The sequence below is a fragment of the Polaribacter cellanae genome (assembly GCF_017569185.1).
GTDB lineage: Bacteria > Bacteroidota > Bacteroidia > Flavobacteriales > Flavobacteriaceae > Polaribacter > Polaribacter cellanae.
In genome coordinates this window covers 230,686-346,028 of record NZ_CP071869.1, presented here as the reverse complement: position 1 = coordinate 346,028, position 115,343 = coordinate 230,686, and the positions used below count along the sequence as shown (strand labels likewise).

Annotated in this window: 98 protein-coding genes and 2 pseudogenes (2 of these 100 only partly in view); 57 read left to right on the top strand and 43 right to left on the bottom strand. The window is 30.1% G+C overall.

Annotated features, from left to right (window positions below):
- The 4 genes from J3359_RS01610 to J3359_RS01595 form a co-directional block, all read left to right on the top strand.
- Positions 1 to 583 carry the 3' portion of an FG-GAP-like repeat-containing protein gene (locus J3359_RS01610; RefSeq protein WP_208079013.1) on the top strand. It extends 6,974 nt beyond the left edge of the window, so only the last 583 of its 7,557 coding nucleotides appear in the window; its start codon lies off the left edge, out of view; its stop codon occupies positions 581 to 583.
- 107 nt (positions 584 to 690) lie between these two features.
- On the top strand, positions 691 to 855 hold the full coding sequence (locus J3359_RS01605) for a hypothetical protein (protein ID WP_208079012.1): 165 nt from the start codon (positions 691 to 693) through the stop codon (positions 853 to 855).
- A gap of 628 nt (positions 856 to 1,483) precedes the next feature.
- Positions 1,484 to 9,025 carry an FG-GAP-like repeat-containing protein gene (locus J3359_RS01600; protein WP_208079011.1) on the top strand — a complete coding sequence of 2,514 codons (7,542 nt, stop codon included), beginning with the start codon at positions 1,484 to 1,486 and terminating at the stop codon, positions 9,023 to 9,025.
- A 9-nt stretch (positions 9,026 to 9,034) separates the two neighbouring features.
- Positions 9,035 to 9,217, top strand: a complete 183-nt coding sequence (locus J3359_RS01595; RefSeq protein WP_208079010.1) for a hypothetical protein — start codon at positions 9,035 to 9,037, stop codon at positions 9,215 to 9,217.
- Between the two features lie 478 nt (positions 9,218 to 9,695).
- On the opposite strand, the gene J3359_RS01590 is transcribed toward J3359_RS01595, so the two are convergent.
- The 4 genes from J3359_RS01590 to J3359_RS01575 all read right to left on the bottom strand — a co-directional run bounded on the left by J3359_RS01590 (position 9,696) and on the right by J3359_RS01575 (position 16,781).
- Entirely contained in the window at positions 9,696 to 12,110 is a 2,415-nt protein-coding gene (locus J3359_RS01590; protein ID WP_208079009.1) for an ABC transporter permease, read from the bottom strand.
- Between the two features lie 2 nt (positions 12,111 to 12,112).
- Complete coding sequence (locus J3359_RS01585; RefSeq protein WP_208079008.1) at positions 12,113 to 14,527, bottom strand: ABC transporter permease; 2,415 nt, start codon at positions 14,525 to 14,527, stop codon at positions 12,113 to 12,115.
- Between the two features lie 118 nt (positions 14,528 to 14,645).
- Positions 14,646 to 15,347, bottom strand: a complete 702-nt coding sequence (locus J3359_RS01580; protein WP_208079007.1) for an ABC transporter ATP-binding protein — start codon at positions 15,345 to 15,347, stop codon at positions 14,646 to 14,648.
- A gap of 189 nt (positions 15,348 to 15,536) precedes the next feature.
- The gene (locus J3359_RS01575) at positions 15,537 to 16,781 is read right to left on the bottom strand and encodes an efflux RND transporter periplasmic adaptor subunit (RefSeq protein WP_208079006.1); all 1,245 of its coding nucleotides are present in this window, start codon (positions 16,779 to 16,781) and stop codon (positions 15,537 to 15,539) included.
- Positions 16,782 to 16,942: 161 nt separating this feature from the next.
- Between J3359_RS01575 and J3359_RS01570 the strand changes: the two genes are divergently transcribed.
- The 8 genes and pseudogenes from J3359_RS01570 (at position 16,943) to J3359_RS01535 (ending at position 28,689) form a co-directional block, all read left to right on the top strand.
- Positions 16,943 to 18,313, top strand: a complete 1,371-nt coding sequence (locus J3359_RS01570) for a sigma-54-dependent transcriptional regulator (RefSeq protein WP_208079005.1) — start codon at positions 16,943 to 16,945, stop codon at positions 18,311 to 18,313.
- The gene (locus tag J3359_RS01565; protein WP_208079004.1) at positions 18,314 to 19,636 is read left to right on the top strand and encodes a sensor histidine kinase; all 1,323 of its coding nucleotides are present in this window, start codon (positions 18,314 to 18,316) and stop codon (positions 19,634 to 19,636) included. It begins immediately after the preceding gene.
- A 62-nt stretch (positions 19,637 to 19,698) separates the two neighbouring features.
- Positions 19,699 to 20,493 carry a pentapeptide repeat-containing protein gene (locus J3359_RS01560; protein WP_208079003.1) on the top strand — a complete coding sequence of 265 codons (795 nt, stop codon included), beginning with the start codon at positions 19,699 to 19,701 and terminating at the stop codon, positions 20,491 to 20,493.
- Positions 20,494 to 20,808: 315 nt separating this feature from the next.
- Complete coding sequence (locus tag J3359_RS01555; RefSeq protein WP_208079002.1) at positions 20,809 to 22,584, top strand: AMP-dependent synthetase/ligase; 1,776 nt, start codon at positions 20,809 to 20,811, stop codon at positions 22,582 to 22,584.
- Between the two features lie 250 nt (positions 22,585 to 22,834).
- Positions 22,835 to 23,741: pseudogene (locus tag J3359_RS01550) on the top strand (IS982 family transposase).
- 316 nt (positions 23,742 to 24,057) lie between these two features.
- Positions 24,058 to 27,045 (top strand): FAD-binding and (Fe-S)-binding domain-containing protein, encoded by a 2,988-nt coding sequence (locus tag J3359_RS01545; RefSeq protein WP_208079001.1) that lies wholly within the window; start codon positions 24,058 to 24,060, stop codon positions 27,043 to 27,045.
- 5 nt (positions 27,046 to 27,050) lie between these two features.
- Positions 27,051 to 28,052 (top strand): aldo/keto reductase, encoded by a 1,002-nt coding sequence (locus J3359_RS01540; RefSeq protein ID WP_208079000.1) that lies wholly within the window; start codon positions 27,051 to 27,053, stop codon positions 28,050 to 28,052.
- Between the two features lie 196 nt (positions 28,053 to 28,248).
- The gene (locus J3359_RS01535; RefSeq protein ID WP_208078999.1) at positions 28,249 to 28,689 is read left to right on the top strand and encodes a hypothetical protein; all 441 of its coding nucleotides are present in this window, start codon (positions 28,249 to 28,251) and stop codon (positions 28,687 to 28,689) included.
- Here J3359_RS01535 and J3359_RS01530 read toward each other — a convergent pair.
- Both J3359_RS01530 and J3359_RS01525 read right to left on the bottom strand, forming a co-directional pair.
- Complete coding sequence (locus J3359_RS01530) at positions 28,686 to 29,504, bottom strand: lysophospholipid acyltransferase family protein (RefSeq protein ID WP_208078998.1); 819 nt, start codon at positions 29,502 to 29,504, stop codon at positions 28,686 to 28,688. The genes J3359_RS01535 and J3359_RS01530 overlap by 4 nt on opposite strands.
- A gap of 58 nt (positions 29,505 to 29,562) precedes the next feature.
- Positions 29,563 to 30,189, bottom strand: a complete 627-nt coding sequence (locus tag J3359_RS01525) for an NUDIX hydrolase (protein ID WP_208078997.1) — start codon at positions 30,187 to 30,189, stop codon at positions 29,563 to 29,565.
- 83 nt (positions 30,190 to 30,272) lie between these two features.
- On the opposite strand from J3359_RS01525, the gene J3359_RS01520 reads away from it, so the two are divergent.
- A complete protein-coding gene (locus J3359_RS01520; RefSeq protein ID WP_208078996.1) occupies positions 30,273 to 30,539 on the top strand; it encodes a hypothetical protein in 267 nt (88 codons plus the stop codon).
- Positions 30,540 to 30,664: 125 nt separating this feature from the next.
- Here J3359_RS01520 and J3359_RS01515 read toward each other — a convergent pair whose 3' ends face one another.
- The 4 genes from J3359_RS01515 to cysS form a co-directional block, all read right to left on the bottom strand.
- On the bottom strand, positions 30,665 to 30,979 hold the full coding sequence (locus J3359_RS01515; protein WP_208078995.1) for a DUF6787 family protein: 315 nt from the start codon (positions 30,977 to 30,979) through the stop codon (positions 30,665 to 30,667).
- Positions 30,980 to 30,982: 3 nt separating this feature from the next.
- Positions 30,983 to 31,819, bottom strand: coding sequence for a prolipoprotein diacylglyceryl transferase (lgt, locus tag J3359_RS01510; protein ID WP_208078994.1), 837 nt, complete (start codon positions 31,817 to 31,819; stop codon positions 30,983 to 30,985).
- Between the two features lie 159 nt (positions 31,820 to 31,978).
- Entirely contained in the window at positions 31,979 to 32,260 is a 282-nt protein-coding gene (yidD, locus tag J3359_RS01505; protein ID WP_208078993.1) for a membrane protein insertion efficiency factor YidD, read from the bottom strand.
- A gap of 107 nt (positions 32,261 to 32,367) precedes the next feature.
- Positions 32,368 to 33,846 carry a cysteine--tRNA ligase gene (gene cysS / locus J3359_RS01500; protein ID WP_208078992.1) on the bottom strand — a complete coding sequence of 493 codons (1,479 nt, stop codon included), beginning with the start codon at positions 33,844 to 33,846 and terminating at the stop codon, positions 32,368 to 32,370.
- Between the two features lie 198 nt (positions 33,847 to 34,044).
- Here cysS and J3359_RS01495 point away from each other — a divergent pair, with 198 nt between their 5' ends.
- Both J3359_RS01495 and J3359_RS01490 read left to right on the top strand, forming a co-directional pair.
- Positions 34,045 to 34,188 carry a hypothetical protein gene (locus J3359_RS01495; protein WP_208078991.1) on the top strand — a complete coding sequence of 48 codons (144 nt, stop codon included), beginning with the start codon at positions 34,045 to 34,047 and terminating at the stop codon, positions 34,186 to 34,188.
- An 11-nt stretch (positions 34,189 to 34,199) separates the two neighbouring features.
- Positions 34,200 to 34,451, top strand: coding sequence for a hypothetical protein (locus J3359_RS01490; protein WP_208078990.1), 252 nt, complete (start codon positions 34,200 to 34,202; stop codon positions 34,449 to 34,451).
- A 358-nt stretch (positions 34,452 to 34,809) separates the two neighbouring features.
- Here the strand turns inward: J3359_RS01490 and J3359_RS01485 are convergent, their stop codons facing one another.
- From J3359_RS01485 to J3359_RS01475, 3 genes are read right to left on the bottom strand one after another with little or no spacing between them, the layout of a single operon-like run.
- A complete protein-coding gene (locus J3359_RS01485; protein WP_208078989.1) occupies positions 34,810 to 36,186 on the bottom strand; it encodes a hypothetical protein in 1,377 nt (458 codons plus the stop codon).
- The gene (locus J3359_RS01480; RefSeq protein ID WP_208078988.1) at positions 36,167 to 36,736 is read right to left on the bottom strand and encodes a hypothetical protein; all 570 of its coding nucleotides are present in this window, start codon (positions 36,734 to 36,736) and stop codon (positions 36,167 to 36,169) included. The genes J3359_RS01485 and J3359_RS01480 overlap by 20 nt, the downstream gene beginning before the upstream one ends.
- Positions 36,720 to 37,280 (bottom strand): RNA polymerase sigma factor, encoded by a 561-nt coding sequence (locus tag J3359_RS01475; RefSeq protein ID WP_208078987.1) that lies wholly within the window; start codon positions 37,278 to 37,280, stop codon positions 36,720 to 36,722. Before J3359_RS01475 ends, J3359_RS01480 begins: the two co-directional genes overlap by 17 nt.
- 207 nt (positions 37,281 to 37,487) lie before the next feature.
- On the opposite strand from J3359_RS01475, the gene meaB reads away from it, so the two are divergent.
- Positions 37,488 to 38,555, top strand: a complete 1,068-nt coding sequence (gene meaB, locus J3359_RS01470; RefSeq protein ID WP_208080388.1) for a methylmalonyl Co-A mutase-associated GTPase MeaB — start codon at positions 37,488 to 37,490, stop codon at positions 38,553 to 38,555.
- Between the two features lie 2 nt (positions 38,556 to 38,557).
- Here meaB and J3359_RS01465 read toward each other — a convergent pair whose 3' ends face one another.
- Positions 38,558 to 38,893: a winged helix-turn-helix transcriptional regulator gene (locus J3359_RS01465; protein ID WP_208078986.1), complete on the bottom strand. Its 336-nt coding sequence runs from the start codon at positions 38,891 to 38,893 to the stop codon at positions 38,558 to 38,560.
- Between the two features lie 118 nt (positions 38,894 to 39,011).
- On the opposite strand from J3359_RS01465, the gene J3359_RS01460 reads away from it, so the two are divergent.
- Positions 39,012 to 39,611, top strand: coding sequence for a nitroreductase family protein (locus J3359_RS01460; protein ID WP_208078985.1), 600 nt, complete (start codon positions 39,012 to 39,014; stop codon positions 39,609 to 39,611).
- A 166-nt stretch (positions 39,612 to 39,777) separates the two neighbouring features.
- Here J3359_RS01460 and J3359_RS01455 read toward each other — a convergent pair whose 3' ends face one another.
- The 3 genes from J3359_RS01455 to J3359_RS01445 are packed head-to-tail and all read right to left on the bottom strand — an operon-like array spanning position 39,778 to position 41,958.
- Entirely contained in the window at positions 39,778 to 40,230 is a 453-nt protein-coding gene (locus J3359_RS01455) for a DUF1569 domain-containing protein (RefSeq protein WP_208078984.1), read from the bottom strand.
- A 1-nt stretch (position 40,231) separates the two neighbouring features.
- The gene (holA, locus tag J3359_RS01450; RefSeq protein WP_208078983.1) at positions 40,232 to 41,233 is read right to left on the bottom strand and encodes a DNA polymerase III subunit delta; all 1,002 of its coding nucleotides are present in this window, start codon (positions 41,231 to 41,233) and stop codon (positions 40,232 to 40,234) included.
- A 5-nt stretch (positions 41,234 to 41,238) separates the two neighbouring features.
- Positions 41,239 to 41,958, bottom strand: a complete 720-nt coding sequence (locus tag J3359_RS01445; RefSeq protein ID WP_208078982.1) for a hypothetical protein — start codon at positions 41,956 to 41,958, stop codon at positions 41,239 to 41,241.
- A gap of 18 nt (positions 41,959 to 41,976) precedes the next feature.
- Between J3359_RS01445 and J3359_RS01440 the strand changes: the two genes are divergently transcribed.
- Together J3359_RS01440 and J3359_RS01435 are read left to right on the top strand one after the other, a co-directional pair.
- Positions 41,977 to 42,420 carry a type I restriction enzyme HsdR N-terminal domain-containing protein gene (locus J3359_RS01440; RefSeq protein ID WP_208078981.1) on the top strand — a complete coding sequence of 148 codons (444 nt, stop codon included), beginning with the start codon at positions 41,977 to 41,979 and terminating at the stop codon, positions 42,418 to 42,420.
- Positions 42,421 to 42,590: 170 nt separating this feature from the next.
- Positions 42,591 to 43,589, top strand: coding sequence for a glycosyltransferase family 2 protein (locus J3359_RS01435; RefSeq protein ID WP_208078980.1), 999 nt, complete (start codon positions 42,591 to 42,593; stop codon positions 43,587 to 43,589).
- 55 nt (positions 43,590 to 43,644) lie between these two features.
- Here the strand turns inward: J3359_RS01435 and J3359_RS01430 are convergent, their stop codons facing one another.
- The 8 genes from J3359_RS01430 to nusB form a co-directional block, all read right to left on the bottom strand.
- Complete coding sequence (locus tag J3359_RS01430; protein WP_208078979.1) at positions 43,645 to 44,265, bottom strand: L-threonylcarbamoyladenylate synthase; 621 nt, start codon at positions 44,263 to 44,265, stop codon at positions 43,645 to 43,647.
- A 73-nt stretch (positions 44,266 to 44,338) separates the two neighbouring features.
- A complete protein-coding gene (locus J3359_RS01425) occupies positions 44,339 to 45,040 on the bottom strand; it encodes a response regulator transcription factor (RefSeq protein WP_208078978.1) in 702 nt (233 codons plus the stop codon).
- An 11-nt stretch (positions 45,041 to 45,051) separates the two neighbouring features.
- The gene (locus tag J3359_RS01420; protein ID WP_208080387.1) at positions 45,052 to 46,620 is read right to left on the bottom strand and encodes a sensor histidine kinase; all 1,569 of its coding nucleotides are present in this window, start codon (positions 46,618 to 46,620) and stop codon (positions 45,052 to 45,054) included.
- Positions 46,621 to 46,722: 102 nt separating this feature from the next.
- Positions 46,723 to 47,319 (bottom strand): dephospho-CoA kinase, encoded by a 597-nt coding sequence (gene coaE, locus J3359_RS01415; protein ID WP_208078977.1) that lies wholly within the window; start codon positions 47,317 to 47,319, stop codon positions 46,723 to 46,725.
- Positions 47,320 to 47,321: 2 nt separating this feature from the next.
- Positions 47,322 to 48,260 carry a CdaR family protein gene (locus J3359_RS01410; protein ID WP_208078976.1) on the bottom strand — a complete coding sequence of 313 codons (939 nt, stop codon included), beginning with the start codon at positions 48,258 to 48,260 and terminating at the stop codon, positions 47,322 to 47,324.
- Between the two features lie 101 nt (positions 48,261 to 48,361).
- Positions 48,362 to 48,682 carry a preprotein translocase subunit YajC gene (gene yajC, locus J3359_RS01405; protein WP_208078975.1) on the bottom strand — a complete coding sequence of 107 codons (321 nt, stop codon included), beginning with the start codon at positions 48,680 to 48,682 and terminating at the stop codon, positions 48,362 to 48,364.
- A 5-nt stretch (positions 48,683 to 48,687) separates the two neighbouring features.
- Positions 48,688 to 49,149 carry a DUF1573 domain-containing protein gene (locus J3359_RS01400; protein ID WP_208078974.1) on the bottom strand — a complete coding sequence of 154 codons (462 nt, stop codon included), beginning with the start codon at positions 49,147 to 49,149 and terminating at the stop codon, positions 48,688 to 48,690.
- Positions 49,150 to 49,201: 52 nt separating this feature from the next.
- Positions 49,202 to 50,140, bottom strand: coding sequence for a transcription antitermination factor NusB (nusB, locus tag J3359_RS01395; protein WP_208078973.1), 939 nt, complete (start codon positions 50,138 to 50,140; stop codon positions 49,202 to 49,204).
- A gap of 267 nt (positions 50,141 to 50,407) precedes the next feature.
- Between nusB and J3359_RS01390 the strand changes: the two genes are divergently transcribed.
- Together J3359_RS01390 and J3359_RS01385 are read left to right on the top strand one after the other, a co-directional pair.
- Positions 50,408 to 52,189 carry an ABC transporter ATP-binding protein gene (locus tag J3359_RS01390; protein WP_208078972.1) on the top strand — a complete coding sequence of 594 codons (1,782 nt, stop codon included), beginning with the start codon at positions 50,408 to 50,410 and terminating at the stop codon, positions 52,187 to 52,189.
- Positions 52,190 to 52,267: 78 nt separating this feature from the next.
- A complete protein-coding gene (locus tag J3359_RS01385; RefSeq protein WP_208078971.1) occupies positions 52,268 to 52,630 on the top strand; it encodes a PUR family DNA/RNA-binding protein in 363 nt (120 codons plus the stop codon).
- A 335-nt stretch (positions 52,631 to 52,965) separates the two neighbouring features.
- On the opposite strand, the gene J3359_RS01380 is transcribed toward J3359_RS01385, so the two are convergent.
- Positions 52,966 to 54,027, bottom strand: coding sequence for a chorismate-binding protein (locus J3359_RS01380; RefSeq protein ID WP_243765970.1), 1,062 nt, complete (start codon positions 54,025 to 54,027; stop codon positions 52,966 to 52,968).
- Between the two features lie 28 nt (positions 54,028 to 54,055).
- Complete coding sequence (locus J3359_RS01375) at positions 54,056 to 54,475, bottom strand: PaaI family thioesterase (RefSeq protein WP_208078970.1); 420 nt, start codon at positions 54,473 to 54,475, stop codon at positions 54,056 to 54,058.
- Positions 54,476 to 54,546: 71 nt separating this feature from the next.
- On the opposite strand from J3359_RS01375, the gene J3359_RS01370 reads away from it, so the two are divergent.
- The 6 genes from J3359_RS01370 (at position 54,547) to uvrB (ending at position 64,784) form a co-directional block, all read left to right on the top strand.
- Positions 54,547 to 55,038, top strand: a complete 492-nt coding sequence (locus J3359_RS01370; protein ID WP_208078969.1) for an IS1096 element passenger TnpR family protein — start codon at positions 54,547 to 54,549, stop codon at positions 55,036 to 55,038.
- Between the two features lie 164 nt (positions 55,039 to 55,202).
- Positions 55,203 to 56,102, top strand: coding sequence for an ABC transporter ATP-binding protein (locus tag J3359_RS01365; RefSeq protein ID WP_208078968.1), 900 nt, complete (start codon positions 55,203 to 55,205; stop codon positions 56,100 to 56,102).
- Between the two features lie 96 nt (positions 56,103 to 56,198).
- On the top strand, positions 56,199 to 57,044 hold the full coding sequence (locus tag J3359_RS01360; RefSeq protein ID WP_208078967.1) for an ABC transporter permease: 846 nt from the start codon (positions 56,199 to 56,201) through the stop codon (positions 57,042 to 57,044).
- Between the two features lie 47 nt (positions 57,045 to 57,091).
- Positions 57,092 to 59,710 (top strand): T9SS type B sorting domain-containing protein, encoded by a 2,619-nt coding sequence (locus J3359_RS01355; protein WP_208078966.1) that lies wholly within the window; start codon positions 57,092 to 57,094, stop codon positions 59,708 to 59,710.
- A 94-nt stretch (positions 59,711 to 59,804) separates the two neighbouring features.
- The gene (locus tag J3359_RS01350) at positions 59,805 to 62,726 is read left to right on the top strand and encodes a T9SS type B sorting domain-containing protein (RefSeq protein ID WP_208078965.1); all 2,922 of its coding nucleotides are present in this window, start codon (positions 59,805 to 59,807) and stop codon (positions 62,724 to 62,726) included.
- A gap of 69 nt (positions 62,727 to 62,795) precedes the next feature.
- Positions 62,796 to 64,784 carry an excinuclease ABC subunit UvrB gene (gene uvrB / locus J3359_RS01345; protein WP_208078964.1) on the top strand — a complete coding sequence of 663 codons (1,989 nt, stop codon included), beginning with the start codon at positions 62,796 to 62,798 and terminating at the stop codon, positions 64,782 to 64,784.
- A gap of 34 nt (positions 64,785 to 64,818) precedes the next feature.
- Here uvrB and J3359_RS01340 read toward each other — a convergent pair whose 3' ends face one another.
- On the bottom strand, positions 64,819 to 65,307 hold the full coding sequence (locus J3359_RS01340) for a hypothetical protein (RefSeq protein WP_208078963.1): 489 nt from the start codon (positions 65,305 to 65,307) through the stop codon (positions 64,819 to 64,821).
- A 69-nt stretch (positions 65,308 to 65,376) separates the two neighbouring features.
- Positions 65,377 to 66,573, bottom strand: a complete 1,197-nt coding sequence (gene sucC / locus J3359_RS01335) for an ADP-forming succinate--CoA ligase subunit beta (RefSeq protein WP_208078962.1) — start codon at positions 66,571 to 66,573, stop codon at positions 65,377 to 65,379.
- A gap of 241 nt (positions 66,574 to 66,814) precedes the next feature.
- Here sucC and J3359_RS01330 point away from each other — a divergent pair, with 241 nt between their 5' ends.
- The 3 genes from J3359_RS01330 to J3359_RS01320 all read left to right on the top strand — a co-directional run bounded on the left by J3359_RS01330 (position 66,815) and on the right by J3359_RS01320 (position 70,809).
- Entirely contained in the window at positions 66,815 to 69,301 is a 2,487-nt protein-coding gene (locus J3359_RS01330) for a DUF5916 domain-containing protein (protein WP_208078961.1), read from the top strand.
- 260 nt (positions 69,302 to 69,561) lie between these two features.
- On the top strand, positions 69,562 to 70,221 hold the full coding sequence (locus J3359_RS01325; protein WP_208078960.1) for an ABC transporter ATP-binding protein: 660 nt from the start codon (positions 69,562 to 69,564) through the stop codon (positions 70,219 to 70,221).
- Between the two features lie 48 nt (positions 70,222 to 70,269).
- On the top strand, positions 70,270 to 70,809 hold the full coding sequence (locus tag J3359_RS01320; protein WP_208078959.1) for a CPBP family intramembrane glutamic endopeptidase: 540 nt from the start codon (positions 70,270 to 70,272) through the stop codon (positions 70,807 to 70,809).
- A 178-nt stretch (positions 70,810 to 70,987) separates the two neighbouring features.
- Here J3359_RS01320 and J3359_RS01315 read toward each other — a convergent pair whose 3' ends face one another.
- Both J3359_RS01315 and J3359_RS01310 read right to left on the bottom strand, forming a co-directional pair.
- On the bottom strand, positions 70,988 to 72,235 hold the full coding sequence (locus J3359_RS01315) for a transposase (protein ID WP_496559666.1): 1,248 nt from the start codon (positions 72,233 to 72,235) through the stop codon (positions 70,988 to 70,990).
- 543 nt (positions 72,236 to 72,778) lie between these two features.
- On the bottom strand, positions 72,779 to 74,398 hold the full coding sequence (locus J3359_RS01310) for an ABC-F family ATP-binding cassette domain-containing protein (protein WP_208078958.1): 1,620 nt from the start codon (positions 74,396 to 74,398) through the stop codon (positions 72,779 to 72,781).
- A 187-nt stretch (positions 74,399 to 74,585) separates the two neighbouring features.
- Between J3359_RS01310 and J3359_RS01305 the strand changes: the two genes are divergently transcribed.
- Positions 74,586 to 75,971 carry a TlpA family protein disulfide reductase gene (locus J3359_RS01305; RefSeq protein WP_208078957.1) on the top strand — a complete coding sequence of 462 codons (1,386 nt, stop codon included), beginning with the start codon at positions 74,586 to 74,588 and terminating at the stop codon, positions 75,969 to 75,971.
- 144 nt (positions 75,972 to 76,115) lie between these two features.
- The gene (locus tag J3359_RS01300; RefSeq protein ID WP_208078956.1) at positions 76,116 to 77,930 is read left to right on the top strand and encodes a DEAD/DEAH box helicase; all 1,815 of its coding nucleotides are present in this window, start codon (positions 76,116 to 76,118) and stop codon (positions 77,928 to 77,930) included.
- A 257-nt stretch (positions 77,931 to 78,187) separates the two neighbouring features.
- Here J3359_RS01300 and J3359_RS01295 read toward each other — a convergent pair whose 3' ends face one another.
- Complete coding sequence (locus tag J3359_RS01295) at positions 78,188 to 78,412, bottom strand: DUF8828 family protein (protein WP_208078955.1); 225 nt, start codon at positions 78,410 to 78,412, stop codon at positions 78,188 to 78,190.
- A 38-nt stretch (positions 78,413 to 78,450) separates the two neighbouring features.
- Positions 78,451 to 79,848: an MATE family efflux transporter gene (locus J3359_RS01290; protein WP_208078954.1), complete on the bottom strand. Its 1,398-nt coding sequence runs from the start codon at positions 79,846 to 79,848 to the stop codon at positions 78,451 to 78,453.
- A gap of 127 nt (positions 79,849 to 79,975) precedes the next feature.
- Here J3359_RS01290 and tpx point away from each other — a divergent pair, with 127 nt between their 5' ends.
- Genes tpx through ribB form a run of 6 tightly spaced genes read left to right on the top strand, consistent with a single transcriptional unit; the run spans position 79,976 to position 86,712 of the window.
- Positions 79,976 to 80,473: a thiol peroxidase gene (gene tpx, locus J3359_RS01285; RefSeq protein WP_208078953.1), complete on the top strand. Its 498-nt coding sequence runs from the start codon at positions 79,976 to 79,978 to the stop codon at positions 80,471 to 80,473.
- Between the two features lie 4 nt (positions 80,474 to 80,477).
- On the top strand, positions 80,478 to 80,858 hold the full coding sequence (locus J3359_RS01280) for a diacylglycerol kinase family protein (RefSeq protein WP_208078952.1): 381 nt from the start codon (positions 80,478 to 80,480) through the stop codon (positions 80,856 to 80,858).
- 40 nt (positions 80,859 to 80,898) lie between these two features.
- Complete coding sequence (locus J3359_RS01275; protein ID WP_208078951.1) at positions 80,899 to 83,367, top strand: FtsK/SpoIIIE family DNA translocase; 2,469 nt, start codon at positions 80,899 to 80,901, stop codon at positions 83,365 to 83,367.
- 31 nt (positions 83,368 to 83,398) lie between these two features.
- Positions 83,399 to 84,055 (top strand): outer membrane lipoprotein periplasmic chaperone LolA1, encoded by a 657-nt coding sequence (gene lolA1 / locus J3359_RS01270; protein WP_208078950.1) that lies wholly within the window; start codon positions 83,399 to 83,401, stop codon positions 84,053 to 84,055.
- A 60-nt stretch (positions 84,056 to 84,115) separates the two neighbouring features.
- Positions 84,116 to 85,570: an LptF/LptG family permease gene (locus tag J3359_RS01265; protein ID WP_208078949.1), complete on the top strand. Its 1,455-nt coding sequence runs from the start codon at positions 84,116 to 84,118 to the stop codon at positions 85,568 to 85,570.
- Positions 85,567 to 86,712, top strand: a complete 1,146-nt coding sequence (gene ribB / locus J3359_RS01260; protein ID WP_208078948.1) for a 3,4-dihydroxy-2-butanone-4-phosphate synthase — start codon at positions 85,567 to 85,569, stop codon at positions 86,710 to 86,712. The genes J3359_RS01265 and ribB overlap by 4 nt, the downstream gene beginning before the upstream one ends.
- Before the next feature lie 81 nt (positions 86,713 to 86,793).
- Here ribB and pepE read toward each other — a convergent pair whose 3' ends face one another.
- Positions 86,794 to 87,495, bottom strand: coding sequence for a dipeptidase PepE (pepE, locus tag J3359_RS01255; RefSeq protein WP_208078947.1), 702 nt, complete (start codon positions 87,493 to 87,495; stop codon positions 86,794 to 86,796).
- Positions 87,496 to 87,603: 108 nt separating this feature from the next.
- On the opposite strand from pepE, the gene J3359_RS01250 reads away from it, so the two are divergent.
- From J3359_RS01250 to J3359_RS01225, 6 genes are all read left to right on the top strand, one after another.
- A complete protein-coding gene (locus J3359_RS01250) occupies positions 87,604 to 88,383 on the top strand; it encodes a BamP family beta-assembly machinery protein (RefSeq protein ID WP_208078946.1) in 780 nt (259 codons plus the stop codon).
- A gap of 38 nt (positions 88,384 to 88,421) precedes the next feature.
- Positions 88,422 to 89,222, top strand: a complete 801-nt coding sequence (locus tag J3359_RS01245) for a carboxypeptidase-like regulatory domain-containing protein (RefSeq protein ID WP_208078945.1) — start codon at positions 88,422 to 88,424, stop codon at positions 89,220 to 89,222.
- A 92-nt stretch (positions 89,223 to 89,314) separates the two neighbouring features.
- A complete protein-coding gene (locus tag J3359_RS01240; RefSeq protein ID WP_208078944.1) occupies positions 89,315 to 90,118 on the top strand; it encodes a peptidase associated/transthyretin-like domain-containing protein in 804 nt (267 codons plus the stop codon).
- Positions 90,119 to 90,148: 30 nt separating this feature from the next.
- Positions 90,149 to 90,646 (top strand): DUF6702 family protein, encoded by a 498-nt coding sequence (locus tag J3359_RS01235; protein ID WP_208078943.1) that lies wholly within the window; start codon positions 90,149 to 90,151, stop codon positions 90,644 to 90,646.
- A 20-nt stretch (positions 90,647 to 90,666) separates the two neighbouring features.
- Positions 90,667 to 92,796: a M1 family metallopeptidase gene (locus J3359_RS01230; protein WP_208078942.1), complete on the top strand. Its 2,130-nt coding sequence runs from the start codon at positions 90,667 to 90,669 to the stop codon at positions 92,794 to 92,796.
- Between the two features lie 140 nt (positions 92,797 to 92,936).
- The gene (locus tag J3359_RS01225; protein ID WP_208078941.1) at positions 92,937 to 95,150 is read left to right on the top strand and encodes a M1 family metallopeptidase; all 2,214 of its coding nucleotides are present in this window, start codon (positions 92,937 to 92,939) and stop codon (positions 95,148 to 95,150) included.
- An 82-nt stretch (positions 95,151 to 95,232) separates the two neighbouring features.
- On the opposite strand, the gene J3359_RS01220 is transcribed toward J3359_RS01225, so the two are convergent.
- Both J3359_RS01220 and idi read right to left on the bottom strand, forming a co-directional pair.
- Positions 95,233 to 95,643: a 6-pyruvoyl trahydropterin synthase family protein gene (locus J3359_RS01220; RefSeq protein WP_208078940.1), complete on the bottom strand. Its 411-nt coding sequence runs from the start codon at positions 95,641 to 95,643 to the stop codon at positions 95,233 to 95,235.
- Positions 95,636 to 96,154: an isopentenyl-diphosphate Delta-isomerase gene (gene idi, locus J3359_RS01215; protein WP_208078939.1), complete on the bottom strand. Its 519-nt coding sequence runs from the start codon at positions 96,152 to 96,154 to the stop codon at positions 95,636 to 95,638. Before idi ends, J3359_RS01220 begins: the two co-directional genes overlap by 8 nt.
- Before the next feature lie 120 nt (positions 96,155 to 96,274).
- On the opposite strand from idi, the gene J3359_RS01210 reads away from it, so the two are divergent.
- From J3359_RS01210 to J3359_RS01165, 10 genes and pseudogenes are all read left to right on the top strand, one after another.
- Complete coding sequence (locus tag J3359_RS01210; protein WP_208078938.1) at positions 96,275 to 96,976, top strand: peptidylprolyl isomerase; 702 nt, start codon at positions 96,275 to 96,277, stop codon at positions 96,974 to 96,976.
- A 443-nt stretch (positions 96,977 to 97,419) separates the two neighbouring features.
- Positions 97,420 to 99,012 carry a peptide chain release factor 3 gene (locus J3359_RS01205; RefSeq protein ID WP_208078937.1) on the top strand — a complete coding sequence of 531 codons (1,593 nt, stop codon included), beginning with the start codon at positions 97,420 to 97,422 and terminating at the stop codon, positions 99,010 to 99,012.
- A gap of 5 nt (positions 99,013 to 99,017) precedes the next feature.
- On the top strand, positions 99,018 to 100,571 hold the full coding sequence (locus J3359_RS01200) for a hypothetical protein (RefSeq protein WP_208078936.1): 1,554 nt from the start codon (positions 99,018 to 99,020) through the stop codon (positions 100,569 to 100,571).
- Between the two features lie 118 nt (positions 100,572 to 100,689).
- Positions 100,690 to 101,622, top strand: a complete 933-nt coding sequence (locus J3359_RS01195; RefSeq protein ID WP_208078935.1) for a peptidylprolyl isomerase — start codon at positions 100,690 to 100,692, stop codon at positions 101,620 to 101,622.
- A gap of 79 nt (positions 101,623 to 101,701) precedes the next feature.
- The gene (locus J3359_RS01190; protein WP_208078934.1) at positions 101,702 to 102,466 is read left to right on the top strand and encodes a TIGR02757 family protein; all 765 of its coding nucleotides are present in this window, start codon (positions 101,702 to 101,704) and stop codon (positions 102,464 to 102,466) included.
- Positions 102,467 to 102,700: 234 nt separating this feature from the next.
- Entirely contained in the window at positions 102,701 to 104,641 is a 1,941-nt protein-coding gene (locus J3359_RS01185; protein ID WP_208078933.1) for a BatA domain-containing protein, read from the top strand.
- A complete protein-coding gene (locus J3359_RS01180) occupies positions 104,638 to 105,897 on the top strand; it encodes a dihydroorotase (RefSeq protein WP_208078932.1) in 1,260 nt (419 codons plus the stop codon). The genes J3359_RS01185 and J3359_RS01180 overlap by 4 nt, the downstream gene beginning before the upstream one ends.
- Positions 105,898 to 105,901: 4 nt before the next feature.
- Positions 105,902 to 106,228 carry a magnetosome magnetite crystal formation protein family gene (locus J3359_RS01175; RefSeq protein WP_208078931.1) on the top strand — a complete coding sequence of 109 codons (327 nt, stop codon included), beginning with the start codon at positions 105,902 to 105,904 and terminating at the stop codon, positions 106,226 to 106,228.
- Positions 106,229 to 106,244: 16 nt separating this feature from the next.
- Positions 106,245 to 106,887: pseudogene (locus J3359_RS01170) on the top strand (alpha/beta hydrolase).
- A gap of 357 nt (positions 106,888 to 107,244) precedes the next feature.
- Positions 107,245 to 108,480 (top strand): DEAD/DEAH box helicase, encoded by a 1,236-nt coding sequence (locus J3359_RS01165; protein WP_208078930.1) that lies wholly within the window; start codon positions 107,245 to 107,247, stop codon positions 108,478 to 108,480.
- 208 nt (positions 108,481 to 108,688) lie between these two features.
- Here J3359_RS01165 and J3359_RS01160 read toward each other — a convergent pair whose 3' ends face one another.
- Both J3359_RS01160 and J3359_RS01155 read right to left on the bottom strand, forming a co-directional pair.
- Positions 108,689 to 109,063 (bottom strand): helix-turn-helix domain-containing protein, encoded by a 375-nt coding sequence (locus tag J3359_RS01160; protein ID WP_208078929.1) that lies wholly within the window; start codon positions 109,061 to 109,063, stop codon positions 108,689 to 108,691.
- Between the two features lie 2 nt (positions 109,064 to 109,065).
- Positions 109,066 to 109,404 (bottom strand): type II toxin-antitoxin system RelE/ParE family toxin, encoded by a 339-nt coding sequence (locus J3359_RS01155; protein WP_208078928.1) that lies wholly within the window; start codon positions 109,402 to 109,404, stop codon positions 109,066 to 109,068.
- A gap of 208 nt (positions 109,405 to 109,612) precedes the next feature.
- Here J3359_RS01155 and J3359_RS01150 point away from each other — a divergent pair, with 208 nt between their 5' ends.
- The gene (locus tag J3359_RS01150; protein WP_208078927.1) at positions 109,613 to 109,867 is read left to right on the top strand and encodes a type II toxin-antitoxin system Phd/YefM family antitoxin; all 255 of its coding nucleotides are present in this window, start codon (positions 109,613 to 109,615) and stop codon (positions 109,865 to 109,867) included.
- Position 109,868: 1 nt separating this feature from the next.
- Positions 109,869 to 110,126 (top strand): Txe/YoeB family addiction module toxin, encoded by a 258-nt coding sequence (locus J3359_RS01145; protein ID WP_208078926.1) that lies wholly within the window; start codon positions 109,869 to 109,871, stop codon positions 110,124 to 110,126.
- A 175-nt stretch (positions 110,127 to 110,301) separates the two neighbouring features.
- On the opposite strand, the gene J3359_RS01140 is transcribed toward J3359_RS01145, so the two are convergent.
- The 5 genes from J3359_RS01140 to J3359_RS01120 all read right to left on the bottom strand — a co-directional run bounded on the left by J3359_RS01140 (position 110,302) and on the right by J3359_RS01120 (position 114,386).
- On the bottom strand, positions 110,302 to 111,828 hold the full coding sequence (locus J3359_RS01140) for an ATP-binding response regulator (RefSeq protein ID WP_208078924.1): 1,527 nt from the start codon (positions 111,826 to 111,828) through the stop codon (positions 110,302 to 110,304).
- 6 nt (positions 111,829 to 111,834) lie between these two features.
- Positions 111,835 to 112,320, bottom strand: coding sequence for a Rab family GTPase (locus tag J3359_RS01135; protein WP_208078923.1), 486 nt, complete (start codon positions 112,318 to 112,320; stop codon positions 111,835 to 111,837).
- A gap of 10 nt (positions 112,321 to 112,330) precedes the next feature.
- Positions 112,331 to 113,137 carry a cell envelope biogenesis protein OmpA gene (locus tag J3359_RS01130; RefSeq protein WP_208078921.1) on the bottom strand — a complete coding sequence of 269 codons (807 nt, stop codon included), beginning with the start codon at positions 113,135 to 113,137 and terminating at the stop codon, positions 112,331 to 112,333.
- Positions 113,138 to 113,491: a hypothetical protein gene (locus J3359_RS01125; protein WP_208078919.1), complete on the bottom strand. Its 354-nt coding sequence runs from the start codon at positions 113,489 to 113,491 to the stop codon at positions 113,138 to 113,140.
- A gap of 112 nt (positions 113,492 to 113,603) precedes the next feature.
- Positions 113,604 to 114,386 carry an MBL fold metallo-hydrolase gene (locus tag J3359_RS01120; protein ID WP_208078917.1) on the bottom strand — a complete coding sequence of 261 codons (783 nt, stop codon included), beginning with the start codon at positions 114,384 to 114,386 and terminating at the stop codon, positions 113,604 to 113,606.
- Between the two features lie 79 nt (positions 114,387 to 114,465).
- Here J3359_RS01120 and J3359_RS01115 point away from each other — a divergent pair, with 79 nt between their 5' ends.
- Positions 114,466 to 115,343, top strand: the 5' portion of a protein-coding gene (locus J3359_RS01115) for a TonB-dependent receptor (protein WP_208078915.1). Its footprint extends 571 nt past the window's final position; 878 of the gene's 1,449 nt are visible here — the first part of the coding sequence; it begins with the start codon at positions 114,466 to 114,468; its stop codon lies beyond the right edge, outside the window.

Genomic DNA, 115,343 nt, shown 5'->3' with positions numbered 1-115,343 from the left:
TACAGGAGAAAATATTGATTTTTCAATTTATTCTCATCTGTTAGAGAATGGTAATGGAACTCCTTTTAGTTTACAATGCTTGCCAAATAAAGGTTATAATTCGATGGTTGTTCCTATTGGAGTTAATGCTAAAGCAAATAAAACGGTTGTTTTTAGTTTGGAAACAAAAAACATTCCAGAAGGATTGAATATCTATTTAGAAGATGTACAAAAAAATACTTTCACAAAACTAAATGATCATAATAATTACACCATAACTTTTAGCAAAGCACAAAAAGGTGTTGGTCGTTTTTTTATGCATACTACAAAAAATGTTTTATCTGTAGATAGGAACAACAAAACACTTAAAGCTTCTAAAATTTGGCTAAAAGATAAAAAGAGTTTAGAAATTTCAACTATTTCTTCCGAAGCAGCAACCATAAAATTATTTGATGTTTTAGGAAAACAAGTATTTAGCACAAGTGTTAAAGGAGCAACTAATTATACCATTAATTTACCTGAGCAGTTAAAAACAGCAGTATATATTGTAAAACTAAAAACTGCCAAAGGAATTAAAACGAAAAAAGTAATTGTGAGAAAGTAATTGTAAAACGACACCAATTCAGTTAAAAAAGAAAAATAAAGAGGGGGTAAATACTTGTTTTCAAAATTGAATTGGTGTTAATTATTCTGTATTAAAAATAGTATAAAATGAATAAAACAACAACAAAAATTAATCGAAAAGAGGCTATTAAAAAAATAGGAAAATATGGTAAGTATGCTGCTTTAACAGCTTTAGGAACTTATATGATTTTAAATCCGCAGAAAGCACAAGCTTCAAGCGTACCTCCAGAAGGTTTAGGAGATGGGTTTTAAATGGAAAACTGACACTAAATAGATAAAAGCTAAAAAGTTATTTCTTGAATAGACTTTTTTATGAAAGCCAAAGCTTTTAAAATTAAATTAATAACTGAGATAGTTTGTCCTACTTGCGGATGTACCAATACAATAAGAATTCGAAGAAAATTAACACACAAATTATGGGTAGGTTCAAAATCTTATAAATGTAAAAATTGTTATTGCAAGTTTATCTGGCTTCCTTATGTGAAGAAAAATGTAATACTTAAAAAAAGTTCAATTAATAAATAATTTTATAGAGGTCCATAGATAGTTACTTATTTAAAATATTAAATGAAGGCTAAGTGTCTGGCTGAGCCCTTCGACAAGCTCAGGATAAACCAAGGTCGAAGCCTAATTTACAAAGACGAATAGTTCTCGACTGCGCTCGAACGAACAATAGAATGTAATATAATAGTATAATTATCAGTCGCTTGAAATTAAATCAGGATACGTATTTAACTACCGACCTCTATAGCTTTAATAATCAATCATATACACCAAACTTACGTTGTTTTATTTTTAACACTACGTATGCCTACGTATGGTTTTTAAGAGATATCTCAAGTAATTTAGCTTTACAAAAAGAACATAAAATTTACCTTGCATGAAAAATTTAATACTTTTTATAGCATTGTCCTTTTCTTTAGGACTTACCGCTCAAAAGACCATTTATGTAAATGTTAATACCTCTGGTGGAAATAAAGATGGTACCTCTTGGGCAAATGCTTACACCAATTTGCAAAATGCCATTACAACTGCAAAAAGTGGCGACGAAATTTGGGTCGCTAAAGGGACTTACAAACCAACATCGGGTACAGACCAAACTATTTCTTTTGTAATACCAGAAGGCGTTAAACTCTTAGGAGGGTTTAATGGTACAGAAAAATTCGCAAATAAAAGCGATTGGAGACATAACAAAACTTTTTTAAGTGGCGATTTAAATGGTAACAATACTGCAGATGCAGGAGATAGCCACACCATTGTTCGTATGATAAAAAACAAAGCAACACTAAGTGGTTTTATTATAAGCTATTCGTTTGCAGATGGTGCAGAAAGCACACCTGCCTTTGTTGGAAGAACTGGAGGTGGAGTTTATAACGCTGGTAATAACCACATTACTAATTGTATATTTCAGCATAATACTGCACAAGGCAATGCAACCAATGGTGTTGGAGGGGCAATTGTTAGCTTTTCAGGGAATTTAAGCGTTACCAATGATTTATTTTACCAAAACACCGCTTCTGCAAATGGAGGGGCAATTTCTGTTGAAGGTGGTACAATTACTCTTACCAATGCCACCATTGCAGATAATACTGCAAATAAAGGTGGAGGCGTACATTTCTTTTACGGAAACCTTATAGCTGTAAATACTATTTTTACACAAAATACTGGAACTAACGGAAACATTAACAACGATGGAGGTCCTGGTACAGCAACAGTTTCTCATTCATTATTTTACAACACCACAACAGGAAACAATGGTAAAATACCCCCTAAGATTAAAGATAATGGAAACAATTTAGAAAACACAGACCCTATTTACAACAGTATAAAAAACATTAATGGCTATCAACTAACAAAAAGTTCACCTGCAGTAGGAAAAGGGGTTTATGAGTACAAAGCACCTTCTATTTTTACAGAAGTAACAGGTACAGGACTACCGAATGTAGATTTTAGTTCTGTAGCTTTTGGTGACATCGACAACGATGGCGATTTAGATGTTCTAATTACTGGAAACTCTACAGGAAACACTAAAATTTCTAAAACCTATACCAACGATGGCAATGGAAACTATACCGAAAAACAAAGCTTAATAGGAATTGATCAAAGTTCTGTTGCCTTTGGAGATATCGACAACGATGGCGATGTAGATATTTTACTCACTGGAAGATCCTCAAGTGGGGAAATTACGAAAACCTATACCAACGATGGCAATGGAAACTTTACCGAAAAACAAAGTTTAATAGCTATTCATCAAGGTTCTGTAGCCTTTGGAGATATTGACAACGATGGTGATTTAGATATTTTACTTTCTTCTGGACACCCCTCAAGTAGAAAAATTACGAAAACCTATACCAACGATGGCAATGGAAACTTTACCGAAAAACAAAGTTTAATAGGAGTTAGTTATGGTTCCGTAACTTTTGGAGATATGGATAACGATGGCGATTTAGATATTTTACTCACTGGACATACAGGAACAGGAAGTGGAATAATTTCGAAAACCTATATCAACGATGGTAATGGAAACTTTACCGAAAAACAAAGTTTAACAGGAGTTTATCATAGTTCTGTTGCCTTTGGTGACATTGAAAATGATGGCGATTTAGATATTTTAATCACTGGATATACAGATACAGGAAGTAAAGTAATTTCGAAAACCTATACCAACGATGGCAATGGAAACTTTACCGAAAAACAAAGCTTAACAGGAGTTTTTCAAAGTTCTGTTGCCTTTGGAGATATGGATAACGATGGCGATTTAGATATTTTACTCTCTGGACAATCCTCAAGTGAAAAAATTTCGAAAACCTATACCAATGATGGCAGTGGAAACTTTACCGAAAAACAAAATTTAATAGTTGGTGATCGAGGCTCTGTAGCTTTTGGTGACATCGACAACGATGGCGATTTAGATATTTTAATTACTGGAAATACAAAAATTAAGAGATTTACAGAAAGAAATAGATTTACTAAAATCTATAAAAATAGTAACAGCACCTCTAACACAAAACCCACAGCACCAAACAACCTAACAGCCGTTATCAATAAAAACGATACAGCCACCTTGTCTTGGACTGCTAGTACAGATAACGAAACAAAAAGCACAGGCTTAAGCTACAATGTATATATTAAAGAAAACCCTGTAGGCACTCCTAAATTTGTAAAAAGCCCAATGGCTAACGAAAATAATGGTTGGCGTAAACTCCCTGCTTTAGGAAATGCACAACAAAATACAAGTTACAATTTCAAACTACCTGCCTCTTCTTGTGGTAAAACATTCAATTTTAAAGTACAAGCCATCGACCCTAATTTTGTAGGTTCTGCTTTTTCTTCGGAAAAGAGTTTTTCTGTAAGTCCTAAAATCATTTATGTAAATGCAAATGCAACAGGTAAAAATAATGGAACTTCTTGGGTAAATGCTTATACTAGCTTACAAGATGGGATAAAAAATGCAGGGTTTTGTGGTGATGAAATTTGGGTAGCAAAAGGCACTTATACTCCAGGAAATAAAAGAACCGATGCTTTTACACCTCCTGCAAATATAAAAATATATGGAGGGTTTAACGGAACAGAAACGGCTTTAAACCAACGTAACTGGAAAGCAAACCCAATGATTCTTTCAGGAGAAATTGGTGCTGCAGGAAATGCAGACAACAGCTACACTTTATTAAAAATTGAAGACAAAAATAAAATAACTATTGATGGCCTTATTTTTGAAAATGCTTTTGCAGACAATAAAAATAGTTTATCAGGCAGAACAGGAGCAGGAATTTATATTAATAAAGCAAGCAACATTAACATAGACCATTGTATTTTTAGAAATTTAACCGCGAAACCCACAGGAGCCAATGGCGTTGGAGCAGGCATTGTTGTCTATGAAAGTACAGCATCTGTAAAAGTAAACAATAGTTTGTTTTATAATAATACAGCCACCTATGGAGGTGCGATATCTGTAGAAACAGGTGCACAATTAGATTTAGTGAATTGTACATTGGTAAACAATACAGCAACGAACACTGGTGGTGGTTTACATAGTGCTAATTCAGCAAATGTAGTTAACATTACAAACAGTGTTTTTAGCGGTAATACAGGAACTGTAAAAAATGCCAATGGAAGTGGTTTAACTATAAACAACAGTTATTTACAAGGTGAAAATCCAACTGGAACAGCAAATATAGATGGTACAACCATAACCGACCCTTTATTTGTAAATGTAGCTAACAACGATTTTAGTTTAAAAGAAAATTCACCATTAGTAGATGTTGGAAACAATACCGCAAATAAGAGCACCAAAGATTTAGCAGGAAATTCTCGTGTTTTTAATACCACCATAGATTTAGGAGCGTATGAGTATAAAACACCTCTTTTTACAGAAGTTACAACTACAGGGCTACCTAATGTTAATGCTGGATCCGTAGCTTTTGGAGATATTGACAATGATGGCGATTTAGATGTTTTACTTTCTGGATATTCCAATGGAAATATAATAATTACGAAAACCTATACCAACGATGGCAATGGAAACTTTACCGAAAAACAAAATTTAATAGGAGTTAGTTATAGTTCTGTTGCTTTTGGTGACATCGACAACGATGGTGATTTAGATATTTTGCTCACTGGGTTTACAGGAAGTAAAAGAATTTCGAAAACCTATACCAACGATGGCAATGGAAACTTTACCGAAAAACAAAGTTTAATAGGAGTTAGTTATAGTTCCGTAGCTTTTGGAGATATCGACAACGATGGCGATGTAGATATTTTACTCACTGGAAGATCCTCAAGTGGGGAAATTACGAAAACCTATACCAACGATGGCAAGGGAAACTTTACCGAAAAACAAAGTTTAATAGGTGTATATAAAAGTTCTGTAGCCTTTGGTGATATAGACAACGATGGCGATGTAGATATTTTGCTCTCTGGAACATTATCAAGTGGAGTAATTTCTAAAATCTATACCAACGATGGCAATGGAACCTTTATCGAAAAACAAAGTCTTGCAGGAATTGTTGGAAGTTCTGTTGCCTTTGGAGACATCGACAACGATGGCGATTTAGATTTTGTACTTACACTGGGTAGAAGTGGTACGAAAATCTATATCAACGATGGTAATGGAAACTTTACCGAAAAACAAAGTTTAATTGGTGTTTATCGAGCTTCTGTTGCCTTTGGAGATACCGATAACGATGGCGACTTAGATATTGTAATCACTGGAAAATCCTCAAGTGGAAAGGTTTCTAAAATCTATACCAACAATGGCAATGGAAACTTTACCGAAAAACAAAGTCTCACAGAAGTTAATAATAGTTCTGTAGCTTTTGGAGACATCGACAACGATGGCGATTTAGATATTTTACTTACTGGTTTTACAAAAAGTGGAAGGGTTACTAAAATCTATAAAAATAACAGTAGCACCTCTAACACAAAACCCACAGCACCAAACAACCTAACAGCTGTTATCAATAAAAACGATACAGCCACCTTGTCTTGGACTGCCAGTACAGATAACGAAACAAAAAGCACAGGCTTAAGCTACAATGTATATATAAAAGAAACTCCTGTGGGCACTCCTAAATTTGTAAAAAGCCCAATGGCTAACGAAAATAATGGTTGGCGCAAACTCCCTGCTCTAGGAAATGCACAACAAAATACAAGTTACAATTTCAAACTACCTGCCTCTTCTTGTGGCAAAACATTCAATTTTAAAGTACAAGCCATCGACCCTAATTTTGCAGGTTCTGCTTTTTCTACAAAGAAGAGTTTTACTGTAAGTGCTACTGCTAAAACCATTTATGTAAACACAAATGCAACAGGTAAAAATGATGGAACTTCTTGGGTAAATGCTTATAATAGTTTACAAGATGGGGTAAAAAATGCAGGGTTTTGTGGTGATGAAATTTGGGTCGCCAAAGGCATTTACAAACCAGGAAATAACAGAACCGATGCTTTTACGCCTCCTGCAAATACAAAGATATATGGAGGATTTAACGGAACAGAAACGGCTTTAAACCAACGTAATTGGGCAGAAAACCCAACCATAATCTCAGGAGAAATTGGTGCTGCAGGAAATGCAGACAACAGCTACACTTTATTAAAAATTGAAGACAAAAATAAAATAACTATTGATGGCCTTATTTTTGAAAATGCCAATGCCAATGCCGATGTTGGTATTTTTGATGACCAATTAGGGGCTGGAATTTACAATTATAATTCAAATAATACGACCATTAAAAATTGTGTTTTTAGAAACAACAATGCCCTTTTAGGAACTGCCATATACCATCGTTCTGGAACAGGAACCAGTTATACAAATTGCTTGTTTTTTAACAATACTGCAGAAAAGTCAAACCCTGTTTTTGTAGATTATGGTAAGGTGTCATTCATTAATTGTAGTATGGTTAATAATACCCCAACCACCAAAGGAAAAGGAATTATTGGAAATTATAGAGGAACAGTAACCTTAACCAATTCTATTATTGCAGGGAATCATACCATAACAGACAATCCGAATACCGAATTAATCGATTCAGGGAGTTTTACTGTTAATTATAGCTATTTAAAAGGTGAAAATCCAACAGGAACAAATAATATAAATGGTACAACCCTAACCGACCCTTTATTTGTAAATGCGAAAACGAATAATTACAACTTACAAGCCAACTCTCCTTTATTAAACTTAGGAGACAATACCGTTAACACACAAACCAAAGATTTAGCAGGAAATTCTCGTGTTTTTAATACCACCATAGATTTGGGAGCGTATGAGTATGATGCCCTTTTAAGCAATTGGACAGGCGCAACAAATTCCAATTGGAACGACGCTACAAACTGGTCGAATGGAATTCCTACTTTAAATTCAACAGGAGTTATAAAAAATGTCTCTAAGCTTCCGATTATCAATGTAAATGCGAAAGCAAAAGATATTGTTGTAGAAAATGGCGCAACACTTTCTATAAACGCTGGAAAAAGCCTTTCTGTGGAACGAAATTTAAGCAACAACTCAGGAGCTGTAATTATAAATTCTAATGATAAAAGCAGTGCTTCTTTATTAGTAAACGGACTTGTAACTGGAAACATAACCTACAACAGATATGTAGATGAAGACCCTACTGCTGTAAATAAATGGCATCTGGTAGGCGCACCTGTTATTGGGCAATCTATGAATAATTTTGCAACAGATATTAACAACGAATTACGTAAAAGTTTAGACAAAACGAAATATGCTATTGCTCATTATAATAACAATAATTCAATCCCTCCTTCTCCTTGGGAATATGAATTGGTGGCAAACATCACTACAGCCGGAGATTTTATAAATGGCAAAGGTTATGGAATGTTAAGACAAAAATCTGGAAACTTTGCTTTTACAGGAACTTATAAAAATACCAATGCCTCTATACCCGTAACACAAGGAGCTAATAGTAAATGGAATTTGATTGCAAACCCATACCCAGCTTTTATTCCAATTAGCAATGCTTTAGCTGTTGATAATTTTTTAACAATCAATGCAAGCGAGTTAAACCCAACAAATATTGCTATTTTCTTATGGAATGGTACTGAATATAAACCTTACAATCATTTAAAAACTGCCATAGAGTATATTGCTCCTGGTCAAGGGTTTTTTATTGAATCTAAAAATGGTGGTGGTACAATTAACATTCCTAAATCTATATTGACGCATCAAAAAAGCAATACTTTCAAAAAAAGTAGTGGACAGCAGCATGCTTCTTTTGATGTTGAAGTAAAGGTTAATCAACAATTAAATGATACCGAAATTACTAAAAGTACAGAAATTATTTATAAAAAAGGTACTACCAAAGGCTTAGATCCTGGGTATGATGCTGGTTTGTTTACAGGAACTACAGACTTTTTTAAAGTGTACACACATTTAGTAAATAGCGATGGCAAAAAATATGCCCTACAAGGCTTACCTCCTACTCATATTCAAAAAATGGTTATTCCATTAGGAGTTGATGCCAAAGCCAATGCAAAACTTACGTTTTATGTGAATGCTAAAAATACTCCCAAAGGAATTACCATTTATTTAGAAGACAAAAAATACAATACATATACCCCTTTGAACAAAACAGATGATTCTTATAAAATACAGCTACAAACCACTCAAAGTGGTGTAGGCCGTTTTTACTTACATACTTCTAAAAAAACTTTGGGGTTAAAACAAGAAGAAGAGCTTGTAAATACAAGCATGTTTATCTCTAACAGAACATTAACCATTCTAAGAGCTTCTGGAAAAATAGCCAAAATTACCTTATATAATATTTTAGGAAAGGAAATTTTTACAAAACAATTTAAGGTGAAAAAACAAAATACTATTCTGTTACCAGCTAACATAAAAACAGGCTTTTACTTAGCTAGTTTGAAAGATGAAAAAGGAAAAATTACAAAAAAAATAGTACTCAAATAATCAATAATTATGAAAAATAAAGAAATACCAGCAAAAAGCATTTCAAGAAAACAGGCTTTACAAAAAATTGGAAACTATGGTAAATATGCTGCCTTAACTTCTTTGGCTACCTATTTTATTTTAAACCCCCAAAAAGCGCAAGCTACAAGTGGACCTTCTGGTGGTGGACCTGGAAGTGGAGGCGGTTTTTAAGAGCAGCATCTAAATTTTAATTACTATTACAATTTCTACAAATAATTTTAAATATCTATAAAAAGAGGCTATCTTAAAAGCATTAGAATTTGTTATCATTTCGACTGTAATGGAGAAATTTTATTTATTGAATTTCAATATTTTTTTTCGATTTTACTAAAAATGACAGCTAAATTTACTTTTAAGACAGCCTCTTTAATATTAATTTTTTGAAGGTTTAAGACTTTATAAAAAATATTCTCATTATATTTTTTTAATAAAAAGTATGTTTCTATTTTAGAATATATAACTTTTAAATTCGTTTATATGTCCAAAAAATTACTGAAGCGTTTTTATGATAGCTTCTACAATAACAATTCTTTTTAGTTTTTTAACGTGAGCTAGACACACTAGTGATTGATTATTAAATACTTAAATGTTTTTATTTTGAAAGTCTATATATTGATTCTTAAATAGAACTCACGTTTTTAGACTTTTTTTATTCGAATTTTAAATATTTAATCAAATCAATTTTTGTAGCATTATAAGCTTTTAAACCCACTACAACAAATACTAAAATAATTAATATCATTGGCGTTAAAATAAACGGAAGCATTGGCATTTCTATTCTATACACAAAGTTTTGCAACCAGTTTTCCATAAAGTAATAAGCAATTGGAACTAAAATTATAGACGAAATAATTGTAATTTTGAGGAAACTTTTTATCAATTGAAATATAATTTCTTTTACAGAAGCTCCTAAGGTTTTACGAATAGACACCTCTTTTAATCGTTGTTGAATTGTTAACGTTGCCAATGCAAATAAACCTAATAACGACACAACAATTACCACAGTTGTTAAAATTAAAAATAAGGTTTGCTGGTTTTGATATTTCTTATAAGTTCTCGCAAAACGCTTATTTAAAAACTGAGGATGAAAAGGATATCCCTGTTCAATATTTTCTTTCCAGTAATTTTCGATGTATTTTAAAGTTTCTTGAACATTATTAGGTTTAATTTTAAACTGAACCATCCAAAAGTTTTGTTTCATCCAACTGATAGTATTCCAATTGAAAAATAATGTTGGCGGAATTTTAGAATCTAATCCGTTAATATGGTAATCTTTTACCATTCCTACAATTTCATATTTTCCATCTTTAGTTTTAGAACCACTAAAACCAACTTTTAATTTTTTACCTATTGGATCGTCATAAATATTGTATGCTTTTGCTAAAGTTTCATTAATTAAAACATTTTTAATGGTATCTGAACTTATATTTTCTTGCAACAATCTTCCCTTGAGTAATTTTACATTTAACGTTTGTAAATAATTAAAATCTATTGCATTTCCATTGGTTTGTACAGAAATATCTTTGTATTCTACATTTGTTGAATTAGAACTTCCACCACCAATAATAAAAGAATTGCTCGTTACAACATCTATATTTGGGTATTTAATTAACTCTTTTTTTGCCAATAAATACTTTTTGTATCTATCTTTATATTCGTTCATTGGTACAACAATTATTTGATCTCCTTTAAAACCTAAATCTTTGTGTATCATATAATTTACTTGCTTGTAAATTATTAGGGAACCTGTTAAGAAAAATCCTGAAATTAAAAACTGAATTCCCAACATAACATTTCTCGCTAAAACACCTTGTTTGCTTCTAGAAACATTTCCTTTTAACACTTCTACAGATTTAAATTTAGAAAGATAAATAGCTGGTATAAAACCTACTACTAACGATACAATTATGGAGAAAACAGCTATTTTTAGAAGCAATTCGAAATTTAAAATTGAAATTTCTTTTCGCATAAAATCATTAAAAGAAGGCAAAATAAATTCTACTAAAACTAAAGATAAGATAAAGGCAATAAACCCTTGTACAACAATTTCTAAAGCATATTGTCTTGCTAAAGCTAATTTAGAAAGACCCAACGTTTTTTTAACGCCAACTTCTTTTGCTCTTTGTGTTGCAGCTGCAATAGATAGGTTGATAAAATTTACACAAGAAATAATAATTAGTAAAAGAGATAAAGACAGCATAATTAAAATAAGCTCATAATTACCTTTTCCTTCTGGACCTGCATCATTAGCAATTGTTTTTAAACGGATATCTTTTAATGGTTCTAAAATTACAGTGGTTCCGAATTTTTTAAAAAATTCTTCTGGAGTAAGCCCTTCTTCTTTTGCTCGTGGTTCAGTGGCATTTTTATACCAAACTGCATTTGCTTTTTTATTAATATCCGTTAACGCTGCTCCTTTGTTTGTTTTTACAAATAAGGTGTTAGAAAAATTGCCCCAATGACCTTTTGGTTCTTCTTTAAATTGAGTTACTACATTAGGCATATAATAATGCTTCCCTTCAATTTTATAAACAGTTGTAATTATATATGACCTCCCTTTAAAAGATATGGTTTTACCAATTGCAGATTTTTTACCAAAATAAACTTTAGCTTGTTTTTCTGATATGGCTGCATTAGAGACTACTTCTTTAAACTTTTGTACACTTCCTTCAATAATCTTATAAGGAAAAAAGTTGAAAAAACTTGGGTTTCCTCTTAACATATTTCTTGTGTAGAAATCTTTTCCATCAATTTTTACAACAAAACTTCCATACCAACCATCACTTAAATAATAATCTGTTACTTCAGGAATATCTTCTTTATATTTTATTCCTTCAACATTCGTGCTATTTGCCCAAATTTCACCATCAGACATTTTATGAATTACTCTATAAACTTCACCAACATTTGGGTTTGTAGCATTATAACTCTCTTCATCATTCAAATACAATAAAACCAATAAAAGTCCTGCAAAACCAACAGTTAACCCTGCAATGTTAATTACAATATTTAACCAATTTTTCTTGCTATTTCTATAGAATATTTTAAACCAAGTTTTAAACATAATTATTCGAATTTTAAATATTTAATCAAGTCGATTTTTGTTGCGTTGTAAGCTTTTAAACCAACAACCACAAAGACTAAAATGATTAATATAATTGGCGTTAATATGTAAGGAAGTATTGGCATTTCTACTCTGTACACAAAGTTTTCTAACCAGTTTTCCATAAAATAATACGCAATAGGAATTAATATTACAGAAGAAACAACTACTACTTTCAAAAAGTTTTTTAATAACTGAAACATAATTTCTTTAACAGAAGCTCCCAGCGTTTTTCGAATAGCAACTTCTTTTAAACGTTGCTGAATTGTTAAAGTTGCCAAAGCAAATAAGCCTAAAAGAGATATTAAGATTACTAAAATTGATAATATTAAAAACATCGTTTGTTGTTTTTGATACTTCTTATACGTTTCTGCAAATTTCTGGTCTAAAAACTCATATGAAAAAGGATATTTAGCATCTATATTTTGTTTCCAAAAGGCTTCTATTTCTGCAATGGTTTTATCAATATTGTTTCCTTTTATTTTAAATTGAATGGCAGGCAACCATCCATCAGGAAAATCAATGGCGGTCCAAAGCACCATAAACATGGGTTTAATTTCTGTATCAAATCCATCGAAATGATAATCCTGAATCATTCCAATAACTTCAAAACCAGTTTGATTATCATCTAACCAACCTAAATTTAGTTTTTCACCTAAAGGTTTGTTATAAATTCCTAAATCTTTTGCAGCGGTTTCATTAATAATTATTTTTAAAGTATCTGATGCAAATTTTTCTGAAAAATTTCTTCCTTTTAACAGCTTAATTTTAGCGAAATCTATATAGTTGTAATCAACAATATTAGATGCAGCATTAAATCTTTTATCATTTATTTTGTGAATTAAGGAAGTTCCGTTTACAAAACCATCTCCAGGAACAAACATACTTGATGTAATCCCTATAATATTTGGATTTTTTATTAAAACTTTTTTTGTGAGTTCGTATTTTTTTAATTCATTTTTAATATCGTAAACATCTACAGTTAAGACTTGTTCTTTATCGAAACCTACATCTTTTTGCATCATATAATTAATTTGTGTTCCTACAATTAGCATGCTAATTATAAAAAAACCAGAGATTAAAAATTGAAGTCCCAGCATTAGATTTCTGGCTAAATTGCCTTTTTTACTTTTAGAAATACTTCCTTTTAAAACTTCAATCGCTTTAAAGTTTGATAAATACAAAGCAGGAATACTCCCAACAAAAAAAGATATTAAAATTGAAGCTATAAATAAAGTTATTAATGAATTTGTATGTAAAATTGAAATTTCTTTTCCCACAAATTGGTTGAAAAATGGTAATGCCAATTCTACAATTACAAGCGCAATAACAAAAGAAATGAAACCTTGTAAAACAATTTCGAATACATATTGGAAAAGCAATTGTTTTTTAGATAAACCCAACGTTTTCTTTACCCCTACTTCTTTCGCTCGCTGACTTGCAGATGCTACAGATAAGTTGATGAAGTTAACACAAGAAATAACAATTAATAAAATCGATAAACCTAACAAAACCATTAATAATTGGTAATTTCCTGTGCCACTTGGCCCAGCTCTTTTTGCTGTATTGTGTAAATAGAGTGTGTCTAACTTGTCTAAAAGTACTGTTGGAGGACGAAATTTTTCGTTAAATTCCTCCAAACTAATTCCATCTTCTATCGCAGATTTTTTATGAGCACTTACAATTATCTCGTCCATTTTTTCCTTAACAAATTCAAGATTGGCATCTTTAGTAATTCTACAGAACAATTCGTTATTGTGGTTCCCCCAATTCACATCAAAATCTTCGCTAAACTGAAGTAATAAATCTGGTTCGTAATGAGAATTTTTTGGCAGTTCATAAACACAAGCAACTATATAATTGTTATCGCCTATTTTTACTGAATTACCTACGGCTTTTTCTCCCTTAAAAATACGTTCTGCATAAGTTGTAGATAATGCTATATTTGTTCTAACTTCCGAAAATTTTTGAGTGGATCCTTCCATAATTTTAAAAGGAAAAAAATCGAAAAACTGTGGATCTGTTAGTATTGTTTTATCGTTAAATTCGAAAACATCTTTATATTGTACTACTCTACTTCTGTAGAAAGGTTTTACCATTAAAGCCTCTGTTACTTCTGGTATTTCTTTAGGATATGTTAAATACATTCCTGCATTTACAGTAAACCAAACTTCGCCAGATTTTGGCCTTTTTAAGTTTACTCTATAAACATCGTCTTTATTTGGGTTCCATTGATTGTAACTTTTTTCTTCATTTAGATATAATAAAATGATTAATAAACCAGCCAACCCCAATGTTAATCCACTGATATTTATCAATGCATTTAGCCAGTTCTTTTTGCTGTTTCTAAAGAATATTTTAAACCATATTTGTAACATAAGTTGCTTTTTTTTGATGAATGTAAATTCCTGTTACCCAGTTAAATTGAGTATTAATTCACAGAAATAACTTCTTGATTTTCAAGAGAATTGAATTATAAACTTCGGGTTTATTTTTTTATTCAACCAAAACATCTACTTTATGTTCGTTTGTTTTTTCTGATACGATTTCTCCATCTTTTAAGGTTACAATTCTCGACGAAAATTGTGCATCGTAAGAAGAGTGTGTTACCATTATAATTGTAGCTCCTGTTGCGTGTAATTCTGTTAATAATTCCATAACATCATTTCCACTTTTACTGTCTAAATTTCCTGTTGGCTCGTCTGCTAAAATCAATTTTGGGTTGGTAACCAAAGCTCTTGCCACTGCAACTCTTTGTTGTTGCCCACCAGATAATTGCAGTGGAAAATGTTTTGCTCTGTGTGCAATGCCAATTCTTTCTAAAATTTCGGTTACGCGTTCTTTTCTTTCGGATGCTTTTACTTTGTTGTAAATTAATGGTAATTCCACATTTTCGTAAACCGTTAATTCGTCAATTAAATTAAAGTTTTGAAACACAAAACCAATATTTGCTTTACGCAAACCAGCTCTTTGTTTTTCGTTAAAAGTTGCTACTTCTGTTCCATCAAAAAGATATCTTCCATTATTGGGTGCATCTAACAAACCAATAATGTTTAAAAGTGTCGATTTTCCACAACCTGAAGCACCCATTATTGAAACAAATTCTCCTTTTTCAACCTCTAAACTCAACTTATTTAAAGCTGTAGTTTCTACTTCTTCTGTTCTGTAAATCTTTACTAAATCTGTTATTTTTATCATAATAAACCCATCTTAATCTTTCCAAAGGGAAGAAAATCAGTGTGGAAACTGTGTTTTAAATTAAACTTTTATTTTTTTACTTTTTATTTTATACCTACAAGGTTTTTAAAACCTTGCAGGATATTTATGAAAACTGCAACTGCCTACTGAATACTGAAGACTGCCAACTGCTAACTGAAGACTGAAGACTCACTCAATATTAATCTGTTCAACATCTTTATAATCATCATAACTCGATGTAATTACCTTATCTCCTACTTCTAATCCTTCTAAAACTTCGTAATAAAAAGGATTTTCTCTACCAATTTTAATGTTCCTTCTTACGGCTTTACTGTCCGAATTTAACACAAAAACCCATGTCCCATTTGTACTTTGATAAAACAGTCCTTTGCTTAATAATAAAGCTTCTGTTTTACCAGATAAAAACATCTTTGTTTTTAAAGACATTCCTCTTTTTACGTCGTTTGAAAGTGAATCTTGTTTAAAATTTAATTCGATTTTAAACTGACCTCCAATAATTTCAGGAAACACTTTCGATAATTCTACTTCGTAGTTTTTTGTGTTTAAGGCAACTGTTCCAGAAATACCTTCTCGTAATTTAGAAATATAATATTCATCTACCTTTGCAACCAATTTATAACCATCTAAAACATCCATTTTTCCAATTGGCTGACCTTGAGTATAGCTTTCTCCTAAAATAGGATTAAAAGAAGATAACAAGCCATTTACAGGTGCTTTTACCACAAAATTCTCTTTATTTTTGTGCAATAATTCTAAGCTTTTTTCCATGTTCGATAAAGAAGAGTTTATTCTAGCAAGTTGATTATCTCTACTTTTTTTCTCGTTGAAAACACTTTCTTTTATCACGCCACTTCTCTCTTTTTGGAACGTATATTCTTGTTGTGTTTTTTGATAATCGTTCTTTGCAATCACTTCTTTTTTATATAAAATTGAATCTAATTTATATTGTCTCTCTGCATTTCTAAAATCATTATTAATGCTTAATAGTTGTTGGTCTAAACTTAATTGCTGGTTTTTAATATTTACACGCAAATTTCTTAAATTATTAATTTGCTCGACCATTGCAGTTTCTTGGGTTAGGTAATTCAATTCTGCATTCGGATTGTACACCTTTAAAAGTGGCGTTCCTTTTTTGAGTATTTGTCCACTTTCTACAAAAATTTCTGAAACAGAACCACCTTGAATTACATTCACCAAAACAGATGTTTTAGGCTCAACTGTACTATTGAATAAAATTACATCTTCGAAATCTCCTTTGATAACTTCATGAATACTAATGTTATCTTTTTTAAGATTGACTTGCCTTTTTCTGGTGGCATTCATTAAAATTACTGCCAATAAAATTACAGTAGGAATTCCCCATAAAAGCATTTTTTTAATTTTTTTATTTTTAGGTTTTATTTGAGTATCCATAATTTCTGTTTCGTTTGGTAATAGATATGCCACAAATATGCCAATGAAAAATAAACACTAAAATATTGATTATCATTTATTTAAAAATACGTTAAAAATTAAAAGTGTTCAAAAACGGACATATTTTTGTTCATATTCAAACAAAACACTAATTATGTAGTATGAGAAAAAAAGAAGCCACCATTTTAATTGTAGACGATGATGATGATATTCTGTTTTCAGCCAGAATTAGCTTAAAAAAATACTTTTCAAAAATAATTACTGAAAACAATCCACAGCATATAAATTCGCATTTAACCAAAAACACCATTGATGTTGTGTTGTTAGATATGAATTATAGAATTGGTTTTGAAGATGGAAAAGAAGGTTTGTATTGGCTAAAAAACATAAAAGAAATTAGCTCAGAAACTACCATTCTTTTAATGACTGCTTTTGGAAGCGTAAATTTAGCAGTAGATACCATAAAAAAAGGCGCAACCGATTTTATCTTAAAACCTTGGACAACAGAAAAACTCTACACTTCTGTAAATGCAGGTGTAGAATTGTCTCGTTCTAAAAGAAAAAACACTCAATTAGAAACCATTCAAGAACATCAAGACAAAGAGTTTCATCAGAAAACAGAACACATTATTGGGAATTCTACAGCCATGCAATCTGCCATAAATTTGGTTAAAAAAGTAGCACCAACAGATGCCAACGTTTTAATTTTGGGTGAAAATGGAACAGGAAAATTTGTGTTTGCCAAAGAAATTCATTTACAATCGAACAGAAAAAATTATCCTTTTATACATGTAGATTTAGGCTCTTTAAACGAAAATTTATTCGAAAGTGAATTGTTTGGTTATGTAAAAGGAGCCTTTACAGATGCATATAAAGACACTTTAGGAAGATTTGAATTGGCAAAAGGAGGCACTATTTTTTTAGATGAAATTGGCAATTTACCACTGCATTTACAATCTAAATTGTTAACCGTAATTCAGAATAAAAAAATAACACGGTTAGGAGAAGGAAAAGAAACAGAAATTGATGCCAGAATTATTTGTGCTACAAATGCCCCAATCCATAAAATGGTAGAAAAAGAAACATTTCGTCAAGATTTGTTATTCCGAATAAATACCATTGAATTGAATTTGCCTCCACTTCGTGAAAGAACAAACGATATTAAATTATTAGCGACTCATTTCCTCGAAAAACTTACACAGAAATATCGAAAAAAAATAACCCATTTTACTTCGGAAGCTTTAAAAGCAATGGAAAAATACCATTGGCCAGGAAATATTAGAGAAATAGAACATATTGTAGAAAGAGCCGTAATTATTACAGATAATAATGAAATAGAAGTTTCTGATTTGCATTTTTCCACAAAGAAAATTGATGTAAATTTAGGCGAAAATTTAAATTTAGAAGAAACTGAAAAAATATTAATTAAGCAAGCAATTACAAAACACCAAGGCAATATTTCGAAAGCCGCAAAAGATTTGGGCTTAACAAGAGCTGCTTTGTACAGAAGATTAGAGAAACATCAATTATAAATGGGAAAACCACAATATATTCAAATTGTAATTCGATTAATTTTATTGATTGTTAATGGCGTAATTATCGTTTTTAGCTTTAAAAAAGGCTTTTTAGTAAACACTATTGGGTTTTCTTTGTTCCTTTTATTTCAGTTTTTTTTGTTTACAGAATATCTTAAAAAACTATTTACAGATATCGAAAAATCGATAGATTGTTTACTTTTTAATGATTATTCCAATACCATTTCTGCTGAAAAAAGAAAAAATCCATTGCATAACAAAACAGCTTTATTATTAGAAAAACACAGAAAACAAAGTTTAACTAAAACATCCGAACAACTTATTTTTACAAATATTATAGAAAGTTTAGGAATTGGAATTTTAATTCTTAAGAAAGATAAAAATGGAGAAATATCCGTTTTTCAAATTAACAAAGCATTTGCTAACTTTTTAAAAATACCCAAATTTTACAATTGGAATTTACTACAAACCAAAATCGGAGAATTAGCCGATTTTATTAAAAATTGGGCAGCAATTAAAAACACTATTTCCTTAAAAATAAATGATGATACAGAAAATTTCTTCTTAAAAACTGCTGTAACTCAAACCAATGAATTCGAATATTTGGTGGTTTCGTTAGAAACTATTCAACAATTAATTGACAAAAAAGAGAAAGAAGCTTGGTATAAATTAATGAATGTAATGTCGCACGAAATTATAAACACCATTACTCCTATTCGTAGTTTGGCGGAAAACTTACATTCTTTATTACAAGAAGAAAATACAGACGAAGATACTATTGACGAACTTTTACAAGGTTTAAGTATTATTAAAAGACGTTCGTTACATTTAACTTCTTTTGTAGATACGTACAGAAAATTGACTGAATTACCTTTGCCAAATAAGCAAGAAATTAGTTTAACGGAAACTATTAGCAACACTTTAGAACTATACAAACAAGACTTTTTGGCTAAAAAAATTAACTTAATTTTTAATACAAAAGATAATTTTTTAATAAATGCCGATAAAAATCAAATCGAACAAATTCTCATCAATATAATTTCTAATTGTTTGTATGCACTTGCAGAAACTAAACATCCAGAAATAGAAATTCAGCTTTCAGAAGAAAATAATCGTTTGCATTTAGCAATTTCCGATAATGGAATTGGTATTTCTAATGAAATTAAAGAAAATATTTTTGTACCCTATTTTACCACTCGTAAAAATGGTTCTGGAATTGGGTTAACATTAACTAAAAGCATTGTTGAAGCACATAAAGGAAGTATTCATTTTAATTCTAAAAATGGAAAAACTACCTTTGTAATTACGTTTGTTATATAAAAACTGTCACATTTTAAGTTTTGAGTGGTCATTTAATAAAACACTTTAAAACACCATATAAAATGAAACATAAAATTACGCTTTTAAGCATTTGTCTTTTTTTAACTGCAACTTTAAGTGCTGCACAAGAAATAGTAGAAGCTTCCGATATTCTAAAAGACATAAAGAACGGAAAATCAATTTCTATTGCGAACGCTACAATTGTAGGCATTTTAGACTTTACGTATATGGATGAAGCTTTGGAAAAACTTCCAAAAAAGAAAAAACGAAGTTGGTTTAATTGGGGTTCTGGAAACTCTACCAACGAAATTAAAAAAATAATAGATGTAAAAATTTCATTTACAAACTGTACATTTAGAAATGATGTTTTAGCATACATTCCTGATGAAAATTCTGACTATATATTTACAGCAAGTTTTAAAGATGAAACAATTTTTAAAAACTGTAATTTCGAACGAAAAGCAATGTTTAAATACTCTCGTTTCGAAAGAAATGCAGATTTTTCTGGAAGTACATTTAATGATGACACTACTTTTAAATATGCAAAATTCGATTATAACATAAACTTTTCAAAAACAACTTTTGATGAAATTGCCTCTTTTAAATATGCAAAATTTAGTAGAAATGTAAGTTTCTCTAATTCAGTTTTTAAAGATTCTGCAACATTTAAGTACACAGAATTTAAAAATGGAGTTTCTTTTATCAATACAAAATTCGAAGAAGATTTAAACATTAAGTATATGCAAGTTTCTGGAGATTTTAATGTAACAGGAATGGATGTCGCTTATAACATTGATTCTAAGTACACTAGAATAAATGGTAAAAGTTTTGGAAAATATTTAATAGACAAAAAATAGGTATTAATACCTATTTTTAATTCACTAAAACTATGTAAATTTGAACCATAATGGAAAACGATTGGATTAGGGGTCAATCGTTACCAAATTACAACTAGCTTTTTCGAGTATGAGAAAGCTAGTTTCTTTTTTATATTACTCAAAATTATCTTTTAGTCGGTTTATTCAAAAAAAATCTTTTTTATAAGTTATAAGATTTTAAAAAACTTAAAAAATTACTTTAAAAATTACAAAATTCATAGAAAAAACAAGACTAAAATAGTATTTGTTCAATAGCAGTAAATTTCCTATTTTGCATATTACAAATACACACACATGGCAATAGAAATAAAAAGACTTTTTGATTTTCCATATTATCAATTAGAAACCCATAATTTAAAAGATGCATTTACCTCTAAATCAAATGGAAATTGGGTAACTACATCCACCAAAGAATATATAGACAGTGCTAATAAAATTAGTAGAGGTTTATTGCGATTAGGTGTGCAACCTAACGATAAAATTGCAGTTATTTCTAGCACAAATAGAACCGAATGGAATATTTGTGATATTGGTATTTTACAAACTGGAGCACAAAATGTACCTATTTATCCAACAATTTGTAAAGAAGATTACGAATATGTATTAAATCACTCAGAATCTATTTACTGTTTTGTTTCTGATGTTGAAGTGTTAGAAAAAATCAATAAAATTAAAGATAAAACAAGTTTAAAAGAAGTTTATACTTTTAATGATATTGCCAATGAAAAATCTTGGAAAGAAGTACTTCAATTAGGAGAAGATACAGCCAACCAAGAAGAACTAGAGCAAAGAAAAAACAATGTAAAACCTACAGATTTAGCAACACTAATTTATACATCTGGAACCACAGGAAAACCAAAAGGCGTTATGCTTTCTCATAACAACATCGTATCCAATGTTTTAGCATCTAAAGAGAGAGTACCTTTAAATTATGGAAAATCTAAAGCACTAAGTTTTTTACCTGTTTGCCATATTTTCGAACGAATGATTTTGTATTTGTACCAATATTGTGGAGTCTCTATTTACTTTGCAGAATCTATAGAAAAACTTTCTGAAAATGCACAGGAAATAAAACCAAATGTTATGACAGCTGTGCCACGTTTGTATGAGAAAATCTACGATAAAATTGTATTAAAAGGAGAAACTTTATCTGGTATTAAAAAAATGTTGTTTTTCTGGGCAGTAAATTTAGGTTTAAAATACAAACCAAATGGAGAAAATGGCTGGTGGTATGAGAAGCAATTAGGTTTGGCAAGGAAATTAATTTTTTCTAAATGGCAAGCCGCTTTAGGAGGCGAATTAAAATTAATGGTTTCTGGAAGTGCTGCTCTGCAAGAAAGATTAACTAAAGTTTTTGCAGCTGCTAATATGCCAATTATGGAAGGTTATGGTTTAACAGAAACATCGCCAGTAGTATCTGTAAACGACCAAAGAAACAACGGTTTTAGAACAGGAACTGTAGGAAAAGTTATTAAAGATGTCGAAGTTAAAATTGCCGAAAATGGAGAAATCTTAGTAAAAGGGCCAAATGTAATGATGGGCTATTATAAAGATGAAAAAAAATCTGCAGAAGTTTTAAAAGATGGCTATTTTTATACAGGAGACAAAGGAGAGTTTGACGAAGATGGCTTCTTAAAAATTACTGGAAGAACCAAAGAAATGTTTAAAACTTCTGGTGGTAAATATGTAGTGCCACCTTTGTTAGAAGGAGAATTAAAACAATCTTTATTTATCGAACAAATTATGGTTATTGGAGAGGGCGAAAAAATGCCAGCAGCAATTATTCAGCCAAATTTCGATTTTATAAAAGATTGGATTGATAAAAAAGGACATAAGATTGAAAAAACTAATGAAGCCATTATAAATTCGGATATAATTATAAATCGAATTCAGAAAGAGGTCGATAAATGCAACACACATTTTGGAAAATGGGAACAAATAAAACGTTTCGAATTAACACCAGACGTTTGGTCTATTGATGGTGGACACCTAACACCTACCATGAAAATGAAACGAGCAATTATAAAAGATATCTACAAAGATTTATACGATAAAATTTATAGAGATTAATTTACAAACCGAGTTTTTTTACTCGGTTTTGTTTTATGTAAAATTACATTCCATCAATTTATCTCATAATTAATTCTAAAATTCAATTAAAACCATAACAAACTTTTTACATTACTTTTTATAATTTTACTCGTAAATTTGTCTAAACTAACGTGAGTTCGATATAAAAAGTTAAACTTTTATAGTGAAAAAAGCAGAAATTTTAGTAAATTAAGGTATTGAAAATCAATTAACTAAAATTATTCTGCTTATGATTTCTGACACTAAAATTATTGAAATTTTTTGTAATCTAGACGATTTTATGAAAGAATTTGATGCTGTTATTAACTCAAAACAGTATTTCAGACACTTCACTACCAAAAAAACGCCACCGAAAGTCAAAAATGAGTAAAAGTGAAGTGATGACCATTATGGTTATTTTTCACTTAAAATCCTACCGTAATTTAAAACACTTTTATCTTTTTTACGTGTGTAAACACATGGAAGATTTTTTTCCTGAAACCGTTTCCTATAATCGCTTTGTAGAATTACAAAAACAAGTAATTAGACCCTTAGCTGTGTATCTAAAACTTCGCGGATTAGGTAAATGCTCGGGCATATCTTTTATTGATTCTACCGCTATTAAAGTGTGTCACTACAAAAGAGAAAAACAACATCAAGTATTTAAAGGCATAGCCGAAAAAAGCTACGGAACATTGGGCTGGTTTTATGGTTTTAAGCTACATTTAGTTTGTAATGACAAAGGTCAAATAGTTGATTTTTTGATTACTAAAGCCAATGTAGATGACAGATACCCTTTGAAAAACAAAAACTTTCATGATAAAATATTTGGGAAAATATATGGCGATAAAGGCTATTTGGGAAAAGATTTATTTGACAGATTATTTGTTGACGGCATTCATCTGGTCACCAAATTGAGGAAGAATATGAAAAAGAAAGCTCTCGATTTTATGGATACAGTCTATCTTAGAAAAAGAGCTATTATTGAATCGGTAAATGATGTGTTAAAAAACACTTGTCAAATAGAACATTCTAGGCATCGATCCTTTGATAATTTTATTGGAAATTTAATCGCTGGTTTAACTGCTTATTCTTTTCTTGATACTAAACCAAGTATTAAAATTCAAAGATTTTTACCTAATTTGAGCGTTGCTTAAATCGAACTCACGTTTAATACTATAATATTGATTTTGATATTTACCAAAATTATATTTTAATCAAACCTTAATACTTAAAAATAGTTTGGGTTGTTTCTAAACTTAAAAAATCTAAATCCATCAAATCATCGTAAAGTAAATTTAAAACCAACCCATAATTTAAGTCAGTGAAAAATTAAAACTCCTTTTCACTTAAATCCTCAATTAAGCCCTTAACAATTTACCAAATCCATAAAAATTAACAAACTCTGTTTCGTTTCAGTATTAATGAAAATATTATTCGGATATTTGTAATTAGATCCTTTTTCAGTCACAAATGATTCAGAATTCCACTTTAGAAACCTTGCACAACTCACTTTCTGGTGATTTATTTTTCGATAATTTACACAAAACAATCTATGCTACAGACGCTTCTGTATATCGAAAAATTCCTTTAGCAGTTGCATATCCTAAAGACCAGAACGATTTAAAAACCTTAATCAGTTTTGCTACCGAAAATAAAATTACGCTAATACCAAGAACTGCAGGAACTTCTTTGGCAGGACAATGTGTGGGAGATGGAATTGTAGTAGATGTTTCCAAGCATTTTACCAATATTATTTCTTTTGATGAAAAAGCGAAAACTATAAAATTACAACCAGGAATTGTTAGAGATTCTTTAAACGTGTATTTAAAACCTTTTGGCTTGTTTTTTGGCCCAAATACTTCCACCTCTAACAGATGTATGATTGGTGGAATGGTGGGGAACAATTCCTCTGGAAGTACTTCTATAAAATACGGAGTAACACGTGATAAAGTGTTAGAAATTGAAGCGATTTTAAGTGATGGTTCTTCAGCAATATTTAAAGAAATTACTTCGAATGAATTTTTAGATAAAACAAAATTAGAAACTTTAGAAGGACAAATTTATAAAAGTATTTATTCGGAATTAATTTACGATTCTACACAAGATGAAATTAAAAAGGAATTTCCAAAACCAGCAATTCATAGAAGAAATACAGGGTATGCTGTAGATGAGTTTTTAAAATCCGATTTATTTGGTGGAACAGAACCCACCATAAATGTTGCAAAATTCTTATCAGGAAGCGAAGGAACTTTGGCTTTTTCGACTTCCATAACTTTGCAATTAGACAACTTACCTCCTACTGAAAGTATTATGGTTTGTTCTCATTTTACGAGTATTAACGAGAGTTTAATTGCGACATTAACTGCCATGAATCATAATTTGTACAATTGCGAATTAATGGATAAAGCCATTTTAGATTGTACAAAAAACAACAGAGAATTAGCTAAAAATAGGTTCTTTTTACAAGGAGATCCAGAAGCTGTCTTAATGTTAGAAGTTGCTGCAAACACATTGCCAGAAGTAGAGTTATTGGCAGACAAATTAATTGCAGATCTACAAGTGAATAATTTCGGATATCATCATCCAAAAGTATATGGAAAAGACATTGCAAAAGTCCATTATTTAAGAAAAGCTGGTTTGGGCGCTTTAGGAAACATGGTTGGCGATATGAAAGCAGTTGCCTGTATTGAAGATACAGCTGTGGCTTTAGGAGATTTGCCAAATTATATTAAAGAGTTTACCCAAATTATGGATAAATACCAACAAGATGCCATTTATTATGCGCATGCTGGAGCTGGAGAATTGCATTTACGCCCCATTTTGAATTTGAAGAAGAAGGCAGATGTTGTTTTATTCAGAAAAATAACCACAGAAACCGCAGAATTAGTAAAAAAATACAAAGGTTCTTTTTCTGGTGAACATGGAGATGGAATTGTGCGTGCAGAATTTATTCCTTTAATGATTGGCGAAGAAAACTACCAATTATTAAGAAGAATAAAAAAGGCTTTTGACCCAAATAATGTGTTTAATAAAGGGAAAATTACAGATGCTTTTACGATGGATGAAAATCTGCGTTATGAAGTAAATAGAATTGAACCAAAGGTAGCAACAATTCAAGATTTTTCTGATAGTGAAGGCATTTTAAAACTCGCAGAAAAATGCAATGGTTCTGGCGATTGCAGAAAACCTGTGGAAGCTGGAGGAACCATGTGCCCAAGTTACAGAGCTACAAAAGACGAAAAAGATACCACAAGAGCAAGAGCGAACTCTCTGAGAGAGTTTTTAACCAAATCTAAAAAACCGAATAAATTTAATTACGAAGAATTAAAAGAAGTTTTAGACTTATGCTTAAGCTGTAAAGCTTGTGCTTCTGAATGCCCAAGCAACGTGGATATTGCAACGATGAAAGCAGAGTTTTTATATCAATATCAAGAAACAAATGGGTATTCTTTTCGAAGTAAATTATTTGCAAACAACGTAAAATATAACAAATTAGGAAGCATTGCTCCTTTAGTTACTAATTTGGTTTTAAATACATCTTTAGTAAAAGCTGTTATGGGTGTTGCACAGAAAAGAAGTGTCCCTAAATTGGCTACAAAAACATTAAAATCTTGGTATAAAAAGCACAATGTTAATAATAAGGTTTCTCCACAAAGTCGAAATGACAAATCCAATGTCGTTTCGAGCATTTCGACTTCGCTCAATACAGGCTCCGTCGAGAAATCTCAATCTCTAAAAACGGTTTACTTATTCTGTGATGAATTCACCAATTTTTACGATGTAGAAATCGGAAAAGATGCTTTTTACTTGTTAGAAAAATTAGGCTATAATTTACAAATTGTAAATCACGAAGAATCTGGAAGAAGTTTTATTTCCAAAGGATTTTTAAAGCAAGCAAAAGCAATTTGCAACTTAAATGTCGCAATTTTTAAAGACATTATTTCTAAAGAAACTCCATTAATTGGAATAGAACCTTCAGCAATTTTAACGTTTAGAGACGAATATATTCGTTTAGCAGACGATAAAAAATCCGCAGAAAAAATTGCAAAGAACACATTTACTTTTGAAGAATTTTTAGCCAAAGAATTAAAAAAAGGAAATATAGATTTTTCTCTATTTACTTCAGCATCTAAAAACTTGAAGATTCACGGGCATTGTCATCAAAAAGCATTGTCTGGAACACATGCAAGTTTTCAAATATTAAATCTCCCAAAAAATTACTCTGTAACGATTATGAATACTGGATGTTGTGGAATGGCTGGTTCTTTTGGTTATGAAAAAGAACATTACAACGTTTCGATGCAAGTTGGCGAAGACACCTTGTTTCCAAAAGTAAGAAATACATCAGAAGAAACAGAAATTGTTGCTGCTGGAACCAGTTGCAGACATCAAATTTTTGATGGTACAAAACGAATTGCCAAACACCCAATTACAATTTTAAAAGAAGCATTAAAATAATATATATGAGCAAAAAAAACAACTATGTAGCAGATGAAAACCGCTATAAAAAAATGAATTATAGAAGAACAGGAAATAGCGGTTTGTTATTACCTGAAATTTCTTTGGGCTTGTGGCACAACTTTGGTGATGTAGACGATTTTAAAAACTCTAGAAACCTTTTAAAATGTGCTTTTGATAATGGTATTACACATTTCGATTTAGCCAATAATTATGGACCATCTCCAGGTTCTGCTGAAAAGAATTTTGGAAAAATTCTTAAGAAAGATTTTAAAAATTATAGAGATGAATTGGTAATTTCATCAAAAGCTGGTTATGATATGTGGGAGGGACCTTATGGCGATTTTGGTTCTAAAAAATATTTAATAGCAAGTTTAAACCAGAGCTTAAAAAGAATGGGGTTAGATTATGTAGATATTTTTTATCATCATAGACCCGATTACGATACGCCTTTAGAAGAAACTATGGGTACTTTAGATTTAATGGTAAAACAAGGAAAGGCATTGTATGTTGGTTTGTCTAATTACCTGCCAGAAGAAGCAGAAAAAGCATTTAAAATTTTGAGAAATTTAGGAACTCCTTGTTTAATTCATCAACCGAGATATAGTTTGTTTGATAGATGGGTTGAAAATGGTTTGTTAGATTTGTTAGGAAATTCTGGAGTTGGAGCGATTTGTTTTTCGCCTTTAGCACAAGGTATGTTAACTAATAAATACATAAAAGGTTTACCAAAAGACTCTAGAGCCGCAAAAGATAGTCCGTTTTTAAATAGAGATAAAGTAATGGAAATGCTTCCTAAAATTACTGCTTTAAATGAAATTGCAAAAAGTAGGAATCAAAATTTGGCACAAATGGCAATTTCCTGGATTTTAAAAGACGATAGAATTACATCTGTACTTATTGGCGCAAGTAAAACTGAACAAATTTTAGACAGTATAAAAGCTATTGAAAACACAAAGTTTACTGATGATGATTTAGCTAAGATAAACAAAATCGCAAACTCTTAGAGGTTAATAAACTATAAACAAATATCTTACTCGAACTCATTTATGTAATAAACACTATCTTTAGATGCATTAACAAATCTAAATTTTGATTTTTAGAAAGAAAATTTCCCTCCATTTTTTTTTCCTATTCTTTTTGAATAGTGCTATTTTCTATGGACAAAATGCACTTAATTTTTCGGTACATCAAGATTTAAAATTGCTTGTTTTTGGAGACAATTTAGGGAATAATGCAGGAACTGTTAATTTTATTACACGTTTAAAATACGAAGGTAACGATAAAAATTTAGGCTATTTTATATACGGTTTAGAATACGAAAAAGCTTTTTTAATATCATCTAGCTATACAAGATATGGTGCTTTTTCTGGATATACTTTTACAGATGTTTTTAGAAATTACAATTTTCAAATAGCGCCAAGTTTAGGTATTGGAAATATCCAAAGAGAAGGAAATAATTTAGTTAGTTGGTCTGCTTCTTTACAATTAGAATATTTTTTAAGTGATGCTGTAAAATTGAGTTTTTTGAATCAAATTACGGAGCGAACAGACTTAAAATTTTTATACGGAAAAGTAAAATATAGATATAGTTTTTTCTTAGGAATTGAAATACGCCTTTTTAAATTGAAACCAAAAGATTAAGAACTCCAAAACTCACGTTGTTTATTTAATTCCTCTTCTTCTTTAATGTACTCCTCTGCCTGTTTTGGTGTAAGTACTTTTAAGAAAGAAGGGTGTTGTTCAATTGCATATTCGATTTTTGTAACAATATCTGCTACACTTTCATTCTCGTAATCAATCTCTAAAGGTTTTTTAATAACCATAGATTGTAAAACGTTTCGTTTTTTAATATTGAGTCCTTTTTTGTCAAAAGAACGTCTAAAACCATCGATAACAATAGGAACTACAATAGGTTTACAGGTTTTTATAATATGTGCTGTTCCTCTTCTAATAGGCTTAAAAGGTGTTGTGGTTCCTTGTGGAAATGTTATTACCCAACCATCTTTTATGGCTTTTCCAATGTTAGAAATATCAGAATTTTTTACTTGCCTATTTACATCTTTACCTGCATTTCTCCAAGTTCTATCTATAGAAACAGAACCAGCGTAGGCAAACAATTTTGGCAATAAACCAGAACGCATGGTTTCTCCTGCAGCAACAAAGTAAACATTTAATTTCGGCTTCCAAATGTAACCGATATTTTTAATAGAATCGTCTCTACCACTTAAAGCTGCGTTAAATACATGAAACATCGCAGCAACATCTGCAAAATAGGTTTGATGATTCGAAATAAACAAAACGTTTTTATCTGGTAAATTTCTTAGAATTTCTGAACCTTCTATTTGCAAATTATTAAATTTACGATATCTTCTATGTGAAATTAGTCCGAAAATTCGAATGATCCATTTCTTTAAAAATAAAATATGACCAAAAGGATTCCTTTTAAATAAAGACATTATAAAATTTGTTTAATACTTGGTTAATAACAAATTTACAAAACAATTAAGTAAGATGCTATCTTAAGAGTTCTTTAATTTCGGAAAGCATCATTGCAGTTGCCCCCCAAACTATATAATCGTTTAATTTAAAGCAAGGTACATCTATATTTTTCATGTAAGAAGTTGATAAATTTACAGTAGTTAAAGAGGCATCGTTTAACAAATCTTCTACTAAAACTTCGATGGTTTTTTCGACTTCGTAATTTGTTTTAAAATTAGGTCTCTTATCTATACAACCAATAAAAGGAGTTGCTAAAAAATTACTTGGAGGAATAAAAACATCTGTTAGCTCTCTAACAATTTTTATTGATTTTGGTACAATACCAACTTCTTCGAATGCTTCTCTTAAAGCTGTTTCTTCTAAATTCTTATCTGTTTTATTAATTTTTCCTCCTGGAAAACTAATTTGTGCAGAATGTGTGCCTTTGTAAGTTGCTCTTTCTGTTAATAAAAAAGTGGTTTCATTCTTTTTATTGGGATAAAACAATGCCAAAACTGCGGCTTTTCTTGGATTGCTTGCTTCAATTTTATCTGTATTGTATCGCAACCGAAGTTCTGGTGCCAATTTAAATTGTGCTTCTAAGCCTCCTAATTGCAAGGTTCTTAACAATTCTATTTTATCTACAAATTGATTAAATTTCACTTGAAATGTATATTTTTAGCTAAATTATTATTTTCCAGAGAAAACTTATATTTTTTGGCAAGAAATTTGACTATAATTAAAGTATGAATAACAAATACAAAAAATTAGTTGCCAGTCTTGTTTTAGACGCGATTGGTTTTATACCATTTTTGCCTTTCGACCTTTTTTGGGCACCGCTTTCTGGTTATTTTATGACCAAAATGTACAAAGGAAAAGAGGGTAAAATTGCAGGTGTTATAAGTTTCGTTGAAGAAATTCTTCCTTTCGATTTTATACCAACTTTTACACTAATGTGGCTTTATAGCTACGTAATTAACAAAAGAAAAAACGAAGAAATTATTGAAAATTAATTCGTTTCCTTTAAAAGCTATCTGTAGTTAAATAAGTGCGTTAGGGATTGAAGCATTTGTTTGAGCTCTTTTTTTTTTCAGAAAAAAAGCGAGTGCTGAAAGCCCGTTAAAACGCCCAAAAAAAATTAATCTCCTTTCGTTTTAAATAAAAACCCTAAACCCAATCTACTTAAAAATTTCTTTTCGAATTCCCAAAAGAATTTAAATTGCCCAAATAACCAGCCAACAATTGGTAAGGTTAATTGATAAATAGGAAAAACTAATAAAATTCTTAACGGCCAATAAATAAAACCTGAAATTGTACCTGAGCTTAAACCAATAAAATTTGTTACTGGTTTTGCTACCCAAGCTGCAAAAGAGCCATTGATTGCAAACACGATAAATATGGCTAAAAGAGACCAATTGCTTTCAATTCCCCAGCGTTCTTTTAATTTTTCCATAAACTATTGAACTTCTTGTTTAGGTTTCCTTAACATTAACCAAATACCTATTAAAACCAAAGGAATACTTAAAACTTGCCCTGTATTTAATGGACTAAACAACCATTCTTCTCCTCTTTGTTGTACTTGTGGTTCTTTTAAAAACTCAATTATAAAACGTAAAGACCATAAAACTACCATAAATAAGCCAAATAAAAAGCCTATTTGTTGTTTTTTGTTGGTTTTCCAATACAAATACCACATCACAAAAAATAGTGCTAAATAGCTAAATGCTTCATATAATTGTGTTGGGTGTCTTGCAGTAGTTTCGCCTGCTGCTTTAAAAATTACGCCAAAATTAGAACCTGTTTCTTTTCCATAAATTTCTGAATTGAAAAAGTTTCCAAAACGAATGAAAAACCCAGCTAAAGCAACCATTATTGCCAATCTATCTAAAATAAATAACCAAGGTTTTTGTAAGTGTTTTTTGGCATAAAAATACATTGCAATTGGAATTCCTATTGCAGCACCATGGCTTGCAAAACCTGTGTAACCTGTAAATTCCCAAGAGCCATTAATCTTTTTTAATGGTAAAATAATTTCTAATAAATGATTCTGATAATAACTCCAACTATAAAAAAACACATCTCCCAAACGCATTCCTATTAACATAGAAATAAATACATACATAAATAATGGATCCATTTTTTCTAGAGGAATTTTATCTTCGATGTAGATTTTTTTCATAAAACGCAACCCCAATAAAAATGCGGTTACAAACATTAAACTATACCAACGAATGGTAAAAAAACCTAAATCTATTCCAATGGAAGGATTCCACTCTATTGCTAAAAAACTCATAATTTATTTCTACTATGTCTGGTCGAGCGCAGTCGATACCTAATTCATAAACACAACTTTAATAATCCTCTCGACTGCGCTCGAGGGGACACTCTTATACTTAATTTCTGTTCTATTTTCTTGTCTCTTATCTCAAAAAAAAATCTTATTTATTTTCTTTTACTTTTTCCTTTTTAATTTCTCTGGAACAGGATCGTAACCACTTCCTCCCCAAGGATGGCAACTAAATATTCTTTTTAATGCTAACCAACCTCCAAAAAATAATCCATGTTTTTGCAAAGCTTCTATTGTGTAATGCGAACATGTTGGAGAATATCTACAAGTTGCTGGTGTAAATGGAGATATTGCTGTTTGATAAAAACGAACTAATAAAATAAATAGTCCCCCTAACCCCCAAAGGGGAGATTTGCTACTTGTTTTTTTTTCGACTTTATTCTTCATTGACTTGAAACATTTTCTTTTTTAATTTGAAAATACAGCAAATTTTATATTTTGTTGCTTTTAGTGTGATTGGAACTCCTTCCTTTTGGGAAGGTTGGGGTGGGATATTAATTTACCGAAAACGTTGTACCTTCTTTTCCATCTTTTAATTGAATTCCGAGTTCAATTAATTCGTCTCTAATTTGGTCGGACAATGCCCAATCTTTATTTTCTCTTGCTTCTTTTCTCAACCTAATTAACAGTTCTACTACTCCATTTATTTTTTCTGAATTGTCTTGAGAATTTTCGTTCATCAATCCTAAAACATCAAAAACAAAACTGTTTAATGTTTCTTTAAATTCTGATAAATCTCTTGAAGTTAAACTCGCATTTTTTTCTTTAATTTGATTGATTAATTTTACAGCATCAAACAAATGTGATATTAAAATTGGTGTATTAAAATCGTCGTTCATAGCTGCATAACAGTCTTTTTTCCAGTTTTGAACGTCGAAAGTTGATGTTTTTTCTGCTTCAATCTTCTCTAAAAAATTAACAGCTTCCATTAATTTGGCATGTCCTTTTTCTGAGGCTTCTAATGCTTCTCCAGAAAAATCTAAAATGCTTCTATAGTTGGCTTGCATGTTAAAGAAACGAACTACAGATGCCGAAAATGCTTTTGGTAAAATATCGTTTTCTCCTGATAAAATTTCGTTCGGTAAAATAAAATTTCCTGTAGATTTTGCCATTTTTTGGCTATTTAACAACAGCATATTGGTATGCATCCAATAATTTACGGGTTTTACACCAGAACAGGTTTGCGATTGTGCGATTTCACATTCGTGATGTGGGAATTTTAAATCCATTCCTCCTCCATGAATATCGAAACTTTCGCCTAAATATTTTGTACTCATTACAGAACATTCTAAATGCCAACCAGGAAAACCATCGCTCCAAGGAGAAGGCCAACGCATAATATGGCGTTCTTCTGCTTTTTTCCAAAGTGCAAAATCTTGCGGATTTTTCTTGTCTGATTGCCCATCTAAAGCTCTTGTATTATGAATTAAATCTTCTACTTTTCTTCCTGAAAGAATTCCATAATGGTTTGTTTTATTATATGCTAAAACATCAAAATACACAGAGCCATTTATTTCGTAAGCCAAACCTTTTTCGATAATTTCTTTAATCATTTCTATTTGTTCTACAATATGTCCTGTTGCAGTAGGTTCTATACTTGGTGGTAAAAAATTGTAGTTTTTTAAGACGTTATGAAAATCGACTGTGTAACGTTGTACAACTTCCATTGGCTCAATTTCTTCTAAACGTGCTTTTTTTGCAATTCTATCTTCACCTTCGTCTGCATCATTTTCTAAGTGCCCAGCATCTGTAATATTACGTACATAACGTACTTTATAACCTAAGTGTAATAAGTATCTATATACCACATCAAAAAACATAAATGTTCTTACGTTTCCTAAATGTGCATTGCTATAAACTGTTGGTCCACAGACATACATACCTACATAACCTTGGGTTATTGGTTTAAAATTCTCTTTCTTTTTAGAGAGAGAATTGTATATTTTCAATTGATTTTCTTTGTAGCGTTCCATTAAAAAAGTGACTATTTACAGACGATAAAGATAGGCACTTTATTAAGAATAGAGAAATGGAATTTGACGGAAATTTAAAGGTATTTTAAATGCGGACAGGTAATTTTTTTTAGCAAAGTTTGCAAAGATTGTTTTAGTTATCAGTTTAAATATTATTTGGTACAAATTTTGTATATTTGTATTGTAATACAACACATTATGGGAAATTCAATTTCTAAAAACAAAAAAATAAAAAAGCAACAGATAACAAATACTTCTGTAAAAGTTACTCATACTTATCGTGTTCTTACTCAAAAAGATATTGATGCAGAACGCTCTAGTGCATATTCTTATGTTTTATAATAGCCTTTCGTTTGGAAAGGTCTGTCTATCATTACACGTACAAAGGTTCTGAAACTATTAATAATTTAGAAGTAGATTTGTATACTTTTAAATGTGAATTCAATCATACTTACATTGTTAAAATCGAAAAATATAAACCAAATATTTATATAATTCAGTTTTATTTAAAATCTCATACAGATTCTGATAACAAGCATTCATTAATTATTGCTGAAGATTCTAAAAGAAAAAGGAACGGAGCCACAAATTTCTTAATTTTTTAAACACCATTCAAGATTTAATGTTTTTTTATTTGAGTAGGAACGATAAAGCTTCATTTGGTTTTGTGGGCGTAAAATCTATCAACTTTAATAGGAGAGAACTTTAAATACAAAAGTTGTAGAAATTGAGAATGAAGATGGAACGATTGTAAATAGCCAAAGATTTAGAATTTACAAAAAATACGTAAAACGTTACTTTTCATTAAACTTATAGAAATGAGAAGTATATGTTGTTATATTTTATTAAATAAAAAAATAATGAATTAACTCCCAAAGAATCATTAGATTTTTTTTGAGATATTTGAATGAGTAATTTAAGATAAGCATAGCAAAAATATATAACATTCTAATAAAATACACCCTACTTCTTCAAAACCAAAGTGCTAAATTTACCATCGATATTCATTCGGTTATCCTTTGTTTTTATATTGAATTTACCTGTAAACTGTAATTCTTTTTCTGCTTTTTTCATAGATTTGTGTGTATCACCACTTTGACTATTTACTTGAATTATTAGATTACCGACTACAAACTCCTCAGCTTTAACAGTTGCGTCTGAATAGTTTAAGGTTAGATTAAAATCGTTAGTATCTTTATTCATATTGGAAATCGTAAGCTCTCCATATTCGTTTGTTATATCTACGTTACTTCCTAAATTATTAATAACAACTTCCGAAGAATTATTGCTCATTGTTGTATTGGTAACTGATGCAATTTTTGCATCAGTTACGTTATTTAAAAAAAGTGTACAGGCATTTAAACTGTTTATATTTACTGGAGAATAGTTGATGGTTAATTTACCTCCATTTAAATTGTTGGCATTAAAAGTTCCGTATTTTACGTTACCAGAAGCTACTGTATTTGGTAAATTTACTTTACAGTGTTTAGTATTCAAATTGAAAGTTGCTTTTTTGGGAACTTTAATTTCTAATCTTTTTTTAATTTTTATCTTTTTACCATTAATGGTTAAATCGTTATGATTTGAATTAAAATTGAATTTCATATTTTTTAAAGCTTCTCTTACTTTTTCTAATCCTATTTTTATTTCTTCTTTATTGATATTCTTTATTTGATGTTTTGCTTTTTTTAGAGACTCCTTTATTTTTTTCTTATCAATAACTTTTACGTTATGTCTAATTTTTTTAAAAGATTTTTTTAATTCTTCGTATTTTTTACTTTTCTTGAATTTCTCCCATTCTTCTTTGGTTTTAATAACAATATGTTCATTACCATTATGGTAATCAAAATGGTATCTTCCTTTTCTTTCCATATTTTTTTCTATTTCTCCCATTGAATCAAAATCGAAATCGAAATCAAAGTGCATATCAGGAATTACAATTGTGTCCATATCTACCATTTTTATTTCTGGTACTACAAAATCGAAATCCATATTATTAAAAATTACGATATCGTCTTTTAAACCAAAAGAATTATTTCCTTTAGAGGTAATTTGTACTTTCTCTTTGTTTCCTAAAGCTTCAAAATTCCAGTTTTTTAAATACTTTTCTGCTTCCTCTTTAGAAAGTCCTTCTATTTCTATAAATGCATTTACCTGAACTTCGTTTTTAGACCAAGTGGCTACATCAATATCTGTATTTGTCGCATTTATGGCTATTTCTACATCTTTATTTACCTTAAAGTTTTCGGTAAAATTTTTATCGAACTTTTGTGCAAAAGCAGTTCCCAAAAAAAAGATTGCTAAAAGTGTGAAAATCGGTTTATATAATTTGTGTCTCATTTTGTGTTTTGTTTAAAGTTTTAAGTTCTTTTAATTGTTTTTTCAAACGTTGTAACAGCTGTAAGCGCAATTGTAAATTACTAATTAGTGCTTCTATTGTAGAATCGTTAACTCCTTTGGTACTGAGCTCTTCTGTTAACGATTTGTACTCTTTTGTTAATTCTTCAATTTTGGTTAAATAACCATCGATAATTTCTTTATTATCGTCTGTTAATTCTAATTGGCTAAGTTCTAAATTGATGCTATTTTTATAATATTTTTCGATAGTTTCGAATTCTGGTGAAATACTTCCTAAACTAATTTCCTTTTGTGCTGAACCTGTTTCAGTATCTACTGTTTCTATATTTTTAGACGGATAAAACTTTATTCCTAAACTAATTAACAATACTATAGATGCTGCAATAGACAACCATTTAAAGTTTTTCTTCTTGGATTTTTGCTCATGCATTTCTGCCATTAATAATTTTTCGAATTTATTCGCATGGTTTGCAGACAATTCTACACTTGGTTCTTTATAACCTTTTAGTTTTTCTTTAATATCTTGCTGCATAACTCGTGTTTTTTAATTGTTCTTTCAATATTTTTTTACCTCTTAGTAAATGTGTTCTTGAGGTATTTTCTGTGATATTTAAAACCTCAGCTATTTCTTGATGATCATAACCTTCTAACAAATACATTGTTAAAACCAATCTATATTTTTCTTTTAATCCGTTTATTTTCTCTACAATTCCTTCTAAAGAAATATCTGAATCTACATTCCAATTCGTATCTTCTTCGTGTTTCGCATACACTTCTTCATTAATCGTAACCAGCTCTAACTTATTTTTCTTTAATTGGTCTATACTTTGGTTGATTACAATTTTTTTTAGCCAAGCTCCAAAGGCAACTTCATTTTTATAAGAATGTATATTTTTAAATGCTTTTATAAAAGCATCTTGCATAACATCTTCTGCCAAGAAACGATCTTTTACATATCTATTTGCAACAGACAGCATTCCTTTACAATACAAATTATACAACTGCATTTGCGACTTTGCGCAGTTATTTTTGCATTGATCTATTATTGGTTGGTGTAATTGTTTGGTTGATATCATTATTACTTTCTTACCCTAAAGACGATATATTTTTTGGAGTGTTGCAAAATTGATGAAAAAATTTAAAAAAATTTCATAGAAAATTTTTATAAATCTTCACAAAGTTATATCTATTCAGGTTTAATAGACTAAATTTCTTAGCGAACTCTGCAAAAAACTTTGCGTTTCTTTGCGGTTATTTCTTAAATTTACATGAATAATTTTACAATGGATATAAATTCTTCTGCTTTACACGAAAAAGATGGTGTTTCTCCTCCAGAAACTACCAATAAAACCAGTGCAGAAAAAATAAAATTGAGTAGAGCTAAACAAAATTCTGTGGAAGAATTTGTTGCAAAAATACTTGAAGGAAATATTACTTTTCTAAGCAAAGCGATTACTTTAATAGAAAGTACAAATACCAAGCATCAACAAAAGGCAAACGAAATTTTAGAGCGTTGTTTGCCATTTGCAAATAAATCTGTAAGAATTGGAATTACAGGGGTTCCTGGCGTTGGAAAAAGTACGTTTATTGAAGCTTTTGGAAAACATTTAACCTCTAAGGAAAAAAAGGTAGCGGTTTTAGCTGTGGATCCAAGTAGTTCTGTTAACAAAGGTTCAATTTTGGGTGATAAAACAAGAATGGAAGAATTAGTTACCGATAAAAATGCATTTATTAGACCTTCACCTTCTGGAACTTCTTTGGGTGGTGTTGCACAAAAAACGCGCGAAAGTATTATTCTTTGTGAAGCAGCTGGTTTCGATACCATTATTATTGAAACTGTAGGTGTTGGGCAGTCGGAAACTGTTGTACATTCTATGGTAGATTTCTTTTTACTGCTGAAATTGGCTGGTGCTGGGGATGAATTGCAAGGAATAAAACGTGGAATTATAGAAATGGCAGATGCAATCGTAATTAACAAAGCTGATGGTGAAAACGAAAAAAACGCAAAAATCGCTAAAGTTGAATTCAACAGAGCTTTGCATTTATATCCTTTAAAAGAAAGCAAGTGGCAACCAAAAGTGCTTACTGCAAGTGCGCTTCATCATTTAGGAATTGAACAAATTGATACTATGGTTGCTGATTATATTTCTCTTACCAAAGCCAATAATTATTTCAACATAAAAAGAAATGAGCAAAATAAATATTGGTTGCTATCCACTATAAATCAACAATTAAAAGATAACTTTTATAATAATAAAGCCGTAAAAAAAGCTTTAGAAGAAGAAATAAAAAAATTAGAAAATGGAAAAACGACTCCTTTTTCCGCGGCTAAAAAGTTGTTAGATTTATAATTTTAATCTTTACTATTTTCAACAACATATTCGCCCCATTTTGCAATCGATTTTAATAATGGAATTGCAGTTTTGCCAAAATCGGTTAAAGAATACTCTACTTTTAAAGGCGGTTTTGTGGTGTAAACTTTACGTTTTATAATACCATCTTCTTCCAACTTTTTTAGTTGTAAACTTAAAGTACGTTCTGTAACGCTTTTCATTTTTTTACGTAATTCGTTGTAACGTAAAGGAGTTTCCATTAAATGATACAAAATAACAGTTTTCCATTTTCCGCCAATCATTCCCATTGTAACACTTGCACAACAAGGATATTCTTTACCTTTTACAATATGCATAATCTTTTGTCTTTTTATAAAAATTTACTACTATCCTTTTCGACCGTTCTTGTGAGTTTACAAAACTATATATATTTTTGTAACTATAAAAATTATAGTTCAAATTAAAACAATAAAAATGAGTTTTTTAACAGCAATGCAAGAACGTTATACCACAAAAAAGTATGACAACACCAAAAAAATAGATTCAGAAAAAATAGCGGAATTAAAAGAAATTCTAAGACTGAGTCCTTCTTCGATAAACAGCCAGCCATGGAAATTTACCTTTGTTTCAGATACTAAAACCAAGAAAAAATTTGCAGAAGCATCTTTTTTTAATGCTCCAAAAATAACACAATGCGATACATTGGTTGTTTTTAGCAGAATAGACAATATCGATGCTTTCGAAAAGCAAATAAATAATAATCTACCTGAGGGCGCAGTTGGTTATTATAATAACTTTTTAAAAGACAAACCTGCTAACGAGATTAAATCTTGGTTTAGCGACCAAACGTATTTGGCTTTGGGAGTATTTTTAAGTGCTTGTGGGGTAATGAATATTGATGCCACACCAATGGAAGGTATTGAACCAGAGAAATATAACGCCATTTTAAATGATAAAAATTATACAACTTTGGTGGGAGTTTGTATTGGTTACAGAGATAAAAATGATGGAAACATGCCTGCTAAAAATCCGAAATCGAGACTTGCTTTAGACGAAGTTATAAATAGTATCTAATCTAAAATTCTCCAAGAAGCTGTCTTAAAAGTAAATTTAGCCCTCATTGTAAGCGATTTCGAAGTTTCAGGAGAAAAATCTAAAAAATATTGAAAAATCAATAAGTAAGATTTCTCTATGACAGTCGATAACAAATTTTAATACTTTTGAGAGAGCTTCTGTTTTTCTACACACCAAATTGCGTTAAATGATGGTCCAAATGTTTGTAAAACATATTATTCCACTCTTCTTTTGTTAATTTTCCAAAAGAATGCGATTCTTTTCCATCAAACGTATCTTCTCCTAATTCTTGTGTTTTGTTGATAAAATCAATCAATCTTTGTTTTTCTGTTTCAAAAATTTTTTCATCTACAATTAAAAACTGAGAAGCTGTTCTGCCATTTTTAGCATATGGTTTTTCTGAAACCACGATCTTCTTTACAATCGTTTTTAGCATAAATTTGGCGAAAGCATTTGGTTTTGGGTGCTTATTGGTATAGACCATTTCGTAAGTTACACAACAATGTGCCAACATTTGTGAAACAGACATTTTACCCCAATTTGGTTTGGTTTCTGGTGTTAATTTTTCAATTCTAGAAATTACTTCGTCTGAAACCTTTTTTGTAAATATGTTTTTCATTTTAATGTAAAATTTTAAATAATAACTCCTTTAAAATATCTTCATTGGTTTGTTTCGCGCCAACTCCTTTACTTTTTACATCTGCATCTCTTAAAAAAGCGATTACTTGTGCTACTTTTCGCATTGAATAATTTCTACCCGCTAAAAAATATTCGTCTACAAAATACGGATTTACACCCAATGTTTTAGCCACAGAACTTTTCGATTTGTCTTTTAATCCATGAAACATTAATAACTGGGTAAAAAAACCATTTAGCAAAGAAATTGTCATTACCAAAGGATTATTTTTAGGGTTCTCCGCAAAATAATTAATAATTCTATTGGCTTTTACAATGTTCTTCTCTCCTACTGCTTTTCGCAATTCGAAATTATTAAAGTCTTTAGAAATTCCAATATTTTCTTCTATATGCTTATCTGTAATAATGGTTTCTTTAGGAAAAATTAGCATCAACTTGTCTAATTCGTTGGATATTTTACTTAAATCTGTTCCTAAAAACTCAACCAACATTAAAGAAGCTTTGGGCTCTATTTGGTATTTTTCCCCACTTAAAACTCTACGAATCCAATCTGAAACTTGATTTTCGTACATTTTTTTACTCTCGAAAACCAAACCTGATTTCGCAATTACTTTATGCAGTTTTTTTCGTTTATCAAGTTTTTTGTATTTATAATTGATAACCAAAACTGTGGTTGGTTGTGGGTTTTCTGCATACGAAACTAACTTCTCAATACTTCTGCTTAAATCTTGTGCTTCTTTAACAATTAAAACCTGCCTTTCTGCCATCATTGGGTAGCGTTTTGCAGCTCCAACAATATCTTCAATTGTTGCATCTCTCCCATACATTATTTGCTGATTGAAACCTTTTTCTGTTTCATCTAACACATTATTTTCAATAAAACCGGAAATTTTATCTATGTAATAAGGCTCTTCTCCCATTAAAAAATAGATGGGTTTTAAGTTTCCTTTTTTTATATCTGCAACAATTGCGTTTATTTCGTTCATTTATATTAATCAGTATTTTTAAAATTATACAACGTTCCATTAAACTTCAATGTATCAACCCTTCTAAAAGTTTTACTAGCTATAATGCTATCATTAGATGTTGTTTCTATTTTAGTATTAGATTTAATTAACAAATCATAAAACTCTTTATTTTTTTTCGTGGAAACGCTTATACGTTTTTTTTCAGTAGAAGAAACAACATTAGTTCTATCCCAGTTACTTTCATCAATATAAAGATAACTTGGAAAATCCTTTAAAACTTCTTTAAAAGAACGTTTTTCTTCTATAAAAATAGAAGAAAGTTTTGAATAAGACTGGTTAACTTTAGAGCTACTTTTATAATGTGCTTTAATAATAATATTATTATTTCTATCAGATAAAATAAAATCAGGAATTAAAACTGCTACATCAATTAAAGCATTTGCATCTGTAAACCATAGTGATTTAAACAATTTCTTTTTTAAGATTTTATTTTTATAAAGTTTTAATATATATACATCATAAGTTCCTGCTTCATTAGAGAACTCGTTATCAGGAATAAAAAATGGAAGTAGAATTATACTACTGTCGTAATTTATTTTTTTTACTCTAAAAAATTTTTTTGAAAAATTTTGTTTGCTTATAGATAATTGAGAAAAAATATCCTTAATTAAATTATCTTTTTCTTGTCCATAAACAATCTCAGAGAAAAGAAACATAATTAAAATCAATAAAATCTTTTTCATAATTACTATTTTTGGTGGATGCAAAAATTGAATCTACCAAACTATAAATTCAGACTCAAAAGTAACGAAAATAACACGCTTATTTTCGATAATTTGAGAAAAAAATACATGGTTTTAACTCCAGAGGAATGGGTTCGTCAGCATTTTGTGCAGTTTTTAATTGATAAAAAAAAATATCCTATTTCTTTAATTGCATTAGAAAAACAACTGATTATTAACAATCGAAAAAAAAGAACGGATATTTTGGTTTTTAATAAAGAAGGATATCATGATATTATTGTGGAATGCAAAGCGCCTTCCATAAAAATCACGCAAGCTACTTTCGACCAAATTGCTCGTTATAATTTAAAGTTAAAAGCTAATTATTTAATTGTTACCAATGGTTTAGAACATTTTTATTGTAAAATGGATTTTGAAAACGAAACCTATATTTTTTTAAAAGAAATTCCTGATTATTCATAGTACTTGTTATTTCTGTATAGACAAAAAATCCATAACTAATTTCTTAAATTACACCAACAAGATATTAAGAATTACAGGTTTTACTTTTTAGTACTAAAAAAGACTGCAAAATTATCTTAATTAAGAGAAAATTAAAAGTAAACTAATTTTTAAAATGTAAATTCGCAACCTTGAAAACAGCCATTGTTATATTAAATTGGAACGGAAAAAAACTCTTAGAACAGTTTTTACCTTCTGTTGTGAGATTCAGTTCTGAACTTGCAGATATTTATGTGGCAGATAATGCTTCTACAGACGCTTCTATTTCTTATGTAAAAGAGTTTTTTCCTTCAGTAAAAATTATAGAAAACACTGTAAATGGAGGTTATGCCAAAGGTTATAATGATGCTTTACAAGCTGTAGATGTAGATATTTACTGCTTATTAAATTCTGATATTGAAGTAACCGAAAACTGGTTACCTCCTATTTTAAACGTTTTTAAGAATGAAGCGAATACTGCGATTGTACAGCCTAAATTATTAGATTTTAAAGACAAAACAAAGTTCGAATATGCTGGTGCTGGAGGTGGATTTATCGATTTATTTGGTTATCCATATTGTAGGGGACGCATTTTTAATAATTTGGAAGTTGATAATGGTCAGTTTAACGACACAAAAGATATTTTTTGGGCATCTGGAGCTTGTTTATTTATTCGATCTAAAGTATATCATAAAATTGAAGGTTTAGACGAAGATTATTTTGCACACCAAGAAGAAATTGATTTGTGTTGGAGAGCCCAAAATATTGGTTATAAAGTAAAATATGTTGGAAAATCTACTGTTTATCATATTGGAGGAGCTACTTTACAGGAAGCAAATCCGTATAAAACTTATTTAAATTTTAGAAATAGTTTATTAAATATCATAAAAAACGTTCCTAAAAAGTGGTTTTTATTCGTCGTTTTTTTTCGTTTAATTTTAGACGGAATAGCTGGTTTAAAATTCATTCTCGAATTAAAACCTATACATACATGGGCTATTTTAAAAGCACATTTAAGTTTTTACAAAAACTTTTTTAAATTCTTAGGAAAAAGAAGAAAACTACAAAAAAAACAAAATTATAATTTACATACAAGTATTGTTTGGCAGTATTTTGTTTTGGGGAGAAAGAAATTCGAGGAACTTGAATAGGTTTAAAATTCAAAGTTCAAACCTAAACCTTGAATTTTGAATTCGAAACTTTGAATTAAAGAATGTCTAAACTTCCTTTTCCTTCTCTAATTATTTCTGGTTTATCTGTAGTTAAATCGATTACTGTAGATGCATAATTATCTCCATAACCACCATCGATAACAACATCTACTAATTTGTTCCATTTTTCGAAAATGAGTTCTGGATCTGTTGTGTATTCTAAAATATCATCTTCATCATGGATAGATGTTGATATAATCGGGTTTCCTAAAGCCTCTACCAAACACCTAGCAATATTGTTATCTGGAATACGAATGCCTACTGTTTTCTTTTTTTTAAATACTTTTGGTAAGTTGTTACTTCCTGGTAGAATAAAAGTATAAGGTCCTGGTAACGCTCTTTTTAGAATTTTAAAAGTTGGTGAATCTATTTGTTTTACATAATCCGAAAGGTGACTTAAATCGTTGCAAATAAAAGAGAAATTGGCTTTTTCTAGCTTCACACCTTTTATCTGCGCAATTTTTTCTAAGGCTTTTGTATTGGTAATATCGCAACCTAAACCATAAACAGTATCTGTTGGGTAGATAATTAATCCTCCAGAACGCAAAATCTTTACAACTTTTGCGATTTCTTTTGGATTAGGATTCTCGTTATAAATTTTAATAAAGGCTGCCATATTATAAAAATACAAAAAAAACTCAGCTTATTTTAAAAACTGAGTTTATTTTTTATAGGAAGTTTTTTTAAGTTTAGTTTTTATCTACCAACCTAAATCCTTCTCCATGAATATTTAAAATTTCAACATTTTCGTCGTCTTTTAAATACTTTCTTAATTTTGCGATGTACACATCCATACTTCTAGATGTAAAATAATTATCGTCTCTCCAAATTTTTGTTAATGCTAATTCTCTTGGCATTAAATCGTTTTTATGGATTGCTAACATACGTAATAATTTTGCTTCTTTTGGAGATAGTTTAGAGGGTTCTCCTTCTTTACCAACAGATAAATGTCTTAACTTAGAGTTGAAGAAGAAACTTCCAATATTAAACTCGAATTGCTCACTTTCTGTAGTGTTATCTGATTCTTTACGTTGTAAAATTGCTTTTATCTTGTGCAATAATACTTCCGAATCGAAAGGCTTGTTTAGATAATCGTCTGCTCCAACTGCATATCCTTTTAAAACATCTTCTTTTAAAGTTTTTGCTGTTAAAAAGATAATTGGTACTTCTTTATTTGTGCTTCTAATGTCTTGTGCTAAAGAAAAGCCATCTTTTCTTGGCATCATTACATCTAAGATACACAAATCGTAATCGCTGTTTTTAAACATTATTAAACCTTCGATACCATCTTTTGCGTGTGTTACATTGTAATCGTTTAATGCTAAATAATCTTTTAGAACCGTTCCAAAATTTGGATCGTCTTCTACTAATAAAATCTTTTTACTTCCCATTGTTATATTTATTAAATTAAAGGTAATTTTACTGTGAATATACTTCCTTGTCCTTTCTCACTTTCAACAAAAACTGTTCCATGATGTTTTTCTACAATTTCTTTTACATAAGCTAAACCTAAACCATGCCCTTTTACATTGTGCACGTTTCCTTTTTGTTCTCTGTAGAATTTATTAAAAACTTGTTTTTGCACTGCTTTACTCATTCCTATACCTTTATCTTTTATTTTAAAGATAAAAAATTTGTTGGTACTTTCTGTATACACATCTATTATAGGTGCGCCTTCTGAATATTTTATAGCGTTTTCTAACATATTAACAACTACATTTGTTAGGTGAAATTGGTTACCTGGTAATTCTGAAACTGCTGCTTTAAAATATGTATTTATACGTCCTTTTCTATCATCTATTAGCAAACTAACATGTGTAATTGCATCTTCGATTACGTCGTGAAAATCTATAGTTTCCTTACTTAAATCTATCTGATTTTTTTCTAATCGAGAAATACGCAATACATTTTCTACTTGCGAGTGCATTCTTTTATTCTCGTCTCTTATCATTTGCACGTAACGCAAAACTTTATCGTTATCTCCTAGAATTTTAGGATTTTTAATTGAGTCTAATGCTAAATTTATAGTTGCAATTGGTGTTTTAAACTCATGCGTCATATTATTAATAAAATCAGTCTTAATTTCTGATATTTTTTTCTGACGAATTAGTTGATACAAAGAACTCGAAAAAGCAATTATAATAATAAAAATAAAGAATAAAGAGAGTAACAATATTCCTGAAATACCTGATAAAATATGTTTATTTTTATTGGGAAAAGTTACATATAAATCGTACTCTACATCTCCATTAATATCGTCAAATAAAGGGTACTTATAACTGTCTTTTCTATTAATTGTATAATAACCAGACTTTAATTTTGTAGCTAAACCATCTTTTGTGTACACACCATATTTAAAATCTAAAGTAATATTTCTTTTTACTAACTCTTCTTTTATAGTTGCATTTAGCTCTTTATTACTAATTCTTTGATGAATTGGTTTTCTAGTATTATAGTCTTTATAAAGTTTGTCGATTTGTAAATCTTCTAATTCTGGAAATTTCTTGGTATAGCTAAAACTAGTTTCATCTTTTGTTGAAAATAAATCACCTACACCTGTGGTTATTTTCGTTTCAAAAAAATCTTTCTTTCCCTTAAATCTCTTAAAGATAATAGAATCGTTGTTTAAAAAATCGGTTGTAAGCTCGAAATTTTCTTCTAAAATAGTACTTCCGTACGTAAATTTTTGCTTAGTAGTTGTATCTATTTCTTGAATTAAAAGGCTTTGTAATTTGGCATTATCTGCAGTTCCTTTTTCTTTAACAAGCGCTTTAATTTTCCTTCTAAACAAACTTGATTCCCGATCGTTAATTCTCTCTGTTGCGCTTCCTAAAGAACGTTGAACATCGTTTTTAAACTGTGCTTTTCTACTCTCTAAAGCATTGTTTATCCAATATAGTTGTACTGTAATAATTCCTATCAAGGAAATACTCATGAGTGCTACAATAACGATAAACATTTTTTTTCGCATCATCAAATTTAACACTTTCAAAAATTGAAATTGAAGTTTTTAACTTTAATTAACGGGTTTAATGAAATTTTAAGGGTTTTTTAACAGTATTACTAATGAATATTAAATTAGCTTGCTTTTTTCTGTTAAAATATTATGAATAATATTTACTTGATTTTCAGTAATTTTAAGGGACAAATTCTCAATTATATAATTAGATTGCAATAATTTTTTATCTTCTTTCCATTGATTGTTTATACGTTCTAAAATTTGAGGTTTTGTGGTTACATCTCTTTCCAAAACACGCTCTATTCTAATATCTAAAGGAACAAAAACCGAAATTATAAAATCGCATTGTGTATCTGCTTTACTCTCAAATAAAATGGCATTTTCATAAATAATATAGGTCTTTTCTTTGTGCTCTTCTATAAATGTTTGAAAATGATTTCGAACTTCTGGATGTACAATACTATTTAATATTGCTAATTTACTCTTATCTTTAAAAACAATATTTGCAATAAAAGATTTGTTTAATTGATTGTTTTTGTAGGTTTCTGCACCAAATTCAAAAATAAGTTTTGTTTTAATCTTTTCTGAAGAATTCATTAATTTTTTGGCCTCTAAATCTGCAATGTAAATAACAACATCTTGTTTTTTAGCAAACATTTTTGCTACAGTTGTTTTTCCACTACCAATTCCGCCTGTTAAACCAACAATCATATTTATTTCTGAATTAAAAAATCTATCTTTTTAGGAGCAATTCTAAAACTCTTTACAAATTTAGATGTACTTGTTACTTTTGGAAGTAAGTAGTTTAGGTTATTCTCTTTTACAACATTGTAATCGCATTCAACCTGAAAAGAACCAGCAGTTATTTTATTAAAATTCGTTAAAGAAGCAACAAACGTAACTCCTATTTTTTTAGGTAAAGTTGTTATTTTAATGTTAGAGGGCAGGTTTGTAATTCTATAAGGAACTTCGATAGTTCCTTCTGTAAACTGCTCTACTTTCCCTGTTACAAATACTTTTGTTTTATCGAACTTTAAATTTTTATTATTGGGTGGTTTTAAAATTGTTACTTCCTTTTTAAAGTTATCTTTTACATCTTCTAATTTAATTGCAGATAATTCTAATTCTGTTAAGCGATCTATTTCTTTTTTAGGTCCTGATACAACAACACTATCTGGAGAAATTACAATATCGTCTGCCAAGTCGTAACCTATATGATATTTAAGTTTTAAATTTGCTTTTAAAGGAAGTTTTTTACTGGTTAAAGTTCCTAAATCTAATAACAAAGAATCTTGCACAATTTCTTGAACAGTAATCCCAGAAGGCATTTGTTTTTGAATGTTATTGAGTTGACTTTTAGTTAAAATATAATAAATATCGTTTTTTTTCTTAACTAAATTATTTGCTTTTATTTCTATTGGTTTTCCACTAAAACCAGATTTTAATATTTTAAATCCGCTTGCTTTTATAGTAATGTCTAATTCTTTTACAGGAGTAGATTGTAATAACTTATTTCGGGCAATTTCTTTATATTCTATGGGAAATTTTATGGTAGTTACATACTCTTTAGATAGTGTAATTAGAAACCAAATAAGTACAGAGGCCAATAGAAAGCCTACAAATGTCTTAGGAATTTTACTTTTCGATTTCAATTTTTAGTATTTTAAATGCAATCTACACAAAAGAGAGCAAACAAAAAAGTGAGTATTGCCTAAAAAGACCCTACTCACTTTTAATATATGTATTTTACTAATTATTTTTTTGCTGGTGAAGCTGAGTATTTTTTACTTAATTCCATAGAAATAGCAGAACGTTCGAATTTTATTCTTCCTGCACCAGTTTCTATTGTTACAGTATTATCTGTATTATTTACCTCTGTAATTTTTCCGTGAATTCCACTAGAAGTAATTACTTTAGAACCTGTTTTAATTTCTGCCTGAAAAGCTTTTTCTTTTTTCTGACGATTCATTTGTGGTCTTATCATAAAAAAGTATAAGACTAAAATCATCGCTGCAAAAGGTAACATACTCATTAAACCTCCAGATTCTGCTTGTAAAAAAATTGTTTGAAACATCGTAATTATTTTCCTTTTGGAATTACAGAACCTTTTATTCTAAGAACTTCTCTACCAGACTCTGTATTAGTAGTTAAAGTAATGTCTTTTTGTTGTCTATTTGGCTTACCTGCTGTGTTAAACTTCACTTTAATTTCTCCTGTTTCTCCTGGTTTAATAGGGGCTTTTGGCCAAACAGGAACTGTACAACCACAAGTAGATTGTGCATTTGTAATTACTAAATCTGTTTTACCAGAATTCGTTAATTTAAATACTTTTTCTACAATATCTCCTTCGTTTACAGTACCAAAATCGTATTCTTTTTCTTCAAAAGAAATAGAGGCTGTTCCTTTTTTAATTTCTGCGTCTCTGTACTTTGCCTTTTCTACGTTGTTCTTATTAATTTTTGAAGCTGCATTTTCGTTTCCACAAGAAACCAATGCTATAGAAGCAACTATAAATGCGAATAAAAATTTTATGTTTTTCATCTTAATTATATTTTTTTTGTAAAAGTAACAAATTTATTATTGTTAACAAGGTTTAAAGTAACCCTCTTCCTATTTTAACAATTTTTTTGGTTTGGATTAATTCTCTTGAAATTTTATCTAAAACTCCATTTATAAAATAACTACTTTTTGTTGTGGAGTAATCTTTAGAAACCTCTATATATTCGTTAATAGTTACTCTTGTTGGTATGGATGGAAAATTAATAAACTCGGTAATTGCCATTTTTATTAAAATCATATCTATTTCTGCGATTCTATCCGATTCCCAATTTGGTGTTTTTTCCTCGATAATTTGCTCGTATTCTTTTTGTTTTAAAACCGTTTTACGGAATAAATTAGACACGAACACCTCATCATCATTATCTTTATATAGAGAACCTAACGTAAAAGTCGTATTTTCTTTTTGTTTGCTTAAAGATTTTACAACCCAAGTATTTACAAACGGAATATCATCTACCCAAGAAATCATAGTATCTTCGAAATAATCTGCCAATTTCTCATTTGGTGCAATAATTTCTTTAAAGAAATCGATTACAAAAGACTTATCCACTTTGTAAGAATCTTCAATCGTATTTAAATATTTTTTATATAAATCGCTTTTTTGTAATGCTTCAAAAATAATTTTCACATACTCATCATCAACCTCCCAATTGTTTAATTTGTTTACAGCTAAATATCCTTCAATACTAATGCTTTCTGCAATTTTATTGATTAATCGGTTTTCTAAAAACTTGGTATTTGGTTTTAAATCTGCAGAAGTTGCTAAAATTTTCTTTTTAGAAAGTGCTATTTTTTTTGCGGATAATTTTTGTACTTCTACCAACAAGCGCAGGTTTAAGACGTACAAATCGAACATTTTTAAAATACTATGTTTCAAAAATTTTTCTTCTTTTAAAACATCATCATTTTTAGATTGAAGCATCGCATATACAGATTGCATTACTTTTACTCGAATATGTCTTCTGTTAATCATTTTCTTAAAGAACTTAATAAATAAATTAATCGGTTTTTTTCTAACACACTGCAAAAATAGTACTATTTTACTTTTAATCGACACACATTTTAAATTCTTTTACGTAAAATTAATATTAAAATTCGGCATTTATTTTATTCTATTCTTTATTGATAAAATACTATCTTCGTGCTTCAAAATAATGTGTTTTTTGTTTCTATTTCAACATTAACAAATAGTCTAAAAACAGTATTACTACTTATATTTTTATAAAACGAAACATCTAAATTGAAGGCTTTACAATACATTAATAAGTATTTTATTAAATATAAATGGCGATTATTAATAGGAATATTAATTACCATTCTTTCTAAAATTTTGGCTTTAAAGGTGCCTCAAATTGTAGGAGATTCTTTAAATATTGTAGAAGATTATCAAACCGCGAAAAACAATAATTTATCCTCAGAAGAATTAGCAGTTTTATTAAAAGAGGTTGAGCATCAACTTCTAATAAATATTTTAATAATTGTTGGTGTTGCTGTTCTAGCAGGTTTTTTTACTTTTTTAATGCGACAAACCATTATCGTAACTTCTCGTTTGGTGGAATTCGATTTAAAGAATGAAATTTATCAACAGTATCAAAAGTTATCGCTTAATTTTTACAAAAAAAACAGAACTGGAGATTTAATGAACCGAATTTCCGAGGATGTTTCCAAGGTTAGAATGTATGTTGGACCAGCTGTAATGTACAGTATGAATATGATTGTGTTAATTGCAGTGGGTTTTACACAAATGATTAGTATTGATGTAAAATTAACGATGTACACTTTAATTCCTTTTCCTCTTTTATCTATTTCTATATTTATTTTAAGTAAAGTAATTCATAAAAGGAGTACTATTGTTCAGCAATATTTATCGAAATTAACCACTTTTAATCAAGAGTTTTTCTCTGGAATTGGCGTGGTAAAATCGTACGGAATTGAGCGTTTAATCATCGCAGATTTTGATACAATTGCAAACGAAAGCAAAGAAAAAAATATACATCTTCATAAGGCAAACGCGCTTTTTTTTCCATTAATGATACTTTTAATAGGACTAAGCAACCTAATTGTAATTTATGTTGGTGGAAAAGAATATATAAATGGTAATATACAGATTGGAACCATTATCGAATTTCTATTATATGTAAATATTTTAACTTGGCCAGTAGCTGTTATAGGTTGGGTAACTTCTATGATACAGCAAGCTGAAGCTTCGCAAGCGAGAATAAATGAATTTTTGGAGGAAGTTCCAGAAATACAAAATAACAATACTTTGCCCACTAAATTGCAAGGAGAAGTTACTTTTAAAAATGTAACTTTTACGTACGATGATACTGATATTACTGCTTTAAAAAACATCAACTTTACTATAAAAAAAGGTGAAACTGTTGCTATTTTAGGAAAAACAGGTGCTGGAAAATCTACGATTATCGAATTAATTGCACGTTTATATGATACTAAAGAAGGAGAAATTCTTTTGGATGGACAAAACATACTAAATGCAAATTTAAATGATGTTAGAAGGCAGATTGGTTTTGTGCCACAAGATCCTTTTCTTTTTTCTGAAACCATCGAAAACAATATTAAATTTGGAAAAGAAGATGCATCTGAAACAGAAATAATTAAAGCTTCGAAAGATGCAGTTGTGCACGAAAATATTATCGATTTTCCACGTGGTTACAAAACCATTTTAGGCGAAAGAGGTGTTACTTTGTCTGGCGGACAAAAACAACGTGTTTCTATAGCCAGAGCAATTATAAAGAATCCTAAAATATTAATTTTTGATGATTGCTTATCTGCAGTTGACACAGAAACAGAAGAACGAATTTTAGAAAACTTAAAGAAAGTTTCTGAAAATAAAACTACTTTTATTATTAGTCATCGTGTTTCATCTGCAAAAAATGCGGATAAAATTTTGGTATTAGATAGTGGAAAAATTACACAACAAGGAACTCACAATCAATTAATAACGCAAGAAGGCTACTACAAAGATCTGTACGAACAGCAACTTTTAGAAAAAGAAAATTAACCTTTAACATTGCTACATTAAATATTTTGTTAGATTTGTTGAGTAAAATAACAATTATAATTACTATTTTTTAAGATTATGGCAGAGAGAGTTGAACAAGAAGAAATTTTTTCACAGGTATTAAGAGCAGGAAGAAGAACGTATTTTTTTGATGTTAGAGCCACAAAAGCAAACGACTATTACTTAACGATTACTGAAAGTAAAAAATTTACGCACGATGATGGAACTTTCCATTACCAAAAACACAAAATTTATTTATATAAAGAAGATTTTTCTGATTTTCATGAAATGCTAAAAAAAGCAACAGATTATATCGTTACCGAAAAAGGAGACGAAGTAATTAGTGAACGTCACCAAAAAGATTTCAAAAAAGAAGAACCAAAAGAAAACCAAGTAAAAGCTCCAGAAAGCTTTACAGATGTTTCTTTCGACGATATATAGGTGTGCAACTGCAGACTGTTTTTGTATTAGTTTTTTTGTGGGAAACAATTCTTCCATATAAATTAATCGAACCGATTTTAATTCAAATTCAATTTACTTACTAAGAAAACCGCAAATGTATGTTTGTGGTTTTTTTTATGATGAAAAAAAATGCCACGAATACACGAATTATTAGGCATAATAATCACACAATATCAGTTAGAGTGTTTTTTATTGGAATAAAAAGAACCTAAAAAAGTATCGAAGCAAAAACCCAATCAATACAAGAAAAATTTTGTGACTTTGTGAGATTTTTTTAGAAAAAAATTAAGTAAAATCTGTATTAAAATAAAAAATTACAAAACACGTTTCATAGTCTTAGCCTTAGAAACAGTTTCTTCCCACTCTTTTGTTGCAATACTGCCTTTTGTAATGCCACCACCAACGTAAATACAAGCAGTATTCTTATCGATTTTCATACAGCGTAAATTTACAAATAAATGAGTTTCTTTTTTTCCTTTTTGGGAAGAGTTAAAATTTATTTCTCCTAAAAAACCTGTATAAAAACTTCTTTTATAGTTTTCTTTTTCTAAAATAAATTGTTTCGCAATTTTTCTTGGCAAACCACAAACTGCAGGTGTTGGGTGTAGCGCAGAAATCAGTTCTTTTAATGTTGATTTTTTATTTAAACGTCCAGAAACCTTTGTTTTTAAATGCAGTAAACTTCCTGCTTTTATGGTTTCTGTTTTGTTTATTTTTAGTGTATTTGCAATTTTTTCTAATTGCTGTTCAATAAAATCGGTTACTAATTGTTGTTCTTCCAATTCTTTCGATTTCCAAACAATATTTTCTTTAGAATTTGCAACTTGCGTTCCTGCCAAAGACATGGTTTTAAAAACCTTCTCTTCAACTTCTAACAATGTTTCTGGAGTTGCTCCTAACCATAGCCCCACTTTTGGATGAAACCAAACGTACACAAAAGCATTTTCGTAAGTTAATAAAAGCTTTTTATAAACTGCAACCAAATCGAAATTTTGCAAAGAAACCAATTCTTGTCTCGAAATAACTACTTTTTGTATGGTTCCCATTTTTATGAAATTAATAGCTTTTTCAACAATTTTAAGATGCTTTTCTTTGGAAGAATTATCAGAAATAAAAGTTTTTTTTAACGAATTACCAATTTTAAAATCGATTTTTTCTTGTAAAAACTCGGCTTTTTCTACAGGAAATAGAATGGCTTTTTCTTCAGAATTAAAAGGCGCAAATACAAAACCACTTTCGCTATAATTTTTAGAATAATGTAATGCATCTTCTTGCATAAAAAAACCAGAAATTTCTTTAGAATTTGGTTTTCTGTAGGCTACAAATGGCTTTTTAGCAGTATAAAAATGGTATATTTTATTAAAAATAAGATTCAATATTCTTGGTTTTAATTTATTATTGAAATTATTTTCTAATGTCTAAAACGATGTTTGTCATTTTAGCAACGGAAATTAAATTATCTTCTTCATCTACAATTGTAACTTCCCAAAGATGTGTTGTTCTACCCTTATGAATATTTTTTGCAGTTGCAAAAACAACACCTTCTCGTTTGCTTTTTATGTGATTTATCGAAAGCTGAATTCCATTTACATATTGGGTTTTGCTATCAATAAAAAAGTTAGAAGCTGCACTTCCCACACTTTCTGCAAGCGCTGCAGTTGCACCTCCATGCAATTGCCCATAAGGTTGGTGCACTCTAGAATTCACGGGCATTTTTGCCGTTAAAAAATCTTTACCAACAGCAACATATTCTATATCAAGGGTTTCCATAAGCGTGTTTTTAGAACGCTCGTTAAATACTTTTAAAATTTCAGAATTATCCATAACCTCTATTTTATAGTGTAAAAGTACGTATAAAAAATTGTATTTTTGCAGTTGAAAAGCTTACTCATTTTATGTATAAAATACGTGTAATTTTAGATACGAAAGAAGATATTATAAGAACCATTCTTGTAAATGATGCCTTTAATTTAGAGGATTTGCATTTTGCAATTGCCAAATCTTTTGGTTTTAATGGACAAGAAATGGCCTCTTTTTATAGAACGGATGAAGAATGGAACCAAGGTGAAGAAATCCCGTTATTTAATATGGCAGAAGCTGGCGAAGGTATTTCTATGAAATCGTGTGCTTTGGTAGAAACCTTGCCAGAAGAAAATAATAAACTAATATATGTGTACGATTTCTTAAAAATGTGGACTTTTTACGTAGATGTTGTTGAAATTTCTTCAGAAACAAAAGAAAATTTACCTGCAATTGTGCTTTCTGTTGGCGAAATTCCTGATGAAGCTCCAGAAAAAGAATTTGTTGCAGATAAGTTAGAAAACGATTTCGATGGAGATGATAACGAATTCGATCCTTTCGACGATTTCGATTTTAATGAGTATTAGTTTTATTTGGCAGTAGCAGCTTTCAGTTAAAGTGTTCGTTTTTAGCTGATATTTATTGCAAAGCGTTTTTTATTGTAATTGTATACTGATGACTGATGAGTAAAATTTGTAACATTTTCAACTTTAAGTCGTCTTACAACTATAACCAACTAAACACAATTTCTTTGGAAACAATACTATCACTTAAAAACCTCGACAAAAAATACGGGTCAGTTCATGCAGTAAACAATCTTTCTTTTGACATTAAAAAAGGAAATGTTTACGGAATTCTTGGGCCAAATGGAAGTGGAAAATCTACCACTTTAGGCATTATTTTAAACGTTGTAAACAGAACTTCTGGTGAGTTTTCTTGGTTTAATGGAAAACTTTCTACACACGAAGCTTTAAAAAAAGTAGGTGCAATTATAGAGCGCCCTAACTTTTATCCTTACATGACTGCATCTCAAAATTTGAATTTAATTTGCACCATAAAAGGAGTTTCACCAGAAAAAATTGACGAGAAATTAAAAACTGTAAATCTTTTCGAACGAAGAAACAGCAAGTTTAAAACGTTTTCTTTAGGAATGAAACAACGTTTAGCAATCGCATCTGCATTGTTAAACGATCCTGAGATTTTAATTTTAGACGAACCCACAAACGGGTTGGATCCTCAAGGAATCCATGAAATTCGTCAAATAATTCAGCTTATTGCAAGTACAGGAACTACTATTTTATTGGCATCTCATCTCTTAGACGAAGTAGAAAAAGTATGTTCTCATGTAGTTGTTATTAGAAAAGGAATAAAATTATATAGTGGTAGAGTTGATGAAATGACTGCCTCAAATGGTTTATTCGAATTGAGAGTAGAATCGGAAGAGCAAAAATTGTTGGAAGTTCTCGAAAAACACCCTGCAATTGGAAAAATTATAAAAGAACACGAAACAATTATTGCTACTTTAAACACAAATATTTCTTCTACAGAAATAAATGCATTCTTATTCGAAAAAGGAATTATTTTATCTCATTTGGTAAAACGTAAACCAAGTTTAGAGCAACAATTCTTAGATTTAACGAACAATAACTAACCCAAAACGTCGGTTCGAGCATTACTGAAATCATTTTTTATAATTAAAAGTAAAAACGAAGTTTGCGAGAACTTAATTATCAAAATATAAAATATCATGTTAAGATTATTAACAATAGAGTTTCATAAATTAAAATACAATCGTGCAAGTAAAGTTTTATCTCTTATTTACTTTGGCTTATTGGCTGCGATTGCTTTAATCGCCGCAATTAAATTTGATATTGGTCCCATAAAATTTCATTTGGCAGAAATGGGGATTTTTAATTTTCCATATATTTGGCATTTTAATACCTATGTAGCTGCTATTTTAAAGTTCTTTTTACTTTTAGTTATTGTTTCTATGATGGCAAATGAGTACAGCTATAAAACTTTAAAACAGAATTTAATTGATGGTTTAAGTAAAAAAGAATTTATCCTTTCTAAATTTTACATCGTAATTATTTTTGCTTTAATTTCTACAATTTTTGTCTTTGTAGTTTCGTTAATTTTAGGTTTTATCTATTCAGATTATACAGAGTTTGCCATTATAACTTCTGGTTTAGAATATTTAGTTGCTTTCTTTATTAAGTTAGTGGGTTTCTTTTCTATGGGATTATTCTTTGGAATTTTGGTGAAAAGATCCGCATTTGCAGTGGGTGCAATGGTTGTTTGGTTTATTGCTGAAAGTATATTTAAAGGCTATTTATTTTGGGCTCTTAAAAGTGCAGAAAATACTAGCGAAAAAGTAGATAGTATAGTGCAGTTTCTACCTTTTGAAGCTATGTCTAACTTAATTAAAGAACCCTTTTCTAGATTAGGAGCTGTTAGATCTGTTGCGAGTCAAATTGGAGAAACATTTACAAAAAGCTATTCTGTAGATTTCTCTACAATTACAATTGTTTTAGTTTGGACATTTATCTTTATCTATTTATCTTTTATATTGTTAAAAAAGAGAGATTTATAGTAGTTTTTAAATATATTTGACGTAAATAAACCATAGTGTATTGTCAAATGAAAAATTTTTTACCCCTAGTTTTAATACTTTTTGCTTTAAATGTATTTTCTCAAAACGATTGTTCAGATGCTTTAATAGTATGTGGAAATAGTGGTTTCCAAGATTTAGATGCTACTGGTTTTGGAACACAAGAATTAAATGGTTCTAACACCTGTTCTAGCGAAGAAAATAATAGCTTATGGCTTAAAATTGTTATTAAAACTTCTGGAACACTCGGTTTTACCTTAACACCTACCAATTCAAATGGAAGCGTAAACACCGACATTAACGAAGATTTCGACTTTTTTATTTTCGGTCCTAATGTAAATTGTGGCAACATAGGTCAAGCTATTAGATGTTCCACTACCAATCCTATTGGAGCTGGTTTGTCTAATAATTTAACAGGTATGAATGGAACCGAAACAGATACTGCAGAAGGTCCCAGTGCAGATGGAAATAGTTTTGTAAAATGGCTTACAGTAAATGCTAATGATTCTTATTTTATTGTTATCGACAGACCAATTGGTAATAGCAATTTTAAAATAGATTGGACTGGTACAGCTACCTTTAGCGATCCTCCTGTTGTAAATGCTCCTGTGAGTGGAACAACTTTTAATTTAGAAGAATGTGACGATAATTTTGCGGATACAATCGAAGCTGCCAACTTTAATCTTTCACAGAATGAAAACACAATTAAAGGCAACCAAGTTAACGTAAATGTAAGCTATCACCTAAATGCTAACGATGCTCAAACAAATACAAACCCTATTACCAATATTACAAATTTTAGAAATACATCGAACCCACAAACAATTTTTACTCGTCTAACAAATTCTGGTTCAGAATGTTTTTCTGTTACAAATTTTCAATTAATCGTAAAAAATACTTTCGATTTAAATGAACCAACAGATTACTTTTCTTGCGACGACCTTGCCAGTGCAAGTAATACTGATGGTTTTTCTGAAGATTTTTTATTACGGTCAAAAGATAGTGAAATATTAGGTTCTTTAGACGCTAGTAAGTTTACGATTAGTTATCATAAAACATTATCAGATGCAGAGAACAATCTTTTACCTATAGATAAATCAATTCCTTACAAAAACGAAACAAAAAACAAACAATCTATTTTTGTTAGAGTTGTTAGTGATAAAGGATGTATAAACACCACTAAAAAATTTAATTTAATTGTAAACCCTGTTCCAAAATTACAAACGATTCCTACGTACATACAGTGTGATTATGATTCTAATTCTATTGATGGTTTTACTACATTTAATTTAGCATCTAAAGAAGCTCAATTAACTGGTGGAGCAACTGGAGTAACTGTAGATTTTTTTGAAGGTGATGATACTCCCATCTTAAATAAAGTAGGTTATATAAATAGAGATGCTGCGAATGTAACAAATCATGTTTTAAAAGTTAAAATTACAAATACAGCAACAGGTTGTTTTCAATTTGGCACACTCGAGTTAAAAGTAACACCAACATCTGGTAGTTTTAATACTTTTGATAATATTTATGAACCAGAAATAAACATTTCAACCTCTCCACGAATCGTTAGCGAAGGTTCTAATGATGCTGTTTTTAATTTTGATAAGCAAATCGATAAAATAATTTTAGCCTCAAGAGGTGCTTTCAATAAAACAGATAATCAGTTTTCTTTTTACCTATCAAGAGATGATGCCGAAAAAGAAATCAATACAATAAAACCTCCTTACAATACATATCGTTACACAAATAATACAGACATATTTCTAAGAATATCTAAAAATAATACCTGTGAAGGAATTGGAACATTTAAATTAATTGTACTCGAAATTCCAGAACCAATGGGCAATACAACTACAATGCCATTATGTATAAATTTCCCTGATAACATACCCATTTTAGAAACCAAACCTTTAAATGGAAGCACAGGTGTTCCCACAGACACGTATAAGTGGTATTTAAATGATGTTTTAATTAGTGGAGAAACAAATCAAATATTAAATGCAAATAAGGAAGGAACCTATAAAGTAGAAGCTAGTAGATTTTATGAAAATGGTGCAGGCTCTAAAGACGATGTAACCACAATAGGCTACAATACTTTTACCTTAAAAAAATCTAGTGTTGCTGTAATAAAATCCATTAAATCTAAAGACGATAATGATTTTGAAAAAGACAATACTTTAACAATTAATGTTTCTGGAAAAGGAAATTACGAATATGCTTTAAACAGCAATGCTATTTCAAATTTCAAAAAAGGAAAAGAAAATTTATCTTATACATTTACAAATGTAAAACCAGGTTTAAATACTGTTTATATTAGAGACACTAACAATTGTGGTATTGTAGCTTCCAAAGAACAATCTTTCATCTATTTTCAAAGACATTTTTCTCCAAATAGAGATGGAAATGTAGATCTCTGGAAAATTCAAGGAATTGAGAACACCTTTTACAAAACCGTTGATTTGAAAATTTTTGATAGATATGGAAATCTCTTAAAAAGAATAAATCAGAAAACAGAGGGTGGTTGGAATGGTATAGCAAATGGAAAAATAATGCCTTCCAACGATTACTGGTATCATGCTGTTTTAATTGATAAAGATGGAAACATACGTGAAAAAAAAGGAAATTTTAGCCTTATAAGAAAATAACAATCTTTTACTATATTATTTTTAGTCATTTAAAATATATTACTAATATATATTTTTTAAATATCTTTGAAGTGTACATTAGAAATATGACCAAATGAAGAATTTATTATCTCTTTTTTTAATATGCATTGCATTAAACACATTTGCACAAAAAGAAGCTAACTTTTGGTATTTTGGTTACAATGCAGGTTTAGACTTTTCAACAGGAGAACCCACAGCTTTAACAGATGGTTTATTAAATACAGATGAAGGCTGTTCTACAATATCAGACAAAGATGGAAACCTACTATTTTATACAGATGGTATAATACTATATAATAAAAATCATGAAATTGTGAAATTTTCTGATGGAACTCCAGCAAATAATTTAGCAGGAAACTCTTCAAGTACACAATCTGCTCTATTTGTACCAAACCCAGTAAACGAAAATATTTACTATCTTTTTACAGTAGGAACAGATTATGTAAGTAGAGGTGGCACAAGAAACCCAGGTTTTAATTACTATACAATAAATAAAAATTTAGGAGAAATAATAGAAGGCCCTATAAATTTAGCAGGTTCTTTAAGCCAATTATGGTCAGAAAAAGTAACCGCTGTTCAAGGAGAAAGTTGCGATTCTTTTTGGATAATTTCTGCTGTTAACAACCAATTTTATTCTTATAAAATAACAGAAACAGGTGTAGATGTAGCTGGCGCGCCACTTCCTAGCACTACAAACTATAATTTAGTTGATAAAAGAGGATATTTAAAAGTTTCTCCTGATGGAAAAAAACTTGCCATGGCAGACTTTAACAAACTTGGAGGTAATAATGGTAACGGAAAACTAGTACTTTTTGATTTTGATAACAGAACAGGAAAAGTATCTAGAGAGGTACAAATTTTAACAAATCCAAGTATAGATGGCGCTCCTTATGGCGTAGAATTCTCACAAAATTCCTCGAAATTATATGTCACAACTTTAGAGAGTATAAGTAATAATAGATATCAAAACAATATATATCAATTCGATTTAAGAAATACAAACATAGCCAGAACCAAAACAAAAATAATCTCTCAAATAGGTTATAGAAGTGGTTTACAACTGGCGTCTAATGGTAAAATTTACGTTTCTATACCAGGGGAAAGCACCCTAGATGTTATTGAAAATCCCAATGATAATGCTACAAATGTAATTTACAAAAGAGCGGCAATTCCTTTAGCAGGCAAAATTGCAAGCCAAGGATTACCACCTTTTATACAATCTTTTTTCTCTCCAGTAAATATCGTTGATAGTAATGATATTTCAAGAACTTTAAGCGATAAAAAACAAGAAGTTTGTATAGATGAAACTCTAAATGTAGTACCGGAAATAGCAGACAACCCATCTGCAGTTTATAAATGGACAAAAGAAGGCGATCCTTCTGTAAACGTTAATACCAGATTATTTTCTATTAGTAGTACAAATTTTGGCTCAGGTGTCTATAAGTTGGAAATAACCATAACAGATGATTGTGGTAGGTATAAAAAATTTAATAGTACTTTAGAAGTTCATTTTAATACATTACCAGCAATAAACGATATACCAGTATATGAACAATGCGATTTTGATGATAATAGAGGTGATTTTACAACCAATTTTAACCTAAAAATATTAGAACCAGAACTATACTCTGAATCAGATAATGTAACTATCGATTTCTTCGAAGTTTCAGACACCTCTTTTTTATCACCCGTAAATAAAAATAATTACATTAATACTGTACCTACAAACGCTACGAACGGAAACCATAAATTAATAGTAAAAATTACCAATACAGCCACACAATGTTTTAACACAAAAGAAATCGAACTAAAAGTAAATCCTTCTGGTATTAATACTTACAAAGATATTTACAAGAGCGAATTAGATACAAATGCAAACACATCTAATGCCATAAAAAGTAATGGTTCTGGAAATACTTTTTATAATTTTGATGTAAAAACCAATCAAATTATAGCAAGTTCTATGGGTAGTTTAAGTCTAACTACACACAATTTTAAATATTATAAAAATAGAGATGATGCTATTCTTCAAATAAATGAAATAGAAAAACCATTCGAAAATACATTGTTTTCTAATAATGATGATATTTTTGTAAGAATCTCTTTAAAAGGTTCTAGAGACTGCCAAAGTATTGGGCAATTTAAAATAAAAGTAAGAGAGCTTCCAATTCCGCAAGGAAATACAACCACACAAATCTTATGTGTTAATAACCCAATAGATAATCCTCAATTAATAAGTATTAATTTAAATGCAAATACAGGTATAGCAACAGATACATACAAATGGTACTTAAATAATACTGAAATAATAGGTGAAAATAACGCAATCTTACAAGCAAAAGCAACAGGTACTTATAAAGTAGAAGCCATAAGAAATTACAAAAACGATATTACAGACCCTTTAGATAATACCATTTGCGTTGGATACAATACATTTACCGTTTTAGAATCGAACGCAGCTGTTATAGAAAATGTTTCTTTTTTAGATAACCAAGACAAAACTATAGACAATTCTATTACCATTAAAGTATCTGGAATAGGAAATTATGAGTATGCTTTAAATGATAATTCTTCCACAAATTTCAAAAAAGGAACAGATAATTTATCTTACACATTTACCAATGTTCCAGCAGGTTTAAACAAAGTATTTATTAGAGATAGAAATGAATGTGGAGAGATTTCCACTAAAGAAATTTCATTTATTTATTTTCAAAGACATTTTACACCAAATGAAGATGGCTTTTTTGATACCTGGAAAATTCAAGGAATAGATAATAATTTTTACAAAGAAGCAAGCTTAAAAATTTTTGATAGGTTGGGTCGTTTGCTTAAAATTATAGATCTTAAAAAAGAAAATGGTTGGAATGGTACTTTAAACGGAAAATTATTACCATCTAACGATTATTGGTATAACGCTGTTTTAATTCCTTCTAAAGCTGGCGAAAAACCAATAAAAAAAACAGGACATTTTAGTTTGATTAGAAGAAAAAATTAGTTTTTAAGAATTAAATAAACTTAATATAAGATTCTTTTAATTTTACAAACAATCCGTATTTTTACAATTATGGAATTTAAATTGGTATCAGAATTTTCTCCAACAGGAGATCAACCACAAGCAATTAAAGAACTTTCTAGTGGAGTTTTATCTGGAGAAAAGTATCAAACCTTGTTAGGTGTTACTGGTTCTGGGAAAACATTTACAGTTGCAAATGTTGTTAAACAAGTAAAAAAACCAACCTTAGTTTTGGCTCATAATAAAACTTTGGCTGCACAATTATATTCTGAGTTCAAACAATTTTTTCCTGAAAACGCAGTAGAATATTTCGTTTCATACTACGATTATTATCAGCCAGAAGCCTACATTCCAGTTACTGGAACATTTATAGAAAAAGATTTATCTATAAATGAAGATATCGAACGACTTCGTTTAAGCACCACTTCTTCCCTACTTTCTGGACGAAGAGATGTGTTAGTTGTCGCTTCAGTTTCCTGTTTATATGGTATTGGAAACCCCACAGAATTTAAGAAAAACGTAATTCCTATTCAAGTTGGGCAACAAATATCTAGAACCAAATTTTTACATCAATTAGTTACCAGTTTATATGCTAGAACCGAAGTAGAAATAAAAAGCGGAACCTTTAAAGTAAAGGGCGATGTAGTTACAATTTATCCTTCTTATGGAGATAATGGCTACAGAGTTCATTTTTTTGGTGATGAAATCGAAGAAATAGAATTGTTCGATTTAGAAAGCAATGCCATTATAAATACTTTTGAAGAATTAAGTATTTATCCCGCAAATTTATTTGTTACCTCTCCAGATGTACTTCAAAACGCCATTCATCAAATTCAGGAAGATATGATGAAACAGATCGATTTTTTTAATGAAATAGGAAAACATTTAGAAGCAAAACGTATTAAAGAACGTACTGAATTCGATTTAGAAATGATTCGTGAATTAGGATATTGTTCTGGAATTGAAAATTATTCTCGCTATTTAGATGGTAGATTACCAGGAACAAGACCTTTCTGCTTGTTAGATTATTTTCCAAATGATTATTTAATGGTTATTGATGAGAGTCACGTAACTGTGCCACAAACCCATGCAATGTATGGTGGAGATAGAAGTAGAAAAGAAAATTTGGTAGAATATGGTTTTCGATTGCCAGCAGCAATGGATAACAGACCTTTAAAGTTTGAGGAGTTTGAAGCCATTCAAAATCAAACCATATTTGTTTCTGCAACTCCTGCAGATTATGAATTACAAAAAACGGAAGGTGTTTTTATAGAGCAAATTATTCGTCCAACAGGCTTGTTAGATCCTATTGTTGAAGTAAGACCAAGTTTAAATCAAATTGACGATTTAATTGAAGAAATTCAAACCAGAGTAGAAAAAGACGAACGAACGTTGGTAACAACCTTAACCAAAAGAATGGCAGAAGAGTTAACGAAATACTTAACAAGAGTAGATATTCGTTGTAGATATATACATTCGGATGTAGATACCTTGGAACGTGTAGAAATTATGCAAGATTTGCGTAAAGGTTTGTTCGATGTTTTAATTGGAGTAAACTTATTACGTGAAGGTTTAGATTTACCAGAAGTTTCTTTAGTGGCTATTTTAGATGCAGATAAAGAAGGTTTTTTAAGAAATACAAAATCATTAACACAAACTATTGGTAGAGCTGCAAGAAATGTAAATGGTTTGGCAATTTTATATGCAGATAAAGTAACTGCAAGTATGCAAAAAACAATTGACGAGACTGAACGTAGAAGAGAAAAACAAATAGCTTACAACACAAAAAACAACATTACTCCTACTCAAATTAACAAAAAAATTGATAATACATTAACAAAATCGGCTGTTTCTAGTTATCATTATAACAATGCACAACAAGTCGCAGCAGAACAAGATTTACAGTATTTACCAAAAGAAGAAATTGAAAAACGCATCCGCTCAAAACGCAAACAAATGGAAGCTGCAGCAAAAGGTTTAGATTTTATTGTTGCTGCCCAATTACGTGACGAGATTGCTGTTCTAAAAGAACAGATTTAATTTTTTTTTTTTAAGAATGGGTAGGAAGAAATTTCTACTCCTTAATCATCCTTAATTTAATAATACTATCAATTAATTTACTCGCTTTTTTCTCGTAAATAGAATCGTCTTTTTGGGTCCAACCACTTTTAGCGTTCTTATTAACTCTACTATTATTAATGTATTTTAATTGCTTTTGAAGTTTTATTATTTTTTGCTGAATAGTTAATTCTTTCCCTTCATTATAACCTAATTTTTTTAGATTCATTTTTAATGTTGTCAGCTGTTTTAAGTAGCTTTTTTCTTGAACTGGAGACCATTTTTTAGCCGTTTTAAACTTTTTTCTCTGCTTTTTTAGAAAATTTATTTTAGCCTTTATTTTTTTAATTAAAATTGTATAATCTTGTTCTAAAACGACAACATTTGGTTTATATTTTGTCAAAGAAATAGCTCCAAACGAAAAGGTAGAAGCGAAAATAAAGAGTAAAAAAAATGTAATTTTAAAAGAGAGTTTCATAGAATATAAATATACTATTTTTTTCATTTCAAAAATTGAGCCAAAAAAAACCTTTACAAAAGATGTAAAGGTTTTTTCTATGTATTAAAAACTTTATTAAGCCTCTAAAACTTCCTGTACTTTATCTGCTGCTTCTTGGAACTCTGTTGCAGAAATTATTTCCATTCCAGAATTGTCTATCAATTCTTTTGCTTCTTTTGCATTTGTACCTTGTAAACGGCAAATAATAGGAACATTAATTCTGTCTCCCATACTTTTGTAAGCATCTACAACACCTTGTGCAACTCTGTCACAACGAACAATACCTCCAAAAATATTTACTAAAATTGCTTTTACATTCGGGTCTTTTAAAATAATACCAAAAGCAGTTTCTACTCTTTGTGCATCTGCTGTTCCACCAACATCTAAAAAGTTGGCAGGTTCTCCACCAGATTCTTTAATTAAATCCATAGTTCCCATTGCCAATCCAGCTCCATTAACCATACAACCAACGTTTCCATCTAAATCTACATAGTTTAAACCAGCAGCTTTCGCTTCAACTTCAATTGGGTTTTCTTCTCTTAAATCGCGCATTGCTGCATAATCTCTATGTCTATATAACGCATTTTCATCTAAAGAAACTTTTGCATCTACAGCCATAATTTTATCATCAGAGGTCTTTAACACAGGATTAATTTCGAACATCGAAGAATCTGAACCAATATATGCTTTGTATAAATTCGTTACAAATTTTGTCATTTCTTTAAAAGCAGTTCCAGACAAGCCTAAATTGAAGGCAATTTTACGTGCTTGAAAAGGCATAATTCCTAATAAAGGATCTATTTCTTCCGTAAAAATTAAATGTGGTGTTTCTTCTGCAACTGTTTCTATATCCATTCCTCCTTCTGTAGAATACATAATCATATTTTTACCAGTAGCTCTGTTTAATAAAACAGACATATAATATTCGTCTGGCTCAGAATCTCCAGGATAATAAACGTCTTCGCAAATTAAAACTTGGTTTACTTTTTTACCTTCTGCAGACGTTTGTGGAGTCACTAACATCATTCCAATAATCTCGTTAGAAATGCTTTCTACTTCTGCTAAATTTTTAGCCAATTTTACGCCTCCACCTTTTCCACGACCACCTGCGTGAACTTGTGCTTTTATAACATGCCAACCTGTTCCTGTTTCCGCAGTTAATTGTTTTGCTGCATCTACAGCCTCTTTATGATTACTTGCAACAATTCCGCGTTGTATTCTAACACCAAAACTGTTTAAAATTTCTTTTCCTTGATATTCGTGTAAGTTCATTCTTGTAAATGTTTAAAACGTCCACAAAAATACAAATTCAGATGTGAAACAGCACAATCTTTCAAATTAAAAATAAGAAAAGTTATAATCTTTAAATTTCTTTAAGATTTTCTTAACATTTATAAAGTGTAACACTTTTAAATTAAGGGAGTCTTTCTAATAATTAACATAATTTTATGAAATTTAATAAATTCGTTAAATAGTTTTACCAAATCTATTACTTACTATCAACCAAAATTACATGTTCAAAAAAATCTATTTACCATTATTATTAATTTGGGGTTCACTTCAATTAAATGCTCAGATTCATAAAAATCGAAAAACAGTTTCTACCACAAGAATTGAAAAAGCACCAAAAATTGATGGACTATTAGATGATAATGCATGGAAAAATGCTGAAGAGTTAACAAATTTTGTAATTTTTAAACCCGATAATGGTGTGGCTGTTAAAGACCAATACCAAACTACAGTAAAAGTAGTGTATGATGATGATGCTGTGTACATTGCTGCAATGATGTTAGATCCAGATCCAAAAAATATTCCGCGAGAATTTGCAGTTAGAGATAATTTTGGTTTGGCCGATTTCTTTTTAGTTACCATAAACCCAAATGACGATGGACAAAATCCGTTTGAATTTATTATACAAGCTGCAGGAAACAGAATAGATGCCAAAGTTTCTAATGGAGACGAAGATCTTAATTGGAGTGCTGTTTGGGAAGGTGAAACAAAAATAACACACAAAGGTTGGAACGCAGAAATGAAAATTCCATACAGAGCCATTCGTTTTGCAAACAGACCTGTACAGTCTTGGGGCTTCAACTTTCACAGAAGGTTAGAAAAATTAAACGAACAACATACTTGGACTCATATCGATAATGCTGTTGGAAGATGGACACAATATGATGGATTAATTAAAGGTTTTAACGATTTAAAACCACCAACTAGATTAAATTTATATCCTTATGCATCTGCAACTTCTGTTTCTTTTGATGGAGAAACAACTTACGATTATAGTGTGGGTATGGATTTAAAATATGGTATTACAGATAATTTTACGCTAGACGCAACTTTAATTCCCGATTTTAGTCAAGTTGGTTTCGATAATGTTGAATTAAATTTAGGACCTTTCGAACAACAATTTACAGAACAACGTCAGTTTTTTACAGAAGGAACAGAACTATTTAACAAAGCAAAGTTATTTTATTCTAGAAGAATTGGAGGCGCTCCAATAGATCAATTCGATGTTTCTTCAACCTTAATAAAACAAGATAATTTCGATACTAATGGGCAAAAAGTAAATGAAAAAATTGTAGATTATCCTAAAAAAGTAACCATGCTAAATGCTGTAAAAATATCTGGTAGAACAAAAAATGGTTTAGGAATTGGTTTTTTTAATGCAATTACACAAACTGCAGAAGCAACCATTAGAACAACTACAGAGCAAATAAATGGTAGTACAATTTCTAAAACAGTTACAAATAGAAAAGAAGTTATAAACCCTTTCTCGAACTATAATATTATGGTTTTAGACCAACAATTCAACCAAAACTCTACAGTAACATTAATTAATACAAACGTAACTAGAGATGGTCGTTTTAGAGACGCAAACGTAACTGCTTTAGATTGGCATATAGAAACAAAAGATAGCAGGTATAATGTAGATGGTTCTGTTAAAATGAGTAATATTTTCGACGATGTAAAAAACCCAAATACTGGATATACTTTCGATAATAGTTTTGGCTATAATTCTGGACATTGGAATTGGGAATTGGGATATAATTTCGAAAATAAAGACTTTAACCCAAACGATTTAGGAATTTTATTTAGCAACAACGAACAAACAATTTATGGAAGTGCAGGCTGGAGAACTTTACAACCTACAAAAAAATACAATCGATTTAGGGTTCGCTTCTACAATCAAGCAAATTTTCAACATTTTTCTGGAATTTTTACTGGTTACAATGCAGGTTTAAATGCATCTGCACAAACTAAAAAACGTTTTACTTTTGGAGGCAATTTAAACTATGGTTCAAAAAATAGAGATTATTTCGAACCAAGACAAGGATCTACAAGTGGTATTTACTTCTTAAGACCAGAAAAAATGAATATAAATACTTGGATCTCTACCAATTCCCAGAAAAAATTAGAGTTAAATGCAGATATTTATTTTACCAATTACACAAACCATCCGCAACAAAATTATGGTTTTAGCATAAGTCCACGTTATCGTTTTACAAACCAATTTTCTTTGAAATATCAGTTAAATTATAACAAAAAAGAAAACGACCAAGGTTATGTAGATAAAATTGATAACAATATAATTTTCGGTCAAAGAAATCGAAAAAGTTATACAAACTCAATCTCTGGAAAATATAATTTTAGCACAAGATCGTCTATATCTTTAAGCTTTAGACATTACTGGAGTGATGTCGCTTACAATGGTTACTACAATTTAAATTCAAATGGTTCTCTTTCTAACAACACAACTTACACTGGTAATAATGTTAATTTTAATAGTTGGAACTTAGATTTAAATTATTTCTGGCAATTTGCTCCTGGAAGTCAATTGATTGTATTCTATAGAAACTCTATTTTTGATGCAAACAATAATTCTGGTTTAGATTTCTACGAAAATCTAGAAAACTTATTCAATCAACCAAATCAGCATACTTTTTCTATAAGATTTGTGTATTTTATAGACTACAATACTATAAAAAAATTATTTTAGATTTAAATTGATAGATTTAATAAGGTTTAAAATCAAGTCAAAAATGCAGTATGTGTTTCTAATTTCTTTTTTCTTAGACACATTTTTAAATAAATTTATTCTTCTGTAAGTTTCCTAAAATTTTATCGACAACAGTACTATAAAAAATCTATTTTAAATTTTTTGGGTTGATTGATTTAATAAGATTTGATATGAAATCAGAAATGCGTTATGTGTTTCTGATTTCTTTTTTATACTTTCGTTTCAAATAAGAAAAAAAGATGATTGTTAGCAAAAATATTCATAAATATTATGGAGATGTAGAAGTGCTCAAAGGAGTAGATTTACACATAAAAAAAGGTGAAATTGTTGCAATTGTAGGGCCTTCTGGAGCTGGAAAAACAACACTTTTACAAATTTTGGGTACTTTAGACAAACCACTAAAAGAACAAAATTTCGAACTTTCTGTAAACGACATTTCACTTAAAAATTTATCGGACAAAGAATTGTCTTCTTTTCGAAATAATCATATTGGGTTTATTTTTCAATTTCATCAATTATTACCAGAATTTACTGCATTAGAAAATGTATGTATTCCTGCATTTATTGGAAAGAAAGGAAAGAAAGAGACCGAAAAAAGAGCTCAAGAAATTTTACAATTTTTAGGTTTATCGCATCGAACTCGTCACAAACCAAACGAACTTTCTGGAGGAGAACAACAACGTGTTGCAGTTGCAAGAGCATTAATTAACAATCCATCAGTAATTTTAGCAGATGAACCTAGTGGAAATTTAGACAGCGAATCTGCTAAAAACTTACACGAATTATTTTTTAAACTTCGTGATGAGTTTGGACAAACTTTCGTGTTAGTTACTCACAATAAAGAATTGGCAGAAATGGCAGATAGAACACTTACCATGAAAGATGGTAAAATTATATAGCAATTGTAACAGAACTCTACTTTATACTACTAATGTATAAACTTTTATATGAAAGAAACTTTCTACAACCTTATTACCTATTTTAAAAACCCTGTTTTAGAAAAAGACAACAACAAAGATTTTAATTATCGTTTTCAATTATTTTTAAAAATTTTTGCGGTTTGCATTTTAACAGGAATTATAATTACACCAATTTTTGCTTTATTAGAAGAACTAGATTGGATAAATATGGATTCTCATGAAGTAGAAAAAATGTTTAAAGGAATGGCTAAATGGAAAGTTTTATTAATTGGAACAGTTGTAGTTCCTGTTATAGAAGAACTTATTTTTAGAGCACCAATAACTGCTTTTAAGAAACCAAAATCTTTTAAATACGCTTTTTACTTTTTTGCAATTTTATTTGGCTTTGTGCATATTACAAATTTCGAAAAAAATTTAAGTATATTTCTATTGTCTCCTATTTTAGTTTTACCACAAATTCTTATTGGATTTTATTTGGGCTATATTAGAGTACGTTTGGGTTTGCAATGGTCCATGCTTTTGCATGGTTGTTACAATGGCTTTTTTATAGCTTTGTCTTTTTTATAAAAATAGATAGGCACATTCAGAAAATAGGTTATTTTTAAAAATGCAGCTAAAATTGCGGGCATAATTATTTAAATTCTACCCTCAATTTTTGTTTTAAAGCTGTTTTAAGGGTTCAGTTTCTTAAAAATTTCCCAACAAGACATACCTCTCCCATAAAACTATATTCAATGCTTCAAATTTAGGCTACTTGTTGTGCTGTTTTAGCTATTTTTCTTCGGCCAATTTCAAGAGCATTCCCTGTGTGTATTCCAAAGAATATCCATAGAATTTCATTCTTTTTAGTTTTGGCTTTTATTTTTCGTAAGTGATAATATTCTTTATCCTTTCCAAAAGAACCTTCTAATCTTGTAGCTCTTTCTTTTGCGATAATAGCTCTAAGTTGCTTTTTTTCTTTATGATTTTTCGGCTTTTTTCCCTTGGGGATAAAGTCTGTTTCTATGTTCTTAGAACTACAGTGTTTTCTATTTTTATTGGTGGCATAAATTTTATCTGCTCCAGCTATTTTTACTTTTTTTCGAGTTAATCCTTGTGCTTTTTGGACTGTTTGAATAAAACGATTTCCTTCATGAAATGCATTAAAGTTAATATGTTCGATAAAGCTAATTCCATCAATTTGAACTTTGTTAACTTTTGCTCCAAATTCAACAGGTTTTACTTCCTTTCCTCGAACAATAGGACGAATATAATCCTTTTGAATGCTTACAATTCTATCTTTGATTTTTTCTCCTGTATCAAAATGATCTTTTTGTTGTTTGTAAATCCTTTGAATTGTATTTATTCGCTTATAATACAAAGCTATAAACTCAATATTGTGATTTTCTGACAACTTTTTTTCAAAGTTGATAAATTTACTTAACAGATTGAGTAAACCTCGGGTTAATGAAATACGTTTCGACTTGGTTTTTCTTCGCATTTTACTAAATCCTTGATAACGTTTTTTCCACTTGATATATTTACTTCTAATCATTTTAACCCCTAATATAGAGCAGGTTTTACGTAATTGATTGTACAACCAATGAACCGACTCCCAAAGTAATTTTTGGATGCTAGGGTAACGAACTTCACTTTCATAACAAGTAGCATCCATTACAATTTGATTGGGGTTTTCAATTTCGTTTTTCCAAGAGTTGAATAGAATTTTTTCTATGGAATTAATATCGAGTTTCTCTGCTAATTCACAACGTATTTGGCTCACTATTTTATAGTTTGTTAAGCGTTCAAAACCTAGTTCTATATCACAGAAAAATTGATAGTCTAAATTCGAGTTTAGTTGCTCAATCAATTTTCTATCTGAACAATTAGCATAATGTTTTAAAAACATTAAACCTAGTCTTCCTTTAGGACTAAAAAGATAGTTTCTCCCTTTTGATTGTTCAGAAATACCAAAAGAGCTAACTAAATCATTCCAAGGAATTGCAGAGTAGATTTTACCTAAATCTCCCTCTAAAAATCGCGCATAATGAGCATCATAATTCTCGCTGAGGGGAAAAAATTGAAATGCGGTGTTGCATTTCAGAAATTCTTCGTACTTTCATAATTATCGAAATTAAAACCCCGTTTTTTGCCTATATTGGCCATTTTCGGGGTTTATTATAGCTACAAAATACAACAAATCCCTCGTAAAAACAAGGGATGCGTTGTTTTATGAAAGCGCCTAGATATTTAACAATAAGTTCGATTTAAGAAATATAACTCTATGTTAATTATTTGATATATAGTTACTTATATTTATGCATCTATATCATTTCGACGATAGAAGAAACCTCATAACACAGTTTGTGAAATTTCTTTTCCTGTGTTTATTGAATGACATTGATTTTCAAAAGAAAAATATTCAAGTAATTAATAGAATATCGAACTCAAGTTAATTAAAAATTATAATCATAAAAAAGGCTGTCTAAAAAGTAAATTTAGTAGTCATTTTTTAATTGAAGCCTACAAACATAAAGTACTAAAATCAATACAAAACCTAAGAATACATTTTATCACGCAATTCTTTAATTTTTGGGTCCGATAAATAATCGTCGAAAGTAGCATATCTATCAATAGCTCCTTTTGGCGTTAATTCTATAATTCTGTTGGCAACAGTTTGCGCAAACTCATGGTCGTGAGTAGAAAACAAAATGGTTCCTTTAAAGTTAATTAATGCGTTGTTTAAAGATTGAATCGATTCTAAATCTAAGTGATTCGTAGGTTCGTCTAACATTAAAACGTTTCCTCTTTTCATCATCATTCGAGAAAGCATACAACGTACTTTTTCTCCTCCAGAAAGCACATTACTTTTCTTTAAAGCTTCTTCTCCAGAAAAAATCATTTTTCCTAAGAATCCACGTAAATGCACTTCTTCTCTCTCCTCTTCTGTTTGTGCATACTGTCTTAACCAATCTACCAAATCTAATTCTCCATCTTGGAAAAAACTAGAATTATCTAATGGTAAATAAGATTGTGTTGTTGTAACTCCCCAAGAAAATTTTCCAGAATCTGCTTTTTCATTGCCAGAAATAATCTGATAAAAAGCAGTAATTGCTCTCGAATTTCTCGAAATTACAGCCACTTTATCTCCTTTATTTAAATTAATGTGAATATCGTTAAATAATGTTTCGTCTTCGAAAGTTTTCGACAAGCCTTCTACATTTAAAATTTGATCTCCTGCCTCTCTATCTCTATCGAAAATAATGGCTGGGTAACGTCTGCTTGAAGGCTTTATGTCTTCTACATTTAACTTATCAATCATTTTTTTACGAGAAGTAGCTTGTTTCGATTTTGCCATATTTGCAGAAAAACGACGAATAAATTCTTCTAATTCTTTCTTTTTATCTTCTGCTTTCTTGTTTTGTTGTGCTCTTTGTTTTGCTGCTAGTTGGCTAGATTCGTACCAAAAAGTGTAGTTTCCAGAATAGTGGTTTATTTTACCATAATCAATATCAGAAATATGTGTACAAACCGCATCTAAAAAGTGCCTGTCATGCGAAACTACAATTACAGTATTTTCGAAATTTGCTAAGAAATTTTCTAACCAAGCAATTGTTTCAAAATCTAAATCGTTGGTAGGCTCATCCATTATTAAAACATCTGGATTCCCAAAAAGTGCCTGTGCAATTAATACACGAACTTTTTGTTTACCATCTAAATCTTTCATTAATGTATAATGCAAATCTTCTTTTATACCTAAATTAGAAAGCATTGCAGCTGCGTTAGAATCTGCATTCCAGCCATCCATTTCTTCAAACTTAATTTGCAATTCTCCTATTTTCTCTGCATTTTCATCTGTATAATCTGCATACAATTCGTCGATTTGTTTTTTAACTTTAAACAAATTTTTGTTTCCCATTACAACAGTTTCTAATACCGGAAATTCATCAAAAGCATAATGGTCTTGTGTTAAGACAGACATGCGTTTTCCTGCCTCTAAATGTACATGTCCAGAAGTTGCCTCTTGTTTTCCAGAAATAATTTTTAGAAATGTAGATTTTCCTGCTCCATTTGCGCCAATAATTCCGTAACAATTTCCTTGTAAAAATTGTGTATTTACTTCGTCGAATAAAACTCGTTTTCCAAATTGAACAGAAAGGTTAGATACTGATAACATAGTACTATTTTTAAATTTTGTGCAAAAGTACAAATTCCATTTTTCTTTTTAGGAGGAATACTCATTAGATTTTTATATTAAAAAAATTGAACATAAAATAAAAAAACACCTCATTTTTTTTAACAGTGAATTAACAAAGGTGCCTACTTCTAATTTTTACATTTGTGAGTATCCTGAATATTAATTTATGATAAAAAAAATATTATACATATTATTAATTTCTGCAACTATTCTTGGTTGTACAAATAGCAAGAAAAATGCACAAATTTTTTTTGGTGGTAAAATTATCAACCCAAAATCGAAACAAGTTGTGCTATATGTTATGGATAAGGTTATTGATACTTTGTATTTAGATTCTAGAAATAAGTTTATAAAAAATTATAAAAATCTTAATGAAGGATTGTATTATTTTGTTCATGGAAACGAAAACCAGTTTATTTATCTAGAACCAAAAGATAGTTTAATGTTACGTTTAAACACTTGGGATTTCGACGAATCTTTAGTTTTTACAGGAAAAGGAGCAGCAAGAAATAATATTTTAATTGATTGTTTTTTAGAAGACGAAAACGATAATCGTTTCTTTTATAGCTTAAATAGACTAAAACCTGCTGCTTATAAAAAGAAGATAGATTCTATTTTAGAGCAAAAACTAATTACATATCAAACGTATATAGACGAACATCCTAATGAAACTGCTGGATTTCGAAAAGTGTTAAAAACAGCTTTAACTTTTCCTATCTACTCACGTTTAGAAAGATACCCAACAGAACATTTAAGGTATAAAGGCTTAAAAGATTTCCCAAAAGTAAATGCTTCTTTTTACGATTACAGAAATAAAATAGATTTAAATAGCGATTCTTTAATGTATTACACGCCTTATGCATCGTATATTAAAAATTACCTTTACAATTACACCTTTTCTTTAGGATACAAACCTATGAGAAACCATTATTCTTCTAAGTTTACAGTAGATTTATTAAATACAATAAACAATAAAATTAACTCAAAAGAGTCTAAAAATGCATTCTTAAAAAAAACGGTTTTAGATCACTTTTACGACAAATCTAGTTGCGATATTAACGAAGAGGCTTTTAATACTTTCGTTAAATTTTCTACAAATAAAGAAGATAAAAAAATTATTAAAAAACTGGTAGAAGATAGCAAAAAATTCAAAAAAGGAGATAAAGTTGAAGGTTTTACAATTTTCGATTTTACAAAACATCCAATTAAAATTGAAGAGATTATAAAAAACAAAAATACTGTTTTATTCTTTTGGAATCCAGAACATGCATCTAAAGAATACATTGCTCCAAGAATTAAATATTTTCAAAACAATTTCCCAAAATTACAGTTTTTAATTGTAAAAATCGATGGAAATGATAAAGACAGAATCGAAAAATTAGATATTAAAGAACAATATTACATTAACGAAACTAGTAATGCAAACTCTTTCTTAACGAGTAAAATGCCTAGAACAATTCTTATTAATACAAACGGAATTGTAGAAAATGGATATGCTTCGATTTCTTCGCCAAAAATCTACAATCAACTAAAAGAATTGAACAAAAACTAATAAAAAAAGTAAAAAAATGCTATTAATTTAATTTAATGTACATTTGCACGTTTTTAATTTTGAAAATTTTTCAATAAAAAAACAAGTCGAAAATTATAATTGGGTTTGCAGGTGGGCGTTCTGTGAATCTACAAAAACACAGTAATGTCAACATTTTTAGAATTAGGCTTAAAAGAGCCTATCAAGAAAGCATTAACAGATTTAGGTTACGAAAAACCAACTGTTATTCAAGAGAAAGCAATTCCTCAAATTATTACATCTACAACCGATTTAAAAGCATTTGCACAAACAGGTACAGGTAAAACTGCCGCTTTTAGTTTGCCAATATTAGAGCTTTTAGACGAAAGCAACAGCAATGTACAAGCGATTATTTTATCTCCAACAAGAGAATTAGCCGTTCAAATTGGTAAAAATATCGAAGACTTTTGCAAATACTTAAAAAACGTAAAAGTTACCACTGTTTATGGTGGTGCGAATATGGACCAACAAATTAGATCTTTAAAAAGAGGGTCGCAAATTGTAGTGGGTACTCCAGGTAGAACCGTAGATTTAATCAATAGAAGAGCTTTAAAATTAGGAAATGTTCGATGGTTGGTCTTAGACGAAGCAGACGAAATGTTAAATATGGGGTTTAAAGATGAACTTGATAAAGTTTTAGAAGCAACTCCAGAAACCAAACAAACGCTATTGTTTTCTGCAACTTTCCCAAAAGAAGTAGAATCTATTGCAAGAAGTTATATGACTAAGCCAGTAGAAATTACTTCTGGTGAAAAAAATAAAGGCTCAGACAATGTAAGTCACGAATATTATTCGGTTACAGAAAGAACTCGTTACCCAGCTTTAAAGAGAATTGCGGATTTAAATCCAGATATTTATGCAATTATTTTTTGTAGAACTCGTAGAGAAACACAAGAAGTTGCAGACAATTTAATAAAAGATGGCTACAGTGCAGATTCTTTACATGGAGATTTATCTCAAGGACAAAGAGATTCTGTAATGGGGAAATTTCGAAAGAAAACCATACAAATATTAGTTGCGACAGATGTTGCTGCTCGTGGATTGGATGTTACCGAATTAACACACGTTTTAAACCACAAATTACCAGATCAAATAGAAAACTACACCCATAGAAGTGGTAGAACTGGTAGAGCTGGTAACAAAGGTATTTCTATTGTTTTGGTAAATGGAAAAGAAAAAGGGAAGTTACGCCAAATCGAAAGAATTATTAAAAAGAAATTTGTAGAAACGAAAGTTCCTACAGGGAAAGAGATTGTTAAAAATCAATTAATGAACTTAATTGATAAAGTTCACGAAACCGAAGTAAACGAATCTGAAATTAACGAATTCTTGCCAAGCATTTACGAGAAATTAGAAAGCTTAAATAGAGAAGAATTAATTCAGAAGTTTGTTTCTTTAGAGTTTAACACCATGTTAAAGTATTACGAAAATGCTAAAGATTTAAACGATTTATCTTCTAAAGATAATTCTAGAGCAAGAGCAACAAACGAGAATATGACTCGTTTCTTTATAAATATTGGTAGAAAAGATAGTTTGAATCCTGCAAAATTAATTGGTTTAATTAACGACCAAAATATTGGTGACAAAATAGAAATCGGAGCCATTGATATTTTAGACACTTTTTCTTTCTTTGAAATCGATAAAAATTTTGAGGACAAAACTTTAGAAGCTTTTTCATCAAATCAACCCGATTTTGATGGACGTTCTGTAAACGTAGAAATTACGAAAAAAGAACGTTCTGGTGGTGGAAGAAGAGGTGGCAAAAAACCTTTCGGTAAAAAAGATGGCGGTTTTGGAAGACGTAGAAGTTCAGACGGCCCTTCTTCTAGAAGAAGTAGTGATAATGGTGGTGGAAGAAGAAGATCTTCAGACAGGCCAGACAGAAGTTCTGGTGGAGATAGAAAATCTGGTGGTTTTGGAAGAAGACGTAGGGAAAGATAGAGGAACTTATTCTTTAAAATATACAAACCTCGCTCCTATTATTTAAGAGTGAGGTTTTTTTAGTTTTATTATTTGATAGAAGGATTACTTTTGAAGAAATTTTACAAAGTATAATGAACATCATCAACCCAAAAATCCGTGCAATTTGTGAAATTCGTATTCAAACCTCAAGCATTCTAAAATCTTAATACTTGATTCTTGATTCTTGATACTTAATACTTAATACTTGATTCTTAATACTTAAAATTCAAACTACGCTATTCATATTGCTTTATTTCTTCATCATAAAAAGCACCAGCTTTATCCATTAAATCTGCTAATTCTGTAGCAATATCTTCTTCTTTTTCGCCTGTTAAATCTTCGAACCACTCAATTTCATCATCTTTTAAATTAATTACAAAACGAGGAAACTCGGTATGTAAAACAAAAATATCTTCTGGAAAGTTACTGTTATCTGCTAATAAAAATTTTGGTAAAGTCATGCTATTTATTTTTAACAAGGTATTTAAGCTCCTTGTTGTTATTGTATTTTTTCTTGTTGTATTTCTTTTTCATTTATCAACTTTAAAGTTAAGGAATTAAATCTGATAAATAATAATATCGAAGCCGTTGTTAAACCTGCTAATAAACCCAACCAAATTCCAAAGCTTCCATACATTTCTTCTTTCCCTAAGAAATAAGAAACTGGAAAACCAACCACCCAATAAGAAACAAAAGTTAAAATCGTTGGTATTTTAACATCTTGTAAACCACGTAAAGCCCCTAAAACAACGACTTGAATACTATCTGATATTTGGAAAAACGCTGCAGCTAACAATAATTTAGAGGCGATTGATAACACTTGCATATTATCTGCATAATTTTCAGCATCACTTAAATCGACATAAATATTAGGTAAACTTTTATGGAAAATAAAGAAGACTAAAGCAAAGAAAATGGCAAATAATGTTCCAAGAAGAAATAGTGAAAAAGCAATTCTACGCAGTTCTTTAAAATTTTGCAATCCTTTTTGGTTACCAACACGAATCATAGATGCAACACTTAAACCCATTGCTACCATAAAAGTCATCGAAGATAAGTTTAATGCGATTTGGTTTGCTGCTTGCGGATTTTTCCCCAACAAACCACTCAACCAAATGGCTGCTGTAAAAATTGCGACTTCGAAAAACATTTGCATCGCACTTAAAGAACCTAAGTTGATAATTCTTTTAATCATTAAAGTATCTAAAACGAAAAATTTAATGTCTTTTACAATACGCCCTGAACGCTCTTTAAAACGTAAAACTAGCCATAAATAAACCACCATAATTACTCTAGAAACCAAGGTTCCATAAGCTGCACCAACAATACCCATTTCAGGAAAACCAAATTTTCCAAAAATTAATAAATAGTTTAAAATTACATTTATAATGTTCGCCAAAAGTGTTGCATACATTGGGTGTTTCGTCATAGACATTCCATCACTAAACTGTTTAATTGCCTGAAAAACAATTAATGGAATTAACGAAAAAGCCACCAAATCTAAATAAGGAATTGCCAAAGCCACAACTTCTTCTGGTTGTTGCATTAAGTACATTAAAGGCTTGGAAAAATAAACTACTAAAAACATTAAAATACCCAAAACAGTGCATAAAAACAACCCATGTTTGTAGGTAGATCTTGCTTGTTGTAAGTTATTAGAAGAATCTGCTTCTGCAATTAAAGGCGTAATTGCTGTAGAAAAACCAATTCCAATAGACATGGCAATAAACATAAAACTGTTTCCTAAAGAAACTGCTGCCAATTCTGCAGTTCCTATTTGCCCAACCATAATATTATCTATAAAACTAACAAATGTATGCCCCAACATGCCTAACATTACAGGTGCAGCAAGTTTCCAATTGTATTTAAACTCAGATGTGTATTGAGAAATATTCAACTTTCAATAATTTTTAGGACTGCGAAGATACGTATTACACAAAGATTTTTTGCATAACAACTTCCGTAATTTTCATTGAATAATTACAATAAAAATGGTTATTTTTGAAAAAATAAAACTTATAAAAATGGCAAATATCACTTTAAAAGGAAACACAATAAATACCATTGGAAATTTACCTAAAATTGGAGAAAAAGCTCCAAATTTTACGTTAACAACGATTGAATTAGGGCATAAAAAATTATCTGATTTTGCTGGTAAAAATGTTATTTTAAATATTTTTCCGTCTGTAGATACTGGAACCTGTGCAACTTCTGTTCGTGAATTCAATAAAAAAGCGGCTAATTTAGAGAATACTGTTGTTTTATGTATTTCTAAAGATTTACCATTTGCCCAAGCACGTTTTTGTGGCGCAGAAGGAATTGATAATGTAGAAATGTTATCTGACTTTGCGACTGGAGATTTTGGTAAAAAATATCAATTAGAAATTAAAAACGGCCCATTAGCTCACTTACATTCTAGAGCTGTTGTTATTGTTGATAAAGAAGGGAAAGTAGCTTATACAGAACAAGTTTCTGAAATTGTAAACGAACCAAATTACGAAGCTGCTTTAAAAGCGATTTAATTTTATGAAGAATCCGAACGATGGTTTTCTTAGAGGTAGATTGCGAAGTTTAAAATTTGCATTTAGAGGTGTTTGGCGACTTATAACTAAAGAAGATAGTATAAAAGCGCAACTTTGTGTAGCTGTTTTCGCGACTATTTTGGGTTTCTACTTTAACATTTCTAATACAGAGTGGATGTTGCAATTTATTGTAATAGGACTCGTTTTAGTTGCAGAAGCTGTAAACACAGCTATAGAAGAAGTTGCTGATTTTATTCATCCAGATTTTCATGTAAAAATTGGTTTAATTAAAGATATTGCAGCAGGTGCACCAACATTTGCTGCTATTATTTCTCTAATAGTCGCTGGTTTTATCTACATACCAAAAATCAATTTATTATTTTAGCAACCACTCGTAAAATTATCTTTAAATTATTAAGCACTTAATGGCAAAAAGAAAACCAAGCACAAAAAAAGTAATGCGTTCTACTGAGGAAAAATCATCCGTTTTTGCATTTTTAAAAACAAAACAAACGCAAACGATTCTTGGGTTTTTCTTGTTATTCTTTGCGCTATTTTTGTGTATTGCCTTTATTTCTTTCTTTTTTAGTTGGCAAGAAGACCAAAGTACACTCGCTAAGCTGGGAGACAAAACTGTAAAAAGCAGTAATTTACTAGGTAAAATTGGTGCTAATTTAAGTCACTTTTTTATCTATAAAGGCTTTGGAATTGGGGCTTTTATAATTGCTTTTCAAATTTTTAAGACAGGTTCGTATGTGCTCTTTCAAAGAAAACTTTCTAAAATAGTTATCTCTTGGAATTGGGCTTTAACAGCAATGTTGTGGCTTTCTATAACCTTAGGGTTTGTTGGAGATAAATTTGCTTTATTGTCTGGAACTATTGGTTTCGAAATTAACGAATACTTACAAACATTTTTAGGAAAAACAGGACTCATTATTATATTAGCATTTACATTTGTTGCTTATTTAGTTTTACGTTATAAATTGACTTTCGATTTATTTCTAGAACGATTAAAGCAAAAAAGAGCTAAAAGAGAAGCTAGGAAAATTGAAAATGCTACGAATGAAGCTACTAATGCTCCAATTGCAAATTCAAGTTCTAAAACACCATTAGAAAACGAATCTATTTCATCAGATAAAAAAGAAAAGTCGGAATTTGAACTTTCCATAGAAAATTTAAAACCAACAATTTCTAAACATTCGGATGTTGATGCAAAAAAAGAAGCCCCTTCTTTACAAGTAACTAAAAATGAAGAAAATTTAGAGCCTACCTTAAAAACAACCATTACAAATACCGAAGAAAAAGAAGTAGAAATTGATGTTGAAACTGTTGAGGAGGAGGAACACGAAACAGAAAACTTATCAGATAAACTGGTAAAAGATTTTGGCGAATTCGACCCAACTTTAGAGTTATCGAATTTTAAATTCCCTACTTTTAATCTATTAAAACAATACAACGAAACTATATCTATAGATCCAGAGGAATTAGAAGCAAATAAAGATAGAATTGTAGAAACCTTAAAGAACTACAAAATTGGTATTGCAGAAATTAAAGCAACTGTTGGTCCAACCATTACTTTATATGAAATTGTACCAGAAGCAGGAATTAGAATTTCGAAAATTAAAAATTTAGAAGACGATATTGCCTTGTCTTTATCTGCCTTAGGAATTCGTATTATCGCACCAATTCCAGGAAAAGGAACCATTGGTATCGAAGTTCCAAATAAAAAATCGACAATTGTTTCTATGCATTCTGTTATTTCTTCTAAGAAATTTCAAGATTCTCCAATGGAACTACCAATTGCTTTGGGTAAAACCATTTCTAACGAAACTTTTGTGGTAGATTTGGCTAAGATGCCTCACCTTTTAATGGCTGGAGCAACAGGACAAGGAAAATCGGTTGGTTTAAATGCAGTATTAACTTCACTTTTATATAAAAAACACCCTGCAGAAGTAAAGTTTATTTTAGTAGATCCTAAAAAAGTGGAATTAACGCTTTTCAACAAAATTGAACGTCATTATTTGGCAAAATTACCAGATGTAGAAGAAGCAATTATAACTGATACTACCAAAGTTGTACACACCTTAAACTCTTTGTGTATAGAAATGGACAATCGTTACGACTTGTTAAAAGCTGCAATGGTTCGTAATATAAAAGAATACAATGCAAAATTTAAAAAACGTAAATTAAACCCTAATGAAGGGCATCAGTTTTTACCTTATATTGTTTTGGTTATTGATGAATTTGCCGATTTAATTATGACTGCTGGTAAAGAAGTAGAAACTCCAATTGCACGATTGGCACAGTTAGCAAGAGCTATTGGAATTCACTTAATTGTAGCCACACAAAGACCTTCTGTAAACGTAATTACAGGTATTATTAAAGCGAATTTCCCTGCGAGAATTGCGTTTAGAGTAACTTCTAAAATAGATTCTAGAACCATTTTAGATGCTGGAGGGGCAGACCAATTAATTGGTAGAGGAGATTTATTATATACAGCAGGAAACGATATTAACAGAATACAATGCGCATTTGTAGACACTCCAGAAGTCGAAAAAATAACGGACTTTATTGGTTCACAAAAAGCATACCCAGAAGCATTTCAACTTCCAGAATATGTTGGAGAAGAAAGTGGCACAAGTCTTGATGTTGATATTTCAGAAAGAGATAAACTCTTTAAAGATGCTGCAGAAATTATTGTAACAGCACAACAAGGTTCTGCTTCTCTTTTACAAAGAAAGTTAAAACTAGGATACAACAGAGCTGGTAGGTTAATAGATCAATTAGAGGCTGCTGGTATTGTTGGAGGTTTTGAAGGTAGTAAAGCAAGACAAGTTTTGGTTACTGATTTAGTGGCTTTGGATGAACTTTTAGAAAACGAAAAAAACACATAAATACTTTTTTAAAAAGTATAAAATTTAAATTATGAAAAAAATAACTGTATTATTTTTAAGTATTTTCTTAACAACCATTACTTTTTCTCAAAACTCAGAAAAAGCAAAATCTTTATTAGACGAAGTTTCTGCTAAAATGGGTGCATATAAAAATATGTCCATTGGTTTTAGCCAAACTTTAAGCAACGAAGAAGCAGGAATTAAAGAAGGAGACGAACCACCAATTAGAGGCGAAATTAAATTAGAAGGCGAAAAATATATTCTAGATTATTTAGGAAATCAGTTTATTTACGATGGTAAAAAACTATATGTAATAAACCACGACGAAAAAGAAATTTCTATTACAGATGGAGATTTGGGGGGAGATGATGGTTTTATTTACCCTTCTAAATTATTAACTTTCTACAAAGAAGGTTATAATTATAAAATGGGAAAATTAGAAAATACAAAGGGGAGACAAATTCAATACGTTACTTTAAACCCCATTGATAGTAATTCTGATATTGTAAAGGTAGAATTGGGTATAGACGCAAAATCGAAACACATTTATAAATTAATTCAAACTGGCTCTAATGGTTCTAAAACAACCTTTACCATTAACAAATTTAAAAAGAACGAAGATTTATCTAACAGCTTTTTTAAATTCAATAAAGCAAAATTTTTAAGTCAAAATTATACAATTGACTAATTTTTTCAATTAACAGAAAATTAGTAGCATATTTATATTTAAGAAACTACTTTTGCTACAATGAAAATTCTAGATAAATACATCTTAAAAACATTTCTAGTTCCTTTTGTAGCTACCTTTCTTATTGTTTTATTTGTCTTAGTAATGCAAGTGCTTTGGCAAGTTTTCGAAAATATAGCTGGTAAAGGAATTAGTTTGCCTTTTATTCTAAAGTTTTTATACTATACTACTCTGGGTATTGTGCCACAAGCCTTACCTATTGGAGTTTTACTTTCTTCGATAATGGCTTTGGGTAGTTTAGGAGAAAATTACGAATTTGCAGCCGCTAAATCTGCAGGAATTTCTCTACAAAGATTGGTTAGACCTTTAATTATTTTAACGATTATTTTAAGCGGAATTAATTTTTTATTCTTAAATAATATTTTTCCTTATGCAACTTTAAAACAGCGTAATTTATATTATAACATAAAAAAGAAAAAACCTGCTTTAGCCTTAGTTCCTGGAAGCTTTAACAGTGATTTACCTGGTTATCAAATTAAATTTGAAGAGAAATATGGCGAAGAACAAAATTTACTAAAGAAAGTTCTTATTTATCAACTAAGTAGTATTCATGGAAATCAAAAAGTAATTACTGCAGAAAGAGGTAAAATTATTTCAGAAGAAGGCAGTCGTTATATGACATTTATTTTATATGATGGCAATTATTACGAAGATTATACAAAATCTGCTAAAACACAAAGTAAAAGGTTAAAAATGCCTGCATCGCAAGCTACTTTTAAAGAATATGAGTTTAATATAGATATTTCTACTGTTGTTGGAGATGGACAATTAAATGAAGAAAAGTTTAAAAACAGTTATAATATGAGAACGCTAAATCAATTAAATGATACGATTCCCATATTAAAAAACTCTTATGACGATATGCTTTTATCGAGATCAAAAACCATATTTAACATAGCGTCTGCTAAAGAACTACATGCTTATAACGACTCTCTAAAACCTAAAATAGAAAACCAAGAAGATATTTTAGAAAATTTCGATTTACAAAGTAAAATTACCATTCTAAACACTGCCATTTCGAAAATGAATAGTGCATTTACAAATGTTAAAAATAATTCGAATAGTATAAAATACAAACGTAAAAGCTTAAACTTTTACGATTCGGAATTTTACGGAAGAATCGCACTTTCTTTTTCTTGTTTAATTTTGTTTTTTATTGGAGCTCCATTAGGTTCTATCATTAGAAAAGGTGGTTTTGGTTTGCCAATGATTTTAGCAATTGCTATTTACGTAATTTACTTTTTTGGAAATACCTTAGGTAAAAACTTAGCAGAAGAAAGCTCTGTTTCCTCGCTTTTAGGATCTTGTATTTCTACAATTGTAATGCTACCTCTAGGTATTTTTCTAACAAGAAGAGCAACAAAAGATAAAGGAATTTTTAATGTTGATGCTATTCTTACACCAATAAAAAATTTCTTTAAAAAATTCACGTCTAAAAAAGACATACATATATGACCACTCAAACCACCCAAAAAAATACAAAATTAAATACTATTTCTGAAGCTATTGAAGACATTAGAAACGGAAAAATTATAATTGTTGTAGATGACGAAAACCGAGAAAATGAAGGCGATTTTCTTGCAGCTGCAGAAAAAGTAACTCCAGAGATGATTAATTTTATGGCAACTCATGGTCGAGGGTTAATTTGCGCTCCATTAACAGAAAAACGCTGTAAAGAATTAGACTTAGGGATGATGGTTTACAACAACACAGATCCTATGGAAACAGCATTTACAGTTTCTGTAGATTTACGAGGAAAAGGTGTTACTACCGGAATTTCTGCATCCGACAGAGCTTTAACAATTAAAGCGTTAATAGAAAAAGATACCAAACCTTTCGATTTAGCAAGACCAGGACATATTTTTCCATTAAGAGCAAAAGATGGTGGTGTTTTAAGAAGAACAGGGCATACAGAAGCTGCAATAGATTTTGCACGTTTGGCTGGAATGCAACCTGCAGGAGTTATTGTAGAAATAATGAACGAAGATGGCACGATGGCACGATTGCCTCAGCTTTTAAAAGTGGCTAAAAAGTTCGACATTAAAATTGTTTCTATTGAAGATTTGGTTGCTTACAGAATGGAACACGATTCTTTAATTGAAAAAAAAGAAGATTTTAATATTAAAACTCGTTTTGGAGATTTTAGATTAAGAGCATACCAACAAACAACCAATAATCAGGTTCATATTGCACTTACAAAAGGTTCTTGGTCTAAAGAAGAAGGTATTTTAACGAGAGTAAACTCCACATTAGTAAACAACGATATTTTAGGAACTCTTACCAATAATGCAGATAAGAAACTAGACCAAATGTTTCAAGTTATAAATGAAGAAGGAAAAGGTGCTATTATTTTTGTGAATCAACAAAATCAATCTCAAAATTTATTAAGTAGATTGCAAATTCTTAAAGAAAATCAGGCAAATAACGAATTAAAAGCACCAGCCATAAAAATGGATAATAGAGATTTTGGTATTGGAGCTCAAATTCTACACGATTTAAACATTAGCAAACTAAAATTAATTACCAATTCGCAACAAACAAAAAGAGTGGGAATGATTGGTTATGGTTTAGAAATTGTAGATTATGTTGAGTATTAGTATTCAGTAGCAGTAGCAGTTTTCGATAGCGTTTACAGATAAAAAAATACAAAAGAGCTTTGTGCTTGCGTTTAAGAAAACCTAAACAACAACTGCTACTCCACTCTCTAACTCAACTGGTTTTTTGTTTGGAGTAAATAATCTTGCTGTGTATTTTCCTTCGAGTGTAATTGTTTCGTTTTCGACAGAAAGCCAACTTCCTTCGCGCAAACCTAAAACAGGTGTTTCATTAAAAACATGAAACTCTTTTATTCTAGTTTCACGCGTTTCTCCCATATGTGTAGCACCTTCTATTGGGTCTAAATAATGCGCATTTATATTAAAATTAATACATCCTAATGTTTTAAAACTTGGTGGATATACAATTGGCATATCATTCGTATTCATCATAGTAACTCCACAAATATTGCTTCCTGCACTTGTGCCTAAATAGGGTATTCCATTATTTACGATTTGTTTTAAACTATTTAAAATATCGTTTTTATAAATTTGATTTACCAACTCAAATGTATTTCCTCCTCCTGTAAAAACTCCTTCAGCATGTAAAATGGTTTCATTTGCATTTTCGAATTCGTGAATTCCTTTTACATTAATATTTATTTTTTTAAAAGCTTTTTGGGCAATTGCTGTGTAAGCATCGTAAGAAATTCCTCCTGGCCTTGCATAAGGTATAAAAAGTAACGTTTTTACATCTTTAAAAAATGTAGCCAATGTTGGTAATAAATATTCTAAATATTTACTTCCGTAAATGGTAGATGTGCTTGCGATTATCATTTTCTTCATAATTCAAAAGTAACAAAAAACTTATAAAACTAATGCTACTTTCTTTTAACACAAGTTTACAAGTATGTTAGCACATTTTTAAGAACAATAGCACTTTTCTTTGTAACTATGCAAAAAACACTGTTGTTCTTTTTATTTATTACAATTTCGTACACAACTATTAGTCAAAATAAAAACCGATTAGTTTCAGGAAAAGTGCTTTTAGAACTTGTACCTGTTTCCGATGTTCATATCGTAAACCTAACAAACTCTATTGGAACCGTTTCAAACGAATTTGGATACTTTAAAATACCTGTAAAAATTGGAGATAGCTTGTCTTTTTCTCACTTAAACTTTACAAAAAAGCACCTATTAATTACAGAAAAGAATATTTCTGAAGAAAATTTAGAAATAAAACTTACAGAGAAAACTGTTGAATTAAAAGAGATTACATTACAAAAACCAAGAAGTATTTTTTATGTGGATAAAGAAATTCTTCAGCCCAATGCGCATGTAGATGCCAAATCTTTAAACCTTCCTTACGCAAATACAAAACAGCAAAAAGACAATAGCATTGTTTCCCTAAACTCTGGAGTAGCTTTTAGTGTCGATAATATTATTAATAGTTTAAATGGTAACAATAAAAGAGCCAAAGTTTTAAAAAAAATGTCTGCTAAAGATCAACAGCTCTCTAAAATTAGAAAATATGTAACAGACGATTTTTTTATTACAGACCTACAGATTCGCAAAGAAAACATCAATCTTTTTTTAAATTATTGTTTAAACAAAAACATACTATTCGTTTATAAAAAGAGAAACAAACTTCAATTTATTCAATTTTTAATTAACCAAAGTAAAAAATTTTCTCAGAAACTAACGTCAGATAAAAATATTCTGTCCAAAAATTAACTTTTATTTGAGAGATAAATTTTAGAAATCAACATTTTATGAAAAGAACTTTACCCATCCTTTTTATTAGTATTTCTTTTACTTGTTTTTCTCAAAAAAATAAGATGCTATTTTTCGGAAAAATTATAGATTCTTCTAACGTTGTAAAAAATGTACACATTATTAATTTACAAACTAAAAGAGGTACTTTTTCTAATGAAGCTGGTGTTTTCGAAATTTTAGCATCAGAGAACGACACTTTACAAATTTCTTCGATAGGTTTTAAAACTAAAAAAATAAAAGTAGAAAATTTTCATTTTAGAGAAAAAATAAATTTTATATCTATTCAAAAAGAAATCTATACTTTAAATGAATTTACTTTAAAACGCCATAATTTAATAGGAACCCTATCTTTAGATATAAAAAGTGTCCCAAAAGATTATAAAGCAGATTTGGTACAAAAACTAGTTTCCGATATTAAAAAAATAGATTATAATGCCATTTCTAAAATGCCTGTGAAATTAGATGAAATTCATTTATCGAAACCTACAGTCGCAAAACTACCCAATTATTTTGAAGGATTTGGACCACGTTTTGGAGGTGGTAGCAGTAATAACGATAAGTCTTTAAAAGAAGAATTAGAAAAAAAGAAAAATATACCTGAAGAAATACTAAAAGAATTTGGCGATTATTTTTTCTTCGTAGAATTAAAAATACCAAAAGAATCTTATTACAACTTTATAACCTATTGCTCTTACAAAGGCATTTTTAAACTCTATAAAAACAAACAAACTTTAAAAGTTCTAGAAATTTTAAAAGCAGAAAGTGTATCTTATTTAAAATTACTAAATAAAGAATAAAATTAAAACTTATTTTAACAGCAATTTATCAAAGAAATTTATAAATTTAATGATTCAAATAACGAAATTTGTAAATTACCAAACTTAAATAAATGTTAAAAAAAATACTCTTTACCTTTCTTTTCTGTCTTTTTACCATTATTTCGTTCTCTCAAGAAAGAAGATTTATTGTAAATGGTAAAGTTACAGACTCTTTAAGTACAGTTAGAAACGCAAACATTATCAACTTAAAAACCAACCAAGGTACATTTTCTTCGGACGATGGAGAGTTTAGGATTTTTGTAAGAGAAGGCGATTCTTTAAGAGTTTCTTCTGTACAACATGTTACAAAAGTGGTAATTGTTAACAAAGAAAATATCAATCAAAAAAAAATTAATATTCGAGTAAAATTTAAAACAATTGTTTTAGATGAGTTCGAATTGAAAAGAAATAATTTATCTGGCAGGTTGGGTATCGATACTAAAAGTGTTCCTACAAATAAAAAAGATTCTCTTTTAAGAGAAGTAATGGATTTTTCTGATATTAATTTTAAGGCAAGTTTTCCAGTAGACGAAATCGAAAGAATGAAACCTCCCCAAAATAATACAGATCCTACAGCCGCTTTTGCAGGAGCAGGTATAGGTGCTTCTATTCCTTTTAAATATTCGGAAAGACTTTGGGCGTTAAGAAGAGAATTGGCTATTAAAAAAGAATTTCCTTATAAAATAATGTCGGAATTAGGAGAAAAATTCTTTTTCGAAAAATTAAAAATCCCTGTAGAAAACTATTTTCATTTTTTGGAATACTGCAACCCTTTAGGTGTAGAAAAGCTGTATAAAGAAGGAAAAACATTAGACATTATTAAAATGTTTCAAAAAGAAAGTAAAACGTATTTAAAAATAATAAACAAAGAGTAATTTGGCGCAATAATTGTCTTAAATAGAAATATGAATTTAAAAAAAACACTTTTAGTTTTAGTATTAATACCACTGCTCTCCTTCTCTGCTCACAAATATTATTTGAGTTTAACGCAGATAAAGTATAAAAGTGAAGCAAAATCGTTACAAATAATTATTAATGTTTTTATGGACGATATAGAAACTGCGCTTAATAAAGATTATAATATCGATTTGAGACTTACTTCTAAAAAAGAACTAAAAAATAACGATGTTTATTTCGAAAAATACTTAAAAGAAAAACTGAAGTTTAAAGTCGATGATAAACTTCAAGAATTTAATTACATCGGAAAAGAATACGAAGGCGATTTGGTACTTTTTTATTTAGAAATAGAAAACATCGAGAAAGTTTCTAAAATTGAAATTTCTAATAAAATATTAATCAACCATTTTCCAGAACAACAAAACCTAATAAAATCTAAAGTTGGTAATAAGCATAAAAGTGTATTATTATCAAAAGAAAAAACACAAGCAACTTTAACCTACTAACTATAACTAAAACACTTATTATGAAAAAATTAGGTATTCTAATACTTTCTTGTTTGTTTATTTCAAGTATTTCTTTCGCACAAGAAAGTCGCACGAAACAAGGGCATACAAATCAGAATAAATTTAGACAATTAAAAGAATTATTACCCACTCCAAATTTACAGAGAACAGCTTCTGGAGCACCAGGAGTTCGTTACACACAGCAAAAGGTAGATTATGTTATGGACATCGTTTTAGACGACGATAATCAAAGAATTTATGGGAATGAAACCATCACATACCATAATAATTCAGAAGACACCTTAACATATTTGTGGGTACAATTAGACCAAAATATGAGAGCTGCAGATTCTAAAACACCAGACATTCAGCCCACAACTTTACCTAGTACAACTTCAAAAGCAAGGTTTAATAGCTCTTATGTAAATAAGCCTTTTAATGGTGGTTTTAAGATTGAAAGTGTAACCAATAAAAACGGATCTAAATTATCGCACACTGTAAACCAAACCATGATGCGTATTAATTTACCAAAACCATTGACTTCTGGAGAAAAATTCGACTTTAAAATTAAATGGTGGTATAACATCAATAATCATAGAACACAAGGAGGAAGATCTGGTTACGAACATTTTCCTAAAGATGGAAACAACAACTATGTAATTGCACAATTTTACCCGAGATTATGTGTGTATGATAATGTAGAAGGTTGGCAAAACGACCAATTTTGGGGAAGAAGTGAATTTGCTTTAGAATTTGGAGATTTTACCGTAAATATTACAACTCCTGCAGATCACATGTTAGGTGCAACAGGTGTTTTACAAAACCCAAAAGATGTTTATTCTAAAACAGAATTAAAACGAATTGAAAAAGCAAGAAAAACATTCGACAATCCTGTAGTTATTAGAACTCAGGATGAAGCAGAAAAAATTGAAAAAAGCCGTTCTAAAAAAACCAAAACTTGGAAATTTTATGCAGAAAATGTTAGAGATTACGCATTTGCAACTTCAAGAAAATTTATTTTCGATGCAATGGCTGTAGATATTAATGGTAAAACTGTAATGGCAGAATCTTTATATTCTAAAGAAGCAAATCCATTATATGAAGAACATTCTACAAGAGCAGTTGCACAAACACTAAAAACGTATTCTAGATATACGTTCGATTACCCTTACCACAAAGCAATTTCTGTAGATGGTCAAATGGGAATGGAATATCCACAAATTTGTTTCAATCCTGGTAGACCAAATCCAGATGGAAGTTATTCAGACAGAACAAAATACAGAATGATTAAAGTTACCATCCACGAAGTTGGTCACAACTTTTTCCCAATGATCGTAAATTCAGACGAAAGACAATGGACTTGGATGGACGAAGGTTTAAACTCTTTTATGGAAATGTTAGCAGAAAAAGATTACGATCCAAATTTTCCAATTGTTAGAGGATATCCTAAAAATATTGTAGATTATATGAGTGGAGATCAATCTAGAATTGCGCCAATTATGTCGAAAGGAGACAATGTCTATAGTTTTGGATACAACGCTTATGGAAAACCAGCAACAGGTTTATGGATGTTGCGTGAAACAATAATGGGAAAAGAATTATTCGACCATGCTTTTAAAACTTATGCGCAACGTTGGAAATTTAAACATCCAACTCCTGCAGATTTTTTTAGATCTATAGAAGACGCTTCTGGAGTAGATTTAGATTGGTTTTGGAGAGGTTGGTTTTATACTACAGATGTTACAGATATTGGTATTAAAAATGTAAAGAAATTTTATGCGAAAGATGCAGGTGCAAATATCGTAAACTTTGTTGAAGACCAAAGCAAAGGTTTACTGTTTAGCAACCCTAACAAAGCAAACTCAAAGTTTTTCTACGAAATTACATTTAACAAACCAGGTGGTTTGGTAATGCCTATTATTGTTGAATTTACCTATGAAGATGGCACAACAATGAAGAAGACATACCCTGCTCAAATTTGGAGATATAATGATGTTGAAGTAACAAAAGCAATACATTCTAATAAACAAATTACTAAAATCGTAGTAGATCCAAATTTAGAAACTGCAGATGTAGATCTATCTAACAATAGTTTTCCTAAACAACAAAAAGACAAGTTCGATACATTTAAAAACAAACTTAAAAACTAATACTTTTAAATCTTAAAAAAGCAATGTATAACAACATTGCTTTTTTTTTGATAAAGATTTGTTAAAATATTAACACTTTAAAGTTATATCGCAGTTATATTCTTAATTTAGACCCCATTTATAAATCAAACTCATTAAATATGAAAAAACTATCATTATTCGTATTTTCTCTTTTCTTTATCAGTTTTTCTGCAATTGCGCAAGAGACTAAAAAGGACGAGAAGAAAACTCAACAAGGACACACAGATCAAAACAAATTCAGACAAATGAAAGATGTTTTGGCAACTCCAAACGACCAACATGCAGCTTCTGGAGCCCCTGGACACCAGTACACACAACAAAAAGTAGATTATAAAATGGACATTCGTTTAGACGAAAGTGCTAACAAAATCTATGGTGATGAGCACATTACTTATCACAACAATTCTAAAGATGCTTTAGAATATTTATGGGTTCAATTAGACCAAAATATGAGAGCAGACGACTCTAAAACTCCTTTAGCGAAATCTACAGGAGCTTCTCCATTTATTACTCCAGACAATTTCAAGCAAACGTATATGAATTCCAAAAAAGGTTTTGGTTATAATATCGAACTTGTAGAATCGAATGGAAGACCTTTATCTCATACCATTAACAGAACAATGATGAGAATTAACTTGTCAAAACCTTTGCAATCTGGAGAAAAATTCGAATTCAGAATTAAATGGAACTATAAAATTAACGACATTAATAAAGATGGTGGACGCTCTGGTTTAGAATCTTTCCCTGATGGAAATAATAATTACACAATTGCACAGTTTTTTCCAAGGTTGGCAGTTTATAATAATGTAGAAGGATGGCAAAATATGCAATTTTGGGGACGTAGTGAATTCGCTTTAGAGTTTGGAGATTACGAAGTTAACTTAACGGTTCCTGCAGATCATATTGTAGAAGCTACTGGCTCTTTACAAAACGAAAAAGAAGTGTTATCTAAAAAACAAAGAAAACGTTACAATAAAGCTAGAAAATCTTTCGACAAACCTGTTATTATTGTTACACAATCTGAAGCTGAAAAAAATGAAAAAGGAAGATCTACCAAAACTAAAACTTGGAAATTTAAAGCCAATAAAGTTAGAGATTTCGCATTCGCAACTTCAAGAAAGTATATCTGGGATGCAATGGCTGTAAACATTAATGGTAAAACGGTTATGGCAACTTCATTATATCCAAAAGAAGGAAACCCTTTATGGGAAGAGCACTCTACAAGAGTTGTTGCAACCACATTAAAAGAATACTCTAAACTAACTTTCGATTATCCATATCCTAAAGCCGTTTCTGTACATTCCGAAAGACAAGGAATGGAGTACCCAATGATTTGTTTCAACTTTGGTCGTCCAAATCCAGATGGAACCTATTCAGACAGAACTAAAAAAGGAATGATTGGAGTAATTGTACACGAAGTTGGGCACAATTTCTTTCCAATGATTGTAAATTCCGATGAAAGACAATGGACTTGGATGGACGAAGGTTTAAACTCTTTCGTAGAAATTTTAGCAGAAGATGTGTATGATGCAGAATTATTTGCAACAAATCCAACAAAAAACATTACAAGATATATGGGGGGAGATCAATCTAACCTTTCTCCTATTATGTCTCAAGGAGATTATGTAAAACAATTCGGACCAAATGCATATTCTAAACCAGCAGCTGGATTGTATATGCTAAGAAAAACAATAATGGGTCCAGAATTATTTGATTATGCATTTAGAACGTATGCGCAAAGATGGATGTTTAAACACCCAACTCCAGCAGATTTCTTTAGATCTATGGAAGATGCTTCTGGTATGGATTTAGACTGGTTTTGGAGAGGTTGGTTTTACACAACAGACGTAACTGATATTGGAATTAAAAAGGTAAAACCCTTATATTTAACGGATAAACAAGGAGAAAGAATTAAAAACATCATCGCTTCAAACCCAAGAGCTAAAGACTATTTCGATGGCTTAGGAGATTTAGTTTACATTACTGATAAAAAAGAAGATGCAAGACCAGATGCTATGAATAAATATGTAGATGGTCAAGCAGTACCTTCTTATATTTATTCAGTAGAATTCGAAAAACCAGGAGGTTTAGTAATGCCTATTATCGTTGAATTAACCTATGCAGATGGAAGTAAAAAAAGAGAAACTTTCCCAGCTCAAATTTGGATGAAAAATGATCATAAAGTAACAAGAGTTTTTGCTTCCACGCAAGAAATTAAAAGTATTGTTGTAGATCCAGATTTCGAAACTGCAGATGTAGATACTTCAAATAACAACTGGCCTAAGAAAGAAGGTGACAAGTTTGACGAAATGAAACAAAAAAGTAAGAATTAATAATTCTCTCTTTTAAATAAAGTAAAAGCCTCCATTTGTAATATACAAATGGAGGCTTTTTTTTATATCTAATTTTAAAAAATTAACCTGAATAAGTTACAAAATTACGTGGTGTTTCATATAACGTAATTTCTAACTCTAAATCTTTAGGCAACAATTTTCTTAATTTATTATAAATAACAACAGAAATATTCTCTGCAGTTGGGTTTAAGTCTCTAAATTCTGGAACTTCTACATTTAAGTTTTTATGATCGAAAGCATCCTCAATTTCCAATTTTATATATTCTTTTAACATCCCTAAATCAAACACATAACCTGTTCTCTTATCAATCTCACCCGTTAAAGAAACAATTAATTCGTAATTATGCCCATGAAAATTAGGATTGCTACATTTATTAAAAATTTTAAAGTTTTTTTCGTCACTCCAATCTTTTCTATACAATCTATGTGCCGCATTAAAATGTGCTTTTCTATGGACAGTAACTCTAGGCATTTGTTAGTTTTTCATAAGATTTATCAAAAATTATTTTAAACCATTCTGTGTAAATTTCAGGATTATCTATCATATCCTTTTTTACAGCATCTAAAGTCATCCATTTATAATCTTCAACTTCCTCTTTGTTTATATTTGGAGCATCTTCAAACTTTCCAACCATTACATGGTCTAATTCGTGTTCTGTTAATCCATTATCAAAAGGCGCTTTGTAAATAAAAGAAAAAACTTCTTTTAAATCTGTGGTAAAACCCATTTCTTCTTGCAACCTTCTTTTTCCTGCTTCTAAATTACTTTCTCCATCTCTTTGGTGAGAGCAACAGGTATTAGTCCATAATAATGGTGAATGATATTTAGATGCTGCTCTTTGTTGCAACATTAATTCTCCTTTTTCATTAAAAACAAATACAGAAAACGCTCTATGCAACAACGCTTTTTCGTGTGCTTCAATTTTTTCCATCAAACCAATTTGTTGGTCGTTTGTATCTACTAAAATTACTTGTTCTTTCATATTCTACAAAAATAAGGAACGAAGTTACAATAATCCATAAAAAATAAATAAAAACAATCAAATTTTTCTATTCTTTTATTTTGATGATTTATCTTTGAGATATTAAAAGTAATACTTTTTATGAAAATTTTTGTCAAACTTTTTTTAGGCATTTTCTTACTTTCTCTTTATCAATGTAAAGAAGGAAAAAAAGTTGAGAAAAAAACGGAAAAACTTTCAACAAATAAGAAAAAAACAAAAAAAACTTTAGAAAAAAAAGTTGAAAAACGTTGGGACAGCTTAAATAAAGATAATGTAGAAGCTTTTTTTACAGAATATGGTAAACAACATAAAGAAAACAAGGTAATTATAAAAACTAAATTCGGCAATATTAAACTGAAGTTATATAACGATGTTCCTATCCATAGAGCCAATTTTATTTTTCTAACAAAATTAAAATATTTTAATACCACCGAAATCTACAGAGTTGCTAAAAACTTTGTAATTCAAGGAGGCAATTCCGACGAAACCTATACAAGAAAACAAAGAAGATTGTATGGAAATTATCGACTAAAACCAGAGTTTAAAAGCCATCGAAAACATAAATATGGTGCATTAGCAGCTGCAAGAGACTGGGAAGACAATCCTAATAAATTATCCAATCCTTTTGAATTTTATATAGTACAAAATAGAAATGGAGCACATCATTTAAACAACGAACATACCGTTTTTGGTGAAGTAATTTCTGGTTTCAATACTATGGATAAAATTTCTAGAGTAAAAGTGGGGGTTGATGAATGGCCTGAGGAAGATATTAAAATGACGATTGAGATTTTGGAGTGAGATTAATTATTAAACAGAGATTTTTTTTGACACAGATTTCACAGATTTTCACGAATTAGTTTTAGGAATTTGTAAAATTTGTATTTTTTATAAATACATGACAAAAATTAGTTACTGCGCAATAATAATTTCAATATTTTATTTTTAAATACTTTAGTAAACCTCACAGGTTTTAAAAACCTGTGAGGTCTTTACAGAGAGATTATAACGTGTTTTTATTTGATAAAAAGTGTTTTTTGTCATCTACAAAAATATTTTTTATTTAAAATTTGAATAAAAACTCTTTGAAACTCAGTCTTACTCTGCGAATCTCTGCGTAATAATCTGTGAAATCCGTGAAATCTGTGTCTTAATCTTTTCTATAAAATCGTCCTTCTTATCCTACCAATTTCATTATAAAAATTATAGAATAAAACCTATCTTTGCACCTCTAAAATTTGTAGATGAGTTTTTTAAAAGAAATAGCACGTAGAAGAACATTTGGTATCATTTCGCACCCAGATGCAGGAAAAACTACACTAACAGAAAAATTATTACTTTTTGGTGGTGCCATACAAGAAGCTGGAGCTGTAAAAAACAACAAAATAAAAAAAGGAGCCACTTCCGATTTTATGGAAATTGAGCGTCAGCGTGGTATTTCTGTAGCAACTTCTGTTTTAGCTTTTATTTACAAAGACAAGAAAATAAACATTTTAGATACTCCTGGGCACAAAGATTTTGCAGAAGATACTTTTAGAACCTTAACAGCTGTAGATAGCGTTATTGTAGTGATTGATGTTGCAAAAGGTGTGGAACCACAAACAGAAAAATTGGTAGAAGTATGCAGAATGCGAAGCATACCTATGTTGGTTTTTATCAATAAATTAGATAGAGAAGGTAAAGATGCTTTCGATTTATTAGATGAAGTGGAGCAAAAATTAGGCTTGCGAGTAACTCCAATGAGTTTCCCAATTGGAATGGGGTACGATTTTAAAGGAATCTATAATATTTGGGAAAAAAAATTAAACTTATTTGCTGGAGATAAAAAGCAAACGGTTTCTGAAGGTGTTGAATTCGACGATCTTTCGAACCCAGAATTAGACAAAGCCGTTGGTAAAAAAGCAGCAGATACTTTGCGCGAAGAATTGGAATTGATAGATGAAGTATATCCACCTTTCAATCAAGAGGAATATTTAAAAGGAGAACTACAGCCTGTATTTTTTGGATCTGCATTAAATAATTTTGGAGTTAAAGAATTGTTAGATGCATTTATAGAAATAGCTCCTTCGCCACAACCAAAAAAGGCAGAAGAGCGTTTGGTAGATTCAAAAGAGAAAAAAATGACTGGTTTTGTGTTTAAAATCCATGCAAATATGGATCCTAAACACAGAGACAGGTTAGCATTTATAAAAGTAGTTTCTGGCACCTTTAAAAGAAATTCGCCTTATTTACACGTTCGAAATGGCAAGAAAGTAAAATTTTCGAGCCCGAATGCGTTTTTCGCCGAGAAAAAAGAAATTGTAGACGAATCTTTCCCTGGAGATATTGTGGGAATACATGATACAGGAAACTTTAAAATTGGAGATACATTAACCGAAGGCGAAGCATTAAACTTTAGGGGAATTCCAAGTTTTTCTCCAGAACATTTTCGTTACGTTAACAATGCAGATCCAATGAAATCTAAGCAATTGTACAAAGGTTTAGACCAATTAATGGACGAAGGTGTTGCACAATTATTCATTTTAGAAATGAATGGACGAAGAATCGTTGGTACAGTTGGTGCACTTCAATTTGAAGTAATTCAATATCGATTAGAACACGAATATGGTGCAAAATGTACCTACGAAAATTTAAGTGTACATAAGGCTTGTTGGGTAGAACCTACAGATCCAAAAAACGAAGAATTTAAAGATTTTAAGCGAGTAAAACAACGTTATTTAGCCAAGGATAAAGAAGGGCAGTTAGTCTTTTTAGCAGATTCTGCTTTTACAATGCAAATGACGCAAAGTAAATATCCAAGCGTAAAATTGCATACTACAAGTGAATTTAAAAAATAAAACCGATGAAAAAAGTAATTCTATTAATTATAACAATCATTAGTTTCCAAGCTTTTTCTCAAACTAATGGGTCTTTTTCTTCATTAAAAGTAAAAGAATTAAACAATAAAATAAGATTAAACTATATTTTAATAGAACAACCAACTGAGCAAGTAAGCTATGGTTTGGAACCCAAAATGGGCTTTTTCGGTTTAAACTATTTAATTCCGTTAAACGATTGGCTTTATACAGGAGCTGGATTTCATGGAGCTTTAACTGGAGATCAAGGAGGTTTATTTACTTTAGGTGTAACTTTAGGAGTAAACACACCAATTTATAAAAACTTATATTTTGATGCAAATGTCCATTTTGGAGGAGGAGGAGGCTATCGCTCTTTAGTAAATGGTGGTGGTATTATTTACCCAAATATTGGATTACAGTATAAGAAAAACGATTTTTCTTTTGGTGTACAATATGGTTATATGAATTTCTTCACAGGAATACAGAAAGATAGTAATATTTCTTTCTTTGTAGAAATTCCAACAACCTTAAGAGTTGCTTCTTACGAAGATGCTAATAAATCGTTTACAGTAAATAACAATAGCAAACCCGCTGTTAAAAGTGTGCAACAAATTACCTTCGATTACTTCTTTCCAAGAGGAAACTCTAGAACAGATGCAAGTACAACTCCTAAATACAAACCAATTGACCATACTTTATCTGTCTTAGGTTTTGAATATCAACGATATTTAACCCCCACAACTTTTATTTATGCGCATGTAGATGCTATGTATGGTGGTTTAACTGCTGGTTTTATGGACGTATTCTTTGGAGCAGGAAAAAATCTAAGATTAACAAATAGAATTAATCTTTTTGGAAAACTGGGTATTGGAGCTGCTGGTGGAAGAATTTTTCCTGAAGGTGGTTTAACTGCATATCCAAATGTAGGCGCAGATATTAGAATTACAGATAGATTTGGTTTAAGTGGTCATGCAGGATATCATAAATCTATTGGAGGAATTGCTAGTTTTGAAGCTTATACAGCAGGTTTTAGTATTAAGTATTATGGTTTAAGTGGTGGAACAAAAGACCCTTTTACTGGAGAAGCTGTAAGAGAAATTAAAACGCAAGGATTGCGAGTTAGCGCAGAAAACCAAACGTATTTTGATGTTGCCAAATTCGGAATTCCTGCAAGTGATTTGCAACTAATAGCTTTAAAAGTTCAATACGATTTAAATAAAAGGTTTTACATTGCTGGTGAAGCTTCTTTTGCATACAAAGGAAAATCTGGAGGTTACGCACATGGTATCTTCGGTTTAGGTATAAAAAGTAATAAATTTTTAAACAATAATTTTTCTTTATTTGCAGAAGCTGCTGCAGGTGTTGCTGGTGGAGGAAGAGTAGATTCTGGTGAAGGTGTACTAATAAGACCAACTGTAGGAATTAATTACCACGCAAATAACGATTTATCTTTTCATATTTCTGGCGGACAAATGTGGTCGCCCTTTGGAAATGTAAATTCATCGAACATAAACATTGGATTAACTTATGGTTTCTCCATTTTAAATGCAAAAAAATAATTTATTCTGAAACAAATTTCAGAAACATCATAAATGTCAGTTCGAGCGCAGTCGAGAACTAATACAAAAGACCTCTCGACTGCGCTCGAGGAGACAAAAACGATTAAAATTAAGTAATATGAATAACGGAATATACGCAAAATTCACAACAGCAAAAGGTGATATTTTAGTACAATTGGAACACGAAAAAACGCCTGGAACAGTTGGTAACTTTGTTGCTTTGGCAGAAGGAAATTTAGAAAACTCAGTAAAAGATCAGGGAACTCCTTATTATAATGGATTAAAATTCCATAGAGTAATTCCAGATTTTATGATTCAAGGTGGTTGCCCATTAGGAACAGGAACTGGAAACCCAGGTTATAAGTTCGACGATGAGTTTCATCCTGATTTAAAACACGATGCTCCAGGGAAATTAGCCATGGCAAATTCTGGACCTGCAACCAATGGTTCTCAATTTTACATCACCCACGTTCCTACTCCATGGTTAGATGGTAAACACACTGTTTTTGGTTCTGTAATTGAAGGACAAGATGTTGTAGACGCAGTTGCACAAGGAGATGAATTATCTGCCGTAGAAATTATTAGAGTTGGTGCAGATGCAGAAGCTTTTAATGCAGTTGAAGCATTTAGAACTTTCGAAGGCGCAAGAGAAAAAAGAGAGGCAGAAGCAAAAGCAAAACAAAAGGAATTATTAGATTCTGTTGCTGCTGGTTATGATGAAACTAAAAGCGGATTGCGTTATCAAATTTTGCAGAAAGGAGATGGAAAACAAGCCACAAAAGGCGCTGGTGTTTCTGTACATTATAAAGGACAATTATTAGACGGAACAGTTTTCGATTCTTCTTACAAAAGAAAACAACCAATCGATTTTAACGTTGGTGTTGGTCAGGTAATTTCTGGTTGGGACGAAGGTATTCAGTTATTACAAGTGGGTGACAAAGCTCGTTTTGTAATTCCTTCTCATTTGGCTTATGGTTCTGCAGGTGCTGGAGGTGTAATTCCACCAGATGCAACACTTATTTTTGATGTTGAATTGATGGACGTAAAGTAAAATAAATTCAAATTGTAATACAACCTCATAGTTTCCATAAATTATGAGGTTTTTTTATTCATATTCTCAAATAAAAAAGATGAAAAAATTGGAATTGAAAGAATTTTTAGACGAAAAGGTTATGCTATACAACAATCCTAAGTTTATAGAGTCAGACCCTATTCAAATTCCACATCGTTTTTCTTTAAAAGAAGACATTGAAATTGCTGGTTTTTTAACCGCAATTATTTCATGGGGAAACAGAACCATGATTATTAAAAATGCTTCGAAAATGATGGAATTATTAGACAATTCTCCTTATGATTTTATCATCAACCATCAAAAAAAAGATTTAGAAGGTATCAATAACTTTGTCCATAGAACTTTTAATTATATAGATTTTCAACAATTTGTAAAATCATTAAAATACATTTATTCAAATTATGGTGGTTTAGAAGAAGCACTTTCTATAAAAGATAATTCGAATACGTACCAAACTGCAATCCATCAATTTAAACAACATTTTTTTAAGGTTGAACACCAGCAAAGAACTCAAAAACACATTTCGGATCCTTTAAAAAATTCTGCAGCAAAACGTATAAATATGTTTTTACGATGGATGGTTAGAAATGATAAAGCTGGCGTAGATTTCGGAATTTGGGAAACACACAAATCTGCAAATTTATCATGCCCTTTAGACGTACATTCTGGAAACGTAGCTCGAAAATTAAAACTACTTCCAAGAAAACAAAACGATTGGAAAGCTGTTGCTGTATTAGACAAAAACTTAAGAAAATTAGATGTAAACGACCCTGTAAAATACGATTTTGCTCTTTTTGGCTTGGGCGTTTTCGAAAAATTTTAAAAAACTCATTCAAATTCCTTAAAGGAGAGAATTTTCTGCCTTTCGAATCCTTGTAAATTCCTAATCAAAATCCTCCTAAAAATCTGTAAAATCTTTGTACTTTAGTTTTCCTTATAATAATTGTTGCAAGTAAGCCATACCTTATTTAAAGATTTATAAGATATTTTTTTACCATTAATTTACAAAATCTATTCTATAAATTTCCCTATTTTTGAAATTACATAAACACTAATAATGCAATTTAAAAACCCTGAAGTTTTATATTTTTTTGCACTACTAATTATACCAATTTTAGTGCATCTTTTTCAATTACAAAAGTTTGTAAAAATACCTTTTACGAATGTTGCTTTTTTGCAAAAAATACAACAACAAACACGTAAGAGTTCTCGTATAAAAAAATGGTTGATTTTAGCATCTCGACTGTTATTATTTTCTGCGATACTTTTAGCTTTTTCTCAACCTTATTTTAGTGATAAAAATATCGACAAAAAGCAACATACATTTATTTATTTAGACAATTCTTTAAGTACAAATACGAAAGGAGAAAAAGGAAATTTATTGAAAATTGCTGCACAAGAAATTATAAAAAGTTCTAACGAAAAAGGTATATATTCGCTGCAGACAAATACCAACTTTTATAAAGATATTTCTAAAAATGAATTGAAAAACATACTACTAAAAGTAGAAAACACTTCAAAAAAATTAGATTTATCGACAGTTTTTCTAAAAATAGACCAACAAAACAAAAATAAAACAAATACTTTATATAAAAGTATTTTAATTTCTGATTTTCAAGACACTTACGAAAGTAAGTTTACAAATGTAACACCCTCTTTTTCTGCTATTAAATTAGAATCTTCACAAAAAAGTAATCTTTCTATCGATAGTGTTTTTGTTAGCAATGCAAACACAACCAACTTTATCATAAATGCAGTTATAAAAAATCAAGGAGAAGCAAAAAACAACACTCCTATTGCTATTTTTAACAACGAAAATTTAGTAAGCAAGCAATCTTTTAGTATAGGTAAAGATACTTCGAAAACGATTCAATTTACAATCCAAAATCAGGATACATTTTTAGGAAAAATACAAATAACTTTTAGCGATACTTTTAAATTTGATAACACTTATTTTTTCAGTATTAATAAACGTAAAAAAGCGAGTGTTTTGGCGATTGGAAATAAGGCAGATTTCTTGTCTAAAATTTATACGGAAGACGAATTTAATTTCACGAATTCTACTATCCAAAATGTAAATTATAACGCCATTCCAAAACAGCAATTAATCATCTTAAATAGTTTAGAAAATATTCCAGAAATTTTAGCACAAAGTCTATTCGATTTTTCTAAAAACGGAGGAAGCTTGGTAATTATTCCGAATGAAAAATCGGAGGTAAATTCTTACAATTCATTTTTCAACAAACTGCAAATTGGCAAGTTTCAAAATAAAATAATCGATACTCTAAAAATTACTTCCATCAATTATAATCATCCTTTGTTTAAGAATGTTTTTTCCAAAAAGGTAAATAATTTTCAATATCCATCAGTTTATAGCCTCTACCCTATTTCTTCAAAAAATAGCAATACAATTATTTCGTTTGAAAATAACACGCCTTTTATCAATGAATTAAAAAATAACATTTATTATGTTTCTAGTTCTCTGGCAAAAACGAATAGTAACTTTTTAAATTCGCCTTTAATTGTGCCTGTTTTTTACAATTTCGGACAATTAAGTTTTCAATTTCCACAATTATCTTACAGAGTTGATGCAGAAAATAAAATAGGCATTGAAACTCAATTAGGAAAGGACGAAATTTTAACGATTGCAAACAATAAAAACTCCTTTATTCCTTTGCAACAAACTTTTCAGAATAACATAGTAATAACAACGAAAGAGCAACCTTTAGAAGCTGGAATTTATAAAATTTTAAAACAAAAAGACACCTTACAAAACGTTGCTTTTAATTTCCCTAAAGAAGAAAGTTCCTTACAATATTTAGACTTAAATACACTTGCCCAAAATAACAAAAACATAGAGATTTCCTCCTCAATTCCAGCAACTTTTAATGCTTTAAACAAAAAAAATGAAGTTCAATGGCTTTGGAAATGGTTTTTAGCGTTGGCAATTGTATCTTTGTTATTAGAAATTTTGATTTTAAAATTCTATAAACCATGATTACGCTTCTAAAATCGGCTAAAATTATAGATGCTTCTAGCCCATTTCATCTACAAACGAAAGATATTTTAATTAGTGATGGAATTATCAAAAAAATAGCTGATTCCATTCCTAATAAAAAAGACTATCAACTTGTAGAAAAAAAGAATTTACACGTTTCTTGTGGCTGGTTCGATACGAGTGTTTCTTTTGGAGAACCAGGTTACGAAGAAAGAGAAACCATTAAAAATGGGTTGCAAGTTGCCGCAAAAAGTGGTTTTACTACAGTTGCTGTAAATGCAAATTCGAACCCAATTGTAGATAACAAATCTGCTGTTGAATTTTTAATAAACAAAGCAAACGGATCTGCCACAAAACTATATCCAATTCCTTCTTTAACACAAGGAAGTAAAGGAATTGAAATGGCAGAGTTGTATGATATGCAACAATCTGGAGCTATTGCTTTCGGAGATTACAAAAAACCTATTGAGAACGATAACTTAATGAAAATATCATTATTATACGCCCAAAATTTTGATGGTTTGGTACTTAGTTTCCCAAAAAATAATACCATTGCTGGTGCAGGAATCGCACACGAAGGTATTAATAGTACTAAATTAGGTTTAAAAGGAAGTCCTGCTTTGGCAGAACACATTCAAATTGCGAGAGATTTATTTTTATTAGAATATACTGGAGGAAAATTACACATTCCTACAATTTCTTCAGCAAAGTCAGTAGAATTAATCAAGGACGCAAAAAAGAAAGGTTTGCAGGTTACTTGTAGTGTTTCTGCACATCATTTGGTTTTAACTGATAATGAATTGCATGAATTTGATAGTAATTTTAAAACAAACCCACCTTTAAGAACAAGTTCAGATACAAAAGCTTTACAAAAAGGCGTGAATTCTGGTGTAATTGACATGATTACTTCCGACCACAATCCTATGGATATCGAACATAAAAAAGTGGAATTTAGCGAAGCAAAAGATGGTGTTATTGGTCTAGAAACTGCTTTTGGCGCTGTAAATTCAGTGTTAGGGTTGGAAAATTTCATTGAAAAAATCACTACAAATCCAAGAAGAATTTTTGGATTAGAAACCACTTCCATCTCCGAAGGTAAAATAGCAGATATTTCTCTTTTTAATCCAGATGAAAAATACACGTTCACAAAAGGAAATATTTTATCAACCTCAAAAAACAGTCCTTTTATCAATAAAAAACTGACTGGAAAAGTGTACGGAATTTTCGCAAATAATCAATTGATTTTAAATTCTTAAAACTATGGAGAATGTGAGTGTTAAAGACGGAAAAATAATTGCAATCATTAGTTATATTACTATAATTGGTACGTTAATCGCTTACATTTTAAATAAAGACAAGAAAAATTATTTTGCTAGTTTTCATATTCGACAAGGATTAGGAATTGGTATTTTATATTTGATAAACCAATGGATAATTTACCAATCTTCAGGAAAAAATCCTGGTTGGTTTTTTGGAGTTTTTATTTTCATAATTTGGATAATTGGTATAATTGGCGCCATTCAAGTTGAAGAAAAAAGAATTCCAGTTTTAGGTGATTATTTTCAGAAATGGTTTAAAAATATTTAATTAGATTTTATTTAAAATGAGCGATTTACATTATTTAGTAAGAGAACCTAAAAAAGCATCCGAAAAACCACCTTTGTTAATTTTATTGCATGGTTATGGAAGTAACGAACAAGATTTATTTTCTTTCGCAGAAGAATTACCAGAAGAATTATTAATTATTAGTGCGCAAGCACCACTTTCTATGGGATTTGGAGGCTATGCTTGGTACACAATTAATTTTGACGATGTAAATGGAAAATTCTCAGATTTAAAAGAAGCCAAAGAATCCATCGATAAAATTGCCATTTTTATTGATGCAATAAAAACAAAATACAATACAAATCCTGATAAAACCTTTCTTTTAGGTTTTAGTCAAGGTGCTATTTTAAGCTATTCTTTAAGCTTTTTCTACCCAAACAAGGTAAATTATGTAATTGCTTTAAGTGGTTATGTAAATACAGAATTATTACCCAAAAACATGCCAACCCATTTAAAAACGGAATATTACAGTTCTCATGGTTCTGTAGACCAAGTTTTACCTGTAGCTTGGGCAAGAAACACCAAGCCTTTTTTTAGATAAATTAAGGGTAGAGAATGTATATTCGGAATACAATGTTGGTCATGGAGTGGCTCCACAAAACTTTTATAGTTTTAAAAGTTGGATTGAAGCGAGGTTGTAGGTTGGTATCTTGCTGTAGTTATACTTCATCATCTTACAAATTAGATAAAATAGCTGATATAGTTTGCCAAAAACAAACACATATAATACCAATTGATTTCAGCAAAGCTATAAAACCATTTATTCCCCAAAAACTTCAATAAAAATATTATTACCCCAACAAAACGGATCTTACCCTTCAATAATAATATTTAACAAATTTTCATTACTAAAAACGATTTTTACTCTAAATAAAGTAAAATCACCAAAGTATAAAGCTATAAATAATGTATAACATCTTATAAAATCTATTTTCTTAACTTAATTCTCAGCTCCACTCTTACTTTCTTTTAAACTATCTTTGTATAAAAATTAATACATGCAGTTTTCTGAAATTCCACTTGATAAATCTATCTTAAAAGCAGTTGCTGAAGAACGTTTTCATACGCCAACTTTAGTACAACAACAAACCATTCCTTTGGTTTTAGAAAAAAAGAATGTGATTGTTTCTGCAAATACAGGAACTGGAAAAACGGCTGCTTTTGCCTTGCCAATTATTCATTTATTGTTGAATAATGAAAAAGAAGATAAAAAGAAGAAGAAAATAAAATCTTTAATTGTTACTCCAACTCGTGAATTGGCAATTCAGATTTTCGAGAATTTTAATAGTTTTAGCAAATACACAGATCTTAAAACGACTGCAGTTTATGGTGGTGTTTCTTTAGAACCGCAAAAAGAAATTTTAGTAGAAGGTGTCGATATTTTAATTGCAACGCCTGGAAGATTAATTGATTTGCAAATGCAAGGAAACATCGATTTAAGCACGATTGAAATTTTCGTTTTAGACGAAGCCGATTTAATGTTAGACATGGGTTTCATTAAAGACATCAAGAAAATTGAAGCTTTGTGTCCAAGAAACAAACAAACGTTACTTTTCTCTGCTACAATTCCAGATTCAATAACACAATTAGCTAATAAATTTCTTAAAAACCCGGTAAAAGTAGAAATAAATCCAGAGGAAACCACTGCCAAAAATATTGGCCAGCTTTTATATTACCTTCCTAAAAAGAACAAAACAGATTTGTGCTTACATTTATTAAGAAATACTATAAATGGAAGAATCATTATATTTAGACGTACAAAATTTGGAGTTGATAAATTAGAGCAAACTTTAATTAAAAACGGTTACAAAGTCGCTAGTATTCATGGAGACAAAACGCAAGCTGTAAGAAATAATGCTATTGAAGATTTCAAAAACAAAAAAGCATATATTTTAATTGCGACAGATGTTGCTGCACGTGGAATTGACATTACAAATGTAGATGCCATTATTAATTTTGATATCCCAAATGTTGCTGAAACCTACGTTCATAGAATTGGTAGAACTGGTAGAGCAGGAAAATCTGGAATTGCATTTTCTTTTTGTTCTCCAGATGAAAACAGTTATATAAAATTAATTGAAACGTTAATTGAAAAACCCATTAAGGTAATTACAGAGCATCCTTATGTAATTAACAAACCAAAACACACTAAAAAACAACCAAACACTATTAGCAAAAATAAAAAAGGTAGAAAATCGGAAGCTTCTAAAAAGAAGAAAAAGCGTTGGTATTAAATTCTTTATGACAATTAATTTAGTTTTTAAACTTAAAAAAAATAACTTCGTTAACGGCTCTGTATAAGAACAGTAGGGCTGAAAATGAGCGACTACCATTCGGTTAAACACAAGCCGAATTTTTAAATTTCTATGTTTATTTTTCTCTTTTAAATATAGCCAAATTTAAAAATTTGGCGACATTGCAAATGCGCCAGAACCATTAGGTTTAGCAACTATTTGCCCTATTGTTTTTATACTTTGTTGCCAGTAGTGCTTTTGCTACTTTGAATTCAAATTCGTTCATCTCCACGCTAAATTTTACGTTCGCCTTCAATGCTCGAAACACTTTTAAAATAGTTTCGATAGTTACATTTTTAGTATTCCTTTCCAATTTAGAAATTTGCGATTTTTGAACTCCAATTAATTCTCCAAGTTGCTCTTGAGTCAGTTTACGTTCTTTCCGGACTGACTTTATCATATCGCCAAGTACTTCCATTCGCAAATCAAATTCGTATTTGTCGCGTTCTGCTGTTCCAATTTTTCCGATGTCCTTATCCTTCATTTGGTCAAGGGTCATCATTTTCATTTTTTTAGTTTCCATAATTATTGTTTTTGAGCAAAATATTCCGCCATTATTTTTTTCGCCTTTTCAATATCGGTTTTAGGGACTTTGTCGGTTTTCTTAATAATTCCGTGTGTTGCCAAAACGAGCGTCTCGCTTGTATCGGTTTTGTCCCAAAAAGCAAAAAGACGATATTGAAGTCCAATATATTTAGTTCTAAACTCCCAAATTTTATCTTCTAATTTTTTAAATAATTCTGGGTCATTAGCTAATTTTGCTTTGTCTATGTTGTAATAGACTTTCTTTTTTGACTTCGGGTCAATTTTCGCCATAAAGTCAATCGCTTGTTCAAGGAAGACAACTTCAAACTTTGGTTTCATTCAGTTTATTTGTCCGTTTTAAAAAAACAAATATAAACCAAAAAGTTGAATTATATAGAAACTTTCGGATTTTTGTTCGCATTACTGGCAACACCGATTATAAGTCATTAAAACGAAATTATAATCGTCTTAGATTAACGACAATATTTTAAAAAATTGCGTAATTCATTTTTTGTACATAAATTTGTACGTTAAAAAATACACTATTATGCAAATAACCACTGTTTCTGATTTTAGAAAAGATATTAAAACATACTTAGATCGAGTTGTAAAGAACTTCGAAACTTTAATTATAAATCGTGGAAAAGATTCTGGAATTGTAGTTATGTCTTTGAAAGAATACAATTCTTTGATGGCTACAAACCACGAACTGTCTTCTCGAAAAAACGAATTGAGATTAGATGCTGCTATTGATAAAATAAAAAACGGATCGACTTTCAACAAAGACCTTATCGATAAATAAAATGAAATATACATTTGTTGATGAGTCTTGGGAAGATTATTTGTTTTGGCAAAAAACAGACAAAAAAAAGGTTAAAAAAATAAATGAGCTTCTAAAAGAAATTGCTCGAAATCCTTTTGACGGAATTGGAAAACCCGAAGCGCTAAAACATAAATACGCTGGATTTTGGTCTAGACGAATCGATAGCGAACATAGACTAATTTATCAATTTAGAGAGGGAGAAATATTAATTGCGAAATGCAGATTTCATTACGATTAAAAAAGGCAGAAAACCGGAAGCTTCTAAAAAGAAGAAAAAACGCTGGTATTAAGCTCTTTATACAAAATAATTTAGTTTGTTTTTAAACTTTAAAAAATATAACTTCGCTAAAGCCGATTATAAGTCATTAAAACGACATCATAATCGTCTTAAGTTAGCGAAAAATAAAAAATATCTAAAAAATATTCCCCAAAATTTTCTCCACAAACTCAACAGCAGTATAAGGTTTAGAAATTACATCTACAAAACCAATCTTTTTATATCGCTCTACATCTTCTTTAGTTGTATTTGCTGTTAAAGACAAAAACGGAATTTCTCTATTGGGTTTATGAAATTCGTTTTTCTGTTGGACCAATTGTTCGCCAGTAATATTTGGCATGTGAATGTCTAATAAAACTAAGTCGAAAGATCTAGTTTTCAAAACATTTAAAGCCTCTAAACCATCTTTTACTTGCGTTAATACTACTTTTTCTTTTTTGAGAATGTGAGCAACAATTGTTTGGTTTAGAGCATCATCGTCTGCCACTAAAATTCTTTTTCCTTCTAACGTTTTATTTGTTGATTTTTCTTCAACTTTAAGTTCTTTAATTTCTGAAGAAACTACTTTCGAAAAAGGAATTTCTGTAATAAAAACAGTTCCAATATTCAATTTGCTTTCTACAGTAATTTTTCCGTTCATAGCATTTAACAGATGCTTTACAATGGATAAACCCAAGCCTGCTCCACCAAAAACCCTGTTGTCGCTTTTTTTGTTTTGCTGGTATTCATCGAAAATTTTAGAGGCTTGTAAATTGGTCATTCCTCTACCAGAATCCGAAATTAAAAAGGCAATTCTTATGGAATCTTTCTCTTCTGAAACTTTTTTTACATCAACAACTATTTTTCCTTTTTGAGTAAATTTTATAGCGTTCGATAATAAATTCGATAGTATTTGGTTAATTCTAATAGGATCGCCCAAAACTGAATTTGGAATATTCTTTTCGGCATTAAAAAATAATTCTACTGCTTCATTTTTATTTTGATACGAATAATTCTCTACACAGTTTTTTGCTATTTCCTTAATGTTTACAGGCTCGTTTATCAATTCTAATTTTCCTGCTTCAATTCTCGATAAATCTAAAATATCGTTTACAATTACTTTCAAATTATTTCCTGAGATGGATAATAATTTAGAATATTTACGAACATTTTCGTTAATTTCTTCTTCGGAAATCATTTCAGAATACCCCAAAATAACGTTTAGCGGATTTCGAATTTCGTGACTCATCATTGCCAAAAAACGAGATTTTTCTTCATTTGCCTTATCCGCAATTTCTCGTAATCTCTTTAGTTCTTCATTTTTTTCTGCCAATTCTCTTTTGATAAAGAAAATATCGTTTCTATTCTGGTTTAATTGAGCTACAATTTTATAAACATTGGTTCGGTTGTGAATTAAAATCGAAATTTCATCAGCAGACTTAAACAATTCTATATCTACATTGTACTCTTTTTCATAAGAAACAAGGACCATTCCTTCTAAAGTAAAGGGCTCTAAAGGCTCTAAAGCTTCTAAAGTACCTTCCAAAAAAGGACAAAATTCATAAATAGAATTGTGAACTTGAAAAGTATTTTTTGCAAATTTACCTGCAACAATGTTTACAATTACTCCAGAAAAATTGGTAGTTAATTGTAAAAACACATCTTCTATTTTTGCAGGTATCAATAGATTTTATTTTATGGCTTGCGAGGTTAATTGTAAGAATGCATCTTCTACATTATCGTCTTCTTTTGCACTGGTAATCAAGTCAATTTTTACAGAAACTGTATCTATAACTGTTTCTAATTCTTCTTTAGAAAGCAAGTCTTTTTTGTTACCAACAATGGTAATATTTTGCAAACCAGAAAGTTCTTTAATACTCGCCAAATGTTTATCTATAGATAAGTATGTTTCTTCTCTACTTACATCAAAAACAAACATGGCTGCACTTGCACCTAAAAAATAGGCTTTGGGTATTTTCTCATCTCCACTGGTTCCTGCAACATCCCAAATTAGTAATTTTATTTCTTGGTTTTCGTAGGCTACAACTTTAGAACTTACACGAACGCCAATGGTACTTATATAGTCTTCCGAAAATTGATTTAATACAAACCTTCTAATTAAAGACGTTTTTCCAACGCCAAAATTTCCAACTAATAAAACTTTTTTTGCAATCATTTTTTTATACTTAGTCTATTAAATGTCTTTCTATTAACACATTTAATTTTATTTCGTCTGATAAGTATTTTCGATTTCTAAGAATAACTTCAGCCAAATTATTTACGTTATCTGCCATTTTATCTTTAAAATCGGCATTTAAAACACCCGAAGTTGCAATGGCTATATAAATAGATTTAAAGTTTTTTATGGAAAGCTGAAAAGAATCGAATTTAATATCTTCTAAGTTTTGGCCTTCTTTGGAAAAAGCATCTTCTGCAAAAGATTTAATGGCGGTTAACATCCCAGAAACCATATCTTTATCTGCAACACTACCTCTTGAGTAGCTTCCTGCTAATAAGCCAGAGTCTTTTTCGATTATAAAAACTTCTTCTATAATGGGCTCAAAAACTTCTTGTAATACAACTCCTGCATCGTTATTTTTTCCTTTAAAAAAGCGAGCCACAACTTGCTGGAGAGAAAATTTTTCTTTTATTGTTTTATTTATACTGTCAGACAACTTTGTAACTTCACTTACAATAGCTTTCTTAACCAACTTACCCATAATTGGGTACAGGGCTTCTACAACTTCGTCTTGCGAATCTCTAATTTGAACTTTTATAGTTTCTGTAATCGTTCCTCCAAAATATTTTGGGAAATTCTCACGAAGATCTTCAATTTTTTTGTCAACTAAAGGTTCTACACGTCTAGAGAATTTTTCTTTTTGAATAATCTCTTTGCTAAGAGTTTCAAATTTTTCTCTATCATCTTCTAATAAAAGCTCTCTGAGTAACTCAAAACGATTGTCTTTTTTGTTATCTGCAGTTGTTTCTTTCATCTATTCTTGCAACATTAGTGCAATTTTCTCTAAGGCTTTTCCTAATTTTCTTCGGTCGGCTTTTTCATCATCTAAATCTGCCAATCTTTTGTCTAAATCGTTATTTAAATCTTGGAATTTGTGCTCCATTAAACTCTCTAAATCTGCTAATTTATTTTCTAAATCGGTTACAGAATCGTTTAAGTTTTTTTGAGTTTCGTTTTGTAAAACTTTAATTCTATCGTAAACATCTGCAAACTCTGTATTGTATTGCTGTATGTTTTCTCCAAAAATAAGATCTCTTACAGCTGCAATTCTACTATCTACTTCTTGCGCTGTTTCTGGAGCTTTGCTTTTTTCTAACTTTTTTTCCATGTACTTTTTGTTGAGTTATTTTGCGGGAATTTTAGGGAACGTTATACAGTCTTTCAAAAAATAATAGAAAGCTGTAAAAACAAATATACACTAAAATATAAATATTATAATTCTAAGTTTCAATTTTTAAACCATCGAAAGCTAAAAACACATTTTTAGGTAGTTTTTTTGATACTTCTTCATGAAAACCTAACTTATGACTAATGTGTGTAAAATACGTTCTTTTGGGTTGTAATTCTTCTACCAATTCTAAAGCTTCTTCTAAATTAAAATGGGTAGGATGCGCTTCTATTCTTAATGCATTTACAATTAAAACATCTAAATTTTTTAATTTTTGCTTTTCAGTCTCGTTAATGTGTTTTGCATCTGTTAAATACGCCAATTGTTGAAAGCGATATCCTAAGATAGATAATTTTCCATGTAAAATTTCGATGGGTTGTACCTCTAAATCATTCAACATAAAAGAATTTTTATCTAAAACAAAAGGCGAAACACTTGGAGCTCCTGGATACCTATTTTCTATGGAAAAAATATACTGAAAACGTTGTTTTAAACTATCTAATGTTTGTTGATTTAAATAAATAGGCATCTCTCCTATTTGATAACAAAAAGGGCGCAAATCGTCTAAACCTGCTGTATGATCTGCATGCTCGTGTGTAAATAAAACTCCTTGAATACTCTCTACATTTTCACGTAACATTTGTTGGCGAAAATCGGGACCACAATCAATTACATAAGAAACATCGTTCCAAGAAATTAAGATAGAAGAGCGTAAACGCTTATCTTTAAGGTTTTTAGACAAACAAACAGGGTCTTTACTAGCAATCATTGGAATACCTTGCGATGTTCCTGTGCCTAAAAAGGTTATTTTTAACGGTTTTTTATCACTTTTCATTCAAACAAAAATAAGATAAAAATTGACTGATTACACACTAATTCATTACATTTGTTAACACGAAATTAAAAACAAATTTATGGCAATTTCTTTAAAAGGAGATCAAAAAATAAGTAGTGTACCAACTACAAAAAGTAAAGCACTAAGAATTAACCTAAATAGCGATATTTATGGAACGTTTGCAGAAATTGGAGCTGGACAAGAAACTGCTCGTAATTTCTTTAGATCTGGTGCCGCAAGTGGAACTATTGCAAAGGCTATGAGTGCGTATGATAAGGATTTTTCGGATGCTATTTATGGTATGGAAGAAGACAAACGTTACGTTACACAACCTCGTTTAAAGAAAATGTTACGTCATGAAATTGATTTAATTGAAGACAGGTTAAGTAGAGAAAAACATCCTGACAAATTATTTTTTAGTTATGCAAATACAGTTACAACAATAGACTTTGCAAGAAAATTTAAAGGTCATGGTTGGGTTGGTATTCGCTTTCAACTAGATCCTTTAGAAGGCTATAACGAAATTATTTTACACTTACGTTTTAAAGAAACAGATGCTCGTTTGCAACAAGAAACTTTAGGAATTTTAGGTGTAAACTTATTGTATGGTGCGTTTTATTTAAACGACAACCCTAAAGAATTGGTAAAGTCTTTTTATCATAATTTAACGAACGATCAATTAGAAATTGATATGATTAATTTCTCTGGTCCACGTTTTATGTATGTAGATAATCGTTTAATGAGTTTGCAATTGCTTAAAAATGGCATGACAAATGCAGTAATGTTTGGTCCAGATGGAAATAATTTATTACCAGCACAAGTACTTTACAAGAAAAACATACTGGCTTTAAGGGGTAGTTTTAGACCTGTTACCAAAGTAAATATGGATATGTACGAAAATGCTAAGAAATTATTTTTAGCAGAAAATAAAGTAGACGAATCTCGAACACAAGTTAT

What these genes read in the sequence shown, in the direction of transcription:
- J3359_RS01605 (WP_208079012.1), top strand. Translation starts at nt 691, where the DNA reads ATGAATAAAACAACAACAAAAATTAATCGAAAAGAGGCTATTAAAAAA.
- J3359_RS01600 (WP_208079011.1), top strand. Translation starts at nt 1,484, where the DNA reads ATGAAAAATTTAATACTTTTTATAGCATTGTCCTTTTCTTTAGGACTT.
- J3359_RS01595 (WP_208079010.1), top strand. Translation starts at nt 9,035, where the DNA reads ATGAAAAATAAAGAAATACCAGCAAAAAGCATTTCAAGAAAACAGGCT.
- J3359_RS01590 (WP_208079009.1), bottom strand. Translation starts at nt 12,110, where the DNA reads ATGTTTAAAACTTGGTTTAAAATATTCTATAGAAATAGCAAGAAAAAT.
- J3359_RS01585 (WP_208079008.1), bottom strand. Translation starts at nt 14,527, where the DNA reads ATGTTACAAATATGGTTTAAAATATTCTTTAGAAACAGCAAAAAGAAC.
- J3359_RS01580 (WP_208079007.1), bottom strand. Translation starts at nt 15,347, where the DNA reads ATGATAAAAATAACAGATTTAGTAAAGATTTACAGAACAGAAGAAGTA.
- J3359_RS01575 (WP_208079006.1), bottom strand. Translation starts at nt 16,781, where the DNA reads ATGGATACTCAAATAAAACCTAAAAATAAAAAAATTAAAAAAATGCTT.
- J3359_RS01570 (WP_208079005.1), top strand. Translation starts at nt 16,943, where the DNA reads ATGAGAAAAAAAGAAGCCACCATTTTAATTGTAGACGATGATGATGAT.
- J3359_RS01565 (WP_208079004.1), top strand. Translation starts at nt 18,314, where the DNA reads ATGGGAAAACCACAATATATTCAAATTGTAATTCGATTAATTTTATTG.
- J3359_RS01560 (WP_208079003.1), top strand. Translation starts at nt 19,699, where the DNA reads ATGAAACATAAAATTACGCTTTTAAGCATTTGTCTTTTTTTAACTGCA.
- J3359_RS01555 (WP_208079002.1), top strand. Translation starts at nt 20,809, where the DNA reads ATGGCAATAGAAATAAAAAGACTTTTTGATTTTCCATATTATCAATTA.
- J3359_RS01545 (WP_208079001.1), top strand. Translation starts at nt 24,058, where the DNA reads ATGATTCAGAATTCCACTTTAGAAACCTTGCACAACTCACTTTCTGGT.
- J3359_RS01540 (WP_208079000.1), top strand. Translation starts at nt 27,051, where the DNA reads ATGAGCAAAAAAAACAACTATGTAGCAGATGAAAACCGCTATAAAAAA.
- J3359_RS01530 (WP_208078998.1), bottom strand. Translation starts at nt 29,504, where the DNA reads ATGTCTTTATTTAAAAGGAATCCTTTTGGTCATATTTTATTTTTAAAG.
- J3359_RS01520 (WP_208078996.1), top strand. Translation starts at nt 30,273, where the DNA reads ATGAATAACAAATACAAAAAATTAGTTGCCAGTCTTGTTTTAGACGCG.
- J3359_RS01515 (WP_208078995.1), bottom strand. Translation starts at nt 30,979, where the DNA reads ATGGAAAAATTAAAAGAACGCTGGGGAATTGAAAGCAATTGGTCTCTT.
- lgt (WP_208078994.1), bottom strand. Translation starts at nt 31,819, where the DNA reads ATGAGTTTTTTAGCAATAGAGTGGAATCCTTCCATTGGAATAGATTTA.
- yidD (WP_208078993.1), bottom strand. Translation starts at nt 32,260, where the DNA reads ATGAAGAATAAAGTCGAAAAAAAAACAAGTAGCAAATCTCCCCTTTGG.
- cysS (WP_208078992.1), bottom strand. Translation starts at nt 33,846, where the DNA reads ATGGAACGCTACAAAGAAAATCAATTGAAAATATACAATTCTCTCTCT.
- J3359_RS01495 (WP_208078991.1), top strand. Translation starts at nt 34,045, where the DNA reads ATGGGAAATTCAATTTCTAAAAACAAAAAAATAAAAAAGCAACAGATA.
- J3359_RS01485 (WP_208078989.1), bottom strand. Translation starts at nt 36,186, where the DNA reads ATGAGACACAAATTATATAAACCGATTTTCACACTTTTAGCAATCTTT.
- J3359_RS01480 (WP_208078988.1), bottom strand. Translation starts at nt 36,736, where the DNA reads ATGCAGCAAGATATTAAAGAAAAACTAAAAGGTTATAAAGAACCAAGT.
- J3359_RS01475 (WP_208078987.1), bottom strand. Translation starts at nt 37,280, where the DNA reads ATGATATCAACCAAACAATTACACCAACCAATAATAGATCAATGCAAA.
- meaB (WP_208080388.1), top strand. Translation starts at nt 37,488, where the DNA reads ATGGATATAAATTCTTCTGCTTTACACGAAAAAGATGGTGTTTCTCCT.
- J3359_RS01465 (WP_208078986.1), bottom strand. Translation starts at nt 38,893, where the DNA reads ATGCATATTGTAAAAGGTAAAGAATATCCTTGTTGTGCAAGTGTTACA.
- J3359_RS01460 (WP_208078985.1), top strand. Translation starts at nt 39,012, where the DNA reads ATGAGTTTTTTAACAGCAATGCAAGAACGTTATACCACAAAAAAGTAT.
- J3359_RS01455 (WP_208078984.1), bottom strand. Translation starts at nt 40,230, where the DNA reads ATGAAAAACATATTTACAAAAAAGGTTTCAGACGAAGTAATTTCTAGA.
- holA (WP_208078983.1), bottom strand. Translation starts at nt 41,233, where the DNA reads ATGAACGAAATAAACGCAATTGTTGCAGATATAAAAAAAGGAAACTTA.
- J3359_RS01445 (WP_208078982.1), bottom strand. Translation starts at nt 41,958, where the DNA reads ATGAAAAAGATTTTATTGATTTTAATTATGTTTCTTTTCTCTGAGATT.
- J3359_RS01440 (WP_208078981.1), top strand. Translation starts at nt 41,977, where the DNA reads ATGCAAAAATTGAATCTACCAAACTATAAATTCAGACTCAAAAGTAAC.
- J3359_RS01430 (WP_208078979.1), bottom strand. Translation starts at nt 44,265, where the DNA reads ATGGCAGCCTTTATTAAAATTTATAACGAGAATCCTAATCCAAAAGAA.
- J3359_RS01425 (WP_208078978.1), bottom strand. Translation starts at nt 45,040, where the DNA reads ATGGGAAGTAAAAAGATTTTATTAGTAGAAGACGATCCAAATTTTGGA.
- J3359_RS01420 (WP_208080387.1), bottom strand. Translation starts at nt 46,620, where the DNA reads ATGCGAAAAAAAATGTTTATCGTTATTGTAGCACTCATGAGTATTTCC.
- coaE (WP_208078977.1), bottom strand. Translation starts at nt 47,319, where the DNA reads ATGATTGTTGGTTTAACAGGCGGAATTGGTAGTGGAAAAACAACTGTA.
- yajC (WP_208078975.1), bottom strand. Translation starts at nt 48,682, where the DNA reads ATGTTTCAAACAATTTTTTTACAAGCAGAATCTGGAGGTTTAATGAGT.
- J3359_RS01400 (WP_208078974.1), bottom strand. Translation starts at nt 49,149, where the DNA reads ATGAAAAACATAAAATTTTTATTCGCATTTATAGTTGCTTCTATAGCA.
- nusB (WP_208078973.1), bottom strand. Translation starts at nt 50,140, where the DNA reads ATGATTAACAGAAGACATATTCGAGTAAAAGTAATGCAATCTGTATAT.
- J3359_RS01385 (WP_208078971.1), top strand. Translation starts at nt 52,268, where the DNA reads ATGGCAGAGAGAGTTGAACAAGAAGAAATTTTTTCACAGGTATTAAGA.
- J3359_RS01375 (WP_208078970.1), bottom strand. Translation starts at nt 54,475, where the DNA reads ATGGATAATTCTGAAATTTTAAAAGTATTTAACGAGCGTTCTAAAAAC.
- J3359_RS01370 (WP_208078969.1), top strand. Translation starts at nt 54,547, where the DNA reads ATGTATAAAATACGTGTAATTTTAGATACGAAAGAAGATATTATAAGA.
- J3359_RS01360 (WP_208078967.1), top strand. Translation starts at nt 56,199, where the DNA reads ATGTTAAGATTATTAACAATAGAGTTTCATAAATTAAAATACAATCGT.
- J3359_RS01355 (WP_208078966.1), top strand. Translation starts at nt 57,092, where the DNA reads ATGAAAAATTTTTTACCCCTAGTTTTAATACTTTTTGCTTTAAATGTA.
- J3359_RS01350 (WP_208078965.1), top strand. Translation starts at nt 59,805, where the DNA reads ATGAAGAATTTATTATCTCTTTTTTTAATATGCATTGCATTAAACACA.
- uvrB (WP_208078964.1), top strand. Translation starts at nt 62,796, where the DNA reads ATGGAATTTAAATTGGTATCAGAATTTTCTCCAACAGGAGATCAACCA.
- J3359_RS01340 (WP_208078963.1), bottom strand. Translation starts at nt 65,307, where the DNA reads ATGAAAAAAATAGTATATTTATATTCTATGAAACTCTCTTTTAAAATT.
- sucC (WP_208078962.1), bottom strand. Translation starts at nt 66,573, where the DNA reads ATGAACTTACACGAATATCAAGGAAAAGAAATTTTAAACAGTTTTGGT.
- J3359_RS01330 (WP_208078961.1), top strand. Translation starts at nt 66,815, where the DNA reads ATGTTCAAAAAAATCTATTTACCATTATTATTAATTTGGGGTTCACTT.
- J3359_RS01325 (WP_208078960.1), top strand. Translation starts at nt 69,562, where the DNA reads ATGATTGTTAGCAAAAATATTCATAAATATTATGGAGATGTAGAAGTG.
- J3359_RS01320 (WP_208078959.1), top strand. Translation starts at nt 70,270, where the DNA reads ATGAAAGAAACTTTCTACAACCTTATTACCTATTTTAAAAACCCTGTT.
- J3359_RS01310 (WP_208078958.1), bottom strand. Translation starts at nt 74,398, where the DNA reads ATGTTATCAGTATCTAACCTTTCTGTTCAATTTGGAAAACGAGTTTTA.
- J3359_RS01305 (WP_208078957.1), top strand. Translation starts at nt 74,586, where the DNA reads ATGATAAAAAAAATATTATACATATTATTAATTTCTGCAACTATTCTT.
- J3359_RS01300 (WP_208078956.1), top strand. Translation starts at nt 76,116, where the DNA reads ATGTCAACATTTTTAGAATTAGGCTTAAAAGAGCCTATCAAGAAAGCA.
- J3359_RS01295 (WP_208078955.1), bottom strand. Translation starts at nt 78,412, where the DNA reads ATGACTTTACCAAAATTTTTATTAGCAGATAACAGTAACTTTCCAGAA.
- tpx (WP_208078953.1), top strand. Translation starts at nt 79,976, where the DNA reads ATGGCAAATATCACTTTAAAAGGAAACACAATAAATACCATTGGAAAT.
- J3359_RS01280 (WP_208078952.1), top strand. Translation starts at nt 80,478, where the DNA reads ATGAAGAATCCGAACGATGGTTTTCTTAGAGGTAGATTGCGAAGTTTA.
- J3359_RS01275 (WP_208078951.1), top strand. Translation starts at nt 80,899, where the DNA reads ATGGCAAAAAGAAAACCAAGCACAAAAAAAGTAATGCGTTCTACTGAG.
- lolA1 (WP_208078950.1), top strand. Translation starts at nt 83,399, where the DNA reads ATGAAAAAAATAACTGTATTATTTTTAAGTATTTTCTTAACAACCATT.
- J3359_RS01265 (WP_208078949.1), top strand. Translation starts at nt 84,116, where the DNA reads ATGAAAATTCTAGATAAATACATCTTAAAAACATTTCTAGTTCCTTTT.
- ribB (WP_208078948.1), top strand. Translation starts at nt 85,567, where the DNA reads ATGACCACTCAAACCACCCAAAAAAATACAAAATTAAATACTATTTCT.
- pepE (WP_208078947.1), bottom strand. Translation starts at nt 87,495, where the DNA reads ATGAAGAAAATGATAATCGCAAGCACATCTACCATTTACGGAAGTAAA.
- J3359_RS01250 (WP_208078946.1), top strand. Translation starts at nt 87,604, where the DNA reads ATGCAAAAAACACTGTTGTTCTTTTTATTTATTACAATTTCGTACACA.
- J3359_RS01245 (WP_208078945.1), top strand. Translation starts at nt 88,422, where the DNA reads ATGAAAAGAACTTTACCCATCCTTTTTATTAGTATTTCTTTTACTTGT.
- J3359_RS01240 (WP_208078944.1), top strand. Translation starts at nt 89,315, where the DNA reads ATGTTAAAAAAAATACTCTTTACCTTTCTTTTCTGTCTTTTTACCATT.
- J3359_RS01235 (WP_208078943.1), top strand. Translation starts at nt 90,149, where the DNA reads ATGAATTTAAAAAAAACACTTTTAGTTTTAGTATTAATACCACTGCTC.
- J3359_RS01230 (WP_208078942.1), top strand. Translation starts at nt 90,667, where the DNA reads ATGAAAAAATTAGGTATTCTAATACTTTCTTGTTTGTTTATTTCAAGT.
- J3359_RS01225 (WP_208078941.1), top strand. Translation starts at nt 92,937, where the DNA reads ATGAAAAAACTATCATTATTCGTATTTTCTCTTTTCTTTATCAGTTTT.
- J3359_RS01220 (WP_208078940.1), bottom strand. Translation starts at nt 95,643, where the DNA reads ATGCCTAGAGTTACTGTCCATAGAAAAGCACATTTTAATGCGGCACAT.
- idi (WP_208078939.1), bottom strand. Translation starts at nt 96,154, where the DNA reads ATGAAAGAACAAGTAATTTTAGTAGATACAAACGACCAACAAATTGGT.
- J3359_RS01210 (WP_208078938.1), top strand. Translation starts at nt 96,275, where the DNA reads ATGAAAATTTTTGTCAAACTTTTTTTAGGCATTTTCTTACTTTCTCTT.
- J3359_RS01205 (WP_208078937.1), top strand. Translation starts at nt 97,420, where the DNA reads ATGAGTTTTTTAAAAGAAATAGCACGTAGAAGAACATTTGGTATCATT.
- J3359_RS01200 (WP_208078936.1), top strand. Translation starts at nt 99,018, where the DNA reads ATGAAAAAAGTAATTCTATTAATTATAACAATCATTAGTTTCCAAGCT.
- J3359_RS01195 (WP_208078935.1), top strand. Translation starts at nt 100,690, where the DNA reads ATGAATAACGGAATATACGCAAAATTCACAACAGCAAAAGGTGATATT.
- J3359_RS01190 (WP_208078934.1), top strand. Translation starts at nt 101,702, where the DNA reads ATGAAAAAATTGGAATTGAAAGAATTTTTAGACGAAAAGGTTATGCTA.
- J3359_RS01185 (WP_208078933.1), top strand. Translation starts at nt 102,701, where the DNA reads ATGCAATTTAAAAACCCTGAAGTTTTATATTTTTTTGCACTACTAATT.
- J3359_RS01180 (WP_208078932.1), top strand. Translation starts at nt 104,638, where the DNA reads ATGATTACGCTTCTAAAATCGGCTAAAATTATAGATGCTTCTAGCCCA.
- J3359_RS01175 (WP_208078931.1), top strand. Translation starts at nt 105,902, where the DNA reads ATGGAGAATGTGAGTGTTAAAGACGGAAAAATAATTGCAATCATTAGT.
- J3359_RS01165 (WP_208078930.1), top strand. Translation starts at nt 107,245, where the DNA reads ATGCAGTTTTCTGAAATTCCACTTGATAAATCTATCTTAAAAGCAGTT.
- J3359_RS01160 (WP_208078929.1), bottom strand. Translation starts at nt 109,063, where the DNA reads ATGGAAACTAAAAAAATGAAAATGATGACCCTTGACCAAATGAAGGAT.
- J3359_RS01155 (WP_208078928.1), bottom strand. Translation starts at nt 109,404, where the DNA reads ATGAAACCAAAGTTTGAAGTTGTCTTCCTTGAACAAGCGATTGACTTT.
- J3359_RS01150 (WP_208078927.1), top strand. Translation starts at nt 109,613, where the DNA reads ATGCAAATAACCACTGTTTCTGATTTTAGAAAAGATATTAAAACATAC.
- J3359_RS01145 (WP_208078926.1), top strand. Translation starts at nt 109,869, where the DNA reads ATGAAATATACATTTGTTGATGAGTCTTGGGAAGATTATTTGTTTTGG.
- J3359_RS01135 (WP_208078923.1), bottom strand. Translation starts at nt 112,320, where the DNA reads ATGATTGCAAAAAAAGTTTTATTAGTTGGAAATTTTGGCGTTGGAAAA.
- J3359_RS01130 (WP_208078921.1), bottom strand. Translation starts at nt 113,137, where the DNA reads ATGAAAGAAACAACTGCAGATAACAAAAAAGACAATCGTTTTGAGTTA.
- J3359_RS01125 (WP_208078919.1), bottom strand. Translation starts at nt 113,491, where the DNA reads ATGGAAAAAAAGTTAGAAAAAAGCAAAGCTCCAGAAACAGCGCAAGAA.
- J3359_RS01120 (WP_208078917.1), bottom strand. Translation starts at nt 114,386, where the DNA reads ATGAAAAGTGATAAAAAACCGTTAAAAATAACCTTTTTAGGCACAGGA.